Raw genomic sequence first — 115343 nt, forward strand, 5'->3', positions numbered from 1 at the left:
AGCGGTCGGGCGCCCGACCGGCCCCCGGGGCGCAGGGACCCCGTCGAGCCCTCCGGCCGGGGCGGCGACGCCCGGCCCTTCGGCGGGACGCGGACGGCTGTCACCCACACCCACACCGGCACCGGGCGGAAGCGGCGCCGAGACGCGCAGTCCGGCGGCGCGGGACACCGCGGTGCCCGGCGGACCGGTTCGCGAGACCGCCCTGCCCGCCACCGCGGCGGGCGTCGCGGTCGTGCGGGGTGTGCTCATCACGCGGGGACGAGGGAGAGGAAGTGGCGGAGGTAGCGCGGGTTGACCTGGCGCATCGACAGCAGGACGTACATGTCGGCGACGCCGAAGTCCGCGTCGAGGGCGGGCTCGCCGCACACCCACGCGCCGAGGCGCAGATAGCCGCGCAACAGCGGGGGCAGTTCGGTGCGGGCGGGCCGGGTGACGCCCTCGGGGTTCCAGGGCCGCAGCGGGCGGATCCGGAACTCCTCGGGGGCCAGGTGCTTGTGCCGCACCCGGTCCCAGGTGCCCGCGGCGAGGGTGCCGCCGTCGGCGAGCGGGACGGAGCAGCAGCCCGCGAGCCACTCGTGGCCGCCGTCGACCATGTACCGGGCTATGCCGGCCCAGATCAGGCCGATGACGGCGCCGTCGCGGTGGTCGGGGTGGACGCAGGAGCGGCCGACCTCGACCAGGCCGGGGCGGATCGCGGCCAGCGGTCCGAGGTCGAACTCGCTCTCGGAGTAGAGGCGGCCGGCGATCGCGGCGCGCTCGGGCGGCAGCAGCCGGTAAGTGCCGACGACCTGCCCGGTCTCCGTGTCGCGGACCAGCAGGTGGTCGCAGTAGGCGTCGAAGGCGTCGATGTCGAGGCCAGGCTCCGGGGTGTTCAGGAGAGCGCCCATCTCCCCGGCGAAGACATCGTGGCGCAGCCGCTGCGCGGCCCGGACGTCGGCCTCGTCGCGGGCGAGGGTGACGGTGTAGCGGGTGGGGGTGACGGGCTGGGCAGGGCTGTCGAGGGTGGAAACGCCGGTCATGGCACTCTCCTGGTCACGGGCCGTTCGGCGGAGGGGTCCCCCCGCTCGGGCGGAGCCGAGAGTTCGGGGGGAGGCAGACCGGATCCGTACGGCCTGCGCGCTCCTGTTCTTCCGATGCCGGTTGGCGTGCGCGTGACCTGTGCCAGGAGGGCGGATGTGAGGATGCTGAATGGCAGGGGTGCCGTGCGCAAGGGCCCGGGCGTCCCGGGAAAGCGAGACGGGACCGGGGTGTGAGCACCACCCCCGGTCCCGCCCGTCCGCACCCTACGGCGAACGACTGTGCGGCTAACGCCTGCCTGTTCTGCGGGTGGCCCGGAGCCACTCCTTGTTCATTCCGGTGATGGAGAACAGCGGGATGCCCTTGGGGCACGCGGTCGCGCACTCACCGGCCAGGGTGCAGCCGCCGAACCCCTCCTCGTCCATCTGCGCCACCATGTCGAGCACCCGGGTCTCGCGCTCGGGAGCGCCCTGCGGCAGCACGTTGAGATGGTTGACCTTGGCGGAGGTGAACAGCATCGCGGCGCCGTTCGGGCAGGCCGCGACGCAGGCACCGCAGCCGATGCACTCGGCGTGTTCGAAGGCGAAGTCGGCGTCGGGCTTGGGCACCGCCGTGGCGTGGGCCTCCGGTGCGGCACCGGTCGGGGCGGTGACGTAGCCGCCGGCCTGGATGATGCGGTCGAAGGCGGACCGGTCGACGACGAGGTCCTTCACGACGGGGAACGCGGCGGCCCGCCAGGGTTCGATGTCGATGGTGTCGCCGTCCCGGAAGGACCGCATGTGCAGCTGGCAGGTGGTGGTGCGCTCGGGTCCGTGCGCGTCCCCGTTGATGACGAGGCTGCACGCGCCGCAGATGCCCTCGCGGCAGTCGTGGTCGAAGGCGACGGGGTCGTCGCCCGTGAGGATGAGTTCCTCGTTGAGGGTGTCGAGCATCTCCAGGAAGGACATGTCGGCCGAGATGCCGTCCACCTCGTACGTGGACATCGCTCCGTCGGCGTCGGCGTTCTTCTGCCGCCAGACGCGCAGGGTGAGCTTCATGCGTAGCTCCGCTGGGTGGGGTGGACGTACTCGAAGACGAGGTCTTCCTTGTGCAGGACGGGCGCGGTGCCGGTGCCGGTGAACTCCCAGGCGGCGGCGTAGGAGAACTCCTCGTCCCTGCGGGCCGCCTCACCGTCCGGGGTCTGGGACTCCTCGCGGAAGTGCCCGCCGCAGGACTCGGCGCGGTGCAGCGCGTCGAGGCACATCAGCTCGGCGAGTTCCAGGTAGTCGACGATCCGGTTGGCCTTCTCCAGCGACTGGTTGAACTCCTCGCCCGCACCGGGGACCTTGATGCGCCGCCAGAACTCCTCGCGGATCTGCGGGATGCGTTCCAGGGCCTTGCGCAGCCCCGTCTCGGTGCGGGCCATGCCGCAGAACTCCCACATGAGTTCGCCGAGTTCGCGGTGGAAGGAGTCGGGGGTGCGGTCGCCGTCGACCGCGAGCAGGAGCCGCAGCCGGTCCTCGGTGTCGGCCAGAACCTCCTGCACGGCGGGGTGTTCGTCGGTCACCGCGCCGCTGTGGGGGTTGCGCGCGAGGTAGTCGTTGATCGTCGAGGGCAGCACGAAGTAGCCGTCGGCGAGCCCCTGCATCAGGGCCGACGCGCCGAGGCGGTTGGCGCCGTGGTCGGAGAAGTTGGCCTCGCCGATCGCGAACAGGCCCGGGACGGTGGTCTGGAGGTCGTAGTCGACCCACAGTCCGCCCATCGTGTAGTGCACGGCGGGGTAGATCCGCATGGGCACGCTGTACGGGTCCTCGGCGGTGATCCGGGCGTACATGTCGAAGAGGTTGCCGTACTTCTCCTCGACCTGGGCCCGGCCCATCCGCCGGACGGCGTCGGCGAAGTCGAGGTAGACGCCCTGGCCTCCGGGGCCCACTCCCCTGCCCTCGTCGCAGACGTTCTTCGCGGCGCGGGAGGCGATGTCGCGGGGCACGAGGTTGCCGAAGGCGGGGTAGACGCGCTCCAGGTAGTAGTCGCGCTCGTCCTCGGGGATCTCGTTGGGCGGGCGGGTGTCGCCGTGCGCCTTCGGCACCCAGATGCGGCCGTCGTTGCGCAGCGACTCGCTCATCAGCGTCAGCTTCGACTGGTGGTCGCCGGTGCGCGGGATGCAGGTGGGGTGGATCTGGGTGAAGCAGGGGTTGGCGAAGTGGGCGCCGCGCCGGTGGGCCCGCCAGACGGCGGTGGCGTTGGAGTTCATGGCGTTCGTCGACAGGTAGAAGACGTTGCCGTAGCCGCCGCTGGCGAGGACGACGGCGTCCGCGTAGTACGTATCGATCCGGCCGGTGACCAGGTCGCGGGCGACGATGCCGCGGGCCTTCCCGTCGACCACGATCAGGTCGAGCATCTCGGTCCGCGCGTGCATCTCGATGGTGCCCGCGGCGATCTGCCGGGACAGCGCCTGGTAGGCCCCGAGCAGGAGTTGCTGGCCGGTCTGGCCGCGGGCGTAGAAGGTGCGGGAGACCTGGACGCCGCCGAAGGAGCGGGTGTCGAGCAGGCCGCCGTACTCGCGTGCGAAGGGCACGCCCTGGGCGACGCACTGGTCGATGATCTCGACCGAGATCTGTGCCAGGCGGTGGACGTTGGACTCGCGCGCCCTGAAGTCGCCGCCCTTGACGGTGTCGTAGAACAGCCGGTGGACGGAGTCGCCGTCGTTGCGGTAGTTCTTCGCCGCGTTGATGCCGCCCTGGGCGGCGATCGAGTGGGCCCGGCGCGGGGAGTCCTGGTAGCAGAACTGGACGACGTGGTACCCCTGTTCGGCGAGGGTCGCGCCGGCGGAGCCGCCCGCGAGCCCCGTCCCGACGACGATCACGGTGTGCTTGCGGCGGTTGGCCGGGTTGACCAGCTTCGCCTCGAAGCGGCGGGTGTCCCAGCGCTCGGTGACGGGTCCCCGGGGGGCCTTGGTGTCGGCGAGCGGCTCACCGGTCGGGTAGTCGGCGTATGCGGTCATGTCAGCTCACCACTCCGGTCATGACACCGACGGGTACGGAGAGGAAACCCGCCGTGAGCACCAGCGCGAGGACGTTGGCGACGGTTTTGAGGGCGCGGTCGCGACTGCGGCTGCCGGCGCCGAGGGTCTGGGCGGCGCTCCAGAAGCCGTGCCGGATGTGCAGGCCGAGCGCGAGCATGGCGACGATGTAGATGACGTCGCCGTACCAGGTGGAGAAGGTGTCCACGACGTTCTGGTAGGGGTGGCCCTCCTGGAAGCCGCCGGAGTGCACGGTGCCGGTCGTCAGGTCGAGCAGGTGCCAGACGATGAACAGGCCGAGGATGATCCCGCCCCAGCGCATGGTGCGCGTGGCATAGCTCGCCCGGGGCTTGCGGTGGACGTACTTGCCGGGGCGGGCCCTGATGTCACGGCGGCTGAGCTGGTAGGCGGAGACGGCGTGCGCGACGACGGCGACGACCAGCACCACGCGGACGAGCCAGAGCGTCCATGCGTAGTGCATGACCGGCTCGCCGACCGTGCGCAGCCAGTGGGCGTAGTGGTTGAACTCGCCCGCGCCGAAGTAGATCTTGAGGTTCCCGATCATGTGGGCGACCAGGTAGAGCAGCATGATCAGGCCGCTGACAGCCATCACGGTCTTCTTGCCGACGGAGCTGTCCCACACGGTGCGCGCCATGGACGGCCGTCGGTCCGTCCGCGTTGCCAGAGCCATGGGTCAAGACGTTAGGCCGCACGGAACCGATCAGTCCAAGACATGGACCAGCTCGTTTCCATAGGCAGGAGCTATCGTGAGGGGATGCAGTTCCAGCAGCTCCAGTACTTCGTGGCCGTCGCGGAGACCCGGCACTTCACCCGGGCCGCCGAGCTGACGCATGTCGCGCAGCCCTCCCTGTCCCAGCAGATCAAGGCGCTGGAGCGGGAGTTGGGCGCGGATCTGTTCCTACGGGCGCGCGGGAACATCACACTCACCGACGCGGGTGAGGCGCTGCTGCCGCTGGCCCGGCGGATCCTCGCCGACGCTGACACGGCACGCCACGAGGTGCAGGAGCTGGCGCAGCTGCGCGGCGGGCGGGTGCGGCTCGGCGCGACGCCGAGCCTGTGCACGGGACTCCTGCCGGACGTGCTGCGCGCCTTCCACGACCGCTATCCCGGCATCAGCCTGCTGATCGAGGAGAGCGGCTCGCACGATCTCGTACGGGAACTGGCGCGCGGCGCGCTGGATCTGGCCCTGGTCGTGCTGCCGCTCCCGACGCCTTCCCCCGCGCTGACCACGGTGGAGCTGCTGCGCGAGGACCTGGTGGTGGTGTCGTCTCCGGAGGCCCCGGCGCCGGGGCGCGGCGGCGGTCACCGGACGGTGCGCGTCGCCGATCTGGAGGGTGAGCGCCTGGTGATGTTCCGGCACGGCTACGACCTGCGCGACCTGACCGTCGCCGCCTGTCGCGCCGAGGGGTTCGAGCCGGACTTCGCGGTCGAGGGCGGCGAGATGGACGCCGTCCTCGGCTTCGTCCGGGCCGGCCTCGGCGTGGCCGTCGTGCCGCGGATGGTCGCCACCCGGTCCGGGCGGGGACTGCGGGTGACACCGCTGGCCAGGCCGGGCCTGCACCGGACGATCGCACTGGCCCACCGCAGTGACGTGGCGCCGCCCCGGGCCGCCCGGGAACTCCAGCGGATGCTGCTGGAACGCTGACCGCTCCGGGTCAGTCCGCCGACCGCGCGGGCCCGGGACCGCCGAGGAATCCGCGGACGTCCTCGACGAAGCCGGCGGTGTCCGTGAGGCCGAAGGCGGTGCGCTGGAGCACGAAGCCGTGCAGCAGGGCCATCACGACCCGGGTCCCCCGGTCCGGGTCGAGCCCGGCCGGCACGGTCCCGGCCGCCTGGCCGCCGCGCAGCGCCACGGCCATCCGGGCCCGCACCTGGTCGAACCCGTCCTGGGCGTGCTGCCGCAGCCCCTCGTTGCGCAGCAGTTCGCCCCAGGCCTGGACCCCGCAGCGGAGCAGTTCCCCGACCGGGACCTCGTGACCTGCCTCGTCCCGGACCGTCTCGCCGCCGACGGCGTCGACCGCGCTCGCGACCAGGTCGGACACGGACAGCGGACGGCCCTCGGCGAGGAGTGCCTCGACGGGCGCGAACATGGCCCGGAAGGCCTGTCCCGCGATCTCCACGACGATCTCCTCCTTCCCCGCGAAGTAGCGGTAGGAGGCGCCCGGCGAGACGCCCGCCTCGGCCGCGATGTCGGGCATGGAGGTCTGGTGGAAACCGTCGCGCGAGAAGCAGCGCCGGGCGGCGCCGACGATCTCGGCGCGCCGCGCCGCACGGCGTTCCTCGGTGATACGCGGCATCTCGGCCCCTTCCTCCGGGCGACCCGGAAACGCTTAAGTAAACGCTCATTCACCTTGACACTCGCGACAGCGAGCGCAACCATAGTAAATGACCATTCACGTAACGGGGTACGAGATGGGAGACCCGTATGAAGGACATCGAGCTGAGGATCGCCACCCTCCCGTACGAACACACCCGCGCACTGGCCGACGGCACCGTCACGGTCGACGGCGCCCGCGTGACCCACGAGAGCACCCCGCTCGTCTCGGACATCTTCGAACGCATGGTGCGCCACGAGGAGTTCGACGTCGCGGAACTGGGGCTGACGTTCTATCTGCGGACGCTGGAGCTCGACGATCCGCGGTTCGTCGCGATCCCGGTCTTCCCGAACCGGCAGTTCCGGCACTCCGCGATCTTCGTCAACACCGCGAGCGGCATCGAGAAGCCCGCCGACCTCGCGGGCAGGACCATCGGCGAGTTCGCCCTCTACGGCCACGACGCAGGGTTCTGGGCCAAGGGCATCCTGTCGGACGAGTACGGGTTCTCGCCCGAGCGGAGCCGCTGGGTCGTCGGCGGGTTCGACTGGCCGATGGACCCCTTCGACTTCGTCCCGCAGCGGCATCCGGAGGGCGTCGAGGTGACCCGGGCGCCGGCCGGCAAGGCCCTGGGACCGATGCTCGCGGCCGGTGAGATCGACGCGCTGATCTCGGCCGACGTCCCCCGGTGCGCGCTCGACGGCACGCCCCGCATCGCCCGTCTGTTCCCGGAGTACCGCAGCGTCGAGACCGCGTACTACCGGCGGACCGGCATCTTCCCGATGATGCACACCGTCGTCGTCCGCCGGGAACTCTTGGACCGGCATCCCGGTCTGGCGCGGGCGCTCTACCGGGCCTTCGACGAGGCCAAGAAGGTCACGACGGAGCGCTACCGGCAGGCTCGCGCCTTCAACCACATGACGGTCATGGCGCCGTGGTTCGGCGATCTGTACGAGGAGAACCGGAGCCTGTTCGGCGACGACGCGTGGCCCTACGGCGTCACGGCCAACCGGACCGCCATCGACACCTTCCTGCGCTACCACCACGAACAGGGCCTCACCCGGCGGTTGTTGACGTGTGAGGAGGTCTTCGCACCCGATCTCCTCACGACCTGAGGGCACTGCCCGCCCGGCGTCACCTGGCCGGACGGGGTGGCGTCACCAGGTGGGGATGAATCCGCCGTCGATCAGGAAGTCACTGCCGGTGATGTTGCCCGCGCGGTCACCGGCGAGGAAGAGCACCAGATCCGCGACCTCGGACGGCTTGGAGAAGCGGCCGGTCACGGTGGCGCCGGACGCCTGGGCGACCACCTCCTCGGGAGTGAGCCCCGCGGCGGCCGACACCGTCGCCGCCACCCCGCCGCCACCCAGCCACAGCTCGGTCTCCACCGGACCCGGGCTGACCGTGTTGACCCGGATGCCCTGGGGGCCGACCTCCTTCGACAGCGCCTTGGAGAACGCGACCAGGGCGGCCTTGCCCGCGCTGTAGTCGATCACCAGTGGGTCGGGCAGGGTCGCGTTGACCGAGCCGACCGTCACGATGGAGCCCCGGCCCGCGGCGAGCATCACCGGCAGGGCGGCACGGGTGACCCGTACGGCGGTCAGCAGGTTGAGGTCGACCGTACGGCGCCACTCCTCGTCGGTGACCGACAGGAAGCCGCCGGTCCGCGCCGGGGCCGTGCCCACGTTGTTGACCAGGACGTCGATCCGTCCGCCCGCCGCGTCGACGAGCCGCGCGGCCGCGTCGGGCTCGGCGAGGTCGACACCCACCCAGGTGACGTCGCCCTCCTTGGCCAGCGCGTCCAGGCCGGGAGATCTGCCGCGCGACCCCGCGACCACCTTCGCGCCCGCGCCGGCCAGCGCCTCGGCGACGGCGAGCCCGATGCCTTTGCTGGCGCCCGTGACGACGGCCGTCCTGCCCTGGAGTTCCGTGCTCATGGCTCTCAGCTCCATCTCTTGGGACGCGCGTCCTGTCGACGCCCGACACGGCGACGCGGCGTGATCTCCGTTCCAGGAGACCACGCCGCGCCCCGGCCTTCAGCCGGTCGCGTCGACCAGCGCCAGTTCGTGCAGCCGGTCCGGCGGGCCCGGCCGGGCGTAGTACCAGCCCTGCGCCGTGTCACAGCCCAGTATCCGCAGCTGTTCGGCCTGGGCGCCGGTCTCCACGCCCTCGACCGTGACGGCGAGATCCAGACTGTGGGCCAGCGAGACGATGCCCTCGACGATCTTCAGGTCGACCGGATCGGCCGGGAACTGCTGCATGCCCTGGGTGAAGGACCGGTCCAGCTTCAGGATGCTGACCGGCAGACGCCGCAGGTTGGCGAGGTTCGAGTAGCCCGTACCGAAGTCGTCCAGCGCGATGTCGACGCCCATCTCGGCGAGCCGGCGCAGCGGTTTCAGCAGGTCGTCGTCGGCACCGATCAGGGCGGACTCGGTGACCTCCAGGCAGAGCGCCTGTGCGTCGAGGCCCTCGCGCTCCAGGATGTCGACCGTGTCCTGGACCAGACCGGGATGGGTCAACTGGCAGGGCGAGAGGTTGACGTTGACCCGCAGCGGGCTGTCGCCGGGGTACCGCTGCTGCCAGGTGCGGGCCTGGCGGACCGACTGCTCCAGGACCCAGCGGCCGAGCGGCACGATCAGTCCGGTGTGCTCGGCCAGCGGGATGAAACGGTCGGGGCTCAGCACACCGTGCTGCGGATGCAGCCAGCGCACCAGCGCCTCGGCACCGCGCACGCTGCCGTCACCGAGGTGCACCAGCGGCTGGTACTCGATGAAGAACTCGCCCCGGTCCAGGGCCGCGGGCAGGGCCGTGGTGAGCCCGTGCCGGGTGATCGCGCGGGCGTCCGCCTCCGGATCGGCCAGCTCGAAACGGTTGCCGCCCGCGGACTTGGCCCGGTACATCGTGATGTCGGCGCTGCGCAGCACGTCGGCGGCGCCGCGCACCCCGGACGGGCCCTCCACGACGCCGATGCTGCCGCGCACGGTCAGATCACGGCCGTCGATGCTGATCGGCGTGACGAGCGCGTTCATGATGCGCCCGGCCAGTTCCTCGACCTCGCGCTCGGTGTCGGGCCCCGTCGTCAGGGCCACGAACTCGTCGCCGCCGAGCCGGGCGACCATCTCGCCGGAGGCGGTCGCGCAGGACTGGAGGCGGTCGGCGACCTCGACGAGCAGCCGGTCGCCGGCCGCGTGCCCGAGGCTGTCGTTGATGGTCTTGAAGCCGTCGAGGTCGAGGTAGCAGAGCCCGAAGCGCTGCCCCTCCCCCGCGGCCAGTGCCTTCTCCAGACGCTCGAAGAACAGCGTGCGGTTGGGGAGTCCGGTGAGCGCGTCGTGCGTCGCCTCGTAACGCAGCCGCAGATTGAGCAGCCGCCGCTCGGTGGTGTCCTCCATCAGCGCGAGCTGGTACTGGGGCTCGCCGTCGGCGTCCCGCAGCAGCGAGACCGTCAGGTTGGTCCACAGGGCGGTGCCGTCGGGGCGGTAGAAGGCCTTCTCGACGTGGTAGTGGTCACGCTCGCCGCGCACCAACTCCTCGTACAGACGCCAGACTTGGGGGGCGTCCTCGGCATGGGTCCACTCGGTGACCCGGCGGCCGCGCATGGTCTGCTCGGAGCCGCCGAACATGCGCAGCAGCGCGCCGTTGGCCTGCAGCATGTTGCCGTCGAGGTCGGCGATGCCGATCCCTATCGCCGCGCCCTCGAAGACGGCCCGGAAGCGGGCCTCGCTGTCGTGCAGCGCCTCGGCGACGGCACTGCGGGCGGTCAGCGCCGCCTGGGAGATGGCCTGCTGCTCGGTGAGCGTCCGCTCGCGCAGCGCTCGCGCGTAGCCGGCGGCCATCGCGTGCTGGAGCCGCGCGGACCGGTTACGCAACGTCTCCTGATGGCCGCCCTCACCGCAGTAGAGCACCAGGTAGGCGTCGACACAGTCGAGGGCCCTGCTGAGCGCCTCGGGGTCGGTGCAGTGCGCGGCGACGAGCGCGGAGCCGACCGTGTGCCCCGCCTCCGCCTCGAAGGTCCTGGCCCGCAGTGCCTCACTCAACCGTCGGGCGAGGGGCAGGAGTTGTACCTCGAACTCGGGGCGGGTCAGCGACGTGGAGGTGACCGGGAAGACCGCGCGGCTCCAGATCGTCGCGAACCGGCGCAGTCTGTCCTCCGGTCCGTCCGGCTCGGCGGTCACGCCGTGCGTCCCACGCCGCCGAACCCGGAGAAGGAATAAGGATCCTCGTCCTCGGGTGCCGTGTCCGGCCGCCAGTCCGGCATCGGCACCAGGCCGGGTTCCACCATGTCGTACCCCTCGAAGAACCGCGCGATCTCCTCGCGCGTGCGCATGATCAGCGGGTTGCGGATGTTCTTGTAGACGCCGACCGCGCCCTCGGCCTGCTCCTGCGGGAGCGGAATCCCCTCGAACGCGGCGTGGGTGACGACCAGCATGCTCCCCGGCGCCAGGGCGTCACGCAGTTCGGCCACCGCACTGTACGGGTCGTCCGCGTTCTCCACGAAGTGAAGTATGGCAACGAGGAGGAGCGCGACCGGCCGCTTCAGGTCGATCAGCTGCTGGACGGGCGCACTGGCCAGGATCTCCTGCGGCTTGAGAAGGTCGGCGGCGACGACGTCCGCGTTCTCGATGTCCTTCAGAACGGCCTGGCTGTGTGCGACGGCAACGGGATCGTGGTCGACGTAGACGACGTGCGCGCCGGGCCGGGCGGCCTGCGCGACCTCGTGGACGTTGCCGAACGTCGGGATGCCCGAGCCGATGTCGAGGAACTGGTCGATGCCCTCCCCGGCGGCGAATCGGACGGCACGGCGCATGAACGCGCGGTTGGCCTGCATGACCTTGGGGAGCCCCGGCATGAACTCCATCGCCTTGCGGGCCGCTTCCCTGTCGACCTCGAAGTTGTGCGAACCGCCCAGGTAGTAGTCATACATTCGGGACACGCTCGGCACCGAGATGTCAATGCTGCGGGGGGCCCAGGCGGGACGCTCCATCTATCTCTCCAAGGGCGTAGTCGACGGCGTAGGCGATCCGGTGTTCGAGCAGAGGCTACTGATCGCCCGCCAAAGGGGCGAGCCAAAACGGAAATTGACCGTCCGTTCCCGGTCACTGCCTCGGGCAAGTGCCGAATTGCCGTCCGCGAACGTCACTCGAACACGCCACGCACCGCCGTTGCGATATCCCTCCGAAGCGTTCCAAATGGCTCCGGGGGATCACGAAGCGTGGCCACGCCGCCGAAGGAGCCGCCGCACTCTTTCACATCCGGGCCGCCGGCCGGACCTTTCACGTTGGGCGGCGGCGCGCCGACTCGCCCTCGCCGGCGGCCAGTTCACCACTCCACCGTCCATCGACGCGCGGTCACGCGGTCACCCGGTCACCCGGTCACGCCAAGAGTCCGCCCCCTCCGTGCGGTGCGGAGGGGGCGGACCCGGGGTCGCGCGCGTCATGTCGTCGTCCGGCACACTGCCTGTCCGTGTCCACTCCCTTCCGCGTCGCTCGGTGTTCGGGCGGGTCGATCAACTCCGCCAGCTGACGCTTTACTTCGACACGCCGACCGGCTTCCCGTCGGGTGCGACGGCGTACCACGTGCCGCCCACGCCCTGGCCGTTGGTGTCCCCGGGTGCGGTGTCACCGGAGAAGGTGTAGATCGGCCAGCAGTTCACCGTCATCTGCTTCACTCCGTCAGGGCGCGTGAAGCCCATCAGGCCCTTCTTCTGGACGCCCTTGGTGTCGTTCGAGGCGACCGGCGCGACGGCCGGCCACTTCTCCAGGCAGGCGCCCGTGCAGGCGGACTTCGAGACGGGCCAGGCCTGGTCCTTCATGAAGCGGTAGACGGTCATCCCGTTCTTGTCGACCACGACCTCGCCGAGCTTCGCGTCCTTGCGGACCGACAGGCCGGGCAGGTCGGCAAGCGTCGCCTTCTTGCCGTTGGGAGCGGAGGCGTACCAAGTGCCGCCCACGCCTTGGCCGTTGGCGTCGCCGGCCTTGGTGTCCTTGGCGAAGCGGTACATCGGCCAGCCGGCGACCGTCAGCTGCTTCGTGCCGTCGGCGCGCGTCACCTCGCCGAGCAGCGACTTGTCGACGCCCGCGGCGGCCTCGGCACCGTCGGCCGGCACCGGCGGCCAGGCAGTCGCGCACGTGCCGTCACAGCTGGACTTCGGGGGCTCCGCGGTGTCCTTGTCGAAGCGGTAGAGCGTGAGTCCGGCGCCGTCGGTCAGCACCTTGCCCAGCTTCGCGCTCTCCGTGACGGCGAGCTGACCTGCGGGCTCCGCCTTGGCGGCGGCCTGGTCCTTGGAGTCGGCGCCGTAGCCGTTGCCCGCCGTGGTGCTCGTCCCGTAGCCACCCGCGGCGGCGGTCGCCCCGACGTTCTGACTGCCCGTCGTAGGGGTGCCCTGTTCCTGACCGCACGCCGTCGTGAGCGCCAGCACGGCCGCAGCTGCCGCTACGAGTGAGGCGCTCCGCCAGGAGGTCTTCATGGGTAACTCCCGCTGTTCGCATAAGTGGTGCAGCGCCCTGCTGCGCCGCGCATGGCCCTAGGTACGGGCGGAAGGGGCGGGAGTGTTCAAGTGGGCCGCAACTTTCTTTCGGAAGCCTGTGACAGGGGTGACGAGTTCTTCGCGCGTGCGTGCGAACACGGGCCGCGCTTCCCGTACGGAGCGTCAAACCACCGCATGCCGGACGTCCTTCCTTCGGGGGCATTCATCCGTACTCCGGCGTGGCTCCGTCGCGCGCACCCCATGATCTTCGTCGTGCAAGGACCCCAACGAACCCGATCCGCCCTCGTCATACGCGTATTGGCGGTGGCGGCGCTCAGCTGGCTGCTCGTCGGCGCGCCGAGCGGAACGGCCGCGGCAGACGCCTGCGCGTACGCCTCCACCGGCCCGGGCGGAGACGGCGTGAGCGCGGTGGCCGTGGCGGGCGACGGAGCAGTGGCCGTGGCGGGTGACGGAGCGGTCGCCGTCGCCGGAAACACGCCATGGTGCCCGCCCCCGACCCCACCACCGCCGTGCCCCCCGACACCCACGCCCACACCGCCCCCGCCGCCGAAGCCGCCACCCCCGCCCAAACCGAAACCCACGCCCAAACCGACACCCCCGCCGCCCACCCACGCGCCGGCGCCCAAGCCGCCGCCGCCACCGCCACCGCCACCGCCGCCTCCCGCGCCGAAACCGAAGCCCATGCCGCCCCGGCCGGCACCGGTGCCGCCTCCGAGACCCACGCCGAAACCCGAGCCGACGCCGAGCGCGCGCCCCAGGCCCGCGCCCGAACCGGTCAGCTATCCGGCGTACCGCCCCACGCCGCACAAGCACCAGCCCCGCAGCGGCCCGTCGTTGGTCTCGTTCACCCTGCTCATCACCGCGCCCGCGGTGCTCGCCGTCGCGGCGCTGCGCCCGCGCTGACCCTGGAGGCAAACCTTGTCGGATTGGCTTGTTCTCGCCCTCGCGATGGCGGCCGCGTGCATCGTGGTCCTCATCGTGACGCTCGTCCGGCATCGCCGGGCGCGCGAGGACGAGGACCCCAGCGAGACCCCGGACGTCATCGAGTACATGACGATGATGATCGGCGTGGTGTACGCCATCGTCCTGGGTCTGGCGATCGCCGGCGTGTGGGAGGCCCGCGGGGCCGCCCAGGACCACGTGCAGGCGGAGGCCCAGGCGCTGCACGAGATCTCCGAGCGGGTCCGGGTCTACCCGCCCGATGTCCGCGACCGCATCCGCGGTGACGTCGACGCCTACGTCGACTACGTGGTCACCAAGGAGTGGAAGTCCATGACGGAGCACGGCCGGGTGACCGCCCAGGGCGGCCGCCTGCTCGAACAGATCCGGCACGACGTCACCGACTACGAGCCGAAGTCGGACTTCGAGGCCCAGGCGTACCAGCCGCTCCTGGACCAGGTGACGGCGGCCGACGCCGCGCGCAGCGCCCGGGCCGACTCCACCGGGGCGACCATGCCCGGGGTGGTGTGGTTCGGGCTGATCATCGGTGCCGTGGTCACCGTCGGGATGATCTTCGCGCTGCAGATCAGGCGTACCCCCCGCGAGCTGATCCTCGCCGGGCTGTTCTCCGCGCTGATCGCGTTCCTGCTGTTCCTCATCTGGGACTTCGACGCGCCCTACAGCAGGGGGATCGCGGCGTCCGTGGAGCCCTTCACGGCGCTGTTCCCGCACCTTCCCGGCTGACGACGCAGCCGGTCGGAACCAGCCGCCGGGGGACGGACGCCACGCCGTGTCCGTCCCCCGGCCGGACGCACCGCGTCCCCCGTGCGGCCCACAGACGTGACCCGTTCGCACTACAGGGATCGCGGACGGACGCACCCTTTCCTACCGTTCCGATCATCGAGGTGCATTTCTGGCGCAATGCGGAAATGGTCCGCAGCAAGGCTCCTCGGGGACCTGGAGGCTCACCATGCGCGCGATACGCGTCGCTTCGGCCGCACTGCTGGGCGTGACCGCCCTGACCTTCGCCGCACCCGCCGCCGTCGCCGGTGACCGGGACGACCACGACATCACCCCGTTCGGCTTCAGCGTGCAGCCGTCCACCATCGCCGCGGGCGGCCAGGTGTCGCTGCTGCTGAAGCGGGACGGCGGGTGCCGCGGGAACGCGACGGTCACCTCCGGCGTCTTCGACACCGTCACGATCCCGCCGGGCCAGTCCTCGGCCACCGCCATGGTCGACTGGGACGCCAGGCCCGGTGCCGTGTACGACGTGACGTTCTCGTGCGGCGGGGCGAGCGGCAGCACCGGTCTCACCATCGCGAGCGGCCGGACCACCAGTCCGACCCCGGTCCCTCTGGAGCGGGGTGTGCGCGCGGGAGCCGGCGGCAGCGTCGGCGGCTTCGACCTCAAGGAGATCGGCATGGGGGCGGCGCTGATCGCCGGTTCCGTGGGCGCGGCCTGGTACATGACGCGGCGCCGCGCGGCGTCCGACGACTCCTGACAGCACGGCACAGCGCTTCCCCCCGGACCCGTCGGGAGGGTCCGGCGCGAAGCGCTGTGCCGTGCACGCTGTCTCCGGGGCGGACCGCCGGCCCCCGAGGGGCTGGGGCCGGCCCGTCCCTGTGGTGGAACGCCGCGAACGGTCAGATGTGCTTCTCGGACCGGCGGCGCATCCAGAACACCCCGCCACCGACGACCGCCGCGGCCACCAGGCCACCGCCGATCGCCATGTCGGTGGGAGTGGCACCGATGGAGCTGCTGCCACCGAGACCACCGCGGGTGCCGCCGATGACGGTGAACGCCGCAGGGCGGGTGAGCGGTCCCGTCCCCTCGCAGTTGACGGTGATGTCGTACGAGCCGGGGCGGGCGTCCTGGTTGATGGTGGCCGTTCCGCTCGACGTCTCGTTGCGGCCGCCGACGAGCGGCCTGAGCCGCGCTTCACGGAAGGCCGGCGAGGTCATGGTGCCCCCTCGCGAGCACCCGTCGACCGTCACCGTCAGCTGACCGCCGCGGGCGATGACGCTGGGCATGGCGACGATGTTGCTCGGACTGTTCCACGCCGCGGCCGTCGGGGCGGCGAGCCCCACGGCGGCGACCGCGGCGGCAGACACCGCCAGGGCACGAGTAGTACGCATGTGATCCTCCGCGGAGACGCCCCCGGGAACCGTCCCCGGTGGATCGGCGAGAAAGCGCCTCCCAGACAGACCCTCAGATGCCGTGCACACGCCCGCATTTCGAGAATGGTCCGTCCTGGTGAGAGGACACGCCGAGAGAATTCCGCACAATCGGATATTGCCGCAGGTCACGGACCGTCAGAAAATTCCTGGTCATGGCAACTCGGATGGCGCAGAAGACGTCCGTGCCGCCACCCGTTCGCCCGCGCCCCGTCGCCCGGCGGCTCCGCTGCGATTAGCGTGCTCATATGCGCGACTGACGCGGCGACGGCCACGTCGAGAGGGGATGGCGAATGTCTGCGTCCGAGCTGGCCGAAGAGGAGGAACGGCAGAGGAAGCGCGCTCCTTGGGGCGTGATAGCGCTTGTTCTGCTGACCGGTCTCGCGCTCATTCGGAACGGGTCCGGTGAGTTCGACGTGGGTCCCCCGCAGCCCGCCTCGGCGGCCGCCGCGGACAGCCGCACCTCCAGTGGCACCTTCGCCAAGACCCCGGACCCGTTGCCTTACTCCGTCGTCGACCGGGTGCGGATCCCGGCCATCCGGGTCGACACCCCGGTGATGCCGGTGGGGCTGGACGCCGACGGCTGGGTAGCGGCGCCGCCGCCCGACGACCCCAATCTCGCCGGCTGGTTCACCGGCGCGGTCTCGCCCGGCGAGAAGGGCACCTCCGTGATCGTCGGCCATGTCGACAACATGCGCGGTCCCGCGGTCTTCTACGGGCTCGGTGCGCTCAAGAAGGGGAACCGGGTCGAGGTTCAGCGCAAGGACGGAAAGACGGCGGTGTTCGAGATCTACGGCATCGAGGTCTTCTCCAAGGAGAATTTCCCCGGCGACCGTGTGTACAACAGCAAGGGAACGCCCGAACTGCGCGTCATCACGTGCGGCGGCGGTTTCTCCAAGCAGCACGGATACGACGGGAACGTGGTCGTGTTCGCGAAAATGGTCGAAACGCGCTGAGCGTTCCACGAACCCGGTGAGCAGAAGCCGGCCGGCGGGAGTTCTCTTTCTCTCCCGCCGGCCGGCTTCTCTTTCCGCCTATACGCCGTTCCTGCGCGGCACGGTGAGGTGGTAGCCGGAGTCCAGCAGATGCGGCAGGTACTCGCGCAGCGCCTGCACGCTCTGCGAGCGGTTGCCGCCCGCGTCGTGCGAGAGGACGACGACGCCGGGGGCGGCCTCCTTCTCCACCGTGCCGACGATCGAGCGGACGCCCGGGGTGGCCCAGTCGTTCGTGTCGATCGTCCACGCCAGCGGTTCCATGCCGAGGTCGGCCTGGATCTGGAAGGTGGCCCTGTTCCACGCCCCGTAGGGCGCGCGGAACCAGGCCGGGGACTCGCCGTAGGCGTTCTTGATGACCTTGCTCGTGCGCTCGATCTCCGAGCGGATCCTGGAACGGGAGAGCGAGGTCAGCAGCGGATGCGTCCAGGTGTGGTTGCCGACGATGTGACCGTCGTCAGCCATCCGACCGAGCAGGTCCTTGTTGTCGTCGGCCATCTCCCCGCACACGAAGAACGTCGCGCGCACGTCGTACTCGCGCAGGATGCGCAGGACGTCGGGGGTGTAGAGCGGGTCGGGGCCGTCGTCGAAGGTCAGCACCATGGTGCGGCCCCGCCCGGACATGCGCAGGAACGGCTCGTGGCGGACGACCGTCTTGCCGGGAGCGCTCTGCGGCGGCCCGTAGCCGGTGATCGGCTGGAGGCGGTACGCGGACGGTGTGACGGCGCGGGCGGCCTGCGGGCCGGAGCGGGGCGGGACCCGCACCGGTTGTGCGGCCGGGTCGGAGGTCAGGATGTGGGCTGTGCCCGCGACCCCCGCCGCCCCCAGCACCGCGGCGCCGGCGACCAACGCCTTACGTCGGGTGATCAGCTGATCCTTTTTCATGACCAATCAGTCACCCGGCGGAGGGCCCGCCGAGTTGAGCAACACCGGGGGAGGCTTCCGAAAGCACCCGCCTGGACCATTTCAGCGGCGGCGCACCAGCGGGAACGGCAGGGTCTCGCGGATCGTCAGCCCGGTCAGGAACATGACGAGCCGGTCGACGCCGATCCCGAGTCCGCCGGTGGGCGGCATGGCGTACTCGAGCGCGTCGAGGAAGTCCTCGTCGAGCTCCATCGCCTCGGGGTCTCCCCCGGCCGCCAGCAGCGACTGCGCGGTGAGCCGGCGGCGCTGCTCGACCGGGTCCGTCAACTCGGAGTAGGCGGTGCCCAGTTCCGTGCCGAAGGCGACGAGGTCCCAGCGTTCCGCGAGACGCGGGTCCGTGCGGTGCTGCCGGGTGAGCGGGGAGACGTCGGTCGGGAAGTCCTTGTAGAAGGTGGGCAGCTGCGTCTTCTCCTCGACCAGACGTTCGTACATCTCCAGGACGATGTCGCCGCGCCCGTCGTCGTCCACGTACGGCACGCCCGCCCGGTCGCAGAGCCGCTGGAGGGCCTCGACGGAGGTGTCGGCGTCGATCTCGTCCCCGAGCGCCTCGGAGATCGCGCCGTAGACCGTCTTGACGGGCCACTCCCCGGAGATGTCGTACTCCGTGCCGCCCTTGCGGGCGATCGGTGAGCCGAAGGCGGCGGTCGCGGCGCCCTGGATCAGCTCGCGGGCGAGGTCGAGCATCACGTCGTAGTCGGCGAAGGCCTGGTAGGCCTCCAGCATCGTGAATTCGGGGTTGTGCTTGTAGGAGACGCCCTCGTTGCGGAAGGTGCGGCCCATCTCGAAGACCTTCTCCAGTCCGCCGACGCAGAGCCGTTTGAGGTACAGCTCGGGTGCGATGCGCAGATAGAGGTTCAGGTCGTAGGCGTTGATGTGGGTGGTGAACGGCCGGGCGTTGGCGCCTCCGTGGATCTGCTGGAGCATCGGGGTCTCGACCTCCAGGTAGCCGCGTTCCAGGAGGCCCTGGCGCAGCGCCTGGACGGCCGTGGAGCGGGACCGTACGACATCGCGGGCGCCGGGGCTGGACACCAGGTCGAGATAGCGGCGGCGCACCTTGGCCTCGGGGTCGGCGAGACCCTTGCGCTTGTCGGGCAGCGGGCGCAGGCACTTGGCGGTGAGCTGCCAGGAGCTGACGAAGACCGTGGGTTCGCCCCGGTCGCTCGCGCCCGCGAGACCGTCGGCGGTGATGTGGTCGCCGATGTCGACGACCTGGCGGAAGCGGTCGAGGGCCGCTCCGGACTCCTGGCGGGTGAGGGCGAGCTGGAGGTCGCCGGACCAGTCCCGCAGCACGGCGAAGAGGATGCCGCCGAAGTCGCGTACGAGCATCACGCGCCCGGCGACGGTGACGTCCTCGCCGCCGCGGACCTCGGACAGCAGATGGGTGCGCGGCGGGATGCCGACCGGGTAGGGGTCGGTGCCGTCGGCGCGCAGCCGTTCGAGCTTGCGGTGCCGCACCCGGACCTGGTCGGGCAGGGCCGCGGTGGGGTCCTCCGCGACGCTCCCGTCGCCGGTGTCGAGGCCGAGAGCGGCCAGGGAGGGCAGTCCCGCCGTGGTGGCCGGCTCGGGTCCCCCTCTGGAGTGCCCCTTGCCCCACAGGGAGCGCAGGGAGGGGACGGAGACGAAGCCCTCGGCGATGGCGGACGCCGTGCCGATGCGGGCGAGGGAGCCGGTCTCTCCGTAGCAGATGAAGCGCGGGTACCACTCGGGGTGGTACTTGGCGTTGGAGCGGTACAGCGCCTCCAGCTGCCACCACCGGGAGAAGAACAGCAGCAGCCGGCGCCAGAGCCGCAGCACGGGCCCCGCGCCGATGCGGGCGCCCTCCTCGAAGACGGACCGGAACACCGCGAAGTTGAGGGAGATGCGCCGTACGCCGAACTTCCCGGCCGCGGCGCACACCTCCGCGACCATGAACTCCGTGACGCCGTTGGGTGCGCTGCGGTCGCGGCGCATCAGGTCGAGCGAGACGCCGTCGCGGCCCCAGGGCACGAAGGAGAGCAGGGCGAGGAGCCTGCCGTCGGAGTCCATCGCCTCGGCGAGCAGACAGTCGCCGTCCTCGGGGTCGCCGAGCCGGTCGAGGGCCATGGAGAAGCCGCGCTCGGTCTCGGTGTCGCGCCAGGCGTCGGCCCGGCGGACGATCTCCTCCATCTCGGCCTCGGTGAGGGTGGAGTGGCGGCGCACCCGGCAGGTGGCGCCGGAGCGCTTGACGCGGTTGACGGCCTGTCGGGTGACGCGCATGTCGCGGCCACCGAGGTCGAAGCCGGCGACGTGCAGGATGGCCTCGTCGCCGAGCTGGAGGGCGCCGAGCCCGGCCCGCGCGTACGCCTTGGCCCCGTCCTCGGAGGCGCCCATCGCGGCGGGCGCCCAGGCGTAGCGGCGGGCCACGTCGAGCCAGGCGTCGATCGCGTGCGGCCAGGCCTCCCGGTCACCGACGGGGTCGCCGCTGGCGAGGCAGACTCCGGCCTCGACGCGGTAGGTGACGGCCGCCTTGCCACTGGGCGAGAAGACGACGGCCTTGTCGCGGCGGGTGGCGAAGTAGCCGAGGGAGTCGTCGGCTCCGTAGGCCGTGAGGAGGGCGCGGATGCGGGCTTCCTCGTCGCCGTGCAGGGCCGCCACCATGCGCTGGGAACGGAAGAGCGTGGCGGCGGCGTTGAGCAGGGCGAGGGCGCCGAACAGGCCGAGTACGAAGTACAGCCAGTGCGGGGGCCGGCCGTCGAACGATCCGCCGGACACCAGTCCGCCGCACACCCGGTTGGCGGCCCACAGGAGTCGCTGGCTGTGCGGCAGGGTGCCCGGGAACAGTTCCACCAGGCCCCAGCCGACCAGGATCGCGACGACGAGTCCGGCGATCAGGACGAGCAGGGCCAGCCGCACGGCCCCGCGCCGGGAGTCGGCGTAGAACTCGCGGCGGGCCACGATCAGCAGGGCCAGCAGGAGCCCGCAGACGACCAGGGAGGGGACGGACTGCGCGTACAGGCCGACGGCGACGCCGAGGATGTCCGTGAGGACCAGCAGACCGAGGTAGACGACCACCAGCCACCAGGCGATCTTCTTGCGGGCGGCCGTGGCGGCGGCGAGCAGGAAGAGGAAGACGGCGTAGGCGAGGTTCGCGCTGACCGGGATGATCAGCAGGTCGAGGAAGCGCGTGACCGGGCGCAGCACCCGGCGCAGCGGGGCGATGAAGGCCAGTACGGCGCAGAGCAGTCCGATGATGCCGAAGAAGGTCGCGAAACCCTCGGGCACTTTGCTGAGGAATCCGTGCGGGGACGGTCGCGCCGGAGCTGCTCTGTCCTTGGACGGGCGGGCCTCCACGGTGGAACTCATGCTTCCGACTGTAGGAAGGGGTGCGCCGCCCCGCCCGTCGAGCGAAGTTTCCGGGCTCCCCCGCGGCCGTGGGACCTGCGGGTTCCGCTAACCTCGCAGCCGTGACGGATGAGCAGCACGCACAGGGGTTCGAGCGCGGGACGGACGGTCCCAAGGTCATCGTCGTCGGGGTGGACGGCTCCGACTCCTCGCTGCGCGCCGCGGCGTACGCGGCGGGTCTGGCACGGCGGCAGCGGGCCCTGCTCACCGTCGTCTACGTCCAGCCGGTGATGGCGGCGGGGGCGGCGCTCGGGGTGCCGGTGGCGGAGACGACGGACGAGATCGCCGAGGATCTGATCCAGTACATCCGCGACGCGGCCGAGCGGGTGAAGGACATATTCGATGTGCGCTGGGAGTTCCACACCTTCCGCGGCGATCCGTACAACGGCCTGGTCACCGCGGCCGACGAGCTGAAGGCCGACGCGGTGGTGGTGGGCGCCTCCGAGCAGGCCGGTCACCGGATCGTGGGGTCGGTGGCGATCCGGCTGGTGAAGGCGGGCCGCTGGCCCGTCACCGTCGTGCCGTAGCCCGCCGCCCCCACACCGCGCACGGACGCTCCCTACTTCCCCATCACGAGGCCGTCCTTGGCCGCGCCCCGGCTCAGGACGACGTCGCGGATACGGTCGCGGACGGCACCGACCGCGGCCCCCTGGTCCAGCGCGGCGTTGAGGTCGAGGACCCGGCCGGCGTCGAGGTCGAAGCCCTGCGGGACGAACTCGGCCTTCGTGACGTTCCAGCGCTCGCCCGCCCGTGCGGGGGGCGCGAAGGTGAACCGTCCGATGGTGCTCTCGTTGCCGCGCGGGTCCTGGACGCCGTCGCCGTTGTACATCTCGCCCGCGATCTGGTCGCCCATGCCGTAGACGACCCAGGTGCCGTTGACCTTCTCGTAGGCCTGCGGGACGTGCGCGTGGGTGCCGAGGATCAGGTCGATGTCGGGCCGCCCGGCGGTGGCGGACGCGGTCAGCCGGCGGCTCAGGTCCAGTTGCCGCTCATCGGGCTCGTCCTGCCATTCGGTGCCCCAGTGCAGCGACACGACGACCACGTCCGCGCCCGCCTTCCGGGCGGCGCGGGCGTCCGCCACGATCCGGTCCGGGTCGATCGTCCGGACGGCCCAGGGCTGTCCCTGCGGGAGCGGGATCCCGTTCGTGTCGTACGTGTAGGCGAGGTGGGCGACCCGGGCGCCGCCCGCCCGCAGCACGGTGGCCGCGCTCGCCTCCCGCGCGGTGCGCGCGGAACCGTCGTGCCGCACGCCCGCGCGGTCGAGCGCGTCCAGGGTGCGGCGGATGCCCGCGGCGCCGTCGTCGAGACTGTGGTTCGAGGCGGTGGAGCAGGCGTCGTAGCCCGTCGCGGCGAGCCCTTCGGCCACCTGGGGCGGGGACTTGAAGACGGGGTATCCCGCGTAGTCGCCGTCCGCGCCGTACACGGTCTCCATGTGACAGATCGCCAGGTCGGCACCGGAGACGATCGGCCGGACCCCCGCGAGCATCGGCCGGAAGTCGTATCCGTCGCCTCCGGCGTCGGAGGCCGCGCGGTCGATGATCGAGCTGTGCGGCAGCACGTCCCCCGAGGCGACCAGGGTGAAGGGGCGGGTGGCACCGGGAGCGGCCTGTCCGTCCCGGCGGTCGCCGGCCGAGTCCTGGGCCTGGCAGGCCGCCGCCGTGGCGATGAGGACGGCCGCGACGGCCAGATTGATCTGTCGCGCACGTGTGATCATGTCCGGCCCCATCTGGTCGTATTTGATTACTAATTGAGGCGATTCCAGGTACACGGGCGGCCGGCGGTCAAGGAGGCACCACCACGGCTCGCCCGTTCGGCGCCCGCGAGCCCGCCCGTTGGGGTAACCGGCGTCGAACGGGCGTGCGGGGCCGCCGGAATCCCGGGCTCCACCTCGCCGGACCGTTCGGCGCACCGTTCACCGACGGCTTCGACCGCCCACCGCACGGGCGTGTCAGCGGCCTGTCCGCGCGGAGCGCATCGCGCTGCCATACACGCCATGACGGCCGGAACCATCACCATCCCGAGCGGGACGACCGCCGAGCACGAGCTGGCCGCGCTGCAGCGCGAGCACGGCCGCCCCCTCTTCGCCCTGCTGCTCCGCCTGTCGGACGGCGACCGGCAGCGGGCCGAGGACCTGCTGCAGGAGACCCTCGTACGCGCCTGGCAGCACCCCGAGGCGCTACGGGCCGACGCCTTCGAGTCCGTCCGCCCCTGGCTGCTCACCGTGGGACGGCGGCTCGCCATCGACGCGCGGCGGGCCCGGCAGGCACGGCCGCCCGAGGTCGGGGACGCCGTCCTCGACCATGCGCGCATCTGTGCGGATCACGCCGAACGGTCGGCGGCGACCCTCGATGTGCGGGAGGCTGTGAAGACACTCACTCCCGAGCACCGTGAAGTCCTGGTGCTCGTGTACTTCCAGGGGGCGAGTGTGGCGGAGGCCGCGGCGGCCCTGGGCATTCCGCCCGGTACCGTGAAGTCCCGCGCGTATTACGCGCTGCGCGCCCTGCGCCGGGTACTTCCGGGATATGCGGCCGACCTGCGGTGAAACCGAAGGCTTAGTCAAACCTCCGTAAAGCGCCTTGCTGACGACCATGGTTGAGCACTCAGCTTGCCTCATCCGTGTTCCGGACCGGGGCCCGGGGTCGGGCGACGCGCACGCACCGGAGGAGGGCAGGAAGGGATGCTGCACAGAGGGCAAGAGAGCACGGACGGCACCGGGGGTGGCGAACTCACCGTCCCCATGGCCTGGTTGTACGCCGAGTACATCGCCGACGAACTGCTGCGGACCGGCGATCTGATGCCGCCGACGTCCTTCGAGTTCCGCGCCGGGCGTGACGCCCTCGCGCTGACCATCTTCCTGTCCGACAGCAGCGGCGAACTCTCCGGGATCCGGGTCATCACGCAGTTGGAGACCTGGCTCTCCCTGACCGCCTACGACCAGCCCTGGCAGGAGTGGGTGCGCGAGCACATGGCCCTGCGCGCGGCCGAGGCCGCCGGATCGGCCGCGCCCGATCCCGACCTGGAGCTGGCGTCGACGGCCTGGCGCTGGCTGGAGGAGACCGAACTGCTCGCTCCCGACCTGGACGCGGTGCCCGGCGGCGGCCCCGGTCCGGGCGAGGACGACGGTCCGAAGGTGTGGACGCCCGCCTGGCGGCTGGGACTTCCGCTCGGGCATCTCGCCATCCACCTCTTCTGAGAGCGTCCCCCCGCCACCGCCTCCTCCACCGCGCCGCGATATTTCTTCGGGCCCGCACCAATCCGCGGGCACCGGCGCTCCGAATGTCTGAACCGCGATTCCGGACGGGTCTTGAGTGATTCGGCGGTCTGGTGCGTACCCGTGGGCAACAGCAGCACCACTCACAGTCCGCACCATCGCCACGAGGATTCGGTATTCGGTATGAGGTCCCTGGAACGGCATGGCGACGTCGGCGCCTACGCACTCGGCGTGCTCGACGAGGCGGAAGCCTTCCGCTTCGAGGACCACCTCATGGAGTGCCCTCGGTGTACGGCGCACGTGAGCGAGTTTCGTCCCGCCACACGGCAGTTGATGCTGTACCGCCGCTCGACGCCGCGCACGGTGCACCCGTTCGCCGCCCCCGGGCCGCGGCTGCTCGACCGGCTGCTCGGCGAGGTGGCCGCACGCAACCGGGCGGGGCGAAGGCGCCTCCTGTACGTCGTGGCGGCCTCCGTGGTCCTCGCGGCAGGCGGCCCCGCGATCGCCGTCGTCACGGCGCACGACACCCCGACGAACCGGGTCGCCGCGGCGGACCCCCAGGAGGGCCGTGTCGCCGCCACCGACGCGGAGACCGGGGTCTGGGCCGAGGTGACGACCGCGGACCGGACGTGGGGCACCGATGTCGAGGTACAGGTCAAGGACGCCGGAGGCCCGCGGTCCTGTCAGCTCGTCGCCGTCGGCAAGGACGGCACGGAGGAGACCGTGACCAGTTGGATGGTCCCGCCGCACAACGGCGAGGCCACCCGGATGCGGGGAGGCGCGGCCCTGCGGACCGCCGACATCGGCCGGTTCGAGGTGCGCACGGCGGACGGCAAGCACCTGGTGACCCTCAAGGCCCCCTGAGCGGCGCCCGTCCGCTCCGCTACTTGAGCAGGCGGGACATCCGCCGGTCCGCCAGCGGCTTGCCGCCGGTCTGGCACGTCGGGCAGTACTGGAGGGCGGAGTCGCTGAAGGAGACCTCGCGGATGGTGTCGCCGCACACCGGGCAGGCCTCCCCCGCTCTCCCGTGCACCCGCAGCCCGCTCTTCTTCTCGGCCTTGAGCCGGCCGGCGGCCAGCCCGCGGGAGCGCTCCACCGCCTCGGTGAGGGTGACGCGCAGCGCTTCGTACAGGCGGCGGGTCTCCTCCGGGGTCAGGGAGGAGGCGAGCTTGAAGGGCGACATCCTGGCGACGTGCAGGATCTCGTCGCTGTACGCGTTGCCCACGCCGGCGATCAGGCTCTGGTCGCGCAGCGCGCCCTTGAGCTGACGCCGCTCCCCCTGGAGCAGTCCCGTGAAGCGCTCCTCGTCGAAGTCGTCGGCGAGCGGGTCGGGGCCGAGGCGGGCGACGCCGGGGATCTGCCCGGGGTCCGCGACGACGTACACCGCGAGGCGCTTCTGGGTGCCGGCCTCGGTGAGGTCGAAACCCTCGCCGGTCTCCAGCGCGACCCGCAGCGCGAGCGGGCCCTTGCCGGGCCGGGGCCGGCCGTCCGGGAGGGTGTCCCGCCAGTGCAGCCAGCCCGCGCGGGCCAGGTGGGTGACGAGGTGCAGGCCGTCCGCGTCGATGTCGAGGAACTTGCCGAACCGGCCGACTGCCGTGACCGCGCGCCCCTCCAGCGCCGAGACGGGAGGGTCGTAGGTCTTCAGGACGCTGATGGCGACGGGCAGCACGCGCACGATCTCGCGGCCGACGAGACGGTCGGCCAGGAAGTCCTTGAGTGCGTCGACCTCGGGCAGTTCCGGCATACGTCCAGAGTGCCATCCGGCACCGACAGCGCTACCGAACGCCTCCGGCCGTCCCGCGGCGTTCCGGGCCGTCCGGCGCTGTTCCGGGCTGCTCAGCGCTGTTCCGAGCCGGTGCGGGCCGTTCGGAGCTTTTCAGTCCCGTTCCCGGACGACGAACTCGCACCAGACGGCCTTGCCGCCGCCCCGAGCCTCCACGCCCCACACGTCGGTGAGCCGGTCGACGAGGAGCAGCCCCCGGCCCGAAACACCGGACTCGCCGGCCTCGCGGCGGCGCGGCAGGGCGCTGGAGGAGTCCTCGACCTCGGCGCGCAGCCTGCGGTCGGATCCGGTCAGGACCCGCAGGGTGACGACGGCCGAGCCCTCGGTGTGCATGAGGGCGTTGGTGATGAGTTCGTCGGCGACCAGCTCGATCTCGTCGGCCCGCTCGCCGGCCCCCCAGGCGCGGACCGCGGCCCGGATCATGTGCCGGGCCTCGATGAGCGCCTCGGGATCGCCCGGTGCCACGTGGTGCTGGAGCCGTCCGCCGGAGCGCTGGTCGCTCAGGCCGCGGCGGCGCAGGAGCAGCAGCGCGACGTCGTCGTCCCCGCCACGGTCCTCCGCCATGTCGATGAGCGTGTCGGCGAGGTCGTCGACGTCCGGCGGGCCGACACGGATCACCTCCCTGAGCGTGTGCATGCCGTCGTCGAGGTCGGCGCCCGGTACTTCGACGAGTCCGTCGGTGCACAGCAGCAGGGTCTGGCCCGGGTCGAGTTCGATGGTGGCGACCGGGTATTCGAGGCGACCGAACTCGGCGGACAGGCCGAGCGGCAGGCCGCCCTCCACGGGCAGCCGCCTGCACGTGCCGTCGGTGTGCCGGACCAGCGGGTCGATGTGACCGGCCCGGACCAGCTGGGCCACTCCGGTGGACAGGTCGATCTCGGCGTACAGGCAGGTCGCGAAGCGGTCGGTGTCGAGTTCGTCGAGGAAGACCGAGGCCCGGGCCATCACGGTGGCCGGGGTGTGGCCCTCCGCGGCGTAGGCGCGCAGCACGATGCGCAGCTGGCCCATGACGGCGGCGGCGTGCGTGTCGTGGCCCTGGACGTCCCCGATGACGGCGCCGACGCGGCCGCCGGGCAGCGGGATGAGGTCGTACCAGTCGCCGCCGATGTCGCGGCCGAGCGAGGCGGAGCGGTAGCGGACGGCGATGTCCGCGCCCGGCACGCTGGGGATGGAGCGCGGCAGCATGGCCTGCTGGAGGCCCTGGGCGAGGTCCTTCTCCTGCTCGAAGAACATGGCCCGCTGGAGGCTCTGGGCGATGCTGCTGCCGAGGGCGACGAGGACGTTGCGCTCGTCCTCCGAGAAGCCGCGGCGGTCGTTGTAGAGCAGGCCGATCGCGCCGATGGGGCGGGCCTGCACGATGAGCGGCAGATAGGCGGCCGAGGTGATGTTCAGGCCGGTGATGTTCGGCCACAGCAGCGGGTACGACTCGGCGAACTCCTCCGGCGACTCGATGAAGTGCGGCGAGAGGTTTCGTACGACCTCGTTCATGGGGTACTGCGCGTCCAGGCGGGTGACCCGGGTGCCGGGGACGTAGCTGTCCACCGGCCCCGTGGCGACCATGCGGATGCGGCCCGCCTCGACCAGGCCCATGACCAGGCTGGTCGCCCCGAGGTGGGTGAGGCCGTGGGTGTCCTCCAGGACGTCGATGACGTCCTGGACGGTGACGGCGTGGGCCAGCGCCGCCGTGGTGAGCTGGACGACGTTCGTCTGATGGCGCCGGGCCTCGTCCTGGGCGGCCTGCTCACGGCGCGCCGCCGCCTCGCTCAGCTCGTCGGTCGCGTCCCGGACGATGCCGACGATCCGGCGCGGCCGGCCGTTCTCGTCACGGCGGATGTAGCCCTGGGTGTGGGTCCAGCGCAGCGCACCGTCGCGGCGGCGGATGCGGAAGTAGGCGCCGTAGTTCTCGCTGCCGTCCTTGAGCGCGTGGGACACCATCGTGTCGAGGCGCGTCGACTCGGCGGGGGGCACGCGCATGGCGAGGGAGGCGGGGAGCCCGTCGTACTCGTCCGGGCGCACGTCGAAGACCTCGTGGGCCTGGGCGTCCATGTGCATCAGACCGGTGTCCAGGTCCCAGTCGAAGCTGCCCATGCGATTGAGCGCCAGGATCGGATCCGGGTGGGCGGGCCAGTCGTCCGGGAGTGACAGGGCGCTCGCTCCCCGATCAACCATGGGCCCACCTTGCCAGCATTTGCCCGATTATTCGACTTCTGGGCCACCCCTCCACCGGGTTCCGGGAAGCCCTTTCCCGGGCTCCCCGGAACCGAGCGTTCGCTCAGCCGTCGAACACTCCGGTGGAGACGTCGAAGACGCTCTCGCCGGGATCCGGGTCGTCGGGGATCAGCCCGCCGTCGTCGGGCGTGCGGGAGGCCGAGGGGTCGGGGGCGGGGGTCTCGGTCCGGCGCGGGGCTTCCCCGCCGGAGTGGGAGGGCGCCGGGGTGGCTCCGGGCCTCGTCGGAGGGGGCGCGCCGCGGGTGGCCGTGGCACAGTCCGCGGGCTCGCCGGGGCCGGACGGGCGGTCGCGGCGTGAGACGCCCATGGCGGTGTCGTCGGTCGGTGCGACGGCGGGCCCGGTGCCGGATCCGGCGGACTCCTCCGGGGCGGTCCCGCCGGTCTCCGGCGGCTCGGTGCGCGTCGCGTCCGGCGTGACGCAGTCCTCGGCGGAACGGTCAGGCGACGGGCTCCCGCCGCCCTGGTCGCGGGGAGCGGTGCCGCTCCCCGAGTCGTGCGGGCTCGGGGAGTCGTCCGGGCGGCCGGTCGGGGCCGTCCCGCCGGGCCGCGGTACGGGGTGGTCGTGCCGGTGGCCGTCCTGCCCGAGGGGCCGCTCGATCCAGGTGTTCGCCGTGACGTCCATGATCGTGAGGCCGGTGATGACGACGGGTGCCGGGGTCACGACGACGACCCGGGCGGGCCGGTAGCCGCTCCAGGGCCTGCCGCGGGTGGCCGGGTCGGCGTCCGTCGCGGTGGGCCGGCCGAGCGGGTTGCCGCAGGCACAGCGCACCCGGGGCACGCCCCGGTCGTCGACGAGGACGGCCGTACCGGCCTGAAGCACGGCCGGGAACCCGGTCGCCTGCCCGTCGCGGAATCCGTGGTCGGTGACGCGGGTGTCCGCGCGCAGTACGACCGAGGTCAGTCCTCGCAGGTAGTCGGGGACGGATTCGGGTGAGATGCCGGAGGACTGGGCGAAGGCGCGGGTCCTGGCCGGGTCGGCGGCGAGAGCCCGGATCTGTCGCCCGGCGTCGCAGCTGCCGGTGTTCCGGGTCCCTCCGTAGAGGCCCGGTGTGGCGCCCGAGAACGAGCGCGGGCCCTGGTCACCGGTGGCCGTCGGTTGCGGCGTTCGGGTGACGGACGGCGGGGTGCCGGTGGCGGTGGCGGTCGACTCCGTGAAGGGGTCCGGACCGCGGTCGGAGAGCGGCTGGAGGAGGACCTCGCCGTCGTCCGGGCCACTCGCTGCCGTGTCCCGGTCATGGCCGCCACCGCACGCGGCGAAGAGGAGAACCGCCGCGAGGGCGCCGCCGGTGACGAGGGGCCTGGTGGGTATGCGCACCACGTTCTCCCGTTCATCGCGGGCCAGTCGTGGATCATTCTCTGCGTCACCCTCTTGGCGCACGCAAGCGGAGTACGGTCACCCAGCGTCACAATGGACGGGAGAGGAGCGCTCGACGTGGAGTGGTTCACGGCACCCGACTACTGGCTGACCCGGCTGGTCTTCCAGCGGGGACTGGCCGTCCTGTATCTCGTCGCGTTCCTCGGCGCGGCCCTGCAGTTCCGGGCGCTGATCGGGGAGCGCGGGATGCTGCCGGTGCCGCGTTTCGTGCGGCGGGTGGGATTCCGGGATGCCCCGAGCGTGTTCCACCTGCGCTACTCGGACCGCTTCTTCGCGGCCTGGTCGTGGACGGGCTGCGCGGTGTCGGTGGCGCTGATCGCGGGCGTCGACGCGTATCTGCCGCTGTGGGGTTCGATGCTGCTGTGGCTGCTCCCGTGGGCGATGTACCTGTCGGTCGTCAACGTGGGCCAGACCTGGTACGCGTTCGGCTGGGAGTCCCTGCTCCTGGAGGTGGGGTTCCTCGCGGTCCTCCTCGGCAACGACGAGGTGGCGCCGCCCGTCGTCGTCCTGTTCCTGTTGCGCTGGCTGCTGTTCCGCGTCGAGTTCGGGGCGGGGCTGATCAAGATGCGGGGCGACGCCTGCTGGCGCGACCTGACCTGCCTCGACCACCACCACGAGACCCAGCCGATGCCGGGGCCGCTGAGCTGGTTCTTCCACCACCTCCCGAAACCGCTGCACCGCGTGGAGGTGGCTGCGAATCACGTCACCCAACTCGTGGTGCCCGTGCTGCTGTTCACCCCGCAGCCGATCGCGACCGCCGCGGCCTGCCTGATGATCCTGACCCAGTTGTGGCTGGTCCTGTCCGGCAACTTCTCCTGGCTGAACTGGACGACGATCGTGCTCGCCGTGAGTGCGGTACGGATCCCCGGCACCGCCCCGCACACCGCCGCGCCTCCCCTCTGGTACGAGATCGTCGTCCTCGCGGTGTCCGCCGGGCTGCTGGCGCTCAGTGTCCGGCCGGTGCGCAACATGCTCTCGCCGCGGCAGGTCATGAACCGCTCCTTCGATCCGCTCCGGCTCGTCAACACCTACGGGGCGTTCGGCAGCGTGAGCCGGGTGCGCCACGAGGTGGTGATCGAGGGCACCGCCGACGAGGTTCCGCGCGAGGACGGCGGCTGGCGGGAGTACGAGTTCCGGGGCAAGCCGGGCGATCCCCGGTACTGGCCCCGCCCGTTCGCGCCCTACCATCTGCGCCTCGACTGGCTGATGTGGTTCGCCGCGCTCTCCCCCGGCTACGCCGACGCGTGGTTCGGAGGGCTGGTGGAACGGCTTCTGGTGAACGACCGGGACACGCTGCGGCTGCTGCGCCGCTCGCCGTTCCCCGCGGACGCCCCGCCCCGCTTCGTCCGCGCCCGCCTCTTCCGCTACCGGTACACGACGTGGCACGAACTGCGCGACACGGGCGCGTGCTGGCACCGGACGTACGTACGCGACTTCCTGCCGCCGACCCGGCTGGAGGGTGGTGCGCGGCGGCGGGCGCCCTGAGCCGCCGCGGCCGGCCGGAGCGCGCGGGTCAGAGTCCGTAGACGCGCGTGGCGGTCCCGGCGAACACCGCCTCCCGCTCGCCCGGGCTCAGACCCGTCGTCAACTCCTCGGCGATGTGCATGACTTCGCCGTAGGTCGCGGCGAGCGTGCACACCGGCCAGTCCGAGCCGAACATCGTCCGGCCGGGCCCGAAGGCGGCGAGCGCGGTGTCCGCGTACGGCCGCAGGTCGTCCGGGGTCCGCCGGGCCGGGTCGGCCTCGGTGACGAGCCCGGAGAGCTTGCAGGCGGTGTTGGGCAGCGCGGCCAGTGCCCGGACGGCGCCCGCCCAGGGTTCCGGAGGACCGGAGGCGATCGGGGGCTTGCCCAGGTGGTCGAGGACGAACGTGAGCCCGGGGTGTCCGGCCGCGGCCCGGACGCACGCGGGCAACTGGTGGGGCAGCACGACGAGGTCGTACACGAGTCCCGCCTCCGCGACGGCCGCGAGTCCGCGCCGTACGTCCGGGCGCAGCAGCCATCCGGGGTCGCTCTCGCCCTGGACCTGGTGGCGGATGCCCTTGAGGCGGTGGCCGCCGGGCAGCTCCCGCAGTCGCGTCAGTTCGTCGGCGACGTCGGGGCGGGTCAGGTCGGTCCAGCCGACGACGCCGGCCACCAGGGGGTTCCGCTCCGCCAGGCGGAGCAGCTCCGGGGTCTCCTCGGCGACGGTGACCGTCTGCACGAGGACGGTACGGTCCACGCCGGCCGCCGCGGCCTCCGGTCCGAGGTCCGGCATCCCGAAGTCCCTTCGCAAGGGCTGGAGTTCGGGTCCGGTGATCCAGTCCTGGTCCCGGACGGCGAGGTCCCAGACGTGGTGGTGCGCGTCGACTCTCACGGCAGTTCCCAGACCACCGGCAGGCGCGCGTCGGCGCCCGCGCCGGAGTAGTCGTGCACGACGTCGAGGAGTTCGGCCATGCGGGCCTGCCAGGCGATGTTGACGGGCAGCTTCTCCAGTTCCGCGAGCATGCGCCCGTAGTCCTCGCACTCCAGGAGGTGGAACAGGTCGGTGCCGCTGCGCCAGATGGTCCAGGAGGTGGCTCCGGCCGCCCGGATCGCCGTGGCGAGTTCGGCCGGCACCTGCCGGTGCGCCGCCTCGTAGGCGGCGACGCGCTCCGCGCGGACCTTGGTGTGCAGGGCGACTCTCATGACGGCTCCGGTAGGGGGAGGGGGGCGGCGTCCGGCAGCAGGCCCTCGGCGCGCAGTTCCTGCCAGAAGGCGGCCGGCACCGGGGTGCCGAACTGCTGCGCGCAGTCCCGGACTTCGGCGGCGGAGCGGGCGCCGACGAGGACGCTCACCACGGAGGGATGTGCCGCGGGGAGGGCCAGGGCGGCGGCGCGCAACGTGGTCCCGTGCCGCTCGGCGATGTCCTTCAGCCGGAGGGCCCGGTCCAGCAACTCGGTTGGTGCGGGTGCGTAGTTGTAGGTCGAACCGGGCCCCGGGTTCGCGAGCAGGCCGGAGTTGAAGGCACCGCCGACGACGACGGAGGTGCCGCGCCGCCGGGCCGCGGGCAGCAGGTCACCGAGGGCGCTGTGGTCCAGGAGGGTGTAGCGGCCGGCGCACAGCACCACGTCGACGTCCGTGTCCTGGACGAAGCGCGTGAGCATCGCGGTCTGGTTCATGCCCGCGCCGATCGCGCCGACGACGCCCTGCGAGCGCAGCTTCTCCAGGGCCGGGTAGGCCTCGCGGAAGGCCTGCTCGGCGTGGTCGTCGGGGTCGTGCAGGTAGACGACGTCGACCCGGTCGAGGCCGAGCCGTTCGAGGCTGGCTTCCAGGCTCCGGCGTACCCCGTCGGCGCTGAAGTCCCAGACGCGGCGGTGGGTTGCGGGCACCGCGAAGCCCTGGGCGAGGTCGTCGCCGCCGCCGTCCGCGGGTTCCAGCAGGCGGCCCGCCTTGGTCGAGAGGGTGTACTCGGCGCGGGGCCGGTCGCGCAGGGCCGCGCCGAGCCGCCGCTCGGAGAGGCCGATGCCGTAGTGCGGGGCGGTGTCGAAGGTACGGATGCCGCAGGTCCAGGCGGCGTCGACGGCCGCGCGGGCCTGTTCGTCGGTCACCTGGGTGTACAGGTTGCCGATGCCGGCGGCGCCGAAGGAGAGGGCGCCGACCGGGACGCCGCTCGCACCGAGGGTGTTCACCGGCCCGCCGGGCGCAGTCGCAGCCCCTGCATCCCGCCGTCGACGGCGAGCGCGGTGCCGGTCGTGGCGCCGGACAAGGGGCTCGCCAGGTAGGCGATGGCGCCGGCGACCTCCGGCGCGGACACGAGCCGGCCGGTGGGCTGGCGGGCCTCCAGGGCGGCGCGTTCGGCGGCCGGGTCGGGGGCGGCCTCGAGGAGCCGGCCGACCCACGGGGTGTCGACCGTGCCGGGGTTGACGCAGTTGACGCGGATGCCTTCGCGGACGTGGTCGGCGGCCATCGCGAGGGTGAGGGCGAGGACGGCTCCCTTGGAGGCCGAGTACAAGGCCCGTTGGGGCAGTCCGGCGGTGGCCGCGATGGAGCAGGTGTTCACGATCGCCGCGTGCGAGGAGCTCCGCAGGTGAGGGAGGGCCGCTCGGGTGGTCCGCACGATGCCGAGGACGTTGACGTCCAGCACGCGGCTCCATTCCTCGTCGTCGTTGTCCTCCACCGTGCCGCGGGCGCCGATGCCCGCGTTGTTGACCAGTACGTCGAGGGCGCCGAGGCCGTCGACCGCGGCGGCCACCGCCGCGCGCACCGAGGCGTCGTCGGTGACGTCGGCGCGGTGGCCGGTGAGCGGCTTGCCGACCGACGACGGGTCGAGGTCGAGGACGGCGACGCGGGCACCTCGGGCGGTGAGGAGGTCGGCGGCGGCCCGGCCGATGCCGGAGGCGCCGCCCGTCACGAGCGCTGTGAGCCCGTCGAAGTCGCGGATGTCCTGGGGGTCCGTCATGCTGCCTTCCCCTTGCGTTCGTCGGCGTCCCGTCGGGCGAGGTCGGCGGCCCAGAAGGTGCCGTCCGGGTAGGTGAACTCCGCGATGGACCCGGGGCGCATCGTGGCGGAGAACCCCGGCGCGGTGGGTGCCGTGTAACGGCCGTCGCGGATCACCACGGGTTCGGTGAAGTGGTCGTGCAGATGGTCGACGTACTCGATGACGCGGTCGTCGGTGGTGCCGGCCAGGCCGACGAAGTCGAACATCGAGAGGTGCTGGACGAGTTCGCACAATCCGACGCCTCCCGCGTGCGGGCAGACGGGGACACCGAACTTGGCCGCGAGGAGCAGGATGGCGAGGTTCTCGTTGACACCGCCGACCCGGGCCGCGTCGATCTGCAGGACGTCGACGGAGCCCGCCTGGAGGAGTTGCTTGAACACGATGCGATTCTGCACGTGTTCGCCGGTGGCGACCTTGACGGGGGCGACGGCCGCGCGCACGGCGGCGTGCCCGAGGATGTCGTCGGGGCTCGTCGGCTCCTCGATCCAGTACGGCTCGAACTCGCTGAGCGCGCGCGTCCAGTCGATCGCCTCGTCCACGTTCCAGCGCTGGTTGGCGTCGATCGCGATGCGGATGTCCGGGCCCACCACCGCGCGGGCGACCCGGCAGCGGCGTATGTCGTCCGCGAGGTCCGCCCCCACCTTCAGTTTGATCTGTCTGAATCCCCCGGCGACCGCCTCGGCGGCGAGCCGGGTGAGCTTCTCGTCGCTGTAGCCGAGCCAGCCGGGCGAGGTGGTGTAGGCCGGGAATCCCTCGTCGCGCAGGGTCGCGGTGCGCTCCGCCGCTCCTTCCCTGCCCCGGCGCAGGAGGTGGAGCGCCTCGTCCGGGGTCAGCGCGTCCGTGATGTAGCGGAAGTCGACCTGGCCGACCAGCCAGGCGGGATCGGCCTCGGCGAGGAACTGCCAGAGCGGTTTGCGGGCGCGCTTGGCCGCCAGGTCCCACACGGCGTTGACCACGGCGCCGATCGCCATGTGCATCACGCCCTTCTCCGGTCCGAGCCAGCGCAGTTGGCTGTCGCCGACCAGGTCCCGGGAGAGGGAGCCCGGATCGGCGCACAGCTCGTCCACCGGCCGGCCGAGGACATGCCCCCGCAGTGCGTCGATCGCGGCGACCTGGACATCGTTGCCCCGCCCGATGGTGAAGGTGAAGCCGTGCCCCTCGGCCCCGTCCGCCGCGTCGCTGCGCAGGACGACGTACGCCGCCGAGTAGTCGGGGTCCGGATTCATCGCGTCCGAGCCGTCGAGCTCGCGCGAGGTGGGGAAACGGACGTCGAAGGTGTCGACCGCGGTGATGCGGGCGGGGGTCGGGGACACGGAAGGCCTTTCGGTCGGTGACAGGGGGTCCTCGCGGTGGGGCGTCCGCCGGTCCGCGCCCCGGTGCTCGGTCGCTCAGTCCTGGGCGCGTCCCGTCGTCACCCGGGCGATCATGAGGGCGACGAGGATGATCCCGCCGTAGATGGCCTGGATCCAGAAGGACGGCACCTGGGCGAGCGTTAGCAGGTTCTGCACCACGCCGAGGAGGAGGACGCCGGTCAGGGCGCCGAACATGGTGCCCTTGCCGCCGTCGAGACTGATCCCGCCGATGACAGCGGCGGCGAACACGGTGAAGATCATGTTGTTGCCCTGGTTGGCGCTGATGGCGCCGACGTAGCCGGTCTGCATGATCCCGCCGACGGACGCGAGCACACCCCCGACGACGAACACCCCGAGCATCACCCGCTCGACACGGATGCCGGCCGCGCGGGCCGCGTCGGCGTTGCCGCCGATGGCGTACAACGCGCGTCCGACGCGGTGGTACTTGAGGACCAGACCGGCGACCGCGAAGGCGACGGCTGCCAGCCACACCGACAGCGGGATGCGCAGGAACGTCGTGGTGGCGAGGGAGAAGAACGCGTCGGGCATGCCGAACAAGGTCTTGCCCTTGGTCGCGCCGACCAGAAGCCCCCGCAGGACGATCAGCATCGCGAGCGTGACGATGAAGGCGTTCAGCTTGAACTTCACGACGAGGATGCCGTTGAAGGCCCCGATGGCCGCGCCCACGACGAGGATCGCGAGGAGGGCGAGCGCCGCGGGGAACTCCGTGCCCCAGCCCGACTGGGCGGCGGGCAGCACGAGCAGCGCGCCGACGGCGGGCGCGATGCCGACGACGGACTCCAGCGACAGGTCGAACTTCCCGGTGATGAGGACGAGCGACTCGGCGAGCACGACCATCGCGAGGGCGGCCGAGGCGCCGAGGATGGAGATGATGTTGCGTTCGGTGAGGAAGGAGTCGTTGACGAACGCACCGAGCACGACCAGCAGCAACAGCGCCGGTACAAGGGCGAGTTCGCGGGCCCTGCGCAGGAGTACGGCCTTGGCGGCGCGCGGGTCGGGGGTGTGGGAGGGGGTGAGCGGCGAGGTCGTCGTCTCAGTCATCCCGGCCTCCCCCGCCGCTGCCGGGGGTCCCGGGGGTGTTCCCCGCGGCGGTGCCGTTGCCATGGTCCACTCCTTCGATGGAGGCGATCAGCTCGTGGTCGCGCCAGCCCGCCGGATGCTCGGCGACGACACGGCCGTGGAAGAGGACGAGGACGCGGTCGCAGCGGCGCAGGTCGTCGAGTTCGTCGGAGACGACCAGCACGGCGGTGCCGTCCTCACGGGTGCTGTCCATCCGGGACAGCAGGGACTCCTTGGACTTGACGTCGACGCCCGCGGTCGGGTTGATCAGGACGAGCAGACGCGGGTCCGAGGCGAGCGCACGGGCCATGACGACCTTCTGCGCGTTGCCGCCCGAGAGGTCGGAGACGGGCTGCTCGGGCCCTTCGGTGTGGATGCCGAGGCGTTCGATGAGCCCGGCGGCGAAGCCGCGTCGGCGGCCGGTGCCGATGAACCCGTGGCGGCCCAGCCGGTTCAGGACGCTCAGGGTGGCGTTGTCACCGACGCTCATCCCGGGCACCAGGCCCTGCTCGTGCCGGTCCCGCGGAACGCAGCCGACTCCGGCCTTCAGCGCGGCGGCCACGTCACCGAACGGGAGCCGCTCGCCGCCCAGCCGGGCGCTGCCACCGGTGGGGGTGTGCAGTCCTGCGAAGGACTCGGCCAGTTCGGTCTTGCCGCTGCCGCTGGACCCGGCGAGCCCGACGACCTCGCCCCGGCGCACGGTCAGATCGATCCGCTCGTACGCGGGGGAGGTGAGATCCGTGGCGTCCAGGACCACGGGCGCGTCGTCGTCCGACTCCCTCGGGGCGATGGTCAGTTCGGCGATCGACTCGCCCGCCATGGCCTCGACCAGTGCCGGGCGCGGGAGTTCGGCGACCGGCGCCGTGGTGATCCAGCGGGCGTCCCGCAGGACCGTGACCGTCTGGCAGACCTCGTACACCTCCTGGAGGTGGTGCGAGATGAACAGGAAGGTGACGCCGGATTCCTGGAGCCCCCGCATCCGGGTGAAGAGCCGCTCGATCTCCCGGCTGTCGAGCTGGGCGGTGGGTTCGTCGAGGACGATGAACCGGGCGCCGAAGGAGAGCGCCCGCGCGATCTCGACCATCTGCCGGTCCTCGACCTTGAGGTCGGCGGTGCGGGCGTCCGGGTCGACGCGCACGTCCCAGGTCTCCAGCAGCCGCGCCGCCTCGGACCGGAGCCGGCGCCAGCTGATGAAGCCGCCCCGGCCCGCCGGCTGGCGGTTGATGAAGAGGTTCTCGGCGACCGTCAACTCGGGTACGACGGTGGGCTTCTGGTAGACGCAGGCCACCTTGCGCCGCCAGGCGTCACGGTCGGCGAGCGGGGGCGCGGGCCGGCCGTCGAAGCGGATCGTCCCCTCGTCGGGTGCCTGGAGGCCGGTGAGCAGGGTGACGAGGGTGGACTTGCCGGCGCCGTTGCGGCCGACCAGGGCATGGGACTCGCCGGGGAACACGGCGAGCCGACCGTCTCGGAGAGCGACGGTGGGACCGTACCGTTTGGTGATCCCCCGCGCCTCGACCAGTGGGGTGCTCATTTGACCGTGTTGCCCCAGAGCTTGGGGTCGTCCACGTTCTCCTTGGTGACGAGCGGCGCGGGGAGCTGGTCCTCCAGGATGCCGCCGGGCAGCTTCACGATCTCGGAGTCGTGATCGGTCGGTCCGGGCTTGAACGTCTTCCCCTGCATCGCGGCCTTGATGTAGTACATGCCGTACTTGGCGTAGGCATCGGCCGGCTGGGAGACGGTCGCGTCGATCTCGCCCTTGCGGATGGCGTCGAACTCCTGCGGGATGCCGTCGTTCGAGACGATCGTGATGTGCCCGGCCGCGCCCGCCTTCTTCAGCATTCCCTTGGACTTGAGGGTCTGCAGGGTGGGCGCGAGGTAGACACCGCCCGCCTGCATGTAGATGCCCTTGATGTCGGGGTTGGCGTTCAGCAGGGTGTCCAGCTTGGAGGCCGCGGTGTCGGACTCCCACTTGGCGGGGATCTCCAGGACCTTCAGCTTCGGGAAGTTCTTCCGCACACAGGAGCGGAACGCCTCGGAGCGGTCGCGGCCGTTGACGGACGCCAGGTCGCCCATGATCTGTACGACCTTGCCGGAGCTGATCTGCTTGCCGAGGTACTGGCAGGCCTTCTCGCCGTACGCCTCGTTGTCGGCGCGTACGACCATCGCGACCTTGCCCTTCTCGGGCGCCACGTCGACGGCGACCACGGGGACGCCCTTGCGCTCGGCCTGGTCGAGGCCCGCGGCGATCGCGGCGCTGTCCAGCGGGGCGACCACCAGGCCCTCGACGCCCTGGTTGAGCTGGTTGTTGATGTCGGTGATCTGCTGCGAGGGGTCGCTGTTGGAGTTGACGGTCTTGAGGGCGTCCACGCCCTGCGACGTCGCCATCTTCGGCACGTAGTCGTTGTACGACTGCCAGAACGGTGAGGTCAGCAGGGGCAGGATCACCCCCACCTTGCCGCCTCCGTCCCCCTTTCCGCCGCCCGAGGCGACGTCGTCCTTCGTGCTGCCGCACGCCGCGAGCACGAGGGTCGCGCAGGCGGCCACCGCCGCCGCACACACCGTCCGCGACGGGATTCGCCTGTTCCGCACAGTTCTGCCGGCCATCTGACGGCTCCTCATAGAGCGTGATCGAGCAGGACGGGTGGCCGGAGGTCCCTCTACCGACCGGGACGAATATTTATCAGACCACTTCGGGCTTCCGACACCCTCTGGAGCCAACTATTCACAGTTTCCGGCCATAGTGGTCCGACCACTTCGGTCGTTAGACTGCGGCGCACCCGGCAACAGGAGGAAGTGGCGTGGACGAGAGTCAGCCCGTCGGGGCGGAGCCCGGCAAGGATCCCGCTCCGCCGAAGGGCACCGTGACCCAGCGCGCCATCGAGCAGATCAAGGCGCTGATCCGGGAGGGCCGGCTGGAGCCGGGACAGCGGCTGCCGACCGAGCGGGACCTGGCGTCCCAGCTGGGCATCTCCCGCAGTTCGATGCGCGAGGCGATCCGGGCGCTCACGGTCCTCGGCGTGCTGGAGGCACGGCACGGATCGGGCATCTACGTCACCCAGTTGGAGGCGGGGGACCTGCTGGAGACGTTCGGGGTGGTGGCCGATCTCTCCCGTGGTCCCCAGCTCGTCGAACTGCTGGAACTGCGCCGCATCCTGGAGTCGACGGCCACCGCGATGGCTGCCGCACGGATCACCCCGGACCAACTGGCCGAGGTCGAGAAGCACTTGACGGCGATGAACGCGACCGACGATCCGGAGCAGATCCTCGCCCACGATCTCGCCTTCCACCGCGAGATCGTCGCCGCCGCGGGCAACGAGACGATGACCGCCATCCTGGACGGGCTCTCCTCCCGCACCTTCCGCGCCCGCGTCTGGCGCGGCTACCAGGAGGAGGGCGCCTTCGAGCGCACCCGGCGCGAGCACGCGGCGATCCACCGTGCGCTGGTCTCGCGCGACCCGGAGGCGGCACGGACGGCGGCGGCCGCGCACGTCGGCGAGGTGGAGCAGTGGCTGCGGTCGCAGCTCGCGCCGTAGCCAGGGTCCATGAAGGCCCCCCCGCTGCCGGCCGCTTCGCCCACGGGAGGTCCCCGGCAGGGGCCGGGGTGTCGGGCCGACGCCGCGGACGAGCCCTGGTGGGGCAGGTCCGCGGCGTCGGGTCTCAGGCCCGCTTCAGCCGGAGCGTGACCAGCTCGAACGGCCTCAGGGACACCCGCAGTCGCGTCCCGTCCCGCTCGGGCTCCGCCGCGTCGGCGAGCGGCCGCTCCAGCAGGTCCGTCACCGTGACGTCGTCGAACGCGAAGCCCACGGTCAGAGTGGCCCGCGACCGGCCGCCACGCGACTCGTGGAACCGTACGACCACGTCACCGCTCTCGTCGTCGGCCAGCTTGACCGCCGTCACCACGACGGCGTCCTGTCCGACGCCGACCAGGGGCAGGATCTCCTGGGAGCCCGAGCCCGCCAGCCGCCGCTCCGGCAGGTTGATGCGCCAGCCCTCGCGCACCGCGTCGCCGATCGCCGCGCCGGGGACGAGTGCGTGACGGAACCGGTGGATGCCCTGGTCGGTCTCCGGGTCGGGGAAGCGCGGCGCGCGCAGCAGCGAGACCCGGACCGTGGTCGTCGTACCGGAGTCGCTGTCGCGTACGGCGCGGGTGACGTCGTGGCCGTACGTCGAGTCGTTGACCAGCGCGACGCCCCATCCCGGTTCCTCGATGTGCACGAAGCGGTGGTTGCAGGCCTCGAACTTGGCCGCCTCCCACGAGGTGTTGGTGTGGGTGGGCCGGTGGAAATGCCCGAACTGGGTCTCCGAGGCGTACCGTTCGGCGTGCACGTCGAGCGGGAAGGCGAGCTTCAGGAACTTCTCGGTCTCGTGCCAGTCGACCTCGGTGTCGATGTCCAGGCGCTGTTCGCCGGGCGACAGCGAGAGCACCTGAGTGACCTTCGACGCGCCGAAGGATCGGACGATCCGTACCGAGACACCGTCCTCACCCGGTGCGACCTCGTCGGCGTCGGCCAGATCGGTGACCGTGTTCCGGTAGAACTCGTCGACGTCCCAGGCGTCCCACATGTTCGGGAAGTCGGGGTGGAGTTGCAGCAGGTTCGCCGCCTGCCCCGGTGCGACCGTCTCCCGGTCGGCGGACAGGTCGAACGCCGACACGACGAGTCCCCGTTCGTCGATCTCGACGCGCAGCACGCCGTTGTCCAGGACGTAGCCGCCGTCCACGCGGGGTGCGAGAGCCGTCTCGCCGAGCACCGCCGGGGTCCGTGCGCCGCCGGCGGGCACCCCGTCGCGGGCGTGCGGCGCCGAGTTGAAGACCAGAGGTGCCGAGCCCTCCCCCGCCAGCGCCCGCTGTGCCGCCCCGATGACGGCCTCCAGCTCGGCGGCGACCCGCTCGTAGGTGCGGCGGGCCTCACGGTGGACCCAGGCGATGGACGACCCCGGCAGGATGTCGTGGAACTGGTGGAGCAGGACCGTCTTCCAGATCCGGTCCAAGTCCTCGTACGGATACGGGAATCCGGTGCGGACGGCGGCGGTCGCGGCCCACAGTTCGGCCTCGCGCAGCAGGTGCTCGCTGTGCCGGTTGCCCCGCTTGGTCTTCGCCTGGCTGGTGAGGGTGGCACGGTGCAGTTCCAGGTACAGCTCGCCGACCCACACGGGCGCGTCGGGGTACTCCGCCTCGGCCTTGCGGAAGAAGTCCTCGGGGGTCTCCCAGGCGACGGTCGCGGAGCCTTCGAGGTCGCGGAGACGGCCCGCCTTGGCGATCATCTCGCGCGTGGTGCCACCACCGCCGTCGCCCCAGCCGGTCGGGGCGAGGGAGTGCCGGGCGGCGCCCTTGTCCTTGAAGTTGCTCGCCGCGTGGGCGATCTCCCTCCCGTTCATGGAGCAGTTGTAGGTGTCGACGGGCGGGAAGTGCGTGAAGATCCGGGTGCCGTCGATGCCCTCCCACCGGAAGGTGTGGTGGGGGAACTTGTTGGTCTGCGACCAGGAGATCTTCTGGGTGAGCAGCCACTTGGAGCCGGCCGCCTTGATGATCTGCGGCAGCCCGGCGGCGAATCCGAAGGTGTCGGGCAGCCACGCCTCGTCGTTCTCGACGCCGAACTCGTCGATGAAGAACCGCTTGCCGTGCACGAACTGACGGGCCATCGCCTCGGAGCCCGGCATGTTGGTGTCGGACTCGACCCACATGCCGCCGGCCGGTACGAACCGTCCGTCGGCGACCGCCTTCTTCACCCGGGCCCACACCTCGGGCCGGTGCTCCTTCACCCAGGCCCACTGCTGGGCCTGCGACATGGCGAAGACGAAGTCGGGCTCGTCCTCGATGAGCGCGGTCATGTTGGAGGTCGTGCGGGCCACCTTGCGGACCGTCTCGCGCAACGGCCACAGCCAGGCCGAGTCGATGTGCGCGTGCCCGACGGCGCTGATCCGGTGGGCCGACGGCACGGCGGGCGCGGCCAGGACGTCCCTCAGCAGTGAACGGGCCCGTTCCGCCGTCGCGTTGACGTCCTGGAGGTCGACGGCGTCCAGGGCGCGCTCCACCGCGCGCAGGATGTCCCAGCGGCGCGGGGACTCCACCGGCAGCTCGGCCATCAGCTCGCCGAGGACCTCCAGGTCGATGACCAGGTTCCACACCTCCTCGTCGAGGACGGCGAGGTCCATGCGGGCGAGCGTGTACTGCGGCTCACTGCCCGCCGTCTCCTTGTCGCCGAGCTGTGTGGGCCGGAAGGGGTGGTAGTCGAGGATGACCGGGTTGGAAGCCGCCTCGATGCGCAGGTCGACGTGCTCGCCGCCCTCCGCCGGGGCCGCGACCCTCACCCACTGGTTGCGCGGGTTGAGACCCTTCACGGGACTGCCGTCGGGCCGGTAGACGAGCCCCTCGCACTGGAAGCCGGGCATGTTCTCGTCGAAGCCGAGGTCGAGCAGGGCCTCGACGGTCCGGCCCGCCCAGGCCTCCGGAACGGTTCCGGAGACCCGGAACCAGCTGGTGCCCCACGGAGCACCCCAGCGCGCGCCCACCTCGATCGGTTCCGTCGGGGCGGCGAGCCCTTCGGCGACCGGCACGGGTTCACCGGGCGCGTTCCACACCGCCACCTCCAGCGGAACGGACTCGGGGTACACGGCCGGACGGATGCGTTCGTCCAGGACGCGCTTGAGGCGGGACTCGACCAGGGTGCGGTCGTCATGCATGTGAGTGCTCCGTGGGGTGTGGGATGCGGGTTGTTACCAGGTGTGCGTGGTCGTGGCGGGCGTGGAGACGCTGAACAGTTCCCCCACTGAGCGCAGTTCGAACCGTGCGGCCGGTTCTCCCTGTTCAGGGGCGAGCCCGGCGACGTGGAAAGCACGCTGGCAGGTTCCGCCCTGGAAGCGGCGCGTGCCGTCGGGGAGGATCCGGTACAGCTCGTAGTGGCGCACCGGTCCGGGTGCGGGCTGCCAGGCGAGGCGCAGGTCGCCGCCCTCGGCTTCCGTGACGCGCAGGCCGGTGGGCGCGTCCGGGGCCTCGGTGGCGTTGCGGACGGCGAGTCCGCCGAGCCGCCAGCGCACCGCCCCGCCGGCTCCGGTCAGCCGGACGCCGAGGGCCCGGACGGTCCCCGTCAGCCCGGCAAGGGACACGGTCGAGGTCTGCCAGCCGCTGCCCGAGGGGACCGGGAGAAAGGTGTACGGGGGTGCCGCGCCGGCCGTCGCGGGGTCGTCCGTGGCGACCGCCAGCTCCAGGGAGACGTCACCCGCGTCCGTGCGATGCGTCAGCTCGACGACGGTGTCCTCACCGAGCGGGAGCCTGGTCGCGTAGAGGTCCAGGGTGGCCGGGGCGTCCAGATCGCCGGAGAGGAGGACGCTGCTGCCGCCGCGCCAGGCGTCCGCGAAGTCGAAGGTCACCGAGGGGCGCAGGCCGCCGGTGCGCACCACCCAGCGGCGGGAGGGCAGCCGGTCCTGGAGGCCGAGATGGTTCCAGGCGGTGTCTCCGGTGGCCTCGCCGTCCTCGTACCACTTCAGGCCGTGGCCGGTGTTGAAGACGGTCGCGAAAGGGAGGGAGGTGACGGTGGAGCGGTCGGCGACGAAGACGGCGGGCGCACGCCAGCGGGCGGTGGTGTCGGGCCGCGCGGGGTCGAGGGAGGCACCGGTCCAGAAGGCGTCGTCGGCCGCGTGGAAGTCGCCGGGGCTGCGGCCGGCCGGCAGGTGGTTCCGCGTCCACTCGGGCCGGTAGTAGCCGACGGAGGTGACGTGCGTCTTCGTGGCGGGGACGATGGCGTCCCAGTTCACGGAGGCGTTCGTGCCGTTCGCCTCGACGTCGACGCCTGCCCACAACGCGTCGCGGCTGCGGCCGAGTTGCTCGGCCGTCGTCCCGGACGAGGCCAGTGCGGCGGGGGTCCAGCGGAAGTCGAGGAACATCGAGTCGGCCGCCTGGAAGAACGCCTTGTTCTGGTTGTTCAGCGCGCCCTGCCAGCTGACCGAGCCGTTCACGGTCATCGCGTCGTACCAGGTGACGCGCTGTCCCCTGGCCGCGCCCAGCGATTTCAGCTCCCCGAGGAAGCCGAGCATGCCGGTGGCGAGCGCCGGATCGCCGCCGCCCGTCTCGGCGTTGACGAACCAGCCGTCGAAGCCGTACGCCTCGGCGACGGCGACGAGTTGCGCGGCGAGCGGGTAGCGCCCCTCGGCGTCCCTCTGCACGAGGTCGCGGGTCCACCGCAGTTGACCGCCGTACGCGGCGGGCGGCAGGAACACGTTGCCGAGGACCGGGACGCCGTGCCGGTGCGCGGCGTCCACGATCGGCGCGTTCGGCGCGAGGATCAGGCCCTCGCCCGACGAGCCGCCCCAAAAGACGAGTTCGTCGAGGTAGGACCAGTGGGTCAGCGCGTAGTAGTCGGCGGTGGCCGCGCCCTGCGAGGGGTTCTGGGCCGTCGGTCCGAAGGAGACGAGCGACTGGACGCGGGCCTGTCCCGAACGTGCCGTGGTGTTGGCGGGGACGGGGGTGAAGCGGGTGGCGAGCGGCACGGTGGAGGCGTTGAACGCGAGGTCGGTGTCGGTGTCGGCGCGCCACGACGTCAGGCTTCGCCAGGTGATGCCGGTGCCCGGGGTGCCGGTGGGCAGCGAGTCGGGGTACCAGTAGGAGGCGTACGGCTGGAGGTCACGGGCCGCCGCGGCCGCCGTGCCCGGCAGAGCGGGGACGAGTCCGGCGGCGACGCCGGCTCCGGCGAACAGGACGGCACGTCTGCTGAGGTTCACGATGTGCTCCGTATCGTGTGGGGAACGGATTACGGTGCTCGGCTCAGGCGGTCACCTGATCCGGTGTGACGACCTCGGTGATACCGCGCGCGACGAGGTGTTCGCCGTCGGTGGCGCGGCTCGCGAGGACGGTGGTGGGGCGGACCCCGTCGGCGGTCAGCCGGGCGAAGGCCTCGAAGACGGGGCCGCCAGGCGCGCACGCGGAACGGCCCGGCGCGGTGTCGACGACGAGTGCGGTGGTGCGGACGGCGGGTACGCCGGGACGGTCCCTTCCGGCGATCCGGGCGATGGTGTCCCCTGCGGGCTTCGTCCGCCGGTCACTCGTCAACAGGCCGAGGCTGTACTCGAGTTCGGGGAAGTCGGCGAGATCGCGGCTGACGTCGTGCGAGCACCACCAGGTCACGCCCCACAGGTCGGGGCAGTCGAGGGCGTTCGTGACGGTGGCCTCGGTGAAGGCGGCGGCGTGCTCGGCGGGGATGAGCGGGGCGGGCGCGCCGACCTCCTGGAGCCAGACCGGACGGTGCGGGTCGTCCGACCATGCCTTGGACAGCTCGATCAGGTACGCGGCGTGGTGTTCGGTGGCGACGCCGGTCCGGCCGTGGCGCTGCGCCGTGCCGTTGAACACCCATGAGTGGACGGCGGTCATGGCGCCGAGTCGGGCCGAGTGGCCGGGGGTGAACGGCTGGTCGTCCTGGTACCAGGCGGCGTCGTACGAGGCGTGCAGGTGCGGCTTGCCGGGGGCGCCCTCCTCGCAGGCGTCGAGCAGCCGCCGCAGCCACGCCCCGGCCTGCTCCTCGGTGATGCGGTCGGGGTCGGGGTGGGGTCCGGCCGCGAACTGGTTGACCTCGTTGCCGATGGTCATCCCGATGAAGTTCGGCCGGTCGGCGAGAGCCGCGGCCAGCGTCCGCAGGTACGCCGCCTCCCCCGCGACGACGTCCGGGTCGGTGAAGATGTTCCGCCGGTGCCAGGTCTGTGTCCACGCGGGCAGGAAGTCGAAGCTCGACAGATGCCCTTGCAGGCCGTCCACGTTGACGTCGAGTCCACGCTCGGCGGCGGCGTCGGCGAGCGCGACGAGCTGCTCGACGGCGCGCGGGCGGATCAGGGTGCGGTTGGGCTGGAAGTAGGGCCACAGCGGGAAGACCCGGATGTGGTCGAGGCCGAGCGCGGCGATGGAGTCGAGATCGGCGCGGACCGAGTCCAGGTCGAAGTCGAGCCAGTGGTGGAACCACCCTTGGCTGGGGGTGTAGTTGACGCCGAAGCGCACGGCAGAAGGCATGCGGGGATCCTTGCGAATCGGAACGACAGGACGGCGGAGCGCGGGTCGGCGGCCCGCTCCGGACGGGCGTCAGCCCTTGACGGCTCCCTCGCCGACACCGCGGAAGAAGTACCTCTGGAGGCAGGCGAAGAGGGCGATCAGGGGTGCCACGGCGATGACCGTGCCGGCGGCGACGAGGCGTTCGTCGTTGGCGAAGGTGCCGTGCAGGTAGTTGAGTCCGATGGTGAGGGTGAACTTGGAGGGGTCGCTGAGCACGATGAGCGGCCACAGGAAGTCGTCCCAGGCCCCCATGAAGGCGAAGATCGCGACGACGGCGAGGGTGCCCTTGACCGAGGGCAGCGCGATCCGCAGGAACCGCTGCCACACGTTGGCGCCGTCGACGAAGGCCGCCTCCTCGATCTCGTAGGGGAGGTTGAGGAAGGCGTTGCGCATCAGCAGGACGTTCATCGCGCCGACGCAGCCGGGCAGCACGACCCCGATGAGCGTGTTGTTCAGGCCGAGTTCCCGCATGGTCGTGAACTGGGCGATGATGATGCCCTCGACGGGCACCAGCATGGCCAGGATGAAGACCAGGGTGGCCACCCGCCGCCCGCGGTAGCGCAGCCGGGCCAGGGCGTACCCCGCGAGGGCCGAGCCCACGCAGTTGGTGACGACGTTGGCGCCCGCCACCTTGAGGGAGTTGAGGGCGTAGTCCCACACCGGGATGGTGTCGGCGACGCGCCGGTAGTTGTGCAGGGTCGGGTCGCCGGGCAGGAACCTGGGCGGCGAGCTGAAGATGTCCTCGGTGGGTCCCTTGAGCGAGGTGGACAGCTGCCACAGGAAGGGGCCGACGGTCAGGGCGAGGACGGCGAGCAACAGCAGGTAGCGCAGGGCGAGTTCCCACAGCGGGACACGTTGTCCGTGGTCGTCGGTGACCCGGCGACGGCGCGGGCGCTCCGCTGTTGGGGGCGGTTCGGCGGTGCGGTTCTTCACCGGCGTGCTCATGCGTCCTCCTTGCGGTCGGCGCGCAGCACGAGCAGCATCAGCGCGACGGTGACGACGAAGACGACCACCGAGATGGCGGACGCGTAGCCGACGCGACCGGTCAGTCCGGTGCCGGTGCGCTGGACGAGCATGACGAGGGTGGTGTCCTCGCCGGCCGGGCCGCCGTCGGGGCCGGCCATCAGGTACACCTCGGAGAACACCTTGAAGGCGGCGACCGACGAGAGCGCGCCGACCAGGACCATGGTGGACCGGACGGCGGGCACGGTGACCGTGAGGAAGCGGCGCACCGCCCCCGCTCCGTCCACCGCGGCGGCCTCGTGCAGCTCCCGTGGCACGTTGGCGAGCGCGGCCAGATAAATGATCATGTAGTAGCCGAGGCCCTTCCAGACCGTGACGGCCATGGCGCTGAGCAGGAGCAGCCACTGGTCGCTCAGGAAGCCGACCTTGCCGGCCCCGACCGCCTCCAGCAGCGAGTTCACCAGCCCGCGCTCGTCGAGGAGCCACACCCAGACGAGTCCGACCACGACGATCGACGCGACGACCGGGGTGTAGAAGGCGGACCGGAAGAAGGCGATGCCGGGGATGTTCTTCTGGACCAGGAGGGCGAGCAGCAGCGGCAGCAGGACGAGCGCGGGGACGACCCCGAGGACGTACAGCGTGCTGTTGCGCAGACCGGTCCAGAACATCTGGTCGTGCAGCAGTTCCCGGAAGTTGGCCAGGCCCACGAACTCGCCGGGGATCAGCGTGCGACGGTCGGTGAAGGAGTTGATCACCGTCGAGACGAACGGGTAGAGGATGAAGACGCCCACGACCACGAGGCCCGGAGCGGCGAACAGCCAGGGGCTGGTGCCCAGTTGGCGTCGCACGCGGGTGCCGGGCCGCGGCTCCGGCGAGGCCGGCCGGGAGCCGGCCCGCCTCTCCCGGGACAGTGCGCGGGGCGCCCGCGCGGTGCTGGAGGAACTCGCCATGACCGCTCAGCCCTGCTGCCGCAGCAGCGTGTCACAGGCCTTGACAGCGTTGTCCAGTGCCGTCTTGGGGCTCTGCTTGCCCTGCAGCGCCTTGGCGATCTCGTTGCGCAGCGCCGTCTTCATCTGCTCGCTGAACAGGACCGGCGTGTAGTTGACCGCGTTCTTCAGGGACTTGGCGGCGGCGACCCGCACGCGCGTCTCGTCCGTGCCGTCCTCCTTGGTGAAGTACGGGTCGTCCAGCGAGCCCGCGGTGCTCGGGAAGATCGCGACCTTCTTGGCGAAGGACATCTGGTTCTCGGCGTCGGTGACGAAGTGCGCGAAGGCGACCGCGGCCGGGGTGTGCTTGGTCCGGGCGTTGACCATCACGCCCATCACGTACATGTTCACCTTGCCGGTGCTGGTGATCTGGTCCGTGATGCCGATGTTCTTGTACAGGTTCGGCGCCTGCTTCTTGAAGTTGCCGAGGTCCAGTGCGCTGCCGGGGTTCATCGCGACGGCGCCGGTCAGGAACTTCTTGCCGGACGACTCGGGGGTGGCGGTGAGCGCCTGCGGATCGAGCGCCTTGGCGTCGTACAACTCCTTGTACTTGGTGAGTAGTTGTACGCCCTTGGCGTCGTTGAAGGAGAACGCGCTGCCCTCCTTGTTCATCAGCTCGACGCCATAGCGGCCGAAGTCCTCGATGGTTGGCACGTTGGCGAGGGTGGCGACCTTGCCGTCGCTCTTGTCCGCCAGGCGGAGGGCGTCCGTGAAGAGTTCGTCGTACGTCGTCGGCGGCTGGGCCGCGTCGAGGCCCGCCTTCTCGAAGAGCGACTTGTTGTAGAACAGCGGCCCGGTGTTGAGGTACCAGGGGAAGGCGTAGGTGCCGGTCATGCCCGGCACCTGGTGGCCGGCCCAGGCTCCCGCCAGGTACTCCTTCTTGTCCCGGGCGGCCGACTTGTCGAGGTCGAGGGCGAGTCCGGCCTTGGCGAGCGGGGCGACGAGGTCGGGAGAGACGTTCACGACGTCGGGCAGGGTGCCGCCCGCCGCGTCGGCGCTGATCTTGTCGGCGTAGCCCTCTGCGGGCTGGTCGATCCACTTCACGTGCGTACCGGGGTACTTCTTCTCGAAGTCGGCGACGACACCCTCGAAGTAGGGCTTGAAATTGGCCCTCAGGTTCCAGGTCTGGAAGGTGATGTCGCCCTCGATCTTGCCGGAGGCGTCCGTCGAGCTGCCGCTGTCGCCGGAACCGCAGGCGCTCAGCGGCAGGACGAGGGCGACGGCGGCGGCGACAAGTGCTCTGCGGGGTATGGGCACGGTGACACGGCTCCCTTGCGGCGTCTGCGGGTGGTGGCGCCAGCGACCATGCCCGGCAGCCGTCGGCGAAGTCAATGGATTGGCATCCACTAAATGAATTCGCGTGACATTAGTGCAGGTCAGAGCGATTGGACAGCTCTCTTGCGCGAGATCGCTAATGCGCTTTAGGCTGTCAGGACTCAAGCGCTTTAGTACACGACCTGAAGAAATGGGGAGTCCCGTGCCAGCCAAACGGTCTCCGGCGCGGCGGCCGACGATGAAGGACATCGCGCGGCGCGCCGGAGTCTCCGAGAGCGCGGTCTCCTTCGCGCTGAACGACCGGCCCGGCGTCTCCGAGGTCACCCGCGACCGGGTCCGCCGGGTCGCCGAGCAGCTCGGCTGGCGGCCGAGCACCGCGGCGCGCCAGCTCTCCGGCGAGGGTGCGGCCACCGTCGGCCTGGTGGTGGCGCGGCCCGCCGACGCCCTGGGCGTGGACTCGTTCTTCCTCCAGCTGATCTCGGGCATCCAGGAGGTGCTGGCGGAGCGTCATCTCGGCCTGCTCTTCCAGGTGGTCGAGGACGTGGACGCCGAGTGCGCGGTGTACCGGCGCTGGTGGGCCGAGCACCGCGTGGACGGTGTGCTCGTGGTGGACCCGCGCGTCGACGATCCGCGCCCGGGGCTCCTCGACGAACTCGGCCTGCCCGCCGTGGTCATCGGCGGGGCGCCGGACGCCCTGCACCCGGGGATGTCCACCGTGTGGGCGGACGACGCGGGCGCGATGGCGGCGGTCGTCGACGCCCTGTACGGCCTGGGCCACCGCAGGATCGTGCACATCGCGGGCCTGCCGGGGCTCGCCCACACCGAGCGGCGCATCCGCACCCTGCGGGCCGAGGCGGAGCGGCGCGGCCTGCCCGAGGTCCGCTCGGTGACCACCGACTATTCGGACGCGCAGGGCGCGGCGGTCACCCGGCGTCTGCTGGAGGACGCGGAGCCGCCCAGCGCGCTCGTCTACGACAACGACGTGATGGCCCTGGCCGGTGTCGCCGCCGCGAGCGAGCTGGGGTTCTCCGTGCCGGGCGCGGTGTCGGTGGTCGCCTGGGAGGACTCGCCGCTCTGCCGCATGGTCAAGCCGTGGTTGTCCGCGCTGTCCCGGGACACGGTCGAGTTCGGCCGCACGGCGGCACAGGAGCTGACGGCGCTCCTGGACGGTGGGCCGGCGCGGACGGTGCGGGTCCCGGTTCCGCGGCTGATCGAGCGCGAGAGCACGGGACCCTGCACGGCGGGGCCGTGAAGCAATCGCCGGGACGCACGGGGGTGACGGGCGGGAGGGAGTGCCCGGTGTAGCGCGAGGGGTAGAGGACGAAGCTGTCGTGGTGCCCGACGGTGAGGACGGCGAGCCGGAATCCGCCGTCGCGCCGGGCGCGGGCCCACTGGCCGGTGTCGGGTCCCGTGGGCCGGAAGAGCTGCGGGTCCTCGTCACCGGTCCCCCGCTCCAGGCCGGTGAACGTGTTGACGCCGAAGTGCAGGAAGGCGGTGCGTTCCAGGCGCTGCCAGGCGATCTGCCGTTCGGTCGGCCGGACTTGGGAGGCCTTGCGGACCGGTTCCTCCCGGATGTCGTCGGGGCCCACCGGGATGCGGCACAGGGACTGGTCCGGCACGACGAGTGTCACGGAGGTGCCGGTCCACGCGGCGAGGGCGGTGGACGTCAGTCCGAAGCGGCGCCGGGAGACGGTCATCGGCGGAGGCTCCTCGGGTCGGTGAGTGGTCGGCTTCCGCACGGAGGGCCCCTGATGGTCACGGGCATCGAGGGGGACACCGCCCTGATTCATCGGAGGTCTGACGATCGATCGACCCCAGGTGACGGTCAACGGGGCTTTCGGCGAGCGGAGTTGCGCTAGTGATCGGATGACCCGCGGGACCACGGGAACGTCGGCCGACGCCCGCGCGAAAGCCCGACAGGGCCCCACCGAATGTCCACGGCGGACGGCTCTCGACGCGGCGGCCCCGCGCCGGGCAGAGTGCACCCCGTACACGTACTACTCACCAGTACGACATGGAGCGAGGAGCGCCCGTGACCACCTGGGTCGGCCGGACCGCCACCGAGATCGCCGCCGCCGTCCGCGAACAGCGGGTCACACCGCGCGAGGTGGTGGCCGAACACCTCGCGCGGATCGAGCGGCTCGACGGCCGGGTCGGCGCCTTCCGGACGGTACGGGCCGAGGCGGCGCTCGCGGAGGCGGACGAGCTGCTCTCCCGGGACCTCGGGCGCCTCGCCCTCGCGGGTGTGCCGGTGGCGGTGAAGGACAATCTCGCGGTGCGCGGCGAGGCGCGGCGCAACGGCTCCGCCGCGACCCCGGACACCCCCGCGGACGAGGACCACGTCACGGTGGCCCGGCTGCGCGCTGCCGGTGCCGTGGTGGTGGGACTGACGAACGTGCCCGAGCTGTGCGTGTTCGGCACCACCGAGGGGGTGCACGGCACCGCCCGGAACCCCTGGGACCTGTCCCGGACGGCGGGCGGGTCCTCCGGCGGGAGCGCCGCGGCGGTGGCCGCCGGGATGACGCCCATCGCGCTCGGCAACGACGGCATGGGGTCGCTGCGGATCCCCGCCGCGAACTGCGGCCTGGTCGCCCTGAAACCGGGCCACGGCGTGGTCCCGGCCGGGATCGGCCACGGCGACTGGTTCGGCATGTCGGAGAACGGGCCCCTGGCCACGACCGTCGAGGACACCCGCCTGATGTTCTCCGTGCTGGCCGACACCGAGCAGCCGCCGCCCGCGGAGCCCGTCACCCGCACCATCGCCGTCTCGGTGCGCAGTCCCCTGGCCGGCGTCAGGGTCACCCGACCGTATACGACCGCGGCCCGTCAGGCGGCCGCGCTGCTGTCCGAGGCGGGGCACCGGGTGCGGCCCGCGAACCCGTCGTACCCGGTCTGGCTGAGCACGACCTCGCTCGCCCACTGGACGGCGGGCACGGCGGTGGACGCCGAGGACCTCGACCCGCGCCGGCTCACCCGGCGCACTCGCGTGCACGCGGCCGTCGGGCGCCGCTTCGTGACCGGGGTCCGCACGGGGGTCCGTCGCGAGCAGCTGCGCGCGCGGCTGGCGCCGTTCTTCGCGGAGCACGACGTGCTGCTCACCCCGGCGCTGGCACGCCGGAGCCCCGCCTCCGTGGCCTGGCACGAGCGGGGCTGGCTGCGCAACATCCTGGCCAACACGGCCTATTCGCCGATGACTCCGCCGTGGAACCTCACCGGCTGGCCGGCGATGGCGGTGCCTTTCGGCACCCTGCCGAGCGGTGCCCCGTGCGCCGTACAACTCGTCGGCCGTCCCGGCTCCGAGGCGGCGCTGCTGGACGTGGCCGGACAGCTGGAGGTACTGAACCCGTGGCGGCGTACCGCGCGGCTCGACTAGCTCGACCGGGAGGTGTCCCGGGAGGAGTGTCCCGGGAGGGGTGGACTCACCCTCGTCGGAGTACACGGGAGCCGCGGCCGGTAGCCGGCCGCGGCTGTTCTGAGGGGCATGGGCGTGAACCGTGCACGCCCATGCCGTCAGCGATCGCGATGGACCGATCCCGGCGTCGGTCAGTCGACGCTGGGGAGGATGTGGGGCTCGGCGAGGTCGTCCTCGTAGCCCGCGAGGCGGATCGGGGCGGACCTGGCCCACACTTCCAGGCTGCCGAGCTTGATGTCGGCACCGCCGGCGCGCTCCGTACGTTCCTTGGGGCGCTGATCGCGATTCGTCTTCTCTGGTGTCACCGCGCACTCCTTATGTGTCGGGTCACCCTCGGGACGTGCGGTCCGGTCTGCTCCGGCCGCCTGACGTCCGCTCGGGTTTGAGTCGAAGGCAGTTAGGGACGCGGTGGCGCCGGTAACTCGGGTGAGAGCAGGCCGTGGTGACCGGCATGTCCCGGGACGGACCGTGGGTGTGGGTGGACCCCAGTAAGGCTGCCCGTCGGCTACAGGGTAACCAAATGAGCGGGCGACTGCTCGATGGGGCCGAAAACTTCGCGTTACCGTCGCGGGTCGACTCCGGCCCCATCAGGCCCCGATCTGCGGCGATTTGAAACACGATGCCCCCTTCGCCGCCACCCATTCGGCTCAATACCGACCATAGGGGAGGGCATCAGGACGTGTCAGGGGCCAGTCTGAAGTCACCAGCGGCCGACGGGCGTCGACCCTGCCGGACATCACCGGAGGCGGTTGTGCAGTTCAGGTCCCGTTGGCCGGTTCGCAAGAAGGCCATGGTCTGCTGACGGCCGGCACAGGCTTTCTCGTGGGAGGACCGACGCATGGAGCTGCGCGGCGTCGACGATCTGATGGATCTGCTGCACGCCTGCCGGGGCGCGTGGGACACGCCCGACACCCCCGGCTCCCGGCTTCGCCCGGGCGGAGGGACCCCCGTCGGCGACCCGGTCGATCTGCACGATCACGGCCTGCAGACCGCCGCGTTGCTGCGCCGGGAACGCCCCAGCGACAAGGAGCTCCAGGTCGCCGGACTGGTGCACGACCTCGGGCATCTACTGAGGCCGGGCGACGACGCCGGGCACGCCGACCACGCCGCCGCGGCGGTGCGGCCGCTGCTCGGTGACCGGGTCGCCCGTCTCGTCGAGCTGCATGTGGCGGCGAAGCGTTACCTGGCGGCCACGTCGCCGGGCCGCGGGCTGTCCCCGCAGAGCGCGCTGACGCTGATGGCCCAGGGCGGCGCGATGAGCCCGCGGGAGGTGGCCGCCTTCGAGCGGGACCCGCTGGCCGAGGACGCGGTGACCCTGCGACAGGCGGACGACGCGGGAAAGGTCGTCGGACTGGACGCCGGGGTCATGGAGGACTGGCGGCCCGTACTGGAACTGGTGGCGTCCCGCACGGCTCGCCTCGACACCGTCGACTGACGGAGTCGCGGACGGGGCGGCGAGCCGGCCGGGACGCGCGGCCCCGACCCGCCCGCAGCGCGGCCCGCCAGGACTGCGGCCCGGCGTGGGAGCGGTCCGGGCGATTCCGCCGGGGGACGGCGGTGCCGTGCGTCGACGAAGTCGGGTGCCGGCCGAGCCGTGACCCGGCGGTGCCGCCCGGCGCGCCGGTGGCGTCCGCCGGACCTGCCGACGGACGCCACCGGGACACCTCACCGAGAGCACGTCATCCGACGCGCCGCCCGTCGTTCACCACTTGCCGGGCGCGTAGTCCTTGAGGAAGACGCCGTACAGGTCCTCGCCCAGCTCGCCGCGCACGATCGGGTCGTAGACGCGGGCCGCGCCGTCGACCAGGTCGAGCGGGGCGTGGAAGCCCTCGTCGGCCAGCCGGAGCTTGTCGTAGTGCGGGCGCTCGTCGGTGATCCAGCCGGTGTCGACCGAGGTCATCAGGATGCCGTCGGTCTGGAACATCTCCTGGGCGCTGGTGCGCGTCACCATGTTCATGGCGGCCTTCGCCGCGTTCGTGTTGGGGTGGCCCGCGCCCTTGTAGCCGCGGCCGAACACGCCTTCCATCGCCGAGACGTTGACGATGTAGGAGCGCCCGGCGGACGTCGTGCGGGCTGCCTCGGCCATCTGCGGGCGCAGGGCGCTGATCAGGATGAACGGCGCCGTGTAGTTGCACAGCTGGGTCTCCAGCAGCTCCACCGGGGAGATCTGCTCGATGGTCTGCACCCAGGTGTTGCTGTCGACGACGTCCGGCAGCAGGCCGCCCGCGTCGATGGCGGTGCCGTCACGGTGCCGGACCACGCTGGCGTTGCCGGCGACCAGGGCGAGGTCGGCGACCTTCTGCGCGTCCAGGCCGGACACTCCGGCGGGCAGCGCGGTCAGTCCGTCGACGGCGCCGGAGTTGAAGGCACCGATGACGTGGCGGGCGGGCAGCTCACCGGCCGGCAGCGGGGCGCTCTCGCCCTCGACGAGCGCGGCGTAGGCGGAGGGCAGCCGCCGTACGGTCTGGGTCGCGTTGTTGATCAGGATGTCGAGCGGGCCCTGCGCTGCGATCCGTTCGGCGAGGGACACGACCTGTGCCGGGTCGCGCAGGTCGATGCCGACGACCTCCAGGCGGTGGATCCAGTCCGCCGAGTCGTCCATGGCCTTGAAGCGGCGGATCGCGTCGTGCGGGAAGCGGGTGGTGATGGTGGTGTGGGCACCGTCACGCAGCAGGCGCAGCGCGATGTACATGCCGATCTTGGCGCGGCCACCGGTGAGCAGGGCGCGCTTGCCGGTGAGGTCGGCGCGGGCGTCGCGGCGGGAGCGGTTCAGGGCGGCGCAGTCCTGGCAGAGCTGGTGATAGAAGTAGTCGACCTCGACGTAGCGGGTCTTGCAGGTGTAGCAGGAGCGCGGGCGCTGGAGTATCCCGGCGATCCTGCCCTCCTCCGTCACCGAGGACGGGAGGATGCCCTCGGTCTCGTCGTCGATGCGCTGGGCGGAGCCGGTCGCGGTGGACTCGGTGACCTGCTTGTCGTGGGCCGTCTTGGCGGCGCGGCGATCCTGGCGGCGGCGCTGCTTCACGGTCCGGTAGACGCCCGCGGTGGCGCGGCGCACGGCGATGGCGTCGGGGTGGTCGACGTCGATCTTGTCGAGTTCGTCGAGCACGCCGAGGCAGACGGCCAGCCGCTCGGGGTCGATACCGGGACCGAACGCGACGTCGGCCACCTCTGTCGTGTCCACGGCGGGGGTCGCCCGGCCGTCGTCTGTCACCGTCATCGCTGCTGCCGTTCCTCGGGTTGTGCGCCGCGTTCGAACCGCGCTCGCTTTCGAAGGCGGAATTTTACGGACCAATCGCGCGCGGCACCAAACCCGTGGTGATCATGGCGTGCAGGCGGTGATCAGTGCGCGTACCTCCTCGGTGAGCGAACGGGCCAGCAGATCGAGGTCCGGGACGGCCTCCGCGTCGGCGACCAGGCCGTAGTGGACGCTCCCCCGGTAGGTCGAGACGGCCACGGCGAGGGCCTGGCCGCGGGCCAGCGGGGCGAAGGGGTAGACCTCGGTGAGCGGGCAGCCGCCGAGCTTCAGGCCGAGGCTCGGCAGCGGGACGCTGGTGACGAGGATGTCGAAGAGCAGCCGGGCGGCCTGGCCGACGACCGGGCCGCCGAGCCGGTGTCCGAGGGGCGGCACGTGATCGGCGAGCAGCGCGACCGCGCCGGCGCCCCGGTTCGGCCCGGCGTCCTTGTTCCGGTCCATCTCCGTCCGCACGGCGCGCAGCCGGCCGAGCGGGTCGGGATCGTCGACGGGAAGCCGTATCAGGTAACCGGAGAGCCGGTTCCCCTGCGGCTGAGCGGTGCGCGGGCGGCGCCGGGAGACGGGGATGAGGGCGCGCGGGGCGACCCCCTCGCTCCCGTCGCCGCGTTCGTCGAGCCACCGGCGCAGGGCGCCGGCGACGACGGCGATCAGGACGTCGTTCACGGTGCCGCCGACGGTCTTGCGGACCCGGTGGACGTCGTCGAGGTCGATCACGACGCCGGCCGTGCGCCGGGTGCCGGTGGGTGCGGAGGTGAGGGCGGGCGAGGACTGCGCGGCGAGGGTGGCGCGGGCGACGGAGGCACCGATGTCGAGGGCCCGGCCCACGTCGGAGAGGGTGCCGCGAAGGAAGTCGGGCAGTTTGCGGACGTCCGGGAAGAGTCCGCGGGGCGGCTCGGCGGAGCGGGGGCGGGGCTCCGGGAGATCCATCGGGTCCATGATGGCCGCGGCGAGCATGAGGGCCCTGAGGCCGTCGGCGAGGGCGTGGTGGAACTTGAAGAGCACCGCGAAGGAGACCCCGTCCTCGCCGGGCAGCACGTGTGCCTCCCACGGCGGGCGTCCGCGCTCCAGCGGGCGTTCCATCAGCCGGCCGGCCTCGGCGTGGAAGTCGGCGGTCGGCGCGTGCAGCAGGACGTGGTCGAGCGGTTCGAAATCGGATGCGGGCTCGCGGGTGGCGCTGCCGAAGGTGAGCGGGGCCAGCGGCTGCCACACGTCGCGGATGCGCATGCGCAGCCCGGGCACGGCGGCCGCGCGGGCGGCCAGCAGGTCCGCCGCGTGGGCGCCGGCCGCCGGCGAGTGCGCGGCGAAGACCCCGAGGGCGCCCAGGTGCATCGGATGCCGGGCGGACTCGATGTTCCAGAAGGCCAGGTCGAGTGGTGCGAGCAAATCGGAAGTCAAAGGCTTGCTCTCGCGTCGACGACGGGTGAACCTGCAGTCAAACCCGGACCAGTGATTACGGTCAAGTACGATCAAGCTACGCACAGTTAACACCAGATTAAGTCCCGCCCCTCACGGGAGGGGCGGGACTCGGTCGCATCAGGACATGCCGGGTGTCACTTCAGGACCGGGGGCGCGGCCGAGGCCGACGTTCCCCACTCGGACGGCTCGGAGCCGACCGTGAATCCGAGGGAACGGATGTTCCTCAACTTGTCGGTCGTCAGATACGTACGGACGTACGACGAACCGTCGACGCGGGCCGCCTGGATGTAGCGGTCGGTGTCCGAGGTGCCCGGCGCCGTGACAGTGAGGGCGCCGCGCGGGTAGTAGTGCCGGTCGAGGGTGAGGTCGACCCGGTCGAAGACGGGCGTGGACAGACCCCACGTGTCGTAACCGGGCTGCACCGGGAAGATCCCGATCGAGGACAGCACGTTCCAGGCGGACATCGTGCCGAGGTCGTCGTTGCCGGTCATCCCGGTCGGCGCGTCCGTGAACAGGGTCAGCGCCGCGTGCACGACATCGGTCGTCTTCCACGGCTGCCCGGTGGACAGGTAGGTGTACGGGGCGATGAGGTCGGGCTCGTTCTGCGGGTTGTACTTGTCGGCGTTGTAGTAGGCGTACGGACCGTTGACCCAGACCTCGCGGGCGGTCTTCGCGGGGTCCTTCAGGAGCTGGTCGTAGGCGAAGAACGAGTCGAGACGGTCGTTGGCCGCCTGCTTGCCGCCGATCAGGTCCACCATGCCCGGCAGGTCCTGCGGCACGAGCCACTGGTACTGCCAGGAGGTGCCCTCGTGGAAGCCCTCGCTCTGGGCGGGGTCGGCGGGCCCGGTGAAGGCGCCGGCGGCGTCCCGGGCGCGGAAGAAGCCGGTCGAGGGGTCGTGGATCGTACGGTAGTTCTGGGCCCGCGCGAGGTAGCGCGCGGCGTCCTTGTCGTGGCCCAGATCGCGCGCCATCTCGCCGAGCATGGCGTCGGACAGCGCGTACTCCAGGGTGGCGGAGGCGCCGTGGTCGTAGTCCGAGTCGCCGGGCTTCGCGTGCGGGCGGCCCTTGATGTAGGGGGCGAAGCCGTTCGCGATGTACTCCCGGTTGGCCTCGCGGCCCAGCGCCGGGGAGTCGGCGGGCGGCACGCCGTCCGCGTTCTTCTTCAGCGCGCGGTAGGCCCGGTCCTCGTACCCCTTGAGCAGGCCCTGCTGGTAGGCGTTGGTGAGGAACGGGGTGACCGGGTCGCCGGTCATGATGTTCGTCTCGGCCGTGCCGTAGCCCCACTTGGGCAGCCAGCCGCTCTCCTCGTCGATCCTGATGACGGAGATCGCCATGTCACGCGCCTCGCGCGGCGCGAGCAGCGACAGCAACTGCGACTGGGTGCGGTAGGTGTCCCACAGCGACCAGTTCTGGTAGTACGTGAAGCCCTTCGCGCGGTGGACCTTCTGGTCCCAGCCGGTGTAGCGGCCGTCCGCGTCGCTGCCGACGTTCGGCGCCAGGAAGGAACGGTAGAGCGACGAGTAGAACGTGCGACGCAGGGTCTGCGAACCGCCCTTCACCCGTACGTCGTCGAGCCGGTCCTCCCAGGCCCGCCGGGCGGCGCCCTGGACCGCGTCGAAGGAACGGCCCCCTTCCGCCCGGAGGTTGACCGCAGCGCCGGAGGCGTCCACGTAGGAGAGCGCCGTGGTCGCCTCGACGGTGCGGTCCTCGGTGGTGTCGAAGCGCACGAAGGCACCGGTGCGCCCGGTGGTGCCCGACGTCTTCTCGGAGCCCTGCGTGACGGTGTCGCCGTTCCAGGTGCCCGAGGTGGTGAACGGCCGGTCGAAGCGGGTGATCGTGTACACCGTGTACGGCTTCGTGCCCTGGCAGAAGCCGCTGCCGGTGATCGCCGTCCGCACGGTCCGGCTGTCGAGGATCTCGACCTTGGTGGAGACGGTCTTGTGCAGCGACTGGCCCGCGTTCAGCAGCACGTTGGCCTTGTCGGTGGCCGGGAACGTGTAGCGCTGCACGCCGGTGCGCTCGGTGGCGGTCAGCTCGGCCTCGATGCCGCTCTTCAGGCCGACCTTGTAGGAACCGGGGCTCGCCGACTCGGTGTCGTGGCTGAACTCGTCCGCGTACTGCGCGTAGTCCGTCCGGGTGACGTCCCCGGTCGTGGGCAGCACGGGCAGGTCGCCGCCGAGCCCGCAGCCGACGCCGGACAGGTGGACGAGCGAGAAGCCGCGGATGTGGTTCTGCGAGTGGTCGTAGCCGGTGTTGTGCCCGGTGTCCGGCGAGAACTGCACCATGCCGAAGGGCACGGCGGCGCCGGGGTAGGTGTTGCCCTCGTTCTCCGTTCCGATGAACGGGTTGACCAGATCGGTGAGTTGGCCGTCGCGCGGCTCGGCGGCCTGTGCGGTGGGCAGGGCGAGCAGCGCGGACGCTGTCACCAGCCCGGCCGTGCACAGGCGCAGGCGCCGGGTCCATCTCATGCGGGAGACCTCCGGTGGGGTGAGCGACATCGTTGTCGTTGTCTTCTTGCATGGTCGGGTCGGGGGGCCGGCTTTCCCGGCAACCGGCGGGGATCCCCCGGGACGCGTCGCGCCCGGACGGGATGACATCGTTGTCAGCGTGCACAACGTCGTCATCCGCAGCAGTTGGCATGACAGCACGCGATTCCGCGCCCTGTCCAGGGACATGACAAGACGTGCACAGAACGGCCCCGGGCACCCGGCTCGATGAGCCGGGTGCCCGGGGCCGTCCGTGCACGCGCGGCGGCCGGGGTCCCGGGCCGCCGCCACCGGGGCGGTCAGGCATTGCCCTACGGCACGCGCTGGCCCTTGCCCAGCGCGATCACCCCGCCCTTGGAGACCGTGTAGAGGTCGGCGTCCCGCTCGGGGTTGACGCCGATCGTCGCGCCCGGCGGCACCTCGACGTTCTTGTCGAGCACGGCGCCGCGGACCACCGCGCCCCGCCCTATCTTCACGTTGTCGTGCAGGATCGAGCCCTGCACCACCGCCCCCGGATCGACGAGCACGCCCGGCGAGAGCACCGAGCGGGTCACCTGACCGCGGATCAGGGAGCCCGCGCTGATGATGGACTCGCTGGCGATGCCCCCGGCGTTGAAGCGGGCCGGCGACAGCTGACCGGAGCTGGTGTAGATGGGCCAGTTGCGGTTGAACAGGTTGAAGGCGGGCCGCTCGGCGATCAGGTCCATGTGGGCGTCGTAGTAGGCGTCGAGCGTCCCGACGTCACGCCAGTAGCCCTGGTCGCGGGTGGTCTCGCCGGGCACGTGGTTGTCGCTGAAGTCGTACAGCTGAGCCTCGCCCCGCTCGGTGAGCGCGGGGAGGATCGAACCGCCCATGTCGTGCACGGAGTTCTCGTCCTCGGCGTCCCGCTGGAGCGCCTCGATGAGGGCCTTCGTGGTGAAGATGTAGTTGCCCATCGACGCGAAGACGCACTCGGGGGCGTCCGCGAGGCCCGGCGGGTCGGCGGGCTTCTCCAGGAAGCCCCGCACGGTCTGACCGTCGGAACCGGGGCTGATGACGCCGAACGACGACGACTCGGAGCGGGGCACCCGTATGCCGGCCACCGTCACCCCCGCGCCGCCTTCGATGTGCTGCGCGAGCATCTGCCGGGGGTCCATCCGGTAGACATGGTCGGCACCGAACACCGCGACGTACTCGGGCTGTTCGTCGTGGATGAGGTTGAGCGACTGGAGGATCGCGTCCGCGCTGCCCAGGTACCAGCGGGGTCCGAGGCGCTGCTGCGCGGGGACGGGTGTCACGTAGTTGCCGAGCAGGCTCGACATCCGCCAGGTGGTGGTGATGTGCCGGTCCAGCGAGTGCGACTTGTACTGCGTGAGGACGCAGATGCGCAGGATGTCGGCGTTGACGAGATTGGAGAGTACGAAGTCCACGAGGCGGTACGTACCGCCGAAGGTCACCGCTGGTTTCGCCCGGTCCGCCGTGAGCGGCATCAACCGCTTGCCCTCACCACCCGCCAGTACGATTCCCAGCACCGAAGGTCCACCGCGCCGCATGCCGCCGCCCCTCTAAGCCCGGTCCGGCCGTCCCGGCTGTGCGGGTCCGGCCGTTGGTTCGAAAAATGCGCCTGCCCGACCACTACCCCGCTTTGAGGACTTCCTCGTACAACTGGACGGTCCTTCGGGCGACGGCGTCCCAGCCGAACTCCGACACCGCGCGCCGCCGTCCGGCCTCGCCCATGCGGCGAGCCGTCCCGGGATCGGCGATCACCGAGTCCAGGGCGGCCGTGAGCCCCGCCTCGAAGTCGTCGTCCAGGGGCACCAGAAGACCCGTCTCGCCGTCCTCCACGACCTCGGGGATGCCGCCGACGCGCGAGGCGACCACGGCGGTCCCGCAGGCCATCGCCTCCAGGTTGACGATGCCGAGCGGCTCGTACACCGAGGGGCAGGCGAACACGGCCGCGTGGGTGAGCAGTTGGATCACGTCCGGGCGGGGCAGCATCTGCGGGATCCAGTGCACGCCGTCCCGCACGGCGCTCAGCTCCTGGTACAGCTCACGGAACTCGCGGTCGATCTCCGGGGTGTCGGGGGCGCCCGCGCAGAGCACCACCTGTGCGGCCGGATCGATGTCCCGAACCGCGCGCAGGAGATGGGGCACACCCTTCTGCCGGGTGATCCGGCCGACGAACAGGACGTACGGGCGGGCGGTGTCCAGGCCGATGCGCTCCAGCACGTCGGTGCCGTGGTCGGGGCGGTAGAGGGAGGTGTCGATGCCGTTGTGCACGACGCGCACCCGGTCCGGATCCAGGTCCGGGTAGCAGCCGAGGATGTCGTCCCGCATGGCCCCGGAGACCGCGATCACGGCGTCCGCGGCCTCGATGGCCGTGCGCTCGGCCCAGCTCGACAGGGCGTAGCCGCCGCCGAGTTGCTCGGCCTTCCAGGGGCGCAGCGGTTCGAGACTGTGGGCGGTCATGACGTGCGGGATGCCGTGCAGGAGTTTGCCGAAGTGGCCCGCGAGGTTGGCGTACCAGGTGTGCGAGTGGACGAGTTCGCGGCCCTCGAGGGAGGCCGCGATCGAGAGGTCCACGGAGAAGGTGCGCAGCGCGTCGTTGGCGCCGTCGAGCGTGGGCCACGGCCGGTGGCGGACCACCCCGCCGGCACCGCCCTCGCCCCAGCAGTGCACGTCGAGATCCGTGAGGGCGCGCAACTCCCGCGCCAGGAACTCGACATGGACGCCGGCACCGCCGTACACGTCCGGCGGGTACTCCCGGGTCAGCAGGCCCACGCGCACACAGAACCCCTGTCGTAGTCGGCAGATGCCCTTCATGGTCACTCAGTTGACGCCGATGCGGAAGAGCGTGCGGGAAGTGGTTCCACCGGCTTCGGGCGGGCGGGGTGCCGGGGTGGTTCGGATCCGTCAGCTCCGGCCGGGCGCGGGCCGTGGTGCGCGGTCGAAGCAGCAGTCGCCGCACACGCCGCCTCCCGGCACCCGGTAGTAGAGGCAGCAGCTGCGGCGGCGCAGGGTCCGCGGGTCGAGGGTGCCGGCGAGGTCCGGGTGCGCGAAGAGGCCGGCGGCCAGGGTCCTGGCCCGCTCCCCCGCCTCCGGCCGTCCGTGGCCGAGTGCCCAGCGGTCGAGCTGGCGCACCGCTCCGGCCAGGGCGGAACCCGCGTTGCCCCACAGCAGGCCCGGCGAGACGCGGTACCTATCGCGCAGGGCCGCGCTCAGCGGGACGAGATGCCCTGCGCGTACGACCTCGTCGAGTTCGGTCACCGGCCGGGCGCGGACCTCGGCCAGCCACAGGTCGTCCGGGGCTCCGGCGTCCGGGTCCCAGCGGAGCAGTCCCGGGTCGAGGTCGGGCAGTTGCCCGTGGACCACGGCGGACCCCAGCGCGATCGACCAGAGGCGGGCCGCGAGGCCCTGCTGCGCCACCGACGCCGCGACGCGCGCCTCGGGCGCTCCGATGCTCTTCGCGACTTTCCCGACGCGGAAAGTCATCGGATCCCCGTAAACCTCCTCGGGGGTGTCGGCCCGCGGTCGAGCGTAGGCCCGCGCGAGGGTCGGCAGGGGGCCGCGCGGGGGTACTCCGGTGCGTAGTGCGAAGAAACCGCCGAGCGCGCCGAGCGCCGTCAGTTGGGGGTCGAGGTCCACGAAGACCAGTAGTACCAAGCCCCCTAGGGGGTACCACCAGTGGATCGCTCAGTGGTGTCGCCCACCCTGGGGAGGACAAGGCCCGTTCTGTACTCCATCGGCAGTAGGACCCGATGGAGTCTCAGGGACGACGACGAGAACTAAAACGCGAGGCATCGTTGTTTCCATGGAAGCCGACCGTTCGTCGCGCCGGGTCGAAAGCCCGCGCCGTACGCAGAGGAGGGACTCATGAGTGCCCTCGCTCTGTCCGTGGTGCTCTCGTTCGTCTCGGCCGTCGCGTACGCGGGCGGCGCCATCATCCAGGAGCAGGTCGCGCTGACCTCTCCCGGCCAGGCCTACGCGCCGGTGCGGCGTCCCGGCTGGTGGGCCGCGGTGGCACTGACCGGCCTGGGTGGACTGCTGCACGTGGTCGCCCTCGCCTTCGGCCCCCTGTCTCTCGTCCAGCCGCTCGGCGCGCTGACGATCGTCTTCGCCCTCCCGATGGCGGCCCTGTTCGTCGGCCGCAGGGCCGGAACTGCCGCCTGGCGTGGTGCGATCATGGCCACGGTGGGTCTCGCGGGACTGCTGGCGCTGGTCGGCGCATCGGACGCGAACTCCCTGAACAGCGCCCAGCGTCTGGCGCTGGGCGTGGTGGCGGGCGGCTCGGTCGCGGCCCTCATGGTGGCGGGGCGCGCGGCGCACCGGCACCCGGCCGTGCGCAGCATCCTGCTGGCCGTCGCCGCGGGCATCGCGTTCAGCATGTCCTCGGTGTTCACCAAGAGCGTCGCCGTGGACTGGTCGCGGCACGTCTCGCTCGCCGACCTGTCGAGCCTCGTCGCGATCGGAGTCTTCGCGACCGCCGGCATGCTGCTCTCGCAGGCCTCCTACCGGGGCGCGGGCCTGGAGGCGCCCCTGGCCACACTGACGGTGGTGAACCCCGTCGTGGCGGCCGCGGTCGGCATCACGATGTTCGGCGAAACCTTCCGCTACGGCACGACCGGCACCGCGCTCGCCCTGGGCTGCGGTGTGGTCGCGGCGGGCGGTCTGATCCTGCTCACGTCGGAGCGCATCGGCAGCGGCGCCGCACGCGCGGTGAGCGGCTCGACGGAATCTGCTCCGCAGACGGACGCCCGGCCGCGTGAGGACGTCGCGAGCCCGGCCGACGAGCCGGCGCCGACGGCCGTGTCCGGCCCGGTCGGTCCTGTCGGCCCGGTGGTCCCCTCGGACCTGGGCGCGCTCACGTCACTCACGGCCTCGGAGGCGAGCGTGCGGGCGCTGCTGGCGGGGCTCCCGGACCAGCCCGGCGACGAGGCCGTGTACCTTCCGGCGCCGCACAGCGCCGACGGGATCGTCCCGGTGCCGACGGCCCGGCCCACCGGCGGGACCGTGCTCGTACCGGAGGCGCAGCCCGGTGGCGGAACGGTGCTGGTTCCGGCGCCGCTTATGGCGGCCGCCCCCGCCGCCGACGCCGCCCTGGGGGAGCCGGCGGCCAGGGACGAGTTGCCGTACCTGACCGCCATGCTCGGGGTGCCCTACGTGCCCATGCCGTTCGTGAAGCACCACCGCACCCGCGTCAGATCCTGACGCCGCCCGCCCGGAGGTACGCCACCGGGTCGATGTCCGAACCGAAGCCGGGCCCCGTCCGCACCTCGAAGTGCAGATGCGGGCCCGTGCTGTTGCCCGTGGATCCGGAGCGGCCGATGCGCTGGCCGGCGACCACGCTCTGGCCCGCCTTCACGGAGATCGCCGAGAGGTGGCCGTACTGGGTGTAGCGGCCGTCGGCGTGCCGGATCACCACCTGGTAGCCGAACGATCCGCCCCAGCCCGCGGTGACCACGTGACCGGCGGCCACCGCCGCGACCGACGTCCCGGTCGCGACCGGGAAGTCGACGCCCGTGTGGTAGCCCTTCGACCAGGACGATCCGGAGGCGCGGTACTGCGTGCCGGTCGCCGCCTGCACCGGGACGACCAGCGAGTGGGACTTCCGGGTGGTCGTCGTGTGCGTGGAGGCCTTGTCGGCCGGGGTCTTCTTCGCGGGCGCCTCGGCGGCCTTCTTCTTCGCCGGTGCCGCAGCGGTGTGCGGGTGCGCGGGAGCGGGCGCGGTGCCGTGCAGGGCGAGTCGCTGGCCCGGCAGGATCAGGTCCGGGTCGGAGCCGACGGTCGTGCGGTTCGCCGCGTAGAGCCCTTGCCAGCCGCCCTGGACGTGCCGCGAGCCGGCGATGCCGGACAGCGTGTCGCCGTGGACGACGGTGTACATCTCCGCGGTGCCGGCCTGCGACTGCGGTGTGTTCTGCGGTTTGACGTCCCGCACGGAGCGCTGGGGCGCCTGCTTCGAACGCTGCGCGGTCTGCGGGGTGCTCCGCGGCGTGGTCGCCGCGGGGTGTACGTCGGGGGTGCCGCCGCCCCTGGTCAGCCCGCCGCGCACCGAGCACACCGGCCAGGCCCCGGGGCCCTGCCCCTTGAGCACCTTCTCGGCGATGGCTATCTGCTGGTCCTTGGTGGCCTGGTCGGCACGGTGGGCGTAGGCCGTCCCGCCGTACGCCGCCCAGGTGGACTGGCTGAACTGCAGCCCGCCGTAGTAGCCGTTGCCGGTGTTGATGCTCCAGTTCCCGCCGGACTCGCAGGCGGCGACCTTGTTCCAGGTGCCGACATCGGCCGCGTGGGCGATTCCGGTTGCGACGAGCGGGAGCGCGATCCCCGCGCCGCCCACCGTGACGGTGAGTGAGGCACGGTTGATCCTGTTCGGCTGATACCGGCGGTGCCGGCCGCGTACGGCCATGAGGGAGCCCCCCTAGACATGCGTCAGGAGCGGCAAAAGTAAGCGTTGGGAACAGGACAGGACAAGACGGCAATCGGTCGCTCCCGAACGGCGGTTGACGGTGCGGGAGAGCGCCGGTCGCCCGTTCCCGCCCGGCACGCCGGGTGACCGGGCCGGCTCCGGTCCGGAAGGGGGCTCGTCGCCGTCCGCGGCCGGTGGGGGGCGGATGCCCCGGTCGGACGAGGGGACGGGGACGAGGTCACCGGCATGGGATCCCTGATCCGGGGGACGCGTTCCGGTGCGTGCGCGTCCCGTGCGACGGGTGGCCGGGGGCTCGGCGCCTGGCCGAAACCCGCCCTCCCGGTGGCACCCGGTTCTTCCGCGTGCCTCTGCGTGGACTCCGCCGACGCGTCAGGATGGCTCTGGGGCACTACCGACGAGCGGGACGGACGGCGCGGACGCAGACGACCGACACGGGGACCTGTCGACACAGGACCCACCGATACCAGGACCTGTCGATTCCACCCCTTCCTCCCGGCCCACCCAGCGGAATTCTTAGGAGCCAAACCGTATGAGCACTTCAGCCCAGATCGGCGTCACGGGTCTCGCGGTCATGGGGCGCAACCTCGCCCGTAACTTCGCCCGCAACGGCTACACCGTCGCCGTGCACAACCGCACCGCCGCCAAGACGAACGCACTGGTGGAGGAGTTCGGCGACGAGGGCACGTTCGTCCCGGCCGAGACCGCGAAGGAGTTCGTGGAGGCGTTGGAGCGGCCCCGACGTCTGGTGATCATGGTCAAGGCGGGCGACCCGACGGACGCGGTGATCCAGGAGTTCGCGCCGTTGCTGGAGTCCGGCGACATGATCATCGACGGGGGCAACGCCCACTTCGCGGACACCCGGCGCCGCGAGCACGCGCTGCGCGAGCAGGGCATCCACTTCGTGGGCACGGGCGTCTCCGGCGGTGAGGAGGGCGCGCTGCACGGACCGAGCATCATGCCGGGCGGCTCGACCGAGTCGTACGCCTCGCTCGGCCCGATGCTGGAGAAGATCTCCGCCAAGGCCGAAGACGGTTCGCCGTGTGTCACGCACCTGGGCCCCGACGGCGCCGGGCACTTCGTGAAGATGGTCCACAACGGCATCGAGTACGCCGACATGCAGCTCATCGGCGAGGCCTACCAGCTGCTCCGTGACGTCGCCGGGTACTCCCCCGCGCAGATCGCCGACATCTTCCGCACCTGGAACACCGGCCGGCTCGACTCCTACCTGATCGAGATCACGGCCGAGGTGCTCTCGCACGTGGACGAGGCGACGGGCAAGCCGTTCGTCGACGTGGTCCAGGACCGGGCCGAGCAGAAGGGCACGGGACGCTGGACCGTGCAGATCGCACTGGACCTGGGTGTGCCGGTCTCGGGCATCGCCGAGGCGGTCTTCGCCCGCTCGCTGTCCGGGCACGCCGACCTGCGCGAGGCCTCGCGCGGGCTCGCGGGCCCGAAGGCGCAGCAGCTCGGCGAGGCGGAGGCGGCGGCCTTCGCGGACCGGGTGGAGCAGGCGCTGTACGCGTCGAAGATCGTCTCGTACACGCAGGGCTTCCACGAGATCACCGCGGGCAGCGACGAGTACGACTGGGACATCGACCTCGGTGCCGTGGCCTCCATCTGGCGCGGCGGCTGCATCATCCGGGCTGCTTTCCTGGACCGCATCCGTGCCGCCTACGACGCCCGCCCCGACCTGCCGAGCCTGCTGTCGGACGACACGTTCGCCCAGGAGATCGCGGCGGCCCAGGACGACTGGCGCGAGGTCGTCGTCGCGGCGACCCGTCAGGGCGTCCCCACGCCCGGCTTCTCCGCGGCCCTCGCCTACTACGACGCCCTGCGCGCCGAGCGCCTGCCCGCGGCCCTCACGCAGGGCCAGCGCGACTTCTTCGGAGCGCACACGTACCGCAGGACGGACCGGGAGGGCTCGTTCCACACCCTGTGGGGCGGGGACCGGTCGGAGGTCGACGCGTAACGGCACCCGAGCGGACGGGACACGCCGGAACGGCCGAAGCCGCCACACCCCAGCGGGGGTCGTGGCGGCTTCGGGCGTGCTTCAGGAGCGGCAGCCCCTGGTACGCGGCCCGCTCCCGGCGGGCCCGAGGCCCCTCAGGTCAGCGGCCCGGGCTGCGGCTGGGGCTCCGGAACGGGGTCCGGACCCGGCGGCTTGGGGACCGGGGACGGGGAGGGGACGGGCTCGGGGCCGCCGGGCCCGGGGGTCGGGTCGGGCTTCGGAGGCCCGGGCGTGGGGTCGGGGCCACCGGGGTCCGGCACCGGGTCCGGGAAGGGTGACGGCCCCGGCGGTACGGGGCTCGGCCCGGGAGTGGGTCCCGGCGGTACGGGGTCGGGATACGGCTGTGTCATGGCGGTCCTCCAGCCATTCGGTACGTCGGCCCTGGACTGTTCCCCGCGTACCCAGCAGCCGACCATGCACTCACCCCGTCGCGCGAGGGATGCGGTCCAGGTGGGGCAATGGGGCGTGCGGGGTGGCCGAGGGGGGTGGGGGCGCCCTGTGCAGAGCGACCGGGGCCGAAGCGGGCCAGGCCTGCCGCCATGGCGAGCCAGGTCGGCCGGCTGCCCTCGGTCGCCGGGCTTGGGCCGGGACGGCGGCCGTTTGCCGGCCGAGGTCCGCGGTGCCGTGAGCCGCTCCGGCCGACTGGGCCGGTTGACGGTCGAGGCAGCAGAGGCCGGGGCCTCCGGGACCGGGGCCTTCGGGACCGGGGCCTTCGGGACCGGGGCCTTCGGTGGGACGGGTCAGCCGCAGGTCCGGAATCCGGGCGGAGCCCGGCGCGGAGCGGAGGCGGTGGGCAGCCGGGCCGCGCCACGGGGGCCGCCACCGACCGGGACGGGGCTACCGGCGCTGCGCTGCGACACCGAAGCGCGGCGCGGCGGCGTCCGGCCCACCGCGCCCAGCTCGGCGGCCCGGAGCGGGCCCGGGCAGCCGGTGCCGGTCTAGCCGGGCTGCGGCTGGCGCTCGGCGGTGCGGGCCGCGGCTGCCAGGCCCGGCCGGGGGCTCGACAGCACCGGGATCGCGGTGCTGGTCAGGTCCTGTGCCGGTGTCATGGACGCCTGGGCGAGGACGATCGCGTCGGCGTCGGTGACCGCGTCGGCGGCCTCGGCCACCGCGCGGGCGCAGCCGTCCGTGTCGCCCGCCTCGAACAGGGCCCACGCGCCGTCGACGAGCACCGTACGGACCTCGACGGTCCGTCCGGCGCGGCGGGCCTCCTCCTCGACGAGGGCGACCGTCGGTTCCAGGGTGCTTGCCACCGTCGCGAGGACGGCGACCCGCGGGCCGGCGGCGACGGCAGCGGCGGCCATGGGCCGGTCCACGCGCAGCACGGGTACTGCGGCGTCGGTCCGTTCGGCGACGGCGCCGATGGTCGAACAGGTGCAGAGCACGGCCCGGGCACCGTCGGCGACGGCCTCGCCGAGCAGTGTCCGAACGTCGTCGGCCACCGCGTCGGGCCCTTCGCGGCGGGCCCGCGCCAGCAGTTCCTCGGCGACGAAGTGCCGCATGATCAGGCCCGGGTGGTCCTTGTCGCGCAGGGCGTCGAAGACGGGGATGTGGGCCGGTGAGGTGTGCAGCAACGCGAGCGGTCCGGACGGCGCGGGAAGGGGCGCTTCGGACCCGGCCGAGGGCGGTGCCCCGGACATCAGAAGCGTCCGGGGTGCGCCTTGAGCCACTCCAGCGCGGCCTTCCGCAGCGCGGGGTCGGCCGCCGGGGCCTCCTCGGGGTGCCGCTCCGCCCACTTCACGACGTACGGGCAGAGCGGCGCGACCACGATGCCCTCGCGCGCGGCGATGGCGTACAGCTCGCGGGCCAGGGAGCCGGCGATGCCGTGGCCCTCGTGCTCGGGTTCCACGATGGTGTGCACCGGGACGAGGGCGCGGGCGGGCTCCTCCAGGACGAAGTACTCGATGTGCCCGACCACCTCGTCACCGGCGAACGCCTCAAGGCGTCCGGCCGGCCGGTCGTCGCGGATCTCGATGTCGCTCACGGCCACTCCTCGGGTCCTCGGTTCCATGCTGCGGCGCCACACCGCCCCGTGAACGGACGCCGTGGTTCAGACGGTGACGGCCTGCGGGCTGCGCTGCTGGTCCGAGCCCGGGACCGGCTCCGAGGGATCGGCGCCCAGGGAGACGATCCGGTTCTCGCGGTCCACGTGCACGACCCGCGGCCGCAGCGCCCGCGCCTCGGCGTCATCGACCTGAGCGTAACTGATGATGATCACCAGATCGCCGGGCTGCACGAGATGAGCGGCAGCCCCGTTGATCCCGATGACCCCGGACCCGCGCTCCCCCTCGATGACGTACGTCTCCAGGCGGGCGCCGTTGGTGATGTCGACGATGTGGACGAGCTCACCGGGCAGCAGATCGGCGGCGTCCAGCAGATCGGCGTCGATGGTGACGGACCCGACGTAGTGCAGGTCGGCCTGGGTGACGGTGGCGCGGTGGATCTTGGATTTGAACATGGTGCGCAGCACTTTGGACTCCTAGAAGACGGCTCCCTGCCTGCTTTCTGCAGGTCAAGGGCGTCTCCGCACACTACATCGACGCGGCCATCCCGTCAGCAGCGCGATTCGTCGGGACGCTCCAGGTTAACCACGCAGCAGATCGCGGGACCCCACCTGCGCGCACAAAGCTGGCTCCGTGTCTCCCTCATAAGCCAGATGCAGTTCGCTCCGTGCCCGGGTCGCCAGAACGTAGTACGTCATGCGCAGGGCGGCCGAGGTGGGGTCGACGGCCGCGTCGGTATGCGTGTCGGGGATGACGACGGTGTCGAATCCAAGCCCTTTGGCGCTCGCCCGGTGGACGAGCACGATGCCTGGGCGGCCAAGATCCAGCGTGCGGTATCGACTGTGTCCCGCACGAGCCTGGGAGGTGTACATCTGCGATTTCAGCCGCGGCGCTCTGCGCTCCAGGCTGCCGAGCAGTGAGAACTGCGTGTGGGTGGAGTTCACGATCACGCCGATGCTCTGCTGCGGATGCCTCTGTGCCAGCAGAATCAGCAGGTCGGCCGCGCCGTGTCTCGGTAGACGATGCAGTCGCGGGGGTGGCCCTTCACTTTCCGGGAGGTCCGGCAGACCGCCCCCCATGTGGAAGTGGGCGGCGACGGAAGCGATCTGCCGCGTGTTGCGGTGGTTGCCGTCGAGTTCGAGCCGTGTGCACCGGCCCAGCCTCTCAGCGATCTCGTCGAGTGTGGAGTTGGTGTCGGTCAGTCGCTGGCATTCGTCCGCGAACACCGTCGTACGCCCTCCGAGCAGACGGCACAGGCGGAAGAACTCCGGTGGCAGGTCCTGGCCTTCGTCGATAACAAGGGTGAGTTCGGGGACGGGACCGGTGTGCGCGGCACGCTCATAAAGCGCGGGCCAGTCGAACCACCCGTCGGTGCCGCGTGGAGGGCGTCCGCCGTACCACTCGGTGAGCCACGCGTGTGCGGTCGCGACGCGCACGCTGCGGTCCGACGGACCGAGCGTGTGGACGGTCGCGGCCAGAGACTGGCGCAGCAGATTGGACCGCGTCAGCAGAACCGCCGGAGTTCCGGTGAGGGCGAGCATGATGGCTCGCTGCGCCGCCAGGAGGCTCTTGCCACTGCCCGGCGGACCGCTCACCAGGTGGTTGCCGTTGAAAGAGAGACCCTCGAGGCAGGAGCGCTGTTCCGGTACGAGGTCGCGGTAGGTGAGGGTCACAGTTCCTCCAGGGCATCCGCCGCGGCGCTCCGGGCCGCAGTGACGATCGACTCCAGGTACCCGGGTACCTGTTCACCACCGATGACGAGAGCCCGGTCGAGGAGGGTGTTTCCGGTCTCGCAGCTCGTCTCGGGCAACAGCGCGCAGGCATGACAGGCCGCTCGATTGAGGTTCCCGAAGCCCTGGCCGGCGTGCTCGGCGCAGAGGGGGTCGGCCGAACACCAGGCAGCGGCCTCGGTCATCCGCAGCAGGGTCTCGGCGAGGCGCGGCGGCTCGCCCTGTTGCACGAGTCCGCCCAGGGTTCCTTCGGCGTCACCCGCCGCGGTGTAGATGAGGATGCCGTACTGGTCCTGTTCGGAGCGCCCATAGACACGTTCGCGCAGACTGGCCGTGGTGTAGCCGGATTCGAAGGAGAGCTGGCGGATCAGCAGGTGAGCAAGAGTGTGCAGGAGGACGAAGCGCGGGGAGAGACTTTCCCCGGTCAGGGCCTTGAGTCTGTCCTTTTGGAAGGAGCGGTCGAAGTCCGCGCGGATTCCGGCTACGCGACGGCGAACCTCTGCCTCACTCTCCCATGCGGTGAGTTCGGCTTTGTCGAGGGTGAGGAGGATGCCTTCACCGAAGACCTCCACCGCCGGAAGCCATTTGAGCCGCCGCGCCGTGTCAGCGGGAACAAGGCTCGCGTCCGGAGAGACCCGGCTGAATCCTGACAAGGCGCGCACCTCGCGCAGCCGGTCGGCGAGGAGGATCCTTCCGATGCGACGGTTCAGGCCTGCCCAGGGTTCGGCGGTCTCCAGGCCGAGCCCGAGGGTTGTCTCGCGCAACGCGAAGTTCCGCGTAGCGACGGGTACCGGCGCGGTGAACGCGGTCCATTCCTCGCCGCTGAGATCGGGGCGAGCCGGCGCCATATCCACGTCGGACGGTGCAGCGGCCAGGGGCTGCCCCGTCTCCTCGGCGAGCAGGGCGTCAACGAGGTGATCGTCCACGCCGGTGTCCTCCTGGATCATCGCGCGGAACACGTCGGCGCGAGCGGTACCTGCGACGCGGCAGAGCGACACCCAGAGGTCGTGCCCGCGGACACATCCGGCGAGTTCTTCGTCTCCCTGCGAGGCAGGTCCCTCGGCCTCCGGGATGTCGAGAGCCGAGTGCACGACCGGGTAGTACAGGTTGCCCGCCGTACGCTGCACGATCTGGACGGGCTTCACGCACTGGGTGGCTTCGTTGGCCCTCTGCCAGGGGTTGCGCCCCGAACAGCGCATACCGTGCGTGCCCAGGATGTCGAGCAGATCGCGAGAGGCTCCGCACCCCTTGGCCCGGCAGGTGATGGAGAGTGCTTCGAGTCCGGAGGCGCGCTCGGACACGAGGAACTGGAGCTTCTCGCGTTCGCCGCACTGCCGCCGTTCCCCCGCTTCTCGCCGAGAGTGGGCCCAGAACCACCAGTCGACGTCGCTGAGATGGCCGGCCGCGCAGATCTGTACGAACCGCATGGGCGCCAGTGTCCGGCCAGGTGAGCAGGACGGGCAGCGGGGCGCCTGTCCCTGCTTCTCGTCGGCAATGCGCCAGCGATTCATGCGACGGCAGGCCCCGCAGAACAACCAGGACGGAAAGCGGACGTAGGGGGCGCCGGGAGCGTCAGGGGTATCGAAGCGGTCGTTGGCTGTTGGGGGTGCGGCGTAGAACCCGGTGACGCCGAGTCGGTTGGCAAGCCGGGGTGACTCGACGCGCTGTCGGGCCTTGTGCGGCCAGTCTCCGATACCGGTAGCGACGAACGACTCCCCCTGGATGTCGAACACGGCCCCGACTCCGAAGGGCAGAACGGTCTGCGACTGGCGCACGCGAAGTGTGCGGCTCACAGGTCGGCCCCCTTGACCATCACCTGGCATTCACGGTCGACGTTTCGCATCGAGTTCGGTGTCTCCCAAAGGCCGTAGCGTTGCTCGAAGCTCTTGATGAGGTTGGACTGACCCTTGCCCTGACCGCGGTAGTAAAGCTCACGGCCATCCTTGCGGGCCGCATGGGCGGCGTCTTCCCAGTCGGCGAGAAGATCCGCGAGTTCCTTGCGCACGGCATCCGCGGCATACGGTTCACCGATGGCGGCACGAGCCACCAACTCCGCGGCGAGGGAATCCACTTCGGGCAGTCGATCAAGAATGCGGCCGGCCTGGTTCTCGGCGGCGAGGCCGAGGCGGTGACGTACGAGGATGACGAGTGCGGCGTGCAGGGCTCGTCTGCGTGACGGAACGGACCAGGGGGTGACACTGGTCGGCTCCACGTGCCGGTAGAGCGAGCGGTGGTAGACGTCGAAGGTCTCGTAGTGCGAACGGTCTCTGGGACGAGTGGCGTTGAAGAAGGTGACGACGAGACCGGGCACGGTGTGCCGGCCTACCCGGCTGGTGGCCTGGATGTATTCCGCCGTCGTCTTGGGCTGCCCCTGCATGAGCATCAGCGCGAGCCGCTTCACGTCGATGCCGACGGACAGCATGTTGGTGCACGGCAGAAACGACACCGACTGCGGGTCGACCCAGGGCTTTTCGAGGCGATCGAGCAGGACAGGCTGCTCGGCCCGCGGCAGGTTGCTGGTCAGCTCCTGCACCTGATGGTCCACCAGCTTCCTGACACCCGAGCCCGAGTCGAGCCCTGTGAGCTGTGCTGGGATGTCGTCGGCCGCGGCTGTGACCGTGCGGCCGAGCTCGCGGAGGCTGTGGTGGTAGGCGACCAAGGTCCAATAGGCGTCCCGGTGTTCTTCGGGCAGCTCGAAGGCGCCCTGGAGCATGGCGGCGGCGGTGGCGACCGCGGCGCGGCCGGCGGTATGACCCTGGGCCATGACGCCGAGGTAGCTGCGGCCGGGCCGGGATGTGTCGGGTTCGGCGAAGTAGGAATGGCGGGCGTCGAGTCCGGCAGGCGGGAAGAGCTGGGCGTCACTGCCGTACAGGGCGCGGATCTGTTCGCCCGAGCGGCGGATCGTCGCCGTGGACGCCACGACCTTGGGTCCGACGCCGTCGCCTGTGGTGCACAGTCCCAGTACGGCGGCCTCGTACAGGCCGACCGTCGTCCCGAGGGGGCCGGTGAGCAGGTGCAGCTCGTCCTGGATCACGAGGGCCGGTGGCAGGTTACCGCTGCCCGCGCCGAACAGCCGTCCTGAGCGTGGTTCCCAAGCGAGCCGAGCGAACTTGTCCACGGTGCCGAGGACGAAGGTAGGCGGCCGGTCGTACAACTGTTCATCGACGACGGCGACGGGCAGCTCGTCGTGGAAGGCGCACTCATCGCGCGGACAGAAGAACGTGAAGGAGTCGGTGGCGGCGCGTACTCCGTAGTCCCCGATGTCGGACGACTTGTGGGCGGGCATGATGCGCGTGCCGCACCAAGGACAGCGGTCGAGGATGAAGACATCGTCGGGCCGGGCGGCACCGCGTACGTCGTCGAAGACCGCACGAGCCTTCTCGTACGAGTTGGGGGAGGTCGCCTCGCCCACCCACAGTCCGATGGAGAAGGGTTCATCCCCGTAGGTTGGCGTGTCGGCCCGCCTCAGCGTCTCCAGGGCGCAGATGGTGGTGGCTGCTCGCTGGAACTGCTGGGTGGTGAGAAGGCTCAGGGTATAGCGGCTCAACACCGCGGTTCCGCCGCCGTCGCTCTCCCTGTGGCGCAGCACCATGACGAAGGCGGCGAGCAACAGGTACGCCTCTGTTTTCCCACCGCCGGTAGGGAACCAGATGAGATCGGTGGTTGTCCGGTCACGATGCCGGGGGTCAGCCACGCCGTCCAGGGCGAGCAGGAAGAACGCGAGCTGGAAGGGACGCCAAACGGCATGTGGGCTGGGCTCCGGCTCAAGGAGTACAGCGTCGCGTCGGGCGCGACGTTCTCCTGCCTGGTCGCCGGCCGAGTGTCGCATCTGGAGGGCCATCGCACGGTTCGCGGTGCGGAACGCATGCAGCAGTTCTGGCCGCGCGGGATCGCAAAGAGCGCGAACGCCTGACTCGATCCGGGTGACGGCGGCGTCGATACGGACAAGCACGCGGTCGGCGGCTTCGCGGCCCCAGGCAGGGATCTCGGCGTTCAGCTGTCCGACGTACCAGGCTCGATAGTCGGCGGCGAATTCCGCGAGCTCTTCGTGGAGTTGTGCAAGTGGTACGGCGGGATCGGCGAGGTGCAGCACATTCAGAACGGGGGATCCGGTGAAACCGGCGGCCCGGACACCGCTGACCTCCGCCTCCGGCATGACGGCGGCCCTCAAAGCGACCACGATTTGGCCTTCGCGCCCGTCGCGCACGCCGAACCGTTCTTCGACCGCGCACCCGTGGCCCACTGCATGGGTACGGACATGCCGGTACTGGAGCCGCAGCTCCTGCTCCTCCAGGTCACGGCTGGCCAGCCGTACGCTCGGATAGGGCAGGACATCGCCGTCCGCGGGACGCGCCTCCAGATCAACCTGGAAGAGCATCCGGTCCCACTGCGCGGCCTTGTCCAATATCTGTTCGTGGTGAGCGGTGTTGACGAGAGCCACTGTGACGAGCTGCCCGGAGCCAAAAGCTCGCCTTAGGATTCGAATCTCGGCACGTCCGTCGAGCACGGGGACGTGGTCCGAGCCGGGGCCGAGCCCGTAGGTCTCCGCAGGCAGGGGAACGCGCTCCCAGCGGCGGCCCCGCTCACCGGTGGCGGCGAGAGTCTTGTAGCGTGCACCGGCGCAGCGGACCTCGACGGTAGTGGCATCGGTGTAGAAGCTGAGGCCGAGCGAGGACGGCAGCCAGGAGTTGGCCTCGGGCACGGGGTCCGCCGCCGGAGCCGTGTCCTCGGCACCGCCCTCCGTTCCCACGCCCTCCAGCTCCTCGGCGGCGAGGTCCAACTGCCTGTGCAAGTCGGCCTCCTGCGGATACAGCGTGCCCATGAGGTACTCGCGGTCGGGCGGCGCCTCAAGCACCTCGTGCTCGCCTGAAGCGGGTCCAACGAGATGGCGACGCAGGTAGGCGACGAGTTCCTGTCTGGGGTTCATGGTGCTGCTCCTGATCGGTACCAGTGGTGCGCGGCGCGGGGGTAGGTGAAGGTCAGGACCGGCGCCAGCGATCCCGGAGCATGGAGCGGTTGGCCGCGGCTTCACGTTCGACGGCGAGCTGTTGTTGCAATTCGGTGATGCGCGCCCAGGCATCGTGCTCAGCCTGGGCAATCCGCACCGCAGCCCGCTGTTCAGCCGCCTCAGCCTGACCCGCTGCCTGCCACCTGGCCGCGTGCAGTTCCCCGTCGCGTTCGGCGAGCAGGGACTCTGCCTGACTCAGTCGATACTCAAGGCCCGCGATGCGGGCCTCCCCTTCTTCTCGATACTGCCGCAGCCGCTGGCCGGTCTCCGCCGTCCTGCGCTGGGCTTCGTCCGCCCGCAGGTCGAACGCCGCTGCCCGTTCCTCGGCCGCGCTCGCCTTTTGTTCCGCGCCTCTCGCGAGCAGTTCGAACGAATCAACGATCTGTTCGGCATTCTGCGCCCGTTGCTCTGCCCGCGAGGCGCGCTCGATGGCCGCGGCCAAGGCGGTACGTGCGGCGCGTTCCTTTTGCAGGGCGTGCTCAGCGCGATCGACCAGGGTCTGGTGTTCCTCACGATGCTTGCCTTTGAGGCGCGCGATCCGCTCCTCGGCCTGCGCTTGGAGACACACCTCTCTGCGGAGCAGAGCCCTGTCCACGCGGTGCAGCAGCGTCTCCTCCAGAGCGTCGAGCTGCTGTTCGGTCTCCGAAAGGGCAGCGGCGCGTCGCAGTTCAGCAGATTGCTGGGCGTCGGCGAGGTTCCGTCTCGCTTCGTCCCGTAGCCGTGTCAACTCGGCTTCGTACGCACGGCGTACGTCGATGAGACGTTGTTCAGCGCGGTCGTCCGTCGTCACCTTGTCCCGCCCGCTGCCAGGGTGTGCGGTCCCAGCCGGGGGCACTTCCCGCGGAGTGCAGGCATTCATCGTTCGGCGCTCGCCGTCCACAGCGGAGAGAGGTTGATCCTGGACAGTTGAGGCGTCGGTGCCGGCGCGCTCTACCGAGCCAGTGCCCGCTACGATCGGCGATGACTGCGTGCCGACCGTGGCCTCCCGGAGCGGATCGCCTTCCAGGACGACAGTGACGTGTGCTCCTGCCTGGTCTTGATCGGCTTCAAGGGGCCCATCCACCCGCACCCATTCAGGCCGGCTCTCGCCCAGTACCTTCGGCGCCTCCAGCACCGTGCTACGCCTATCCGCCCGTGTGTCATCCTGCGAGGCTGCCGAATCCTCGTCGTCCGGCGAGGCGCCCGCATGCGCCTGGGCTCTGTTCCGGGATTCCGGAAGCGTATGCGAGCGGGACCCCCTCGCGGGTTCTTCCCCTGGACCAACGGCGCCCGTCGTCCTCCCGGCGGAACTGGGCACCTCAGCGGCGAACTCCCGCAATGCATCACGTACGGCCAGGCGCGATTCGCTCAACACCAGGGGCTTGGCTGCTAGATAGGCACGCGGGGTCACGCCGACGAGGGCTGCGGCGGGCCTTTCAAAGAATTCCTCCGGCCGGAACCCGAACTCCTTCACTGTGTCGCACACCCGCCTCAGCACCTCCAGGGCTGTGATCACAGGCCTGTCGAGTGCCGCCCTGTCCCGCACGGCACGCACGACGTCCTCGGCCGAGGACGAGCCGAGCAGAACGGTGAGCTGGGCATGTCCCAACGCCAGCAGCGCGTACTCGGCGAGCCACGCCACTCCCTCGCCGAGGCCGGTCGGCATCCGCAGCGCTCGCTGCCAGTCCGCCGTGTACTGCGCAGGCACGCCCACCAGCTCGGGCACGGAAGCCCCGCTCACCTCGGTGCCAGCCTGCGCCGCATTCGGACGCTCAGCCTCAGCCTCCCCCCTCGGCTCCACACTCGGCCTCTGAACCTGCCCCGGTGTGACCTCGGGCCCGGTGAGCCCTACCCCCGAAGCCTGCGCCATGAGCGGCCCGGAATCATCCGGGCGCGCCTCGAAGCGCAGGTACACCGCCTCTTCCGGGGCAGGTCCGGGAACGGAGAGAATCTCCGACCGCGTATCCGCCGCAAATTCCGGCACCCCGTCGCCGTCTGCGGAGCACTCGCCGGGGTGGGCCAGCATGTCCTGGCCATGGCGTTCACCGTCTGGCGCCGCTGTCGCCTCAGCCGACTGCGGGTCGGATTCACCCGAAGCCTCCTGGGGCGCGAGAACGGGCAGTACGGCACGCACGCGCTTCTCCCCTGTGCCCCGCTTCTGGACCCTCGCTTGCGCATGCGGTTCCACCGCTCCAGGTGATGGAGTGTCAGTGGAGGCTTCAGGATCGGACTCCCGGCCGCCCTCGTGCCGATACGCGTCGGTGAGGCCCGTAGTCCTCAGCCGGTCTCTGAAGGCGACCAGGGTCTTGGACTCGATCTGCCGGATGCGTTCCCGAGTCACACCGAACTCCCGCCCCAGTTCATCCAGAGTCGAGGGTTCGTCCCGGTCCAGGCCCAGGCGTCGGACAAGGATGCGCGCCTCACGCTCGGTGAAGTTGTCGACGATCGTGAGCGCTGCTTCCAGGAGCCATGCGTCCAGTACACCCCTGTCCACCGGCGGCAGGGGGTTCGTCCAACCGATGAAGTCGCCCAGGGTGACCCCGTCTCCAACGACGCGATCGAGGGAGTCGGTGCGCCGGCTCAGCCGCCGGGCTTCCTCGACCTTTTTCATAGTCATGTCGCAGTGCACAGCCACATCGGCGACTCCGGCAGGCCGCCCCTGCATCGCGAGGGTGCGCTCCGCCAGAGCCACCCTGCGGATCTGTTCATGCATATGGACGGGGATACGGATAACGGCTCCGTCGTCCGCGATGCCCCTGGCGATCGACTGGCGGACCCACCAGGTCGCGTACGTCGAGAACTTGAAGCCCCTGGCCGGGTCGAACTTACGCGCCGCCCGCATCAGCCCCAACGCGCCGTACTGGAACAGGTCGTCGTAGTCCAGACCTTGATCCAGATACCGAGGAACCATCTTGTGTACGAGCCGCTGATTGTGCAGGACAAAGCAGTCCCGCGCGCGGATCCGGAGATTGTCGGCCGACAGGCTGCGCAGAGTCTCGTCGTCGGCTTCCTCTGCCACATGGCCCGGTCCGCCCCGGACCAGTACAGCAAGTCCGACCTCTGCCTCAGCTGTCAGCAGATGCGTGTCAGGCCGTAGCCGAAGCCGGTCACTCTCGAGTACGGCCATGGCGACGGCCACAGCGGCCTCGAGGTCCCCGACATCCGTGCCGATCGCTCCTCCCGACAAAGGGAAGGGCTCCTCGTCAGCCAGCCCCGCCGACTCGTAGCCTTGGCCGTCGTCGAGATCAGTGAGGTCTGCCCCCGAGACGTCGGCTCCCCGGACTGCCGCGCCGGTTTCGAGCATCACGCTTCCGGCCTCCACACGCGCGTCCGCCGACGTGGCGGCCTCGCCACGGATTCGCGCCGCCGTCCGTAGTGCAGCGGCGTCCGACGGATTCAGTCCGGCCAACCGTGCCACGCCGTCCACCGCGCGCGGGGTCACATACCCCTCGGAGTCGACGTACCGCTTCAGCAGGACGCGGGCGGTATCAACAGAGAGCGAGCCGGAATCGCACACAATTTCTTCACCGGTTCGTGCAACCTTTTCCACATCTGGACTGTCACCACCTGCATGCACAGCCGCACCGCGGACGGGCAGCCCAAGCCTGGCCAGCTCCTCCCGCAGCCGCTCCCGCTCGACGCCGCCGAGCCCCAGTGCGCCGGCGTGCGTCACGAACACGGATTCCGGTACGACGCCGTCGACCGTCGCACGCCGAAGCCGGGCCAGGAGCTCCGCCAGGGCAGCCTTCAACCCCGGCCCACGATCACTCTCACCCAACGAACCAGCCCCGGACACACCCCCGGAGTCCGGCCCAGGCGAACCCTGCGGCGCGCCATGACCCCTCACGGACCGACCTCTCACACGCCCCACCCCCTACGAGACAGCAGCGCAAGCCTAGATGTGGCGCGTTGACAATGTCAACGGATTGACACGCACTTAATGGCCCCGATGTCGTGTACAGTGGCGGACGCCACACTCCCGCTCTGCCACGATGAGCTGTGCGGCAAAGAGTGCAGGGGGCACCTTCCACTCCCGGGACCCCGCGCGGATGCGGGTACGAGACGGCAAAAGCGAGGGGAGCAGCGGTGAGCCAGGAGCTGCTGGGCGGCAGGTTCCGCATCGGGCACGTCATCGGCAAGGGCAACATGGGAGAAGTTCACCGGGCCGAGGATCTCCAGGCCGCCGAAGGCACCTCCGGGCGAACGGTCGCCGTCAAGACCATCCTGCGCCGCCGCACGGGCACCCGCATCGACACCGCCGCCGACCCCAAAGCCGCCGAACGCTTCGCCCGTGAAGTGCGCATCATGCGTCGCCTCGACGACCCCAACCTCACGCGGATCATCGACGGCGGGGTGGCAGAGGACCATGACGGCCTGCCCTACCTCGCAATGGAGCTCCTCAGCGGCGAGACGCTGCGCGATCTCATCGAGGAGGAGCGGCAGCTCCCCATCACCTGGGTCGCAGCCATCGGAGCCCAGATCGCGTCGGGCCTCGCCGCCGCCCACGCCGCCGGAGTCGTCCACCGCGATCTCAAGCCCGCCAACGTCATGCTGACCCAGAGCGGCATCGTCAAGGTCCTCGACTTTGGCATGGGCCGCATCGTCGACGACCCGGACGAGGCACGGCTGACCAGCACGGGGGTCAGCGTCGGTACCGCCCGCTACATGGCTCCGGAGCAGTTCGAGGCCAAGCAGGTCACGCAGGCCGCCGATCTGTACGCATTGGGCTGCGTGCTCTACGAGATGCTCGTGGGCGTACCCCCGTTCACGAGTGAGTCCCCTTTCGAGCTGGCCGCCAAGCACACGCGCGAAGACCCGACGCCCATCACCGTCATCCGAAGCGAGATTCCCACCGAGCTCATCCGGCTCGTCGACCGACTGCTCGCCAAGGACCCGGCAGCCCGTCCGGCCGACGCCGTCGCCGTACGTGAGGCGCTGGTTCCCCTGGCCCAACAGGACGGCGGCACCTCGCCGCTGCCGCACTGGAGTGCGCTGGATCCCACCCGCCCATTGGCCGGCTCTGCGGTCCAAGCCCCCACACAGCAGCCTACGGCGGCTAAGCCGGTGCCGGTCACCGCCTCCGGCGCGGGAATGGACGTGTTCGGCGTCCACCGCACGCTCATCAAGGACTATCGCTCCTTCACCGAGGGCGGCACTGTCATCCGTGACGACCGCATCTCGGCGTTCGTCGAGGACGACCTCAACAACAAGTCGCAGTGGCCCGACCCTTGGCTGTCGCTGAACCCGTTCTTCCAGGGCGGCGGCACGGTGGTCGAACTCGCCGGCCAGAAGGTCCTCCACGACGAGTGCGCCCGTATCTTCCAGGCGAAGAAGACCGAGGGCGGCACGGTTCCCGACGGTCGTCCGCTGACACTGCACCGGCATCAGCGCGAGGCCATCGACGCCGCCAAGTCGTGTGCCTCGTACGTACTGACGACGGGTACCGGCTCGGGCAAGTCGCTCGCCTACATCGTGCCGATCGTGAACAAGGTGCTGCACGACCGCGACGCCGAAGGGCCCAAGGCCGAGAAGCGGGTACGGGCGATCATCGTCTACCCGATGAACGCGCTCGCCAACAGCCAGCTCAAGGAGCTGGAGAAGTACCTGCGCGACGGTTACGGCGCGGGACGCGAGCCGGTCACCTTCGCCCGGTACACGGGCCAGGAGGACGACGAGAAGCGCAAGGAGATCCGCGACAACCCGCCGGACATCCTGCTCACCAACTACGTCATGCTCGAACTGATGCTGACCCGCCCCGCCGACCGGGCGAGCCTCATCAAGATGGCACGGGGCCTTGAGTTCCTGGTCTTCGACGAGTTGCACACCTATCGCGGCCGTCAGGGCGCCGATGTCGCTCTGCTGATCCGCCGGGTCCGCGAGGCCTGCCAGGCACAGGACCTTCAGTGCATCGGCACCTCGGCCACCATGTCTACGGAGGGCACTCTCGACGACCAGAAGAAGGTCGTCGCCGGAGTGGCGAGCACCCTGTTCGGTACGCCGGTGCGCCCCGAGCACGTCATCGGCGAGACCCTGGTCCGCGCGACCCACGAAACACCCGATGCCGTTCCCGTCGAGCGCCTCAACTCCCCCGCCGCCCCTCGCGCCTACGACGACCTCGTACGAGACCCGCTGGCCCGCTGGATCGAAACGCGCTTCGGCCTGGCCACCGACGAGGTCACGGGACGTCTGATCCGTCAGCACCCCACGAAGATCGAGGTGGCGGCGAAGGAGCTGCACGAGCAGTCCGGGGTCGCCGAGGACCAGTGTGTCGCTGCCATCCGTGCCACCCTGGAAGCAGGCTCACAGGCACGTCACCCGGTGACCGAGCGGCCGCTGTTCGCGTTCCGGCTGCACCAGTTTCTCTCCAAGGGCGACACCGTGTACGTCACCTTGGAGGACAAACTCTCGCGCCATCTCACCCGCTCGTACCAGCTCGAACAGCCGGGCAGCAACGGCAAGTTGCTGATGCCGCTGGCGTTCTGCCGGGAGTGCGGCCAGGAGTATCTGACCGTGTGGCGCACGGAGAAGGACGGTGACGTCCGGTACGAGGCGCGCCGGGACACCTCCGCGACCGGCGGCCGGCAGGGCGACGGCTATCTGTACGTCGACCACGAGCGGGCGTGGCCGTCGAACGTCCAGTACGCCGTGGACGACCGCCGGCTGCCCGAGTCCTGGCTGGAGTTGGACGACAAGGGCCAGGAGGTCGTGAAGAAGTCGTACCGAGACCGCGTGCCGCGCGCCGTCACGGTGGATCCGCTCGGCCGCGAAGGGAGCGGCGAGCTCCAGGCCGCGTTCATCCCCTCGCCCTTCCTCTTCTGTCTGCACTGCGGTGTCGCGTACGAGCAGACGCGCGGCCGGGACTTCGCGAAGCTGGCGACGCTCGACCAGGAGGGCCGCTCCTCCGCGACCTCGCTGATCTCGGCTTCGGTGGTGCGATCGCTGAAGTCGGTGCCGGAGGAGGTCCTCGACAAGGAGGCGCGCAAGCTCCTCACCTTCGTCGACAACCGACAGGACGCGTCCCTCCAGGCGGGGCACTTCAACGACTTCGTGCAGATCACGCAGTTGCGCGGTGCCCTGTACCGGGCGGCGCTGGACGCGGGTGAGGACGGCGTCCACCACGAGGAACTGGCCTCGGCGGTGACGAGCGCGCTCGCCATCGACCCGGCCGACTACACCGGCGAGAGCGATCTGCCGCCCTCCCTCGCCCGTAACGCCGCCAAGACGCTCCGCGACGTGATCGCGTTCCGGTTGTATCTGGACCTGGAGCGCGGCTGGCGCATCACGATGCCGAACCTGGAGCAGACCGGTCTGCTGGAGATCGGCTACGAGGACCTGGAGTGGGTGGCGGCCAAGCAGGACCGGTGGGCGAACACGCACGAGGCGCTGCGTGATGCCGACCCGGCGCTGCGGGCGGAGGTCGTGAAGGCTCTGCTCAATGAGATGCGCCGCTCTCTCGCCATCGACGTCTCGTACTTCCGTGACGACTTCGACTCGCTTCAGCGGGCCAGCGAGGAACGGCTGATAGACCCGTGGATACTGTCCGCCGCGGACAAGCCGAAGGTCGGCACCGCCTATCCGCACCCCTCCCGCCCCGGCATGGACCGCTCGGCCCTGTTCCTCTCGGCCCGCGGCAAGTTCGGCAAGTACCTGCGGCGCTCGGACACCTCGTTCAAGAACCTTGACCCGGTCGATCTCCAGCTGGTCATCGAGGAGTTGCTGAAGGTTCTGGCCAAGGCCGGACTGGTGAAGGAGGTGACCGAGGCCCCGCAACGCGCGGGCCGCTACCGCAGGTCCTCCGCCCCGTCCGCGACCGGGTACCGGGTGGCCGCGCAGTCCCTCATCTGGTGCCCGGGCAAGGGCGAGCGGGGAACGCACGACCCGCTCACCCGCACCTACCAGAGCGGCGACGGCCCGCGCGTCAACACCTTCTTCCGCGACCTGTACCGCGACGCGGCAGGCGCCCTGTCCGGCCTGTTCGCGCGCGAGCACACCGCGCAGGTCTCGCCCGAGGAGCGGGAGCAGCGCGAAGAGGCCTTCCGCAAGGCCGAGTTGAAGCTGCTCTACTGCTCGCCGACGATGGAGCTGGGCGTCGACATCTCCCAGCTCAACGCGGTGATGATGCGCAACGTGCCGCCCACGCCCGCGAACTACGCGCAGCGCTCGGGCCGCGCTGGCCGCAGTGGCCAGCCCGCCCTCGTCACCACCTACTGCGCGACGGGCAACAGCCACGACCAGTACTACTTCCGTCGCTCGGAGCGCATGGTGGCGGGCGCCGTCGCGCCGCCGCGCCTCGACCTCGCGAACGAGGACCTGGTGCTCTCGCACCTCCAGGGCATCTGGATCGCGGAGGCCGGCCTGAAGCTGGGCCGCGCCGTCCCCGAGGTGCTCGACGTGTCGTACCCGGAGACGGGTGAGCGCCCGAGCCCCGCTCTGGAGCTGCTGCCGGACATCCTCGCGGCCTCCCTCGACGAGAGCGCCCGGCGCCGCACGGTCGACGCGGCTCTGCGTGTCCTCGGCCCGCTGCTGCCCGACTTCGCCGAGACCACGTGGTGGCACGACGACTGGATCCAGGACCGCGTGCGGACCGTGGCGACCCGCTTCGACCGGGCCTTCGACCGGTGGCGGCAGCTGTTCCGCTCCGCGCTCGACGACCAGTACATCCAGAACCGGCGCCGCCTCGACTACAGCCTCACCGAGGGCGACCGCATCCGCGCCAACGCCCGCCGCCGTGAGGCCGAGACGCAGCTGAACCTGCTGATGAACGAGAGCGTCGACAGCAAGTCGGTCCTCTCCGACTTCAACCCGTACCGCTACCTGGCGTCCGAGGGCTTCCTGCCCGGCTACAGCTTCCCGCGGCTCCCGCTCGCCGCGTACATCCCGACCGTCGGCCGCCGTCGCGGGGACGGCGACTACCTCCAGCGTCCGCGCTTCCTCGCGATCCGCGAGTTCGGGCCGGGTGCGCTGATCTACCACGAGGGCGCCCGCTACCAGGTGACCCGCATCCAGCTGCCGCCGGACTCCTCGGGCGAGCTGGCGACCAGCGAGGCGCGCCGCTGCGCGCAGTGCGGCTACCACCACGACCCGGAACAGCTCGAGGACCGCTGCGCCATGTGCAACGAGCCGCTGGGCTCGGCAACGTACGGCCTGCTGCACCTGCACACGGTCTACACGACCCGCCGTGAGCGGATCTCGTCCGACGAGGAGGAGCGGCGCCGCGCCGGCTTCAAGCTGGAGACGTCGTACCGCTTCCAGGACCACGGCACCCGCAAGGGCCGCCTGAACGCGGCGATCGCCGACGCGGCGGGCTCGCCTCTCGCCGATGTCGCGTACGGCGACTCGGCGACCGTCCGGATCACCAACACCGGCCGGGTGCGGGCCAAGAACGACGAGCCGGCCGGCTACTGGCTGGACCTCGCGGACGGCCGCTGGATGAACGACAAGGATGCGTCGGAGGCGTCCGGCGACTCCAGCGAGCTGCCCGTGATCGATACGGACGGCAACGAGAAGCGCCGCAAGAAGCGGGTCATCCCGTATGTGGAGGACCGCCGCAACATCCTCGTGGTCACGCTCGACGAGCCCCTGCCGGAGCCCGTGGCGGTCTCCCTGATGTACGCCCTGGAGCGGGGTATCGAGGCCGCGTTCGAGCTGGAGGACGCCGAGCTGTCCAGCGAGCTGCTGCCGCCGGACGACGGGCCCCGCGACCGCATCCTGTTCACGGAGGCCGCGGAGGGCGGCGCGGGTGTGCTGCGCCGCCTCCAGGCGGAGGACGACGCTCTCGCGAAGGCGGCCGTACGCGCTCTCGACATCTGCCACTTCGACGCGGACGGCAACGACCTGGGCGGCCCGCATCCGGACCGGCCGTGCGCACTCGGCTGCTACGAGTGTCTCCTGACATACGGCAACCAGCTCAACCACGCCCTCATCAACCGCCACTCGGTGCGGGACCTGCTGGTGCGGCTCGCGACGGCGACGGCCCGACGGGAGTCGCGGGGCGAGTCCCGTTCGGAGCAGTACCGGCGCCTGCTCGACCAGGCTTCCCCCGCCGAGCCGACGCCGGTCGAGACCTCGGCGGCCGAACTGGCGGCTCAGGGCGACTTCCTGGGCTGGGCGAAGGCGCGCGGTCTGCGGCTGCCGGACGAACCGGGTTCGTTCCTCACCGAGGCGATGGCGACTCCCGACTACGTGTACCGCCTGCCCGGTGTGAACGTGGCGGTCTTCGTGGACTCGCCGGCCAAGGAACAGGACACCTTCCGGGACGAGGACGCCGAGGACCGCCTGTTCAACGCCCGCTGGGACGTCATCCGCTTCGCACACGGCGCCGACTGGGACGCCATCGCAGACACCAACTCCCGCTACTTCGGCTCTCCGTCCACCAACTGACCGCCCATCCAGAGGACTTGAAGACTCACATGGCACTCACGTACTCCGCCGGTTCCCTGGTGAAGGCCCGCGGCCGCGAATGGGTGGTGCTCCCCGAGAGCAAACCCGATCTGCTCGTGCTGCGTCCGCTGGGCGGCTCGGACGACGACATCGCCGCCGTGTTCCCGGCGTTCGAGACGGTCGACGAGGCGAAGTTCGCGCCGCCGGAGCCGAGCGACCTCGGTGACCAGCGGGCGGCCAGCCTGCTGCGTACGGCACTGCGGGTCGGCTTCCGCTCCGGCGCGGGCCCCTTCCGCTCGCTGGCCGGCATCGCGGTGGAGCCGCGCGCGTACCAGCTCGTGCCGCTCCTGATGGCGCTGCGCCAGAAGACGGTCCGGATGCTGATCTCCGACGACGTCGGCATCGGCAAGACGATCGAGGCGGGCTTGGTGGCGAGCGAACTCCTCGCGCAGGGCGAGGCGACGGGCCTCGCCGTGCTCTGTTCCCCCGCACTCGCCGAGCAGTGGCAGCAGGAGCTGCGCACGAAGTTCGGCATCGACGCGGAGCTGGTCCTCTCCTCGACGGTCTCGCGCCTCGAACGCGGCCTGGACCTGGGCCAGTCTCTCTTCGACAAGTACCCGTACGTCATCGTCTCGACGGACTTCATCAAGTCCCCGCGCCACCGCGACGACTTCGTACGCCACTGCCCCGACCTGGTGATCGTCGACGAGGCGCACACCTGCGTGGTCGCCGATGACAGCTCGACGGCCTCGCAGAACCAGCTCCGCTTCGAGTTGCTGCGCCGCGTCTCCCAGGACGAGACCCGGCACCTGCTGCTCGTCACGGCGACGCCGCACAGCGGCAAGGAATCCGCGTTCCGCAACCTCCTCGGCCTGGTCAAGCCCGAACTGGCACACGTGAGCCTGGATTCGGAGACGGGCAGGAAGCTCCTCGCGCAGCACTTCGTGGCGCGCAAGCGGGCGGACGTACGCCAGTACCTCACCAAGGAGGACGGCCTCAGCGACGACTCCCTCGCGGAGCGGACCGCGTTCCCCTCGGACCGCTACTTCAAGGACGAGACGTACAAGCTGTCGCCCGAGTACCGGGCGCTGCTCGACGACGCGATCGCGTACGCGAGTGAGCGCGTGGAGGAGGCCGGCAGCCAGGGCAAGCGCGAGGCACGTATCGCCTGGTGGTCGGCGATCGCGCTGCTCCGCTCGCTGGTGTCGTCCCCGCGCGCCGCCGCGCAGACACTGCGCACGCGCTCGGCGGCGGCGATCGCCGCGTCGGCGGAGGAGGCCGACAAGCTCGGCGCCCCGCTCAACAGCGACGCGGCCGACAGTGACGCGATGGAGGGCATGGACGTCGCGCCGGGCGCGGAGACGACCGAGGAGCGCCGGCCCTACCTCGCGGAACTCGCCGACATCGCCGAGCAGTTGGAGGGCCCGGCCAAGGACCTGAAGCTCAAGGCACTGATCAAGCACCTCAAGGCGCTCCTCGCGGACGGCCACAACCCGATCGTGTTCTGCCGCTACATCCCGACGGCCGAGTATCTCGCCGCCCAGCTGGAGAACGACAAGGAGTCCGGCCGGCGCGGGCCCCTGGGCGCCAAGACCGTCGTGAAGGCGGTCACCGGCACGCTCTCCCCGCAGCAGCGCCTCGAACGCATCGAGAAGCTGGCCGAGGAGGCCGGCCCGGACGCCGCCGCCCGTCGCGTCCTCATCGCCACCGACTGTCTCTCCGAGGGCGTCAACCTCCAGCAGCACTTCGACGCCGTCGTCCACTACGACCTGGCCTGGAACCCGACGCGCCACGACCAGCGCGAGGGCCGCGTCGACCGCTACGGCCAGCGCAAGGACCAGGTCCGTGTCATCACCCTGTACGGCGATGACAACGGCATCGACGGCAAGGTCCTCGAAGTCCTCATCAAGAAGCACCGCCAGATCAAGAAGGACCTCGGCATCTCCGTCTCCGTACCCGACGAGCTGTCGACGGGCGTCACGGACGCGATCGTCGAGTGGCTGCTGATGCGCGGCCGCGACGACCAGGACGCGCTGTTCAGCGCGGACGCGTTCAAGGTGAGTTCGGAGAAGCTGGACAGCGACTGGAACTCGGCGGCCGAGCGCGAGAAGGCCTCGCGTTCGCGGTTCGCACAGCGTTCCGTGCGTCCGCAGGAGGTGGCCCGCGAGGTCGCCTCGATCCGCGAGGCGCTGGGCGGCGCGGGCGAGATCGACACCTTCGTACGGGAGTCGCTGGGCGCCCTGAACGCCGTGCTCCGCGGCGACGGCGAGAACTTCACCGCCCAAGTCGGCGGCACCCCCATCGGCCTTCGTGACGCCCTCGCGCCGACGGTCGGCGCGGAGGTGATCGAGAAGGACCGCCCGATCCCGTTCCGCGCGAACCCGGCGGTGGCAAGGGGTGAAGCGGCGCTGGTGCGAACGGACCCGGTCGTGGGCGCCCTCGCGTCCCACGTCCTGAACGCCGCCCTGGACACCCAGGCCGACGGGGCGCGCCCGGCCCGCCGCTGCGGCGTGGTCACCACGGACGCGGTCGGCACCCTCACCACCCTGCTCCTCGTCCGCTACCGCTTCCACCTCACGCTGCCCTCCCGCAGCGGTGAGAAGCAAGTGGTGGCGGAGGACGCCCGACTGATCGCCTTCGAGGGTTCACCGAGGAAGGCGGAGTGGCTGTCGCCGGAGCAGGCGCGTGACCTCCTCGACGCGACCGCCACCGAGAGCACGGACCGGCACTACGCCGAGCGCACGATGACCCGCCTGCTCACCCAACTCCCGGATGTCACCGACCATCTGGAGTCCTACGGCGAGGAACTGGCCACCGAACTCGACGCCTCGCACCGCCGGGTGCGCCAGGCGTCCGGCGAGATCGTCCGCGGCCTGTCCGTCACCGTGCAGAAGCCCGCCGACATCCTCGGCGTATACGTCTACCTGCCCGTCGTTCCTGCCGCTGCTCCGGGAGTGTCCGCCTGATGTCCGCCACCACCCGCCACCAGGTGTTCACCGCCGTCCACACGGTCGGAGGGCTGCTGCCCGCCGACATGCTGGTACGGATCTCCGAGGGCAAGGACGTCCCCGGCTCGAAGCCGGCCGACTACGGCCTTCCCTCCTCCCGCTCGGTGCGCGACGAAGCCGAGCGCAGTTGGGAGTACCTGAAGCCGCTCTGGCGCGATCTGCGCAAGCACCTCCCCGAGGACCGGGAGACGGGCCAGCCCGCCGGCGACCCGACCGGTCGCGCCGAGGCCGACTGGCTGGCGCCGCTCTGGCGGGAGCTCGGCTTCGGACCGCTGACACAGGTCGGCTCGGCGGGCATCGCCGCCGACTCGGACGCGGAGAAGAAGTTCCCGGTCTCCCACCGCTGGCGCCACGCCCTCATCCACCAGACGGCCTGGAACGCCGACCTCGACAAGCGCCTCGGTGGCGCCGGCACGGTCCCGCCGCAGTCGATGCTCCAGGAATGCCTGAACCGCACGGAAGCCCACCTGTGGGGCATCCTCACCAACGGCCGCCAGGTCCGCCTGCTGCGCGACTCCAGCGCGCTGGCCACGGCCTCGTACGTCGAGTTCGACCTAGAGTCGATCTTCGACGGCGAGCTGTTCAGCGAGTTCGTGCTGCTGTACCGGCTGCTGCATGTGTCGCGGTTCGAGGTGACAGAGGGCGCTCCGCCGTCCGCGTGCCGGCTGGAGAAGTGGCGCACGGAGGCCATCGCCTCCGGCACCCGCGCCCTGGACCAGCTCCGCAAGGGCGTCCAGGATGCGATCACCGCGCTCGGTACGGGCTTCCTCCGGCACCCGGAGAACACGGACCTGCGCGAGGACGTCCGCCCGAAGCCGCTCCAGGCCGCACTTCTGCGGCTCGTCTACCGCCTGTTGTTCGTCTTCGTGGCCGAGGACCGCGACGCGCTGCTGTCGCCGAAGGCGGATGCGCAGGCACGCGAGCGGTACGAGGCGTACTTCTCGTCGGCCCGACTGCGCGCACACGCCAGGAAGCGGCGGGGTACGGCCCACGGCGACCTCTACGAAGCGCTGGGCATCGTCCTCACGGCACTCGGCGACGAGAGGGGCCGCCCCGAGCTGGGCCTGCCCGGCCTCGGCGGCTTGTTCAACGACACGGACGCGGACGCCCCGCTGCGTGGGCTGAAGCTGTCGAACGAGGCGTTGCTGACTGCCGTACGGCATCTGTCGCAGGTTCGGGACGGAAGCTCCGGCCGCTGGCGGGCGGTCGACTACCGGCATCTCGACGCGGAGGAGCTGGGCTCCGTCTACGAGTCCCTGCTGGAGCTGGAGCCGAAGCACAGCACGGCCGACCGTACGTTCACGCTAATCGCGGTCGCGGGTAATACTCGCAAGACCACTGGCAGTTACTACACCCCGTCGTCACTGATCGAGAGCCTGTTGGACTCCACGCTGGAGCCAGTGATTTGGGGCGCGGTAAAGCGGGGCGAGGAAGCGGTGTCAAAGTCGGGGGCGACCGACCCGGCGGACGCGATCGTGAACGAGCTGCTGTCGATTACGGTGTGTGACCCGGCATGTGGTTCTGGGCACTTCCTGGTCGCGGCGGCCCGGCGTATCGCCAAGCAGGTGGCTGCGGTACGAGAGCGCAATCCAGAGCCGACCCTGGACACGGTCCGCCACGCTTTGCACGAGGTGGTCGCCCGCTGCATCTACGGCGTGGACCTCAACCCTATGGCCGTCGAATTGGCGAAGGTCTCACTGTGGCTGGAGGCGCTGGAGCCGGGGAAACCTCTGGGCTTCCTAGACGCCCACGTCAAGCATGGCAACGGTCTGGTCGGAGCAACGCCGAAGCTTCTCGCCAGCGGCATCCCCACCGATGCCTTCAAGCCCATCGAGGGGGACGAAAAGGGGATCGCAGCCGATCTCCAGCGGCGCAACCGCGCCCAGCTGGGCGGCCAGGACGAGCTCCTGTTCGACACCGCCGCTCCTGTCGGCAACACCCGCTACGCGGCCGAACTGGGCCGTATCACAGCTGCTCCCGCCGATTCACTCACCCAGGTCCGCGACCAAGAATCTGCGTACCGCATCTACGTCGGGTCCTCCGACTACCTCCAAGACCTGCACGCGGCCGACGCCTGGTGCGCCGCGTTCGTCTGGCCCAAACAGCCGGACGCACCCGAAGCACCGACGGACCAATTGTTCCGGGCCCTGCGTGGTCACGACCGAACCTCGGTTCCGGACGCCACCCACGCCGAAATTCTGCGGCTTCGCGACGCGTACGGCTTCTTCCACTGGCACCTGGAGTTCCCTGAAGTCTTCTCAGTGCCCAAGTCGGGTGCGGGCGTGCAACCGAAGACAGGCTGGGCAGGAGGCTTCGACGCCGTGATGGGCAACCCGCCGTGGGAGCGGGTCAAGCTTCAGGAGCAGGAGTTCTTCGCCGAGCGTAGTCCCGAGATCGCCAAAGCAACGAACGCAGCGGCTCGGAAGGGCGCAATCGCGCAACTGAAGGAGAACCCTGACGGACAGCTCCTCTTCAAGGAGTTCGAGGCCGCAAAGCGCCACTCCGAGGGCGAGAGTCACTTCCTGCGAATCAGCGGCCGGTATCCGCTCACAGGGCGCGGCGACATCAACACGTACGCCGTCTTCTCCGAAACTGACCGCATGCTGACCGGTCCGCGCGGCCGCACGGGTGTCATCGTCCCAACGGGCATCGCGACGGACGCAACGACGCAGTACTTCTTCAAGGAGTTGGTGACCAGCGGCCAGTTGGCCGCCCTGTACGACTTCGAGAACGAGGACAAGGTCTTCCCCGGAGTCCACAACCAGATGCGCTTCTGTCTGCTCGCCCTCCGCGGAACCGGGGACAGGAGCAAGCCGGCACAGATGGTGTTCAAAGTCCGCCAGGCCGACCAGATTCCCGAGCGCCGCTACCAGCTGACGGCTGAGGACATCCTCCGGATGAATCCCAACACCGGCACATGCCCAGTCTTCAGCACGCGCCGGGATGCCGAGATCACGTTGGGTATCTACCACCGGATTCCGGTGCTCATCGACGAGTCACGCAAGGACGGCAACCCATGGGGCGTGTCGTTCATGACCATGTTCCACATGGCGAACGACTCCCACATGTTCCGTCCCGATGCACGGCAGGATGAGACTTTCGAGGACCTCCTCAAGGACGGATGGAGCCTGGAAGGCAACGTTTTGGTGAGAGGGGACGAACGCCTGCTGCCTCTGTACGAGGCCAAGATGCTCCACCACTACGACCACCGCTTCTCTACGTATGAGGGCGCCACCGAGAAACAGCTCAACAAGGGCACGTTGCCTCGGCTCAGTGTGGAGCAGCACCAGGATGCCGCCGCTGTTCCGATGCCGCGCTATTGGGTTCCTGAGCAGGACGTGCCCACGGGGAAATTCGACAAGCATGGCCAGGAGATCAAGCTGCCGGGCGTCCAGTCGCGACTCTGTGCCAAAAATTGGAACCGAGATTGGATCATTGGATTCCGCAAAATCTGCCGGGCGGCCGATGAGCGAACTGCGATCACCTATGCGTTCCCCAAGGCAGGCCTCGGCGACTCAGGTAACATCTTGTTGCCTGGTGTGGGCCAACCTGCCGAACTCCTCTACGCCAACACCGTTTCCACGATCCTGGACTACGTTCTCCGCCAGAAGCTCGGCGGTTCGAATCTGAATTTCTTCCAGTTTGAACAGCTTCCGCTTCTGCGTCCGCAAGAGCTCTCACTTCACGCCTCGTTCATCAGGTCGCGGGTCCTTGAGTTGGCGTATACCGCCCACGACATTCAAGCTTTCGCCCGAGACCTCGGCGACATGGGTACCCCCTTCCGTTGGGACCTTGACCGTCGGATGAGGATCCGAGCAGAGCTGGACTCCCTGTTCTTCCACCTGTACGGCGTGTCCCCTGACGACGCCTCCTACGTCCTGGACACCTTCAACGTCACCCGCGACAACGACACCAAGGTGCACGGGACTTACCGCACCAAGGAACTGATCCTCGCCGAGTACGACCGCATGGCCGCCGCCGGCCTCACCCTGGAGAACCCGCTCGTAGACGGGGAGAACTACACCTCCACCCTCACCCCGCCCCCGGGCCACGGCCCCCGGCACGAAAGAGCCGGAGAGTGACGAGTCCGCCGTCTGCCGACGGGGCGGGGCAGCCGGTGTCGGGGGCGCGGGCCGAGGCGGTCGCACGGGAGCGGGAGAGGCTGAGGGCTCTCAGGGAGCGCCGGGACGCCGAGAGCGCGGACGTGGGGGTCGACGGGTTCACCGTACGCAGGTGGCGCAAAGTGGGCGTGTTCGGATCCCAGGCGGTACTGCAGGCCCACACTCTGCTCCAACAACTCGCGCCCCTCGCACAGGACGCGGCCCACGACGCCCTGGCCGACGCCCTGCGCGACGAACCGGACGACCGGCTGCTGCCTGCTGTGCGGACCGTCCTCGAACGGGCCGACCAAACCGCGGTCACAGCGACGCTTACGGCGGTCCACGCGGGCGGCTTCCTGTGGCTGTCCGAGGTCGGGGAGCAACGGCTCACCGCCCTGACAGCGGGCGACGACACGCTCGTCGTCTCCGCGAGCGAGGACCCCTCCGGGGTCTTCGCCCTCCTCAGTGCGTTCGCGACGGAAGGTACGGCCGCCTTCCCCCCTCGGATGCTGCCCCTTGTGCTTCCCTGGATACCGTTGAGCGTCCTCGACGACCTCATAGACGCCGGGGTGGTCGGCCCCGAGCACCAGCCCTGGCAGTACCGGGCCGAGGAGGCGGAGCACGCGTACCTCAAGGCCCGGCTGGTTCCCGATCAGGTAACCGCCGAGCAGGCAACTGCGCTGAAGTGGACGGCTAGACAGCGGCGGGACGCGTTTCTCGCCGGTGGCGAGCCTCTGCCCCTGGCCGGCGACGTCTACGACCTCTTGGAGCGAGTTGCCGACGGCGATGCCTCGGTGGTGAAGGAGCTCGAAGGGAAGTTGCCGCGCGATCTGGTGCTCCGACTCCGCCGACTTCTGGACGGGGTCGATGTCGGCAACTGGGACCGGGACATATGGGAAGATAGGGGGTTGTGGCGGCTCATTTTCTCTCTGTGGGAGCCCAAAGCAGCCGTCAACCCGTCGCGGTCACCCCTGCACGCGCTCATGGCCCTGCGCCAGGCCTACGACCTGCTGTGCCTGAACGACCTCGCCCGTGCGTCGCCCCAGATAGACAAGTTGGAGTCGTTCGAGACCGCTGACCCGGCCTACCGCGCCGAGGCCCTCAACTTCCATGCGTACACGCTGCTGCTCCGCGAGGAACTGAACGCCGCGGTCGTCGTCCTGAAGGGGATCAGCGGATCGCACGAGTTGGCGGAGTCCAACCTCCGCATGGTCGAGCAGCGGCGGGCAGTTCCCCGTAACGACAGACCGGCAGCGTCCAACCCCTATCTGGACCTCGGGCTGCCGCACGGCGCGCCGAGCTGGGAGACCCGGTACCGGAACCTCCGCCGGGAGCACGTGCACGACGTGGACACGAGTGCGCGGCTCAACAGCGCGATGAAACGCATCAGAGACGCCGAGCGCGACGAGGACTGGTCCGGCTTCTTCGTGCTACCGCTCGACTTGCGCGTGTTCGAGCTTCCGGACGAGGTGCCGGTCACGCTGGTCCCGCCCCTGGCCCCGCTGACCAGGCGGACGACGCCTCACTCCTCCGAAAGCCAGGTGCTCGTGCGGCAGCGTGCGGTAGCCGACCTGTTGCCCCACCTCCTCAACACCCCGCGGCGCCCCGATCGAAACTCAAGGATGCACACACAGTGAAAAAGGTGCCCCGCAGCCAGCGGAAGACCACAGCGGCCCCCAGCCGGGATACCTCCAAGGGGAACAACGGCCTCAAACACCGTCGGGAGAAGCGGCTGGCGGCGGCCGATGTCCCCAAAGACTCCCCACGCACCTACCGCCCCGAGGAACTGCTCAGCCCTCACATGTTGCTGTCCCATTTCGCCGAGCGGGCGACCAACCTGCTAGCCACTCTCCCTGAGGAGGAGCGACCCACACAGGCCGCTGTGACGGCTGCCCTGCGCCAGGCCGTTCTGGAGGCGTTTCGCTCTCGGGAGGAGTACGTGGCCCGGATGGTCGAGGTAGATCTGCTCGCCGGCGCGCCCAACCAGAGTGCCGGTTCGCTTCGGAAGGGCATCCGTAGCGCCTTGCTGGACCAGGGCGTGCGGTGTGTGGACGCGCCCGACGGCGAAGGCGAGCTCTTCGTGGTGGTGGAAGGCGACGGTGAGGCGTTCGAGGTGTTGCGTCCGGCCTACGTGGACCAGGCCACCGGCAAGCTGGTGCTCTCCGGACAACTGCGCCGCCTGCCGGCAAACGGAGGGGACCACTCTGCCGGGGACGACAAGGCGACGCACGGGGAGGGCATGTGACCGCCACCGGGATCGACTTCGGCACCACAAACTCCGTGGTGGCCCAGTGGCTGGGCGACGACGCCGACGTCCTGTTGCTGGACGCCCACCATATCGACGCCGACTGGCGCCATCCCGGCTTCGAGTACCTCTTCCCATCAGTGGTGGGCATGAGTTCGCTGCGCCGGGGAGCGTTGTTCGGCTGGGAGGCCAAGCTCCGCTCCGAAGAGGCGGCCGAGGCCTGCAAGCGACTCCTCAAGAGCGACGAGTACGTCACGATCCACGGCCGCAGGTTCGCGGCGACCACGGTGGCCGCCGGTGTCTTCCAGGCCATGCGCAAAGGCGCGGAGCACAACCTCACCGCCATCGACCAGGCCGTGATCACCGTGCCCGCCAACGCCACGGGTGCCGCGCGCTATCGCACACGCGCCGCCGCGCAGTTCGCGGGCATCCAGGTCCTGGCCTTGCTCAACGAGCCGACGGCAGCCGCGATCTCGTACGCGCACGATCTGCAAGAGGAGCTGCAAAAGGATCGCACCACCATCCTGGTCTTCGACTGGGGTGGCGGCACGATCGACATCACTGTGCTCGACTACCAGGACGGGTTCTTCGAGGAGCTCGCGTCACGGGGTGTGACCGAGCTGGGTGGTCTGGAGATCGACCGCCGTCTGCGTGACCTCGTCCTCGAACGGGCTCCGGCGCGATCGACGTGGACGCCTGCTCAGGAGCGGCAGTTCGGGCTGGACGTGGAACGCAGCAAGATCCGCCTGTCCTCCGAGGACTCCGTCACTGTCAGGACTCCGGACGGTGACACCGTCGAGGTATGGCAGGAGGAGCTGGAGGAAGCCATCACCGACCTGGTGGACCGTGCTCTCGCACCCGTCCAGCAGTGCCTCACCGATCTGCGCATGGCACCTCTGGACGTGGACGCGGTGCTGATGATCGGGGGCACGAGCCAGATCCCGAGCGTCAGGGCGGCGGTCGCCGAGGTCATGCAGCAGCAGCCCGTCGAGGTCGACGTCTGCGATCCCATGACGGCGGTCGCCCGCGGCGCTTCCATCGCGGCAGCTGTGCTGTCGGGAAAGGCGGACGGTGTGATCCAGGTGGCGACGAGCCACGCCCTGGGCACGGTCGTCACAGACGACACCGGACAGCGAACGTTCAAGCAGATCATTCCGCGCAACTCACCGCTGCCGTGGAAGGAGCGCAAGAACTTCACCCCTCGTCGGGACAACGCCCGCAGTCTCACCGTGGAGATCTGGGAGGGTGACCCGGACCGGCCCCTGGACGACCCCGACAACGTGCAGTTGACAGACCTCCGACTCACCTATCGGGACCCCCGGGCTCGTGAGGAATCCCGCTTCCTCCTGGAGTACACGTACGACACAAATGGGCTGCTGCATGTCAAGGCGACCCTTGAACGCACCGGCGAGGAGGTGCTGAACGAGGAGATCAAGAGTTTCAGCTCTGGTGGACCGACGCCGGCGGTACGCAAGGAACTCGAGGATCTGCTCGCGGGAAACACGGTCACCAGACCGCTGCCGGAACAGGCCCGGAAGCGAGCCGCGGGTCCAGCGCCCGCGGCGCTCGTGGTGGACGGCTCCAACCTGGCGTGGATCGGCAGGTCTCCGCGGCAAGCCGGTGTGTACGGCAGCGACGACCGGCCGTCCTTCGCCCAACTGTTGTCCGCCCGCGCCGCCCTGACATCGCGGTACCCCGACGCCGTGCTCCACGTGGTCGTCGACGCCACTTTCAGGCACAAGGTCGCGGAGGAAGAACGTGCGGCAGTGGACGCGGCGCTCAGCAAAGGGGACCTCATCCAGCCTCCGGCCGGAACCGAGGGCAAGGGCGACGCACTTGTCACAGCGGTCGCGGAGGACACTCACGGAACCGTCGTCACCAACGACAACTACGTCGAACTGCAGGGCAGATATCCCTGGTTGCGGGACACGGAGCGAGTGCTCGGGGCCACGTTGTCACAGGGCATGTGGGTTTTCACGCCGCGAACCTGCGTACCGCCCCGCCATCGGATCGTACGAGCGGAGGTGCCCCAGCAGTCCCGGGCCCTGATTCCTCCGAGCCCTGGCCCGCTCCCCGAGTTCCGATACCACCGCCCCCACGAGGAATAGTGGTGAGTGACACGGCAGTGAATGACAGGACGAGACTCGCGGCCGAGATGTTGGCCCTCCTGCTCGAGCCATTGGGTGTAGACGCCATGGCCGGACCGGCCGCACTCGAGCGGCTCGCCAAGGACGTGGACTCGGTTGCCCAAGCGTGCGGGTGTGCCGGCCTGCCACCGTCCGGGAGCACCCTTCGGTGGGTGTCCGAGGCCGTGGCGGCGTGCGTCGCGGAACAGGAACTGGTCCGCCTGGTAACAGCTCGGGGCCGGACTCTGACGCCCGACGGCGCCAGATTGCTCGGGGAGTTGATGCGGCTCGAAGGAGTACGGTCTCATCTCCAGGCGCTTGAGGATGTGACGGAGGATGCCCTTCGGGCGGACCTCGCGGCTGTGGCGCTCGCGGAACGGCTATTGCCTGGAGTCCTTGAGCCGTGTCGTCGTGCGGATCAGGAATGGCCCAAGGAGATCTGGCGTACGATCCGTGAGATCGACATCGAACACGCGCTGACCGGCCTGAGCCGTCACCGAAGAACCCGGCAGGCGGCCGACGCGCGTGAGCTCGTCCTCAGACACAGCGTCTCGGCAGCCCGGGATCTGCGGAACCGGGATCTGGTGACGCGGCTTGAGAAGGTACGGGACTTCGTCGCCGCGGAGGAGTCGTACGAGGCGGTCCTGTCCGTGCGACCGGAATGGTGGCGCTGGCTCGGGCCGGACGCACGGTTCAGGTTCAGAGCGGATCGGTACGATGCCCTGGTCTGGGCGATCGGGGCTCGCGACATCGGCGCCGTTTCGGGGAGCACTCTGGACATGCTCGCGGACAGCGACGTGAGGGCAGTGATCGAGCAAGAGATCGTGACGGTCCCCGTGAGCACGACCACTTCCCCGGCTGCGCCTGCCCCGAGTTCAGCCGCACGGCTCGCCGCAGGGCTGCCGACGGTCGCTTCCCGGACCGACATCAGCGGGCTGCGAGCGCTCGAGTCCTGGTACGCGAAGGACGTCGAGCTGTTCGACCGTGTGGCAGCGGCCATGGACGTGCGGCGAACCGAACCGGATCTCCGCGCGGCCCTTGAGCCCCTGGTCGACGAACACATTCATTCGTTCGGGGCGGTAGACGGGAGTCGATCGGCCTACCGCGATATCCAGTCCACCCTCCGGGCCGAGGTCGAGGCTCTCCTTCAGCGAACGCCGTACTCCGCGCACGCGGTTGAGAGCGAGGATCTCGTCGAGGCCATCAGTCGCATCGGGGCGCTCGAACGCGAACTGCGCGATGCCGTGCGGACCATGCCCGCGGTGAGAGGCAGACTGCGCGTGGCCATCGCCGGAAGAACCAAGTCCGGCAAGACCACGCTCCGCAAAGCCCTGACCCGCGACGCGGACCAGACCGGGATCGGGCGAGGGGCGCACCGCACCACGCGGAAGACCTCCGCGTTCGTGATCGGCTCCGTGACCTACCTCGACACACCCGGCTTCGCCGCGAAGGACGACGATCTCGACGCCCAGCGCGCTCGGACCGCGTGCGACAGCGCTGACGCGGTGATTTGGAACTACGCCGACACGCTTCGCGACGAGGAGGCCGCCGAACTCCAACGGCTCCTCCTCTCGGGAAAGCCTCTGCTCGCTGTCGTCAACGTGAAGGACCGAGTCAACACACCGGACCTCCTTCAACTCTTCGCCCAGCGCCCGGACAGAGCGTTCGCGTCGGCGTCAGGTCACGCCGCCCGGATCGAGCAGGTCTCCAGAGCGGTCGGAGTCGCGCCGCCCATCGTCCTCGCGGTCCACTCCGGTGCAGCGCATGAAGCGTTGTCCACGGGGGACAGCGAGCTGGGAGACAGGGTCCTCCGGGAGAGCAGGTTGCCCGAGCTCGAACAGTCCCTCAAACAACTCCTGGCCCAGCGTGCGATACCGCTTCGTGCCGTTCGGCTGGCCGAAGGCGTGCGGGCGCCGCTCGCAGCGTTCGACGACCGACTGATCGAGGAACTACCGCAGATCGATCGCTCACTTAGCGCACTCGAACGCTCGGCGCCAAGCGAACGGGCGGCGTTGCTCGATGCATTCCTGATCGCGGGGCGGAACAGGCTCGGGCGCCTCGAAGCCGAACGTCAGCTTGCCAAAGGGCGGTTGCCGGATGAGGTTCCGGGCCTGGGTGGCGTGGATCATTCGAACAGGTGGAGCGACTTCATCACCGGTCTGGAGTTGGAGCGACTTGTGTCGGGTCTCGAGAGCGATTTCGCGCAGGAGATGGGGAGACGGGAGAGGGTACTGCGCGCGCAGGCAAGCTCCGCGGATCCGCAGGACGATGAGGGCCTGCATGTACAACAGCGTCCCGACCCGAAGATCCGGACCCGGCGGAGCGCGGCAGCCGCCAAGGGGGCGGCTACAGCCCTCTTGAACTCCTTCGCCGCTCGTGGGATCCCCAAGAAGCTCGCTGAGAGTGCCACCAAGATTAACCCTGCTGCGATAGCCGTGAGTTTTCTACTGGACGCCGCGGTCGGAGCGGCGAAAGCGGTGAGCAGTGAGGTTAATCGCACTCGGCAGGCGATGGACAAGTGGACAGGCGAGACTGCGGCCGAGGCCGAGGCAAAGCTCGATGCGCTGTTCGACATGGTCGAAGAGCAGTTGGCTCGAACCATCGATGACACAACGGCTCAAGTCAGTGCCCAGTTCGAAGAGGAGTCCGCGGACATCAGTCGCGCACGGGAGCGGTTCGAGCAGCTCCGTAAACTGCAGTCGGTCGTTCGGTCCGCGTTCGATTCCATCGATCTCGTACTGGTGCGCCGACTCCTGACCCTTGCGGGCGGGGACCCGGCAGCGGTCCACCTGGCACGCCGATTGCCAGGAGTGGAACTTCGCGTCTGGACTGACGCGTACCGCACGACGGAAGTGCGGTCGTATCTACAGGACCGCCTCGTGGACGTTCTCACCGAGCGGATCGAGATAGGGGACGCAGATGACTGACAGCAATCCGCTTGACGCGTTGGAGAGCCACGAGGACTTGAACGCCCGTGTACGGACACTGAGCGCACGGGCTGAAAGCGTCCTGAGCACTCATGCTCGTACTCGTGGCTTGATAGCGAGCCTGCCCCACACGGACACAAGCCCGCTACGGATCGCGCTCCTGGGGCCGTACAGTGCGGGGAAGTCGATGCTCACCGCAGCACTGCTCCGGCTCCCACAAGCCGCCGTCGACGAACTGGTCGACGCGGCGCCCAAGACCCAAGAGCCGACGCCGTACGAGTGGAACGGCGTGACGCTCGTCGACCTGCCCGGGACACTGTCGGGCAACGAGGGGCACTCCGGTGCGGCGCGGCGCGGCGTGCGTGGTGCGGACGCTCTGATGATCGTGACAACGAGCGAGCTACCAGGCGAAGCGGAGACCAGGGCGATTCTGCAGGCGCTCGATGCCGACGGGTTCGCTGACCGAAGTGTGGTCGTCATCAACAAGATGAACGCCGAGAACAGTGATCGCGATGTCATCCTCGAAGAGGTTCGCAAGCGACTCGGCGCCTTCGCCAACCGTGTCCCGATCGTCCCGACGGACGCGCGCGACTATGTCGACGCGGCAAATGACCCCGACCTCACTGCCGCACACCGTGAGTTGCTTGTCGCGGAGAGCGGTATCGACGCTCTCGCAGCCGAGTTGCGGAGGATCATCGCACCTGGTATCAGCGGCGTCCGGCCCAAGGCGCAGGCATACGAACTCCTCCGGGTCCTGGCGGACGCCGAGGAGAAGTGGGTACTGGATGGCGAAGAACTCGGTGCCGCGGACACCGTGAAGGAGGTCGAGGAGTCCATCTCCCAGGTGAAGGAGAGTGTGCTGAGCACACTGGAGAGGGAGAGCGATGTCGTCGCTTCCAAACTCAACGCGGCGGGGAGCAAGCTCGCTGCCGGCATCTCGGAGAAGGATGGAGTCGTCGCCGTCGACATAGCTCGTACCGTCCACAAGGAACTGGTACATGCGAGCACCGAGTTCGACGCCAAGTTCTCCTCATCGGTGGGGACAGCGTTCGATGTGCTGGTCGCCGAGTACGGAACCGGTGTGCCTGAGCCTGAAGCCTGGGTGAACGACCTTGACTCACCCGAGACGACGATCGACGCGCCCCCGGATGACGAATCACCGTTGGCACGTGAGGTCAAGGAAGCGGCGGCGAAAGCCGCGAAGGCGGGCGCCAGAACGATGGCCGAGTTGATCGGGAAGGTCGCAGCCGGTGGTGGCGAGCGGGGAAGCGCGGCCTCCAACATCGCGAACTGGCTCAACAAGAATCGAGTGAGCCAGAAGTTGCTCGACCCCCGCGGGGGGATGACCAACGGCGTGGGCAAATTCAAGCCGTGGGGTCAGGGAAAGGCAGCCAGCAAGGTCGTCGGCGCGGCCGGCAAGGCGCAGTGGGCGCTGGCGGTTATGGGGCCGTTGGTGGACGTGACGAGTGTCGTGCAGGACCAACGCAAGTGGATGGCGATCAGCAAGCGCCGGAAGACGATCAGGGACGGCTTCGATGAAGAAGCACGCGGACAGCGAACCAGTCTCATGGACGCCGGTAGGCGGTATCTGAGCGAGTGGATCACGGAGGTGGAGCAGTCGCTCAGCGGCCTCACGAAGCAGGGTGCGGAGATCAGCGCTGAGCGTGCAACAGCGTTGGAAGCGATCAAGAGCCTTCGCGACGAAGCCGCGAAGCTTGTCGGGCTGGCCGACTGACCTGGCAGGCCGGTGTCCCGGCGGTGAACGTGACCCGTGACCGCGCGACCGTCGGGACGAACACGGCTCAGATCCCCGCCGCGAACCCCACGAATCGCGTCCACCCGTCACGGCCCACCGCAAAGGGAGAGCGCGCCACATCCTTGGAGTCCCGTACGTGGATGGCCTGTTCGGTGACGGCGACCTCAACACAGCTGTCGCCCTGTGCGCTGCTGTAGCTGGACTTGCGCCAGTCGAGTTCGGACGTGCTCATAGCGCTCCTCGAATCCGCTCCAGCAGACCCACGGAGTCACTCGGGGAGAGGGCCTGCGAGCGCAGTCTTGCATAGCGCATGTGCAGTCGGCTGACCTGTTTCGGGTCAGCGATCAAGCGGCCGTTCTCCTGCCCTTCCGAGTAGCCGCGCCAACTCCCCTCTTCTGCCTCGACCGCACAGCGGGCGAGCTCATTCCCCTGAACACGCGTGCCAGTGAAGCACTTCTGCCTCGCACGAAGCCGGCTCTGTGGGATGCGGAACACTGGTAGAAACTGTGTCGCTGGCGCTCGCCGGTCGCGTCACAGACCTGCCCGCGCCAGCAGGATCTTCAACGCGCCCGGCTTGACCTTCTGCACGGACCGGACCTGGCCGAGTTCCAGTTCGTCCCGGCTCACGGGATTGCCGTACAGCAAGTCCGTGGGCCCCGGCAGCAGAGTCGCATCGACCCGGTAGGAGAATTCCCGGTCATCGGGGTCCTCTTGAGGCTCGTTGTCGACCTCGGCCACCGCTGCAACCGCCGACTCCGGTTGACTGAAGAAGAACCACAGGCGGTCGCGCGGGGACATGCGGTTGCGCCGACTGAGCCAGAGGTCGAGTTCGGGGTCCGCGTGAGCGAGATGGCGCACGGTCTCCTTGTCGGAGGGCTCTCCGTCAAAGGTGTCCTTGTTCGGATTGAGGATGTAGATCCAGTCCTCCACGATCTCTCCCCTCGCCGTGACACTCGCTTCCCAGGAACGACCTCGCCCTGCTGAGCATCGTGCCAGCTCTCTGACGCAGACGCAGGAAGTCACCCAACCTCAGCGCACATCGGATACGGCCCCTCGCCCTCCGGCATCATGTCCTCCATGACTGACGGGGTGGATGTGCGGACAGCGGCAACCGAGTTCGACCGGACCGCCGTGGCGGACGTCGAGTTGGCCGCCGCGGATGAGCGCAGGCAAGTGCTGTCCCAGTTTCCGCTGGACGCGTGGGCCGAGCTGTCACTGGAGCGGTATGCCCTCGGGCAGACCACGGCCCCCGAATCAGGGCCGACATACTGCCGGGTGCTGGAGTTCCTCACACCGAACCTGGGCAGCATCAAGGGCGGCAGTGCCGCGAAGCACATCATGTACCACCACGTCTCCGGTGAATGGCGTCTGGCCGCTCCCCTGCGCGGCATGGAGCCGCAGGACGCCTGGGTACACCTGCGCGGTCAGTTCGTCCAGGCCCTCGACGCCGTCGTGGCGGGAGAGTTCGACGTCCTGGACGACCTTGAAGTACTGCGGTACGGACCGACGTTGGTGACGAAGTCCCTGGCGACCTACTTCCCCCAGCACTTCCTGCCCATCTATGCGGGAGCGCATCTGCGCCGCTTCGTCTCCCTGCTGGGCGGCTCGACGCAGGGCGATGTACCGGCCTGGGGCAGCAATCGCCGTCTGCTGGAACTGGTCCGTTCTCGCGAGGAGTTCGAGGGCTGGACCAGGTACGAAGTGATGCACTTCCTGTACAAGCACTTCGACCCGCGGTCCCGACAGCGCACCATCTGGAAGATCGCCCCCGGTGAGCGCGGCCGTCTGTGGGAGGAGTGCCGAGCGGACGGGGTGATACGCGTCGGATGGGAGCAGGTCGGAGACCTCGGCCTCTACCAGAGCGACACGGATCTCAAGCAGGCTCTGGACGCGCACTGGCCCCGCAAGAGCGGGGGCAGTCTCACGCTCGCCCGTCGGCTGCTGGCCTTCCGTGACCTGGAGGAAGGCGACCGGATCGTGGCCAACCGAGGAGTGGACGAGGTCCTGGCCACGGGCACGGTCAGCAGGGGCTACCGCTTTGAACCGGACCTCCCGGAGTACCGGCACGTCGTCCCGGTGGACTGGGATCTGTCGCACGCGCAGAAGCTGTCGGAGCCCAAACAGTGGCGGTCCACCTTCGCCAGGGTCGACCCGGCGTTCTTCGCGAAGCTCACCGCACACCGGGCCGACTCCGACGCGGGTGCGAACCACGCGCCGCCGCAGACCACGCCGGTCGCCCTGCCCGAGGACGTACAGGCCGTACTGGACGCCCTGAAGCGCAAGGGGCAGGTGATCCTGCACGGGCCGCCCGGTACGGGCAAGTCCCGGCTAGCGCTCGGCGCCGCGCTCGCCATGGACGATCGCGCGGAGGCCCTCGACACCGATGCCACCCAACGTGCCAGGGCCCAGGCCGACATGCTGCACGGCGACCGCGTATGCATGGTCACCTTCCATCCCTCGTACGGTTACGAGGACTTCGTCGAAGGGTTCAAGCCAGACCTGAGTGCCAAGGGTCCCGGGCTCACCCTCGCCCTCGCGGACGGCCTGTTCTACGACCTGTGCAGCCAGGCCACCAACCATCCCGAACAGGAATTCCTGCTGGTCATCGACGAGATCAACCGCGGTGACCTGCCCCGGATCTTCGGCGAGTTGATCACCCTCCTCGAACTCGACAAGCGCAACCTGCAGGTCGCCCTGCCCGTGAGCAAGCGGCGCTTCTCCGTGCCGTCGAACGTCCGGATCATCGGCACGATGAACACCGCCGACCGGAGCATCAGCCATCTGGATGCCGCCGTACGCCGCCGCTTCGCCTTCCTGCCCGTGGGCCCCGACCCGGACGCCGTTTCGGGGACCGTCGGCCCGCTGGACCTGGCCGCGTTCTTCGAGTCCCTCAACGCCCGCATCACCCGTCACCTCGATGCCGACCACCAGATCGGTCACGCCTATCTGCTGCGCGACGGTGCGCCCATCGCCACCGAGGAGGATCTGGCCGCAGCCTTCCACCACGAGGTGATCCCGCTGCTGGAGGACTACTGCGTCGGTCGGGCGGAACTGCTGCATCGCATCCTCGGCGGCCTGGTCGACGCCGACACGGGGCGTGCGCTGCTCATGTCCCCACAGGACCTGGCGGACGCCCTGGCGAGCGAGTTCACCAGCGGCGAGACCGGCCCGAATGCCTGACCGCATCCCGATCCGGCTCGACGAGTACGAGTCCGCCCAACTCAAAATCGATCAACTGACCGCGCGGGACGTCGACCGCCTGCACGCCCTCCAGGCACGAGGCTGCCTCACCCTGGTCCCGGACCACACCGGATGGCGACTCAAGGCGGACGCGACCGTCGGCATCCTGGTCCTGGACCGGGTCCGTGTGACCATCGCACCCAAGTTCGTCATCCCGGGAGAGCAGCTCATGAGCTGGCTCGCCTACGCCCTCGGCACGCCCGTCCCGGCGGCGGCCAGGCGTTGGGCGACCGGCCCTGACGGATACTCCGACCTGGTCGCCGCCGCCCTGCTCGAACAGTGCGAGCGGCTGCTGCGAGAGGGGCTGCGCCGGGACTACGTACGCCGCGTGAGCGTCGAACCAGTGCTCCGAGGACGCCTGGATATCGCCGCACAGGCCACCCGTCGCTACGGGCAACTGGACCAGCTGCACGTCCGCACCTTCGACCGGGAGGCGGACATCTGGGACAACCGCGTTCTGGGGAGCGCACTGAAGGCCGCGCTCCGCCTGACCGCCAACGCCGACCTGGCACGCGCCCTGCACGGCATCGCAGGCGCCTTCCCGCAGGCATCGACGCCGGTCGCGGCACTCAATGCTCTGGACCGCACCGAGTACACGCGCCTGAACGCGCGCTACCGCCCTGCCCACACCTGGGCCCGCCTCCTGCTGCGCGGTGGAGGCGTGACCGACCTGCTCAGCGATCACGGCAGCACGGCGGACGGCCTCCTGCTCGCCATGCCCGCAATCTGGGAAGCCGTCGTCCGCCGTCTCGGCACCGAGGCCGTCAGCCCGTACGGCGGCCACGCCGTACCCGGCGGAAGTGACATCGGCATCACCGTCCGTGGAGACCTGGGCAACGTCTCGGCCTTCCGCCCCGATCTGCTGCTCAGCCTTCCAGGACACGACACAGCCCAGCGCACGCTGCTGCCCGTGGACGCCAAGTACAAGCGCTACGACCGCCACGGCGTGAGCGCGGCCGACGTGCACCAACTGCTCACGTACAGCGCCGGCTACGCCTCCAGAGACGCCCAGAGCGCAGTGATCATCCATCCTCAGTCTGGTGGGCACGCCCACCGCACCCTTCATGTCGGCAGCCCCCACAGCGGACTCGGCAGCATCCACGTCTTCGGCATCTGCACCCACGCTCTTCCCGAAGAGGCCGCCACATGGATCGGGTCCATGCTGCGCTGAGCCGAGTCCCAAGGCCTCGGACACAAATCCTCAGCATGTGTGCCAATGTGCGGTGTCCACGCGACCATCAGGCAGTGAGCTCGCGGACTCCTGCCTCTCGTCCTCCAGGGTGAGGCCACCGATGTCGGCCTGGTGTCCTTGGGCGTGCCCTGCCGATAGCCGCTGCCCGTGAAACGCGTACGGCATAGCTTCCTCAATCCTCAGGTCGCGCTCGGTGTCCTCGCAAGCCGTGCGTTCGGCCTCGCTGATGTGCAAGACGACGGCTCGGATGAAACCGAGCATCCATGAGCGCGCGTGCGTGCGCGGCAGTTCGCCCGGCAGGCTGTGCCGGGAGTCCACCCTTTCGGCGCCCGACCCGGTGCTTGTTCGTCTTGCCGCCCGGATAGACGGGGTGGTAGCGCATCGCGAGGGCCATGGAAGCCAGAAGCCGCTTGCACTCGCCCGTCCAGGGGGCCTGGATCTCGACCACGCGGGTCCGCCAGCTGCCGAGGCCGGGACTGTCGCCGCTCAGCACGGGCTGTGCGAAGCCGTACATGGCCACTATTGCCATCGCCGTCTGGTCGAAGGCCCCGACTAGGCCTGCGTGGTGGCCGGGTCCCCGAGCAGGCACAGGACGACCCGCACTTTGGCCAGCACATCGGCGGGAATCCCACTGTCAAAGCGTCGTCCAGTCCCACCGGCAGCCTTCGTCGTCACGGTCAACGTCCAGCAAGCCCACGGGCTGCGTTCGGCCGCGACGGGGTCCGCCAGGTCGCCGACGCCCGGGCGTCCGGTTCGCAGGCCGTCGAGGACATGGCGGCTCACTCGGTGCAGGCCCTGAACCCCAGATCCAGCCGCGTCGTCTGCACGAGGACGAGAGCCAGCAGAGATCGGCCGTCGCGAACAGCGGCCACCGCTCGAACCTCTGGAGATCCCCACCGGGAGTAACGTGTAGCACATGAAAACGATCGCCCGGGAGTCCACCTTCCGGGCGGTGCGCCCGCTGAGCGGGCTCACCGCGTACCGGATGAGGCATCACGACCTGTGACAGCCGGCTCCTCCACTTTAGGCGTCAGCCCTGTCCCGAAACACGTTGCCGATGGTCCGTCGTCACGCAAATCTGATCACATGAGCCGAACCAGGGGGACACGGAGATGACCACCGCAGGCCTGGACACTCAGCCCAGCGCGACCACGTACGAACTGGGCGACCTCGTTACCCAGGCGTGGAACGGCAGGATCCACGTGCCGCACTTCCAGCGTGAGTTCCGCTGGGCCACCAGTGACGTGCTGCGTCTCTTCGACAGCATCGTCAAGGGCTACCCCATCGGAAACCTTCTTCTCTGGGTTCGCAAGACACCTCCGCGTTCTTTCACACTGGGCCAGTTGAAGATCGATGCCCCGGCTTCTCCGGACGCCTTCTGGGTGGTGGACGGGCAGCAGCGCATCACCAGTCTCGCCAACGCTCTCAGCCCCGAAGGACATCTCCACGAGCCCTTCTCGATCTACTATGACCTCGCGGAAAAGAGGTTCATCGCACAGCCCAAGACCCGTGAGCCCCAGCACATCGCACTGCCCGTTCTCTTCGACCTGAAGAAGCTTCTCGGCTGGTTCCGTACTGAGGGAGAACTGGTCGCCGACCTGTTCGACGAGGCCGACCGAGTGGCGACCGCGCTGCGCCAGTACAAGGTGCCCGCCTATCTTGTACGGCAGGACGACCTCGACATCCTGACCGACATCTTCGACCGTATGAACAACTACGGGAAGCGCCTCAACCGGGCGGAGATCTTCTCCGCGCTCTACGCGGGCCCGGAAGAAGGGGCAGCGGAAAGGCTCAACCTCTCCCGGATCGCCGACCGCATCGCGACCAGGACCGGCTTCGGCACCATCGACACGGACACCGTGCTCGCCTCAATCCTCGCGCGTCGGGGACCTGACCCGTCGCGGGACATTCGCAACGAGTTCACGTCCACAGGCCGCCGCACCGCCCCGGAGTTCGAGGACGAGGATCAGTACTCCGCATACGGTGAAGGCGAGGAGGCTCTGGTCCGCGCCATCGGCTTCCTGCAGACCGAGGCGCAGGTGCCGCACCTCGCGCTCCTCGTCTACCGCGCATTGCTTGTCGTCATGACCCGTTTCTTCGCGCACTTCCCCGACCCTGAGCCCAACACCCGCCGACTGCTGCGCCGGCTGTACTGGCGGGTGGCCGTGTCCGGACCCGCCGTCTTCAAAGGCAGCTTCACCCAGGTGTCCAGGGTGCTGTGCGCCCGTATCCGCAAGGGCGACGAGCACGGTTCGATCATGGGACTCATGGAAACCATGGCGGAAGCCCAGCCGTCGGTACCGACCATCGAACGCTTCCGTACCAACGAAGCCGCCGCAAAGATCATCCTCAGCTCTTGGTGGTCCCTGCACCCCCGCTCTCTGGTTACTGGTGCGCCCTTCGACATCCAGGACCTGTCCACCCTGCTCGCCGATCAGAAGACCGCGGGCACGGTGGCCCACGTGATCTTCCCGCGCGGGCTCACCTCCCAGCAGGTGCTGTACGCCGCGAACCGCCTGTTCCTGCCCAGCACCGAGGACCCGGTCTCAGAGATCACCACGATGCTCGCCCACCGTCCCGCTCATCTCGACGACGAGACCTGGGAGGCAGTACTGGCCTCGCACACCATGAACAGGCAGATCAGCCAGGCTCTCGCCGGAGGAGACCGCGAGGCTTTCCTGCACCGCCGTCAGGAAGTCATCCAGCAGCAGCTTGCGGACTTCCTCGGCCGAATGGCCGAGTGGAACTACGAGGACACCCCGTCGTTGGACGCCCTCGACTTCGACACGCTCGGCGAACTCGACGAGCCCGAAGAAAAGTTCTGACCAGTCACCTCTTCATGAACAGGACACCGTCGCGGATGACCATCCTCGCAGAGACGTACTACGCCGTCCTCCTGCACTCCCGTCGGATCGGCACGCTCTGTCAGAAGGGCGACCACACACGTTTCATCGTTGACGAGTCATATGTGACCGACCCTCAGCGCCCTGTGCTCGGTCTCCGCTTCGAGGAGAATCTCAGCGCTCCCTACGCATCCGCCTTGCGGCTGCCCCGCTGGTTCTCCAACCTCCTGCCCGAGGGCCCGCTGCGGGAGTGGATCGCTGACGACCGTGGGGTCTCCCTCGACCGCGAGATGGAGCTTCTGGCCCAGGTCGGACACGACCTGCCGGGCGCTGTCCAAGTGCTGCCGACCGAGGGACCCCACGACGGCTGGGAATGGTCTGACGGCGCCCCCTCAGGGGCAGGGAAACGGCCTGGCGGAGCCTACGGTTTCCCCTCCGACTCACCGTGGCGGTTCTCGTTGGCGGGCGTCGCCCTGAAATTCTCGATGCTGGCCAGAGGAGATCGGCTGACGGTGCCCGCCGCGGGCCAGCACGGCGACTGGCTGGTCAAATTCCCGGACTATCGCCATCCGGACGTGCCACGCAATGAGTTCACCATGATGTCCCTGGCCAAGGCGGCTGGACTTGATGTCCCGGACGTACGTCTCATGCACCGCGATGAACTCGACGGCCTTCCAGACCGTATGTGGCCCAACGGCGAGCAGTGGGCCTATGCCGTACGCCGTTTCGACCGCACCCGGGACGAGCACCGCACCTCGGTCCACATCGAGGACTTCGCGCAGGTCCGCGACAAGTACCCGCAGGACAAGTACCAGTCGACGTTCGAGACGGTCGCGGCTATCGCCCATCGTGGCCACGACGTCGACTCACTGCGTGAGACTGCCCGGCGCATCGCCTTCTCCGTACTGGTGGGGAACGGGGACGCCCACCTGAAGAACTGGTCACTGATCTATCGTGACCGGCGCGTACCGTCGCTCTCCCCGGTGTACGACCTGGTGTCCACCATCCCCTACGCACCTAGCGACGAACCAGAGGACCTCGGGCTCAAATTCGGCGGCAGCAAGTCCTTCGAGCGAGTCCGACTCACCGCTTTCGACCGGCTCGAAAACGCTTTGGACCACCGATTCGGGACGACCGGGGCACACCTGCGCCACGAGGCCGTCGAAACCATCGAACGGGTCCGCACCCACTGGTCACAGTACGAGGAACACGTTGCGGGCAACCCGAACCTGCGCGAGTCGATCGGAGCATGGATCACCGACTCTGCCCGACGTCTGCTCGCCAGGCACTGACAACGACTTAGCGCCTCGACCCTGTGTACTACGCCGAGCAGTAAACCGTTTCGCGGACTGCCATCCGCCGCGGAGGCCGCAGTTCGATGTCCGCGACACCGCACCGCACCTGAGAATAGCCATGGCCGTGCTGCGTGGGGCGATACAGGCGTGAGCCTGGCGGACACGAGCAGCGAGGCCGTAGGGGCCGAGGGCACACGGCCTGCGGATTGCTCAACGTGCAAGTTCAGTAGGTGAGTTGCGCAGTCTGATCGTCATCTCCGAAGGCCCGTCCTCCGATGTCGGCGTCCCGTCCGTCGGCGACCCCTCGCCAATAACCGGTGCCCTTGAACTTCGTGGGGCGCGCCTTGTTCAGCTTCGGGTACTCCGCGGCAAGGCGGGCCTCGACGAAGCTCGTACGATCGGCGAGGACCAGAGCCACACTGCGTCCGCCCGTCGGCACTTCGTCCGCAGCAACCTCCTCTTGGGCGGCATCCCTGGCGGTCTGCTGGCCGGCACCTATCCGTTCGGTCACCTCACGGATGAAGCCGAGCATCCAGGAACGCTTGTAGGCGCGGGCATCCTCGCGCTCCGGGCGGTACAGGCGCTCCGCCCGCTCTGCGCCTTCCAGCATCTGCAGGCGCAGGCTCGCGAACAACACCTCGGTGGCCTGGAGATCGGTCTCGAAACCGAAGAGGTGGACGCGATGCCGATTGTCCTGGCCTCCGGGATAGACGGATCGGCAGCGCATCTCGTAGCCGATCCTGGCGAGCAGCCGGCGCCCCTCCTTGAGGTAGGGCGGGTACAGGTCGATGATCCGGTCCACCGGCCGCTCCGGCTCGGCCACGTCTTCATCGAGCATGGCCTGTTCGATGCCGTACTTGGCCATGAGCTCGGTGGCCTTGTCGAGGTACGCACGCGCCTCCATCTCGGTGACGCCTGAATTCTCCGCCTTCCGCAGCAGCCCCCTGACCTTGCCGAGCAACGCCTCCGGCAGTCCGGCCCGCGCGGGCCGGGCAGCGGGCGCGGACGTACCGGAATCGGACGAGGCACGGTCGTCGGAGCGTGTCCGGGCGTCCGTCGCATCGTCCTCGTCCGCACCGTATTCATCCTCCCGGGCGATCAGGTCCGCCAGGTCCTCCGGGTCCGGGACCAACTCCGACAGCCGCTCAAGCGCCCAGCGCCGCCAGGCGACGGTGTCGTCCTCACGGACTCGCGCCCTGACCGAGCGGAGTCGCTCGAAACGTCCGTCGGCGCGCGACGCAATGAACTCCAATCGTGCGTCGCCGAGTTGAGCAACCGCCAACAGTGCACACAGGTCGAAGGCGTTGTCCGGGTCGTAGTCGATCGCGACGCCTGGTTCGGGGTACCACTCGTCGTTCTCGTCAACGTGGTCCCCGAAGAGATCGAATATCGGGCTTTCGGGCTGCGCTCCGGTTCGGACCGTGACGACGGACCTCGACGGCCTCCCGGAGTAGGCCAGCGCTGCCGCCCTCTCCTCCCGAGACGTGACTATGCGGTACCAGACGGGGACCGTGCCGAGCATGCCGTGCCAGGTCGTCTCGCCCAGCTCATGGCGTTCCCGCGCCTGCTGTTCGACGTCCGCGCCCAGCCGCTCGTCCCGCCAGGCCTCCTCGCCCGGCTGTTCCTGCGCGTCGAGGAACGCGTCCAGGTAGTCGACGGCGGAGCGCCGCGCACCGTGCCTACTGTCGTTGAGCAGGGCACGCTCACACACGGAGAGGGCGTCGACAACCGGCTGGAGTACGAGCGACATGTATCTCTTGACCGAATCGGACAGCTCCGCGAGGAACGCCCGGGTGGACTCCGAGCCCGTGGCCTGGTGTCTGCGGCGCCACACTTCGAGCTGTTCGACAGAGGCCTGCTGTTCTGCCAGCCACACCAGGTGCCCCGCGCCTTGGAGATGCTCCTCCCGCAGCAGCACCGCGTCCTGGACCGCAGCGGCCGTGCCCGGCGCGTTCAGCACGGCCTGCGCCAGCAGTCTCAGCGGCTCCGGCTCGCCCGCGATGAACTCCGCGGGCGTGACGAGCTGCCTGCCGTGTCGCCGTGGAGCCCACTCCGGGCAGTCGACGGCACCCGGCTCAGGGATGTCCGCCGCCCAGCGCACCCGCCACCCCGCGAGGTCACGTGCCAGGTCGTCAGTGGGCGGCTGGGTCCACCTCCACCGCCACAGCAGCATCTCCTCCCAGCCCTCGGCGTTCCAGGACCACAGGGCCGGCTCGCCGCTCACCGCGAGCCGGGACCGGAGTTCTCGTACCGCCCCCTCCAGATCGTGGAGGTGTCCCCGGGGAATCAGCCGCTCCAGCCACCCGGCGGTCTCGGCCACGGACCGGGCCCGCGCCTCGTCCGCCGCCACCCGCGCGACTGTCACCGCCGCGACCAGCGTCAGGTCTCCGAGATCAGCGGGAAGCAGCTTGTACAGCCGTGGTCCGGCCACCTCCTGTACGGCGGCCAGGTCCCCGGCCCTGATCTCCAGCCAGTCCGCGCGCCCCTGCCGGAATTCCTTCTCCGCCGGCCCGTCCGTATCGCTCACAGTCATGTGATCCCCTCCCGGATACGAAAGGACATCCTAGAA

78 protein-coding genes and 2 pseudogenes (1 of these 80 cut by a window edge) are annotated in these 115343 nt (G+C 70.2%); 29 read left to right on the top strand and 51 right to left on the bottom strand.

Features of this window, described 5'->3' with window-relative positions; all coding sequences use genetic code 11:
• The 5 genes from ACIRQH_RS05805 to ACIRQH_RS05825 all read right to left on the bottom strand — a co-directional run.
• A protein-coding gene (locus ACIRQH_RS05805) for a 1-acyl-sn-glycerol-3-phosphate acyltransferase (RefSeq protein WP_404224557.1) crosses the window boundary here: on the bottom strand, window positions 1-249 show its 5' end (the start). The gene continues 828 nt to the left of window position 1, outside the view; the window shows 249 of its 1077 coding nt (coding positions 1-249); it begins with the start codon at window positions 247-249; the stop codon falls past the left edge of the window.
• Window positions 249-1019, bottom strand: coding sequence for a GNAT family N-acetyltransferase (locus ACIRQH_RS05810; protein ID WP_388931727.1), 771 nt, complete (start codon window positions 1017-1019; stop codon window positions 249-251). The genes ACIRQH_RS05805 and ACIRQH_RS05810 overlap by 1 nt, the downstream gene beginning before the upstream one ends.
• Window positions 1020-1304: 285 nt before the next feature.
• Window positions 1305-2054 carry a succinate dehydrogenase/fumarate reductase iron-sulfur subunit gene (locus ACIRQH_RS05815; protein WP_164371265.1) on the bottom strand — a complete coding sequence of 250 codons (750 nt, stop codon included), beginning with the start codon at window positions 2052-2054 and terminating at the stop codon, window positions 1305-1307.
• Window positions 2051-4000 (bottom strand): fumarate reductase/succinate dehydrogenase flavoprotein subunit, encoded by a 1950-nt coding sequence (locus ACIRQH_RS05820; protein WP_358819777.1) that lies wholly within the window; start codon window positions 3998-4000, stop codon window positions 2051-2053. Before ACIRQH_RS05820 ends, ACIRQH_RS05815 begins: the two co-directional genes overlap by 4 nt.
• 1 nt (window position 4001) lies before the next feature.
• On the bottom strand, window positions 4002-4673 hold the full coding sequence (locus ACIRQH_RS05825; protein WP_358819822.1) for a succinate dehydrogenase: 672 nt from the start codon (window positions 4671-4673) through the stop codon (window positions 4002-4004).
• 120 nt (window positions 4674-4793) lie between these two features.
• Here ACIRQH_RS05825 and ACIRQH_RS05830 point away from each other — a divergent pair, with 120 nt between their 5' ends.
• A complete protein-coding gene (locus ACIRQH_RS05830) occupies window positions 4794-5684 on the top strand; it encodes a LysR family transcriptional regulator (protein ID WP_388931730.1) in 891 nt (296 codons plus the stop codon).
• Between the two features lie 10 nt (window positions 5685-5694).
• On the opposite strand, the gene ACIRQH_RS05835 is transcribed toward ACIRQH_RS05830, so the two are convergent.
• Window positions 5695-6336, bottom strand: coding sequence for a TetR/AcrR family transcriptional regulator (locus ACIRQH_RS05835; protein ID WP_388870937.1), 642 nt, complete (start codon window positions 6334-6336; stop codon window positions 5695-5697).
• 128 nt (window positions 6337-6464) lie between these two features.
• On the opposite strand from ACIRQH_RS05835, the gene ACIRQH_RS05840 reads away from it, so the two are divergent.
• Complete coding sequence (locus ACIRQH_RS05840; protein WP_404224386.1) at window positions 6465-7466, top strand: 4,5-dihydroxyphthalate decarboxylase; 1002 nt, start codon at window positions 6465-6467, stop codon at window positions 7464-7466.
• A 42-nt stretch (window positions 7467-7508) separates the two neighbouring features.
• Here ACIRQH_RS05840 and ACIRQH_RS05845 read toward each other — a convergent pair whose 3' ends face one another.
• The 4 genes from ACIRQH_RS05845 to ACIRQH_RS05860 form a co-directional block, all read right to left on the bottom strand.
• Window positions 7509-8288, bottom strand: a complete 780-nt coding sequence (locus ACIRQH_RS05845; protein ID WP_388931735.1) for an SDR family NAD(P)-dependent oxidoreductase — start codon at window positions 8286-8288, stop codon at window positions 7509-7511.
• A 99-nt stretch (window positions 8289-8387) separates the two neighbouring features.
• Entirely contained in the window at window positions 8388-10523 is a 2136-nt protein-coding gene (locus ACIRQH_RS05850) for an EAL domain-containing protein (protein WP_358819780.1), read from the bottom strand.
• Window positions 10520-11332 (bottom strand): SAM-dependent methyltransferase, encoded by an 813-nt coding sequence (locus ACIRQH_RS05855; RefSeq protein ID WP_388870946.1) that lies wholly within the window; start codon window positions 11330-11332, stop codon window positions 10520-10522. Before ACIRQH_RS05855 ends, ACIRQH_RS05850 begins: the two co-directional genes overlap by 4 nt.
• A 543-nt stretch (window positions 11333-11875) precedes the next feature.
• Window positions 11876-12814: an SCO0930 family lipoprotein gene (locus tag ACIRQH_RS05860; RefSeq protein WP_358819782.1), complete on the bottom strand. Its 939-nt coding sequence runs from the start codon at window positions 12812-12814 to the stop codon at window positions 11876-11878.
• A 723-nt stretch (window positions 12815-13537) separates the two neighbouring features.
• Here ACIRQH_RS05860 and ACIRQH_RS05865 point away from each other — a divergent pair.
• From ACIRQH_RS05865 to ACIRQH_RS05875, 3 genes are all read left to right on the top strand, one after another.
• Complete coding sequence (locus ACIRQH_RS05865) at window positions 13538-13738, top strand: hypothetical protein (protein WP_404224389.1); 201 nt, start codon at window positions 13538-13540, stop codon at window positions 13736-13738.
• A 15-nt stretch (window positions 13739-13753) separates the two neighbouring features.
• Window positions 13754-14518, top strand: coding sequence for a hypothetical protein (locus ACIRQH_RS05870; protein ID WP_388870949.1), 765 nt, complete (start codon window positions 13754-13756; stop codon window positions 14516-14518).
• Between the two features lie 226 nt (window positions 14519-14744).
• Complete coding sequence (locus ACIRQH_RS05875) at window positions 14745-15275, top strand: hypothetical protein (RefSeq protein WP_358819785.1); 531 nt, start codon at window positions 14745-14747, stop codon at window positions 15273-15275.
• Between the two features lie 142 nt (window positions 15276-15417).
• Here the strand turns inward: ACIRQH_RS05875 and ACIRQH_RS05880 are convergent, their stop codons facing one another.
• Entirely contained in the window at window positions 15418-15909 is a 492-nt protein-coding gene (locus tag ACIRQH_RS05880; protein ID WP_358819786.1) for a hypothetical protein, read from the bottom strand.
• Window positions 15910-16241: 332 nt separating this feature from the next.
• On the opposite strand from ACIRQH_RS05880, the gene ACIRQH_RS05885 reads away from it, so the two are divergent.
• The gene (locus ACIRQH_RS05885) at window positions 16242-16904 is read left to right on the top strand and encodes a class F sortase (RefSeq protein WP_358819787.1); all 663 of its coding nucleotides are present in this window, start codon (window positions 16242-16244) and stop codon (window positions 16902-16904) included.
• A gap of 78 nt (window positions 16905-16982) precedes the next feature.
• Here the strand turns inward: ACIRQH_RS05885 and ACIRQH_RS05890 are convergent, their stop codons facing one another.
• Together ACIRQH_RS05890 and lysX are read right to left on the bottom strand one after the other, a co-directional pair.
• A complete protein-coding gene (locus tag ACIRQH_RS05890) occupies window positions 16983-17825 on the bottom strand; it encodes a polysaccharide deacetylase family protein (protein WP_388870954.1) in 843 nt (280 codons plus the stop codon).
• 81 nt (window positions 17826-17906) lie between these two features.
• Window positions 17907-21185, bottom strand: a complete 3279-nt coding sequence (gene lysX, locus ACIRQH_RS05895) for a bifunctional lysylphosphatidylglycerol synthetase/lysine--tRNA ligase LysX (RefSeq protein WP_404224392.1) — start codon at window positions 21183-21185, stop codon at window positions 17907-17909.
• A 101-nt stretch (window positions 21186-21286) separates the two neighbouring features.
• On the opposite strand from lysX, the gene ACIRQH_RS05900 reads away from it, so the two are divergent.
• The gene (locus tag ACIRQH_RS05900; RefSeq protein WP_358819790.1) at window positions 21287-21751 is read left to right on the top strand and encodes a universal stress protein; all 465 of its coding nucleotides are present in this window, start codon (window positions 21287-21289) and stop codon (window positions 21749-21751) included.
• Between the two features lie 32 nt (window positions 21752-21783).
• Here ACIRQH_RS05900 and ACIRQH_RS05905 read toward each other — a convergent pair whose 3' ends face one another.
• A complete protein-coding gene (locus ACIRQH_RS05905) occupies window positions 21784-22938 on the bottom strand; it encodes a CapA family protein (RefSeq protein WP_358819791.1) in 1155 nt (384 codons plus the stop codon).
• Window positions 22939-23217: 279 nt separating this feature from the next.
• Here ACIRQH_RS05905 and ACIRQH_RS05910 point away from each other — a divergent pair, with 279 nt between their 5' ends.
• The 3 genes from ACIRQH_RS05910 to ACIRQH_RS05920 all read left to right on the top strand — a co-directional run bounded on the left by ACIRQH_RS05910 (window position 23218) and on the right by ACIRQH_RS05920 (window position 25299).
• A complete protein-coding gene (locus tag ACIRQH_RS05910; protein WP_358819792.1) occupies window positions 23218-23766 on the top strand; it encodes a sigma-70 family RNA polymerase sigma factor in 549 nt (182 codons plus the stop codon).
• A 135-nt stretch (window positions 23767-23901) separates the two neighbouring features.
• Complete coding sequence (locus ACIRQH_RS05915; RefSeq protein ID WP_358819793.1) at window positions 23902-24417, top strand: hypothetical protein; 516 nt, start codon at window positions 23902-23904, stop codon at window positions 24415-24417.
• A 201-nt stretch (window positions 24418-24618) separates the two neighbouring features.
• Window positions 24619-25299, top strand: a complete 681-nt coding sequence (locus ACIRQH_RS05920) for a zf-HC2 domain-containing protein (protein WP_388870962.1) — start codon at window positions 24619-24621, stop codon at window positions 25297-25299.
• A 19-nt stretch (window positions 25300-25318) separates the two neighbouring features.
• Here the strand turns inward: ACIRQH_RS05920 and ACIRQH_RS05925 are convergent, their stop codons facing one another.
• From ACIRQH_RS05925 to ACIRQH_RS05935, 3 genes are all read right to left on the bottom strand, one after another.
• Window positions 25319-26179 (bottom strand): DNA-formamidopyrimidine glycosylase family protein, encoded by an 861-nt coding sequence (locus tag ACIRQH_RS05925; protein ID WP_358819795.1) that lies wholly within the window; start codon window positions 26177-26179, stop codon window positions 25319-25321.
• A gap of 132 nt (window positions 26180-26311) precedes the next feature.
• Entirely contained in the window at window positions 26312-28387 is a 2076-nt protein-coding gene (locus tag ACIRQH_RS05930) for a SpoIIE family protein phosphatase (RefSeq protein WP_404224396.1), read from the bottom strand.
• A 103-nt stretch (window positions 28388-28490) separates the two neighbouring features.
• A complete protein-coding gene (locus ACIRQH_RS05935) occupies window positions 28491-29762 on the bottom strand; it encodes a DUF6777 domain-containing protein (protein WP_388870969.1) in 1272 nt (423 codons plus the stop codon).
• 117 nt (window positions 29763-29879) lie between these two features.
• Here ACIRQH_RS05935 and ACIRQH_RS05940 point away from each other — a divergent pair, with 117 nt between their 5' ends.
• Window positions 29880-31307 (top strand): lipase maturation factor family protein, encoded by a 1428-nt coding sequence (locus tag ACIRQH_RS05940; protein ID WP_404224398.1) that lies wholly within the window; start codon window positions 29880-29882, stop codon window positions 31305-31307.
• A gap of 28 nt (window positions 31308-31335) precedes the next feature.
• On the opposite strand, the gene ACIRQH_RS05945 is transcribed toward ACIRQH_RS05940, so the two are convergent.
• The 8 genes from ACIRQH_RS05945 to ACIRQH_RS05980 form a co-directional block, all read right to left on the bottom strand.
• On the bottom strand, window positions 31336-32175 hold the full coding sequence (locus ACIRQH_RS05945) for an amidohydrolase family protein (protein ID WP_388931750.1): 840 nt from the start codon (window positions 32173-32175) through the stop codon (window positions 31336-31338).
• Window positions 32172-32486 carry an L-rhamnose mutarotase gene (locus tag ACIRQH_RS05950; protein WP_358819800.1) on the bottom strand — a complete coding sequence of 105 codons (315 nt, stop codon included), beginning with the start codon at window positions 32484-32486 and terminating at the stop codon, window positions 32172-32174. Before ACIRQH_RS05950 ends, ACIRQH_RS05945 begins: the two co-directional genes overlap by 4 nt.
• Window positions 32483-33469: an aldo/keto reductase gene (locus tag ACIRQH_RS05955; protein ID WP_404224400.1), complete on the bottom strand. Its 987-nt coding sequence runs from the start codon at window positions 33467-33469 to the stop codon at window positions 32483-32485. The genes ACIRQH_RS05950 and ACIRQH_RS05955 overlap by 4 nt, the downstream gene beginning before the upstream one ends.
• A complete protein-coding gene (locus tag ACIRQH_RS05960; RefSeq protein WP_404224559.1) occupies window positions 33466-34221 on the bottom strand; it encodes an SDR family NAD(P)-dependent oxidoreductase in 756 nt (251 codons plus the stop codon). The genes ACIRQH_RS05955 and ACIRQH_RS05960 overlap by 4 nt, the downstream gene beginning before the upstream one ends.
• A gap of 14 nt (window positions 34222-34235) precedes the next feature.
• Window positions 34236-35591, bottom strand: coding sequence for an enolase C-terminal domain-like protein (locus tag ACIRQH_RS05965; RefSeq protein WP_404224402.1), 1356 nt, complete (start codon window positions 35589-35591; stop codon window positions 34236-34238).
• Window positions 35592-35666: 75 nt separating this feature from the next.
• The gene (locus ACIRQH_RS05970; RefSeq protein WP_358819803.1) at window positions 35667-36692 is read right to left on the bottom strand and encodes an ABC transporter permease; all 1026 of its coding nucleotides are present in this window, start codon (window positions 36690-36692) and stop codon (window positions 35667-35669) included.
• Window positions 36685-38241 carry a sugar ABC transporter ATP-binding protein gene (locus tag ACIRQH_RS05975; protein ID WP_404224404.1) on the bottom strand — a complete coding sequence of 519 codons (1557 nt, stop codon included), beginning with the start codon at window positions 38239-38241 and terminating at the stop codon, window positions 36685-36687. The genes ACIRQH_RS05970 and ACIRQH_RS05975 overlap by 8 nt, the downstream gene beginning before the upstream one ends.
• Window positions 38238-39314, bottom strand: a complete 1077-nt coding sequence (locus ACIRQH_RS05980) for a sugar ABC transporter substrate-binding protein (RefSeq protein WP_358819805.1) — start codon at window positions 39312-39314, stop codon at window positions 38238-38240. Before ACIRQH_RS05980 ends, ACIRQH_RS05975 begins: the two co-directional genes overlap by 4 nt.
• Before the next feature lie 194 nt (window positions 39315-39508).
• Between ACIRQH_RS05980 and ACIRQH_RS05985 the strand changes: the two genes are divergently transcribed.
• Window positions 39509-40243, top strand: a complete 735-nt coding sequence (locus tag ACIRQH_RS05985) for a FadR/GntR family transcriptional regulator (RefSeq protein ID WP_358819806.1) — start codon at window positions 39509-39511, stop codon at window positions 40241-40243.
• 124 nt (window positions 40244-40367) lie between these two features.
• On the opposite strand, the gene ACIRQH_RS05990 is transcribed toward ACIRQH_RS05985, so the two are convergent.
• From ACIRQH_RS05990 to ACIRQH_RS06015, 6 genes are all read right to left on the bottom strand, one after another.
• Window positions 40368-43391, bottom strand: a complete 3024-nt coding sequence (locus tag ACIRQH_RS05990) for an alpha-mannosidase (protein ID WP_404224407.1) — start codon at window positions 43389-43391, stop codon at window positions 40368-40370.
• A 33-nt stretch (window positions 43392-43424) separates the two neighbouring features.
• Complete coding sequence (locus tag ACIRQH_RS05995) at window positions 43425-45425, bottom strand: endo-beta-N-acetylglucosaminidase (RefSeq protein ID WP_404224408.1); 2001 nt, start codon at window positions 45423-45425, stop codon at window positions 43425-43427.
• Window positions 45426-45468: 43 nt separating this feature from the next.
• Window positions 45469-46701: a glycosyl hydrolase gene (locus ACIRQH_RS06000; protein WP_404224410.1), complete on the bottom strand. Its 1233-nt coding sequence runs from the start codon at window positions 46699-46701 to the stop codon at window positions 45469-45471.
• 69 nt (window positions 46702-46770) lie between these two features.
• Window positions 46771-47685 (bottom strand): carbohydrate ABC transporter permease, encoded by a 915-nt coding sequence (locus tag ACIRQH_RS06005; protein ID WP_388870994.1) that lies wholly within the window; start codon window positions 47683-47685, stop codon window positions 46771-46773.
• Complete coding sequence (locus ACIRQH_RS06010; RefSeq protein WP_404224412.1) at window positions 47682-48653, bottom strand: carbohydrate ABC transporter permease; 972 nt, start codon at window positions 48651-48653, stop codon at window positions 47682-47684. Before ACIRQH_RS06010 ends, ACIRQH_RS06005 begins: the two co-directional genes overlap by 4 nt.
• A 6-nt stretch (window positions 48654-48659) precedes the next feature.
• Window positions 48660-49946, bottom strand: coding sequence for an ABC transporter substrate-binding protein (locus ACIRQH_RS06015; RefSeq protein ID WP_404224414.1), 1287 nt, complete (start codon window positions 49944-49946; stop codon window positions 48660-48662).
• A 220-nt stretch (window positions 49947-50166) separates the two neighbouring features.
• On the opposite strand from ACIRQH_RS06015, the gene ACIRQH_RS06020 reads away from it, so the two are divergent.
• Complete coding sequence (locus ACIRQH_RS06020; RefSeq protein ID WP_388871002.1) at window positions 50167-51216, top strand: LacI family DNA-binding transcriptional regulator; 1050 nt, start codon at window positions 50167-50169, stop codon at window positions 51214-51216.
• A 34-nt stretch (window positions 51217-51250) separates the two neighbouring features.
• Here the strand turns inward: ACIRQH_RS06020 and ACIRQH_RS06025 are convergent.
• Window positions 51251-51661: pseudogene (locus tag ACIRQH_RS06025) on the bottom strand (alpha-1,3/4-fucosidase); the annotation flags it as partial.
• 335 nt (window positions 51662-51996) lie between these two features.
• Between ACIRQH_RS06025 and ACIRQH_RS06030 the strand changes: the two are divergent.
• Window positions 51997-53337, top strand: coding sequence for an amidase (locus ACIRQH_RS06030; protein WP_388871005.1), 1341 nt, complete (start codon window positions 51997-51999; stop codon window positions 53335-53337).
• Window positions 53338-53507: 170 nt separating this feature from the next.
• Here the strand turns inward: ACIRQH_RS06030 and ACIRQH_RS06035 are convergent, their stop codons facing one another.
• Window positions 53508-53681 carry a hypothetical protein gene (locus ACIRQH_RS06035; protein WP_355863918.1) on the bottom strand — a complete coding sequence of 58 codons (174 nt, stop codon included), beginning with the start codon at window positions 53679-53681 and terminating at the stop codon, window positions 53508-53510.
• Window positions 53682-54214: 533 nt separating this feature from the next.
• Between ACIRQH_RS06035 and ACIRQH_RS06040 the strand changes: the two genes are divergently transcribed.
• Window positions 54215-54811, top strand: coding sequence for an HD domain-containing protein (locus ACIRQH_RS06040; protein ID WP_388871008.1), 597 nt, complete (start codon window positions 54215-54217; stop codon window positions 54809-54811).
• Between the two features lie 267 nt (window positions 54812-55078).
• Here ACIRQH_RS06040 and ACIRQH_RS06045 read toward each other — a convergent pair whose 3' ends face one another.
• The 6 genes from ACIRQH_RS06045 to ACIRQH_RS06070 all read right to left on the bottom strand — a co-directional run bounded on the left by ACIRQH_RS06045 (window position 55079) and on the right by ACIRQH_RS06070 (window position 64155).
• Window positions 55079-56593 carry an SDR family NAD(P)-dependent oxidoreductase gene (locus tag ACIRQH_RS06045; RefSeq protein ID WP_358819816.1) on the bottom strand — a complete coding sequence of 505 codons (1515 nt, stop codon included), beginning with the start codon at window positions 56591-56593 and terminating at the stop codon, window positions 55079-55081.
• A 102-nt stretch (window positions 56594-56695) separates the two neighbouring features.
• Window positions 56696-58024: a wax ester/triacylglycerol synthase family O-acyltransferase gene (locus ACIRQH_RS06050; RefSeq protein WP_404224417.1), complete on the bottom strand. Its 1329-nt coding sequence runs from the start codon at window positions 58022-58024 to the stop codon at window positions 56696-56698.
• A 155-nt stretch (window positions 58025-58179) separates the two neighbouring features.
• Window positions 58180-60513 (bottom strand): GH92 family glycosyl hydrolase, encoded by a 2334-nt coding sequence (locus ACIRQH_RS06055; RefSeq protein ID WP_404224419.1) that lies wholly within the window; start codon window positions 60511-60513, stop codon window positions 58180-58182.
• Window positions 60514-60842: 329 nt separating this feature from the next.
• On the bottom strand, window positions 60843-62063 hold the full coding sequence (gene glgC / locus ACIRQH_RS06060; protein WP_355863907.1) for a glucose-1-phosphate adenylyltransferase: 1221 nt from the start codon (window positions 62061-62063) through the stop codon (window positions 60843-60845).
• An 82-nt stretch (window positions 62064-62145) separates the two neighbouring features.
• A complete protein-coding gene (glgA, locus tag ACIRQH_RS06065; protein ID WP_404224561.1) occupies window positions 62146-63297 on the bottom strand; it encodes a glycogen synthase in 1152 nt (383 codons plus the stop codon).
• Window positions 63298-63423: 126 nt separating this feature from the next.
• Window positions 63424-64155, bottom strand: coding sequence for a (2Fe-2S)-binding protein (locus tag ACIRQH_RS06070; protein WP_388931779.1), 732 nt, complete (start codon window positions 64153-64155; stop codon window positions 63424-63426).
• A 228-nt stretch (window positions 64156-64383) separates the two neighbouring features.
• Here ACIRQH_RS06070 and ACIRQH_RS06075 point away from each other — a divergent pair, with 228 nt between their 5' ends.
• Complete coding sequence (locus ACIRQH_RS06075) at window positions 64384-65718, top strand: DMT family transporter (RefSeq protein ID WP_404224422.1); 1335 nt, start codon at window positions 64384-64386, stop codon at window positions 65716-65718.
• Here the strand turns inward: ACIRQH_RS06075 and ACIRQH_RS06080 are convergent.
• Window positions 65708-66913, bottom strand: coding sequence for a transglycosylase family protein (locus tag ACIRQH_RS06080; RefSeq protein ID WP_388871023.1), 1206 nt, complete (start codon window positions 66911-66913; stop codon window positions 65708-65710). The two genes, ACIRQH_RS06075 and ACIRQH_RS06080, sit on opposite strands and share 11 nt — an antisense overlap.
• Before the next feature lie 550 nt (window positions 66914-67463).
• Between ACIRQH_RS06080 and gndA the strand changes: the two genes are divergently transcribed.
• Window positions 67464-68903, top strand: a complete 1440-nt coding sequence (gndA, locus tag ACIRQH_RS06085) for an NADP-dependent phosphogluconate dehydrogenase (protein ID WP_404224424.1) — start codon at window positions 67464-67466, stop codon at window positions 68901-68903.
• A gap of 977 nt (window positions 68904-69880) precedes the next feature.
• Here gndA and ACIRQH_RS06090 read toward each other — a convergent pair.
• The 7 genes from ACIRQH_RS06090 to ACIRQH_RS06120 all read right to left on the bottom strand — a co-directional run bounded on the left by ACIRQH_RS06090 (window position 69881) and on the right by ACIRQH_RS06120 (window position 81413).
• The gene (locus tag ACIRQH_RS06090) at window positions 69881-70582 is read right to left on the bottom strand and encodes an aspartate/glutamate racemase family protein (RefSeq protein WP_404224426.1); all 702 of its coding nucleotides are present in this window, start codon (window positions 70580-70582) and stop codon (window positions 69881-69883) included.
• Window positions 70582-70926 carry a GNAT family N-acetyltransferase gene (locus ACIRQH_RS06095; RefSeq protein ID WP_404224428.1) on the bottom strand — a complete coding sequence of 115 codons (345 nt, stop codon included), beginning with the start codon at window positions 70924-70926 and terminating at the stop codon, window positions 70582-70584. The genes ACIRQH_RS06090 and ACIRQH_RS06095 overlap by 1 nt, the downstream gene beginning before the upstream one ends.
• A 66-nt stretch (window positions 70927-70992) precedes the next feature.
• Entirely contained in the window at window positions 70993-71412 is a 420-nt protein-coding gene (panD, locus tag ACIRQH_RS06100; RefSeq protein ID WP_358817740.1) for an aspartate 1-decarboxylase, read from the bottom strand.
• A gap of 114 nt (window positions 71413-71526) precedes the next feature.
• The gene (locus tag ACIRQH_RS06105) at window positions 71527-72618 is read right to left on the bottom strand and encodes a DNA helicase (RefSeq protein ID WP_404224430.1); all 1092 of its coding nucleotides are present in this window, start codon (window positions 72616-72618) and stop codon (window positions 71527-71529) included.
• Entirely contained in the window at window positions 72615-74468 is a 1854-nt protein-coding gene (drmB, locus tag ACIRQH_RS06110; RefSeq protein ID WP_404224432.1) for a DrmB family protein, read from the bottom strand. Before drmB ends, ACIRQH_RS06105 begins: the two co-directional genes overlap by 4 nt.
• Entirely contained in the window at window positions 74465-77602 is a 3138-nt protein-coding gene (locus tag ACIRQH_RS06115) for a helicase-related protein (protein ID WP_404224563.1), read from the bottom strand. The genes drmB and ACIRQH_RS06115 overlap by 4 nt, the downstream gene beginning before the upstream one ends.
• A 52-nt stretch (window positions 77603-77654) precedes the next feature.
• On the bottom strand, window positions 77655-81413 hold the full coding sequence (locus tag ACIRQH_RS06120; protein ID WP_404224434.1) for a sigma-70 family RNA polymerase sigma factor: 3759 nt from the start codon (window positions 81411-81413) through the stop codon (window positions 77655-77657).
• Between the two features lie 335 nt (window positions 81414-81748).
• On the opposite strand from ACIRQH_RS06120, the gene ACIRQH_RS06125 reads away from it, so the two are divergent.
• From ACIRQH_RS06125 to ACIRQH_RS06160, 8 genes are all read left to right on the top strand, one after another.
• Window positions 81749-88042, top strand: a complete 6294-nt coding sequence (locus ACIRQH_RS06125) for a protein kinase (protein ID WP_404224436.1) — start codon at window positions 81749-81751, stop codon at window positions 88040-88042.
• 29 nt (window positions 88043-88071) lie between these two features.
• Window positions 88072-91008 carry a DEAD/DEAH box helicase gene (locus tag ACIRQH_RS06130; RefSeq protein ID WP_404224438.1) on the top strand — a complete coding sequence of 979 codons (2937 nt, stop codon included), beginning with the start codon at window positions 88072-88074 and terminating at the stop codon, window positions 91006-91008.
• Window positions 91009-91076: 68 nt separating this feature from the next.
• Window positions 91077-95132 carry an Eco57I restriction-modification methylase domain-containing protein gene (locus tag ACIRQH_RS06135; protein ID WP_404224440.1) on the top strand — a complete coding sequence of 1352 codons (4056 nt, stop codon included), beginning with the start codon at window positions 91077-91079 and terminating at the stop codon, window positions 95130-95132.
• A complete protein-coding gene (locus ACIRQH_RS06140) occupies window positions 95129-96787 on the top strand; it encodes a hypothetical protein (RefSeq protein ID WP_404224442.1) in 1659 nt (552 codons plus the stop codon). Before ACIRQH_RS06135 ends, ACIRQH_RS06140 begins: the two co-directional genes overlap by 4 nt.
• A complete protein-coding gene (locus tag ACIRQH_RS06145; protein ID WP_404224443.1) occupies window positions 96784-97395 on the top strand; it encodes a hypothetical protein in 612 nt (203 codons plus the stop codon). The genes ACIRQH_RS06140 and ACIRQH_RS06145 overlap by 4 nt, the downstream gene beginning before the upstream one ends.
• Complete coding sequence (locus ACIRQH_RS06150) at window positions 97392-99503, top strand: Hsp70 family protein (protein ID WP_404224445.1); 2112 nt, start codon at window positions 97392-97394, stop codon at window positions 99501-99503. The genes ACIRQH_RS06145 and ACIRQH_RS06150 overlap by 4 nt, the downstream gene beginning before the upstream one ends.
• A 191-nt stretch (window positions 99504-99694) precedes the next feature.
• Entirely contained in the window at window positions 99695-102448 is a 2754-nt protein-coding gene (locus tag ACIRQH_RS06155) for a GTPase (protein WP_404224447.1), read from the top strand.
• The gene (locus tag ACIRQH_RS06160; protein ID WP_404224449.1) at window positions 102441-104183 is read left to right on the top strand and encodes a GTPase; all 1743 of its coding nucleotides are present in this window, start codon (window positions 102441-102443) and stop codon (window positions 104181-104183) included. Before ACIRQH_RS06155 ends, ACIRQH_RS06160 begins: the two co-directional genes overlap by 8 nt.
• Before the next feature lie 67 nt (window positions 104184-104250).
• On the opposite strand, the gene ACIRQH_RS06165 is transcribed toward ACIRQH_RS06160, so the two are convergent.
• The 3 genes and pseudogenes from ACIRQH_RS06165 to ACIRQH_RS06175 form a co-directional block, all read right to left on the bottom strand.
• Window positions 104251-104436 carry a DUF397 domain-containing protein gene (locus ACIRQH_RS06165; RefSeq protein ID WP_404224451.1) on the bottom strand — a complete coding sequence of 62 codons (186 nt, stop codon included), beginning with the start codon at window positions 104434-104436 and terminating at the stop codon, window positions 104251-104253.
• Window positions 104433-104591: pseudogene (locus ACIRQH_RS06170) on the bottom strand (Scr1 family TA system antitoxin-like transcriptional regulator); the annotation flags it as partial. The pseudogene ACIRQH_RS06170 and the gene ACIRQH_RS06165, both read right to left, overlap by 4 nt.
• 144 nt (window positions 104592-104735) lie before the next feature.
• Window positions 104736-105134 (bottom strand): hypothetical protein, encoded by a 399-nt coding sequence (locus tag ACIRQH_RS06175; RefSeq protein WP_404224453.1) that lies wholly within the window; start codon window positions 105132-105134, stop codon window positions 104736-104738.
• 147 nt (window positions 105135-105281) lie between these two features.
• On the opposite strand from ACIRQH_RS06175, the gene ACIRQH_RS06180 reads away from it, so the two are divergent.
• From ACIRQH_RS06180 to ACIRQH_RS06195, 4 genes are all read left to right on the top strand, one after another.
• Window positions 105282-107384, top strand: a complete 2103-nt coding sequence (locus ACIRQH_RS06180) for an McrB family protein (protein WP_404224455.1) — start codon at window positions 105282-105284, stop codon at window positions 107382-107384.
• The gene (locus tag ACIRQH_RS06185; protein WP_404224457.1) at window positions 107377-108615 is read left to right on the top strand and encodes an McrC family protein; all 1239 of its coding nucleotides are present in this window, start codon (window positions 107377-107379) and stop codon (window positions 108613-108615) included. The genes ACIRQH_RS06180 and ACIRQH_RS06185 overlap by 8 nt, the downstream gene beginning before the upstream one ends.
• Window positions 108616-109748: 1133 nt before the next feature.
• Complete coding sequence (locus tag ACIRQH_RS06190; RefSeq protein WP_404224459.1) at window positions 109749-111461, top strand: DUF262 domain-containing protein; 1713 nt, start codon at window positions 109749-109751, stop codon at window positions 111459-111461.
• 35 nt (window positions 111462-111496) lie between these two features.
• Window positions 111497-112771: a type II toxin-antitoxin system HipA family toxin gene (locus ACIRQH_RS06195; RefSeq protein ID WP_404224461.1), complete on the top strand. Its 1275-nt coding sequence runs from the start codon at window positions 111497-111499 to the stop codon at window positions 112769-112771.
• 226 nt (window positions 112772-112997) lie between these two features.
• Here ACIRQH_RS06195 and ACIRQH_RS06200 read toward each other — a convergent pair whose 3' ends face one another.
• Entirely contained in the window at window positions 112998-115307 is a 2310-nt protein-coding gene (locus ACIRQH_RS06200; protein ID WP_404224463.1) for a DUF2786 domain-containing protein, read from the bottom strand.
• Window positions 115308-115343 lie beyond the last annotated feature (36 nt).

This window comes from Streptomyces sp. NPDC102279 (assembly GCF_044766365.1).
Classification (GTDB): Bacteria; Actinomycetota; Actinomycetes; order Streptomycetales; family Streptomycetaceae; genus Streptomyces.

What these genes read in the sequence shown, in the direction of transcription:
- ACIRQH_RS05810 (WP_388931727.1), bottom strand. Translation starts at nt 1,019, where the DNA reads ATGACCGGCGTTTCCACCCTCGACAGCCCTGCCCAGCCCGTCACCCCC.
- ACIRQH_RS05815 (WP_164371265.1), bottom strand. Translation starts at nt 2,054, where the DNA reads ATGAAGCTCACCCTGCGCGTCTGGCGGCAGAAGAACGCCGACGCCGAC.
- ACIRQH_RS05820 (WP_358819777.1), bottom strand. Translation starts at nt 4,000, where the DNA reads ATGACCGCATACGCCGACTACCCGACCGGTGAGCCGCTCGCCGACACC.
- ACIRQH_RS05825 (WP_358819822.1), bottom strand. Translation starts at nt 4,673, where the DNA reads ATGGCGCGCACCGTGTGGGACAGCTCCGTCGGCAAGAAGACCGTGATG.
- ACIRQH_RS05830 (WP_388931730.1), top strand. Translation starts at nt 4,794, where the DNA reads ATGCAGTTCCAGCAGCTCCAGTACTTCGTGGCCGTCGCGGAGACCCGG.
- ACIRQH_RS05835 (WP_388870937.1), bottom strand. Translation starts at nt 6,336, where the DNA reads ATGCCGCGTATCACCGAGGAACGCCGTGCGGCGCGGCGCGCCGAGATC.
- ACIRQH_RS05840 (WP_404224386.1), top strand. Translation starts at nt 6,465, where the DNA reads ATGAAGGACATCGAGCTGAGGATCGCCACCCTCCCGTACGAACACACC.
- ACIRQH_RS05845 (WP_388931735.1), bottom strand. Translation starts at nt 8,288, where the DNA reads ATGAGCACGGAACTCCAGGGCAGGACGGCCGTCGTCACGGGCGCCAGC.
- ACIRQH_RS05855 (WP_388870946.1), bottom strand. Translation starts at nt 11,332, where the DNA reads ATGGAGCGTCCCGCCTGGGCCCCCCGCAGCATTGACATCTCGGTGCCG.
- ACIRQH_RS05860 (WP_358819782.1), bottom strand. Translation starts at nt 12,814, where the DNA reads ATGAAGACCTCCTGGCGGAGCGCCTCACTCGTAGCGGCAGCTGCGGCC.
- ACIRQH_RS05875 (WP_358819785.1), top strand. Translation starts at nt 14,745, where the DNA reads ATGCGCGCGATACGCGTCGCTTCGGCCGCACTGCTGGGCGTGACCGCC.
- ACIRQH_RS05880 (WP_358819786.1), bottom strand. Translation starts at nt 15,909, where the DNA reads ATGCGTACTACTCGTGCCCTGGCGGTGTCTGCCGCCGCGGTCGCCGCC.
- ACIRQH_RS05885 (WP_358819787.1), top strand. Translation starts at nt 16,242, where the DNA reads ATGTCTGCGTCCGAGCTGGCCGAAGAGGAGGAACGGCAGAGGAAGCGC.
- ACIRQH_RS05890 (WP_388870954.1), bottom strand. Translation starts at nt 17,825, where the DNA reads ATGAAAAAGGATCAGCTGATCACCCGACGTAAGGCGTTGGTCGCCGGC.
- lysX (WP_404224392.1), bottom strand. Translation starts at nt 21,185, where the DNA reads ATGAGTTCCACCGTGGAGGCCCGCCCGTCCAAGGACAGAGCAGCTCCG.
- ACIRQH_RS05905 (WP_358819791.1), bottom strand. Translation starts at nt 22,938, where the DNA reads ATGATCACACGTGCGCGACAGATCAATCTGGCCGTCGCGGCCGTCCTC.
- ACIRQH_RS05910 (WP_358819792.1), top strand. Translation starts at nt 23,218, where the DNA reads ATGACGGCCGGAACCATCACCATCCCGAGCGGGACGACCGCCGAGCAC.
- ACIRQH_RS05915 (WP_358819793.1), top strand. Translation starts at nt 23,902, where the DNA reads ATGCTGCACAGAGGGCAAGAGAGCACGGACGGCACCGGGGGTGGCGAA.
- ACIRQH_RS05920 (WP_388870962.1), top strand. Translation starts at nt 24,619, where the DNA reads ATGAGGTCCCTGGAACGGCATGGCGACGTCGGCGCCTACGCACTCGGC.
- ACIRQH_RS05925 (WP_358819795.1), bottom strand. Translation starts at nt 26,179, where the DNA reads ATGCCGGAACTGCCCGAGGTCGACGCACTCAAGGACTTCCTGGCCGAC.
- ACIRQH_RS05930 (WP_404224396.1), bottom strand. Translation starts at nt 28,387, where the DNA reads ATGGTTGATCGGGGAGCGAGCGCCCTGTCACTCCCGGACGACTGGCCC.
- ACIRQH_RS05950 (WP_358819800.1), bottom strand. Translation starts at nt 32,486, where the DNA reads ATGAGAGTCGCCCTGCACACCAAGGTCCGCGCGGAGCGCGTCGCCGCC.
- ACIRQH_RS05970 (WP_358819803.1), bottom strand. Translation starts at nt 36,692, where the DNA reads ATGACTGAGACGACGACCTCGCCGCTCACCCCCTCCCACACCCCCGAC.
- ACIRQH_RS05975 (WP_404224404.1), bottom strand. Translation starts at nt 38,241, where the DNA reads ATGAGCACCCCACTGGTCGAGGCGCGGGGGATCACCAAACGGTACGGT.
- ACIRQH_RS05980 (WP_358819805.1), bottom strand. Translation starts at nt 39,314, where the DNA reads ATGGCCGGCAGAACTGTGCGGAACAGGCGAATCCCGTCGCGGACGGTG.
- ACIRQH_RS05990 (WP_404224407.1), bottom strand. Translation starts at nt 43,391, where the DNA reads ATGCATGACGACCGCACCCTGGTCGAGTCCCGCCTCAAGCGCGTCCTG.
- ACIRQH_RS06000 (WP_404224410.1), bottom strand. Translation starts at nt 46,701, where the DNA reads ATGCCTTCTGCCGTGCGCTTCGGCGTCAACTACACCCCCAGCCAAGGG.
- ACIRQH_RS06005 (WP_388870994.1), bottom strand. Translation starts at nt 47,685, where the DNA reads ATGAGCACGCCGGTGAAGAACCGCACCGCCGAACCGCCCCCAACAGCG.
- ACIRQH_RS06010 (WP_404224412.1), bottom strand. Translation starts at nt 48,653, where the DNA reads ATGGCGAGTTCCTCCAGCACCGCGCGGGCGCCCCGCGCACTGTCCCGG.
- ACIRQH_RS06040 (WP_388871008.1), top strand. Translation starts at nt 54,215, where the DNA reads ATGGAGCTGCGCGGCGTCGACGATCTGATGGATCTGCTGCACGCCTGC.
- ACIRQH_RS06045 (WP_358819816.1), bottom strand. Translation starts at nt 56,593, where the DNA reads ATGACGGTGACAGACGACGGCCGGGCGACCCCCGCCGTGGACACGACA.
- ACIRQH_RS06055 (WP_404224419.1), bottom strand. Translation starts at nt 60,513, where the DNA reads ATGAGATGGACCCGGCGCCTGCGCCTGTGCACGGCCGGGCTGGTGACA.
- glgC (WP_355863907.1), bottom strand. Translation starts at nt 62,063, where the DNA reads ATGCGGCGCGGTGGACCTTCGGTGCTGGGAATCGTACTGGCGGGTGGT.
- ACIRQH_RS06075 (WP_404224422.1), top strand. Translation starts at nt 64,384, where the DNA reads ATGAGTGCCCTCGCTCTGTCCGTGGTGCTCTCGTTCGTCTCGGCCGTC.
- ACIRQH_RS06080 (WP_388871023.1), bottom strand. Translation starts at nt 66,913, where the DNA reads ATGGCCGTACGCGGCCGGCACCGCCGGTATCAGCCGAACAGGATCAAC.
- gndA (WP_404224424.1), top strand. Translation starts at nt 67,464, where the DNA reads ATGAGCACTTCAGCCCAGATCGGCGTCACGGGTCTCGCGGTCATGGGG.
- ACIRQH_RS06090 (WP_404224426.1), bottom strand. Translation starts at nt 70,582, where the DNA reads ATGTCCGGGGCACCGCCCTCGGCCGGGTCCGAAGCGCCCCTTCCCGCG.
- ACIRQH_RS06115 (WP_404224563.1), bottom strand. Translation starts at nt 77,602, where the DNA reads ATGAACCCCAGACAGGAACTCGTCGCCTACCTGCGTCGCCATCTCGTT.
- ACIRQH_RS06130 (WP_404224438.1), top strand. Translation starts at nt 88,072, where the DNA reads ATGGCACTCACGTACTCCGCCGGTTCCCTGGTGAAGGCCCGCGGCCGC.
- ACIRQH_RS06135 (WP_404224440.1), top strand. Translation starts at nt 91,077, where the DNA reads ATGCTGGTACGGATCTCCGAGGGCAAGGACGTCCCCGGCTCGAAGCCG.
- ACIRQH_RS06160 (WP_404224449.1), top strand. Translation starts at nt 102,441, where the DNA reads ATGACTGACAGCAATCCGCTTGACGCGTTGGAGAGCCACGAGGACTTG.
- ACIRQH_RS06165 (WP_404224451.1), bottom strand. Translation starts at nt 104,436, where the DNA reads ATGAGCACGTCCGAACTCGACTGGCGCAAGTCCAGCTACAGCAGCGCA.
- ACIRQH_RS06180 (WP_404224455.1), top strand. Translation starts at nt 105,282, where the DNA reads ATGACTGACGGGGTGGATGTGCGGACAGCGGCAACCGAGTTCGACCGG.
- ACIRQH_RS06185 (WP_404224457.1), top strand. Translation starts at nt 107,377, where the DNA reads ATGCCTGACCGCATCCCGATCCGGCTCGACGAGTACGAGTCCGCCCAA.
- ACIRQH_RS06190 (WP_404224459.1), top strand. Translation starts at nt 109,749, where the DNA reads ATGACCACCGCAGGCCTGGACACTCAGCCCAGCGCGACCACGTACGAA.
- ACIRQH_RS06195 (WP_404224461.1), top strand. Translation starts at nt 111,497, where the DNA reads ATGACCATCCTCGCAGAGACGTACTACGCCGTCCTCCTGCACTCCCGT.
- ACIRQH_RS06200 (WP_404224463.1), bottom strand. Translation starts at nt 115,307, where the DNA reads ATGACTGTGAGCGATACGGACGGGCCGGCGGAGAAGGAATTCCGGCAG.